Below are 83470 nucleotides of genomic sequence, written 5' to 3'. Positions count from 1 at the left end.
TGTAAGAACCGTAGGAACTACGGGGATAGCCTGTGGAGAATTGGTAAGACATATTTCAGTATGCGAAATTCTATGAAACAGGAACCCTGTGAATTTAGTCATGGGAGGTTCAGACAACACTAATACATGCAATAGAAGCTGCATTAAAGTCAATTTCAGATTATTTAAATTAATAAAAAATATTTCTTAAACTAAAAACTTGAAACCCTTATATAAAAAAGGATAGTATAATTCTACTTATACTATCCTTTTTTAATTTAATTTTTCAATAAATCACAAACTTAGTACTCTTAATCTGTATACAAATCTATCTTACATTTATAACATCACTATTTTGAGAGTTTTTCCCATCGTAATTTGCAACAACATAGATATCCATATTTAAGTCTCCTTCAGGAATACTTATAGTATGCTCATTACCTTGTATATCACTTTGATACAATGTAAAATCTCCCTCTCCATTAGTATTGTTTTTTACATATATACTATAGGTACAACCCTTATGAGATACACTACTCCAATTAACCCTAATAACATTGTTTTCTCTGTCAACATTAGCTGATATGTTTTCAACCTTCATATCTTGAATATTATTATCATCATTTGAATTTGAATTTCCATTAGTAATATTTATGACATTACTTGGCTTAGTTGTATCTGAATCTTTCTTACCTACAACATAAATATCAAAATCTAAATTTTGATTATCTTTTATATCTACTTCTATAGTAGCATATACTTTTTGTGATTTTCCTAAATCACTTTCATTTACAGTTATAGATTTTATTTTCTTAAATGATTCTCCTGACAACTTGTCTTTAAGATATATATCATAGTCAAAGACATCTTTCATATAATCCCATTCAAGCTTAATAATAACTTTATTATTTACTATTTTATGTGACCCTACTAAATTTTGTATATAGTCATTCGTTATAGTTTCTTTAACTACTGTTATAGTTATTATTTTAGATTTATCTCCACAAGTTATCCGTACTCTTTCCTTACCTTCTCTAAGTCCTACGATATTTCCATCACTACTTAGACTTATTGCTCTTTCTACAGGTAACTTTGAATCCGCTAACTCATAATATATTTTTGGTGGCTCTAAACCAGGTGGAGAAGTTATTATATCTGGTTTTAATTTTTCATTTTGGTCAACTTCTATTTTTACATCATTCATATTTATTTCAGCAACTCTAGCTTGAATTCTAAAGCTTCTCTCTACTTCTTTATTTCCACACTTAGCATATATTGTGGCTTTTCCAACTCCAACTGCACTTACTGTATTTCCTTTAATTTTTAGCACATCATCATTACTACTCTTATAAATAGGTTTATATGACTTTTTAAATTTGTCATAATCAACCTCTATTGTACTTTCTATAGTAGCACTATCACCAACATGTTTTAAATCCCCATTAATCTCCATATCTAGTGATTCTACTTCTGGGTCTACTACCTTTATAGTAGCCTTTTTCAACACTCTTGAATTCTTCATAATACCCACAGAAGAATACCCAACCTTTAATGCTGTCATCTTATTTCCATCTATTTTTAAAGTCCCTGAATTATCCAACACATTAAACCAAATATTTGGGTCTTTAGCATATGAAGGAACCTTGATATATTCGCCAGTAGATAAAGTAACTGTTTCATTTAGTTTTACTACATATTTATCTAAATCTTTAACATATTCCCCATCTACAATTTCGATTTCTACTCCCTTTACCATTGGTCTAAGTATTCCAAATTTAAAAAGGTAGTACTGCGCAACAAGCAATATAGGAATAGATATAATTATGGCAATTTTTCTGTATTTCTTATTTTCTACAAATCTCATCTATCCACTTCCTTTAGCCTAATATATAATCATTTGTTTTGTAAGCAATCTACCTAAGTTAAATATTGGGATAAACTGGAAAAGTATTATATTTCAGAATATCCCTATACTAATTATAAACCATAAATTTAAAATTTAAAACTAAAATTAGTGTTAATTTCTTACTATTACAATAGTCTAATTTTAGTGAAATAACATTTGTCTTGTCAGCTAAAAAGTTATATAATTAATTCAAAAGAAATTTATACTTGTATTATATGAGGAGGACTTTAAATTGGAAATCAATTACAAAAAAAAAGATTTCAAATCATTTGCTAAAAGAAAAAACATTGAAATTTCTGTTCAAAGGTATCTTATTGATGCGTTAAGTTACATGGCACTCGGTCTTTTTTCTTCCCTTTTAATTGGAACAATTTTTAACACATTAGGAGACAACTTCAATATTTCTCTTTTTACTGAAGTTATAAGCCCTCTTGCTAAACAAGTTACAGGTCCAGCTATAGCAGTGGCTATTGCGTATGGACTTCAAGCACCTCCACTTGTGCTATTTTCTTGTGCACTTGTTGGAGCTTGTGGTAATGAATTAGGGGGTCCTGTTGGGGCATTTGTCGCTACACTTTTTGCTGTAGAGATTGGAAAATTAGTTTCAAAAGAAACAAAAGTAGATATATTAGTTACACCTGCTGTAACAATACTAATTGGAGTACTTGTAGCTCAACTTATTGGTCCAGCTGTTTCTGCATTTATGACTTCATTTGGAAACATAATAATGCAAGCTACAACTATGCAACCCATCATAATGGGGGCTCTAGTCTCTGCGCTGGTTGGAATAGCTCTTACATTACCTATAAGTAGTGCAGCTATTTGTATGATGCTTAGTTTAGGAGGTCTTGCTGGTGGAGCAGCAACTGTTGGTTGTTGTTGCCAAATGGTAGGTTTCGCTGTTATGAGCTTTAGAGAAAATGGGGTAGGTGGTCTAGTTGCACAAGGACTTGGTACATCTATGCTTCAGGTTCCCAACATAATAAAAAATTGGAAAATTTGGATTCCACCTACTGTTGCTTCAATATTACTTGGACCATTATCTACAACAATATTTAAAATGGAGAATATCCCTATTGGTTCTGGTATGGGTACTTGTGGATTGGTTGGCCAATTTGGGACAGTAACTGCTATGCAGAGTGCTGGAAAAGGAGGTATAACTATGTGGGTTGGTATACTTTTACTTAACTTTATACTTCCTGCTATTGTAACTTTGCTAATTTCAGAATTTATGAGAAAAAAAGGTTTAATAAAACCAGGAGATTTAAAACTAGATGTATAAATTAAAAACTACTCCTTTTACTTGTATAAAAGTAAGGAGTAGTTTTTTTTATGAAAATTCCAACATCTTTTTTAATAACCAGTCTATTGAACCTTTTACTTCATTCCAAAGAACTATATTTTCATCATAGTAATATACAGCTTCAGCCTTTTCTTCTTCTGTAACAAATTCTCTACCAAAAGCATTTCTCCAGTCTAATAAATATAATCCAATATATTTATTTTTACTTTTAGCAGCCTTAATAGAGTCATTTGCTAAAAACATGCTGTTATTTTTAAAGTAATAAAGAGCTTTACTGTACATCCATGTAGCAGACTTTTCTTCTTTATAAAGCTCAAATAATTTATTTATTGAAGTTCTATCATTTAATCTAATCAATATATTTAACAGCTTATATCTTATTCCTTGTTCATCACTAGGATTAATTGCTATTAAATACTCTAATACTTTTTTGGACTCATTTAAGTTGTCAATACTTTCTAGCTTCCTAGCAAGAGATTCAAGCGCTATCATATAAGCTCTAGTAGATAGACCTTTCCAAAATCCAAGCTCTTTATCTTCTTTTGTAATCATACTTTTCCCTATATTTACAGCTTCTTCCATATATCTAATTGATTCAATATTGCTATTAGCATCTTGTGATAGCTTAATGTATCTTTTATACAATATTTTCTTCTTTTCTAAATCTAAGTCTATAGAATTGGATTTAGAATTTGTTTCTTTAACCCAAAATTCTACATTAGAGATAGCTATAGTATCTTGATTTAAAAAGTCAATACTGCAAACTTCTTTTATCAAAGATGATTTATTATTTATAGTGTTTAAAGAAACACCTATTTGTTTTGAAAATTCTTTTTTTGTTATATGTAATGGATGCTTCTTATTATATAAAAGATTTTGCTCCAAAACTATATTTAGTATAGCTGAAGACCATATATCAGCTCTAGAAGAATGAATTGTTTCTTTGTTATTATCCAAAAGGTTTTGCAAAATTTTAAAACTTATATCTTTATATTCTTGATTCAAATTGGAGTTGCAAAATCTATTTATCTTGTCTTTAATTTCTTCTATCTTGCTTGTCATGACTTCTCCTCCATATTTTACATATATAAAACTAGTGCTACAAATTCAAGTTCTTCTTCTCCTATATTTTCTATAGAATGTTTTGCACCATCAGCTGTATACACTACATCACCCTCATTAACTTCTATAAACTCCCCATTATCAAATACTTTACCTTTTCCTTTTAATATATAGTATACTTCAAAATCTGTTGTATGGTCATGCACACCAATTGAACTTCCTGCTGGTAAAGCTATTCTTTTAAATAGTCTTCCTTTTCCTTTAAGCTCTTCATTTTGTATTATGTTTTCAAGCCTAACTTTTCCAATACCACCATTCAAATTTTCTTTTAATTCTACTTGTAATTCAGATTTCTTTCTTATCATAGCTCATCCCACCTGCCAAACAATCAATCTAACTACTAAATTGGCATATCCTTTCCATAATATGTTGTATTTTAATATAATAATAACATATATTCTCATAAAAAAATATTACTGAATATATAAAAATGACACTATTTTTACATATATTGCAATTTAATTAAATTGTCCCATAAGTTGACGTCTCTAACAAAAAAACATATACTCATATAGTATGGGAAATTTTTGTTAAATTTTTTATCTGGAGGTTCTATACATATGTCAGTTTCAAAAACTCAAGAAAAACTTAAACAACCTAAGGATTTATATTTCTGCTGTTCAATATTTACCTTTGTAGGACTTGCATACTATGGTATGAAGTTGGTATTATTATTATTTTTAGCTGAACAAGTATCCAAAGGTGGTTTAGGATTAACACCAGCAGAATCAGCATCAATGCTTGCATCTTTTTTGGCATGGACTTATTTTTCTCCAGTTATTGGTGGATGGGTAAGTGATAGATTTTTAGGTCCCAAAAACTGTATTATACTTGGAATGATAATGGTATCAATTGGTTATTTTTTAGGATATTTAGCAGATAGTAAAATGGATATAAATATCATGATATTCTTATCTGGATTAGGAATAGGTTTTTATAAAGGCAACCTACACACTTTGGTAGGAAATCTATATACTAATGATGACCCACGAAAAGATGGAGCTTTCTCTATTACATACATGGCTACCAATTTAGGAACATTATTTGGACCTTTAGTATGTGGTTTAGTTGCTAATGAATGGTTTGCTATGAAAAGTGGTGCCTCTATAAACATGTATGGTTATAGATATGTGTTCTTATTTTCATCAATTACTGTTCTAATAGGTTTATTATTTTTTATCTTTGGCAACAAAAAATTTTATAAATCTTCAAATAATAAATTTAGTAACGGAAGAGAATCTATAAAGAAATCACTTGAATATAAGAAGATGTTAGCTTCCAAACGATTAACTTTAGTTGAGAAAAAAAGAATAGTGGTAATATTAGTCTTAGCTTTCTTTACAGTATTTTTTTGGATAGCATACAATCAAGCCTCTATGTCTATTGCCTTATATACAAAGGAACACATAAATCTTGCTGTTGGTAATTTTCAAATCCCAACTTCATGGATAGACTCATATAATGGTCTTCTTTGTGTCATCCTTGGACCTATATCTGCTCTAGTATGGGTAAAGCTATCTCAAACTAAAAAAGGTGATTTAAGTGTACCTAAGAAGATGAGTCTAGGATTTATACTATTAGCTATTGCATTTTTATTCATGATAGTAGCTGTTATGCAAACAGGAACAGACCCTAATTCTATTCATAAGGCAAGTGTATTTTGGGTAGTTGGATTTTTAACATTCCAAAGTATAGGAGAAATTTGTTTTTCTCCAGTTGGATATGGTATGGTAAATAAACTTTCACCTGAAAAATATATTTCATTTCTAATGGGTGTTTGGTTTTTAGGTAAATTTGCAGCAAATAAATTATCTGGTTATACACAAGCTATTATAGACCAGCTTGGTATGTTACAAGTATTCATAGTAATACCATCATTCTTATTACTATTTGGAATTATATTGCTTATAATGAACAAAAAATTAGTAGAATTATCAAATTAAAAACTTTTTCTAAATAGAGTAAAAAATATAATAAAAAATCGAGGTACATAATACCTCGATTTTTTATTATATTTAGTTACAAACTATATAGCTCTAGTATATACTTTTAACCATTCTCTTTCTTCATCAGTTAAGAAAGAAGATATTTTATCATAAACTAGTTTATGATACCAGTTTAAATAATCTTTTTCATCTTGATTCATTAACTCTGGAACTATACCATCTAAGTCAATAGGAGCTAATGTAACAACTTCAAACTCCATAAATTGACCATAGAAGTTCTTTTCAGCTTTTCTAACTACTATTTCATTCTCTGTTCTTATACCATGAGAACCTTCTATATATATACCTGGTTCATTAGTAGTTACCATTCCTTCTTCAAGAACTGCACTATCAAATCTTTCAGGTACTACTCTCCATCTAAATCCATTTGGTGCTTCATGAACATTTAGCACAAATCCTATACCATGTCCAGTTCCACACTGATAATCTATTCCCATATTCCACATACAACTTCTAGATAATATATCTAAATTATATCCTCTACAACCATGTAAAAACTTGACTTTAGAAAGATTTATCATACCTCTTGCCACAGAAGTAAAGTGTAGTTTTAACTCATCACTTATAGGTCCTAATACTGTAGTTCTAGTTATATCAGTAGTTCCATCATAATATTGTCCACCTGAATCTACTAAGAATAACCCTTCAGCTTCTAACTTATAGTTTGATTCTGGAGTAGCACTATAGTGCATCATAGCTGCATGCTCTTTATATGCAGCAATTGTATTGAAACTTGGCTCAAAGAAACCTTCTTGTTCTCTTCTTAAGTTTTCTAATTTTTCAGTAGCACTTATTTCAGTTATTTCAATTTTACCAACATTTGTCTTTAACCAGTACATGAATTTAGTGAAAGCTACACCATCTTTAATATGAGAGTTTCTTATATTTTCTAATTCTATTTCATTTTTTTGTGCTTTAAAGAACATTACTGGATTAAATTCATCAACCTTCTCAACTTCACAAGGTATGTTATTGTAAATCGCATAGTTAAGCTTAGTTCCATCTACTAAAACTTTTTCAGCCTTGTCTATAGATTTTACAAACTCATATACATCATTATATGGCTTTATTTGAACATTCTCTTTAGCTAGTTCATTTAATATTTCTTCATTTAATTTGCTTTCATCAACAAATAGGTAAACTTCTTTTAAAGTTATTACTGCATAAGAAAGTACAACTGGATTGTATTTAACATCTCCACCTCTTATATTAAACAACCATGCTATATCATCAAGAGTAGTTATTACATGAGTAGAAGTACCCTTTTCACTCATTTTTTCTCTTAATCTACTTAATTTTGAACTAAAACTTTCTCCACAATATTTAACATCTAATAAGAATGCCTTACTATCTGATAAAGCAGGTCTATCTTTCCATACACTATCTATTAAATCATATTGGTATTCTACCTTTATTCCTTTTTTAGATAATTTTTCAGCTAATGTAGCTCCTTCTCTAGCACATATAACTCTACCATCAAACCCTAAAGTTCCACCTTCAGGAATATTTGTATATAAATATTCATCTGTAGTTGGGCAACCTTCTTGTCCCATTTTAAATAATTTTATAGTACTTCCTTCTAATTGAGACTCTGCCTGTATGAAATATCTTCCATCTGTCCATAATCCAGCTTCATCTTTAGTAACAATAACTGTACCAGCTGAACCATTAAATCCTGATATAAATTCTCTTGATTTAAAGTAATCTCCTACATATTCACTTTGATGATTATCAGAAGATGGAATCATATAGGCATCTATATTTTTTTCTTCCATAAGTCTTCTTAATTCACTTAATCTGTCTTTTATATTCACAACAAGACCTCCTCAAAATAATAGTTTTAATAACTAAATATATAAGTATGTAAAGTTTATTACATAAATATTTCTCTTATAATTTATATAAATCTTATACACTCTAATTATCACAATTATAATTTTAATTATATTATGTATCTGTGTAAAGCTTTTTTTCATAATTAAAGAGGAAATTACATTTTTATTTTATATTTAAATGTAATTTCCTTTATTTTCACTAATTTAGTATGAATTATTCTTCTTTTGTTAATAAATCCATAGCCATTAATTTTGTTAATATATTTCTTATTCCTAATAATATTAAACCAAATATTATTAATACTGATGCTATTCCTCCAAATATCTGTAAAAAACCAAGTGTAGCTGTAAAACCAGCAATTTTCCCTGATAATAAACTCGCAAAGAAACTTGTTAAATACCATGCTCCCATAGATAATGTAGCATACTTAGCTGGAGCTAATTTATTAAACATCGCAAGTCCTATAGGAGACAAAAATAATTCACCTACTGTTGTAAATATATAAGTTACTACTATAAACAACATGCTAGCCTTTACCATTCCATTTGGACCGTTAGCTAATGTAGAAAATACCATCACTATAAAACCAACACCCATTATTATCATTCCTAAACCCATTTTAACTGGAATAGAAAAGTCACCTCTTTTAGTATTAGATAATTTAACCCATAAAGCAGCTAATACTGGGCATAAAGCTACACATAATATAGCATTTAGTGATGTAAGCCATGCTACTGGCATTTCAAATCCAAATACAGTTCTATTTACATTATCCCTTACATAAATCATAAATGAACTTTGTGTTTGATAGTATGCTGTCCAGAATAAGACCACAAATAAAAATAAAACAACCATTGCTATTATTCTATTTTTCTCTAACTTAATAAGTGGTCCATACTCAATTTTTTCACCTTTATTTCCTTTAGTAACAGGATGTTTTCCAATTTCATTTAGTAATTTTGGCGCAAGAAGTGTAAATATAATCATACCTAACATCATACCTATACCACAAATTAAAAACGCCATCTTGTATCCATAAGATACTATATCACCACTTGCTCCTCTTACTGCAAAGACATTATCAGAAAGCAATCCACATATTATTGGAGCTATAAATGCTCCTACATTTACTGCCATATAGAATAAACTGTATGCTGCATCTTTTCTCGATACATCAGTTTTAGGATATATATCCCCAACTATATTTGAACAACTTGATTTAAAAAAACCATTTCCTAAAATGATTATTGATAGGCCTACCCAAACCATTGCAATAGATGTTGATGAAGCAAATAGTACAAAATCGCCTATTGCTATTAAAAGTGCACCTATAGAAATACATTTTTGTTGACCTAAAACTTTATCTGCTAACCAGCCACCAACTAATGGCGTAAGATATATAAGACCTGTAAATAATCCAAACATAGATGTTGCTTCTTGTGTAGAAAGGCCTAAACCGCCTTGAGCTATACTTGCTGTAAAAAATAATACCAATAAAGCTGTTAAACCATAATAACTAAATCTCTCCCATAAAATTGTCATGCAAATAAGCCAAAAACTCTTCGGATGACCAACTTTTTTAGATACGCTTTCTGTATTTGACATAAAAAACGCCCCCTCATTGTTTTTATAGTTAAATTTAGTACTAAGATTACATTAATCATTTTAGTACATACTTATAATATCATCTTTTTTATGTTTACTCAATAGATTACCATCAGTATTTTCATTTTTTTATTATTATTTTTAAAATTATGAAAAATATTATTTTTCCAGTATTTTAAACTAAAAATATTAATATATATATATTTAAATAATATCTTTAATATTTAATTTTTTTTGTATTTATTTTTTTGATTTTCATTTATTTTTATTTAAATAATTCAATTCTGAAATATTTTTTATTAACCTTTTTTTGCAAGTTATTTTTTTATCAATTCATGTGTGTAAATTGTTTTTATTATGAAATAACAAAAGCTATTTTAAATTCTCTATTTGAGAATAAAAATAGCTTTTATCTATATATCAAAATTTTCTTTTTTTAATAAATTGACTTAAATTATTGTTTAGCTTTCATTTGGTATTTATCTGTAATTTTAACTTTATATTTTTCTTTTAAATTTGTTATAAGTAAATTTTGTTTTTCTGATGTTAGACTACTTACTAAATCTGATTTTATTTCTTCGAATGGTTGATATTTTTCATCTGTCTTCTTAATTATATGATATCCATAATCACTTTCTACAAGTTTACTAGATATTTCACCTTTTTTCAATGCAAATGCAGCCTTTTCAAAAGACTCAACCATCTGACCTTTACCAAAGAATCCTAAATCTCCACCTGACTCTGCACTACTATCTTCAGAATACTTTTTGGCTAGAGTAGCAAAGTCTTCTCCAGCTTGTGCTTTTTTAAGTATCTCTTCAGCTTCTTTTTTAAGTTCAGCTTTTTTACTATCACTAACTTGTTTACCTTTATCATCAACAGTTTTTATTAAAATATGTGAAGCTCTAACCTGTAAATAATTGCTCTTGTTTTTATTGTAATAATTCTCAGCTTCTTTATCAGTCACTTTTGCTTTTTCACTTAAGTATTTTGATGCTACTAGTTCTTTTTTCATATCAGCTTTTATATATTTTTCAGTCAAGTCAAACTGTTTTAAAAATTCTTCTTTAGTCATGCCCATTGCAGATTCTATGTTAGTCATTAAATTATTATATTGAGCATCTAGTTCATCATTAGTTATACTTACTTTTTCTTTAGTTGCTTCAGTAGATAATATGTCAGACGTAATCATAGTCTCAATCATATTTGATTCATATGAACGTATTTCATCATCACTCATAGTAGTTTTTGCATTTAAATAAAATAATGGCTCCATTCTTTTTCTCAACATCTCACCTGTTATTTTTTTATCCCCAATAGTAGCCACTGCTTCATTGCTACTATAATGCTTTGAAGTGGCTGGTAACTTTCTCCCAGCTTCTTTGCCAAAAACATAACCTCCACCTAAGCATATAGCTCCTACTGCAACAATTGCTACAACTGCTTTAATTGTTTTGTTACTTAGTTTTATTTCTCTTTTCTTGACTTTGTTGTCAGTGTTTTTTTCATCTGACACATCATCTTTTTTAGAACTTACATTATCTGACTTTTTAATTTCATCTAATGAATTTTCTTTTGGATTTTTTTCTTCAGACATTAATATCCTCCTTAATTTTGTTTGTACAATACTTCACTTTTATTATTTTACATTAAAATAATATTAAATGTGTGAACCAGAAATGAAACTCTCATGAATTTAAAATGAAATTAAATATTTCTCAAACTATATCTTATAAAATTTCTTCCAACTTTTGTATCTCCATACTTTAACATCTGTATAACTTCATTTTTTTCTTTTTGCAAATAAATAGAACATTCTTCTAAAGACTTAAATATCTCTAATACTTCGCCTTTTTTATTTACTAATTCAATCTTTTTCTTTCCACCTCTTTTGATTATAGACTTATATTTTTTAAAATATTCATCATACTCCTCATCGATACATTCAAATTTATAATTCATTTTTAATGCCTCAATTTTATCATTGGTTAAAATTTCATTTCTCTTTTTATCAGAAAGTCTTGTACTAAATATCTTATCATTTAGAATATTAAATATCTCAGATGGAGATTTACTATTTTCTAAATAGCTCCATTCATTTTTACAATACTCTTCTATATTTAACACTTTACTTAAATACTTTATGGCATCTCCAAAATAATCCATATATCCATATTTTAAATTTTCTCTTATATATCCTAATGGTACTTTAAGGGCTTTGCTACATTGTATATGTGTATCAAAAATATTTTCTTCTTTAGTATACAAGTTTATTGCTTTTATACTTTTTCCCCTTTTTATTTTTATTTCTTTTATGTAATCTAAATCTTCTTCTGCTAGGTATTCACTTGTTTCACGTATTTGTTTTTCTTCAATACGACTTTTTAATAAAACACAACTTTCTCCTTGGTCAAGTTCTTCAACTTTTTTTGAATCATCTTTTTTATTTTTAATTAATGTTTCCTTATCTCCATCACTTATATATTTATCAATAATTACTGTTTCCACTTTATTCAATATTTTATTATCATTATTAACATTTGTTTTTTTTATACATGGTACTTCGTTTTCATTACTACATACTATATCTTCCTTATCTAAAATTTTATCATCTTCATTAGACAAAAATATTTCTTGTTCTAAAACTTTAACTTCTTTATTTTCAATTTCTTTTTTATCAGTTAATACTTGTTCCTTTTCGATTAACTCTTCTTTATATAATCCCTCTTCATTTTTTAATACTATTTCACCTTCTTCTTCTGCTTTATCAAATTTTTGTCTTTTTTTCATAATACCAAACAACTTTTTTAACACTCAAGGTTCCTCCTAATACTTTCTATACCCTTATATTGCCATATAAAATATTACTTTGTCAAAACTCTTATTTAGTATATAACTACTTATTACTATTTTCTTGATAATTTCTTGCTAAATCAGTTTTCCATATAATATAATCTACAGCTATTCCAAGTGCAAGCATTATCCTTCTTATTGATAAATTCTCTATATCAAAATCATCTTCTGTGACTTTTTCATAATCACTTTTTGGCATAATAGCTTCCATAATCTTATTTAAAACCATGTCTTTTGCTAAATCACACTCTTTCGAAAAATGTTCTTCATTATCACATAATGATTGTGCTAAAATAACTAGTAATCTTCCCACAGTTAAAAAACCATGTTTTAGACTAAAGTTTTCATTATTATTGATTTCACCATAAATCTTATTTATAATATTATCTACTATATTAGTAACTATCTTGTTATCTTCTTCATTTATCTTTTTGATTTGTTCTAAAATAGTTTCTTCTTGTATATTTTTATTACACATATTTATTCACCATTCCTTTATTTAAAATTTTGCTTATAGCATAAAACTAAACATTTTATAACCTATTAATTGTTGTTTGCGACTGTTTGATGTTATATAATAATAATCAAGCGTATATAAAAGTTATATAAAATATATAAATTAAAATTCATAGTGTAGATTCAATTATATTATTCAAATACATAATGTAAATTATTTATCATGTAAATTGTCTATTAATACTCTATCAGAATTTATAAAAATAATATTTAAAAGGAGAAAGTATATGAAATATTCAACAATGGGTATGAAAGCAGTAAATACAAAAGAAAATGACAATAAATTTTCTAGTGGCATATTTTTAGAGCTGTACACGTTAAATTTAATGATAAAAAAAGACGATTGTGTTTATGGGAAAGAAGTTACAGATTACATAGGTAGTTTTAATTTGTCTTGGAAACCTAGTAACGGAACCATGTATCCAATAATAGAAAAAATGCTCACAAAGGGTCTTATTGAAGTTGCAACAAAAAAAGAACGTAAAAAACTCTATAAGATAACTGAAAAAGGAAGAATCTACTACAATGAGAGGGCTGCTGAGTTTAAACAAATGCTAATAGAATCGGCAAACTTTTATAATACCATTGCAAGTGAATTAGAATAATTCCAAAGAAGACCACTCTTCAAGTTAGAGTGGTCTAAATTTCATATCAGTAATGCTTCTCATTCACTTAAGTAATTAATTAATCTAACAGCCTTTTTCAATTTAGATTTTGCACAAGCTCTTTTTTTATTTATTGTTCCTCTGCAAAGTCCAAACATCTCTGCTATTTCTGAATCAGTATTATCCTTCATATACCACATCACTAGTATTCGTCTTTCAAATGTTGTAAGATCTTTAAATATATTAGAGCATGTAATTCCATCAATCCAATTGTTATTTAAAAATTCTTCATCATATATATTTATAGTCATATCCTTTTCAATTATCGCAATCGACAATTTTAGATTATAAAAAAGCTCGACATAATCGAGCACTTCATCTATTTCTTTTTGTGCATTTTTATCACAAATAGTTTCTTCTATCGGTAATTGTTGATCAGAATCATATATATTAAATATCTTTTTCTGATAGTATAGGCCCCTTGCTATAGGGTCTTTAGATAATTTTTCTAAATGTCTAAAAACATAATAATGAAAATTTCGCTTTACATAATTGTGAAAAGACGGTTTTGTATCTTTATATTTATGACACATAGATAAAAAAATAGCACATATCTCCTGTTGTATATCTTCTTTATCATTATTTGAGAATATACCAACTATTTTTGCAACTGTCTTATCTGCAATCATTTGACCATGACCATTAACAAAATACGAATTTATTTTCAATCGTTCATGTTCTTCTTCTACAAATAATTTAATAAAACTTCTTATTGAGTAATCTTCTATAGAATATTGTCCATATACTATTAAAGAAATATACTTATTTAACATTGCTCTAAACGAATTAATTAGTTCTTGTGCTGCATCTTTTGATCCAGCTTGTAATTCATATACCAAATCATGTATTTTTTGATACTCATTCATTCCATATTTTTGCAAATTATTTTTATAAGTTATTTTTTTTTTCATATTATATACCTTCTTAGCATTATATTATTACTTCTTATCTATTAAGATTATAAAACTATACATTTATACTAAAAATATCTAATCAAATAAATATTTTCTTTCATTAAGTAAACCAGGAACTGACTTGTCTGCCAGTTTCTCTATGTATTCAAAGCATTTTGGATGTATATGCCACTTAAATTCTCTCTTTCTTTTATATTCATCTATAGAAAATTGTTCTGGTAGTATTGGCTTATTACATATTTGGCATATCATTATCTCTCCTTTTCTTGGTGGCTCTGGTACTTTACTTCTTTTTGTAATATAATTTTCTATATTTTTATCAATAGTAAAATTCATATTTCCCCTCCATAAGTTTGATAAAATCATATATAAACTTCTGTAATATCTTTATGTACATTCTCTTTTGATTTTAATATCATAGTTTTAATATCATAGTTCAATTTCAATTCTATTTTTTTAGTTTCACAATCTCTTATTAAATCTGTTAATACATAACTCTTTATAACAACTGTCTTTGTAATTGAATTGTAGAGCTTTATATTAAATAACAAGTTTTTATTTTGTAAATCAAACTTCAAGAAATAATAGTTTAAATCTTCTTTACTTATATTACATATCAATATATTATTAATAAATAACTTTAACTCATCAATGATTTTAAAGATAAGATTAACTATTTTAGTTACTGTTTTTATTTCACTTTTATTTTCATATAATAAATGCATAGTTTTCACCTCCTAATTTTCAATCTCACTCTGCCTACTATTTTAATAATAAATCTAAGTATAAGAGTATATAGGTCACTTGTCACAATCGACAACTAATAAACAAAAAAAAAGTCTTCTATAAAAGACAAAGTTAAAAAAAGCTTTATTATAAACCTACACAAACACTATCAAAAGTACCACCTCCAAATTTGTACTACTAATTATATCACATGCAAAATATTAAATACAGTTATTCACATCTAAAAATGCTCTGAATCCTCTCCAGAGTAGGTATAATTTATATCAATACTCTTTATATTCATTTCACTATAAGTTTCTCCTATTCTACATTTGAACATTAAGTTTTGACTAGGAGGTCTAAATGGAAAAGCATCAACTATTTTATGATAATATTCACCTTTATCTTCATAATATATATCAAATATAAAATCTTTAGAATACTTTCCACCATCACTGCTATTATTAAAATGGGGTGTTATACCTGTAATCATTACATCTCTCTTTTCATCAATATTACATTTAAAACTAAATGTAGAAGATTCATAATTATTATAATAATTTATATATGCTCCTAATGATTTTATACCATAAACGAAAGTTCTTAGATTTGTCTCACATTCTTCATAATTATAACTTCTTAAAACTATCTTTATTTGATTAACTTTTTTATTAGGAAAATTTATTCTAAATGCTCTAACTGAATTTGAAAATTCATTTGTTGAATTATTTTGTGTTATTGCTGAATGATATCCAATTCCCTCTACTTCTTCCCAATAACTAGAATCTCCAAACCTTATATATACATTTTTTACACTACATAAAAACGGATGTATATATATTTCATTCATTTCTAATGTAGTCATAATATCTTCTGGAAGAGTAATCTCATATTCTGTGTCCAAAAAATCTACAGAATTACCTGTAACTACTCTTTTTATCCAATATAGATTATTATCTTTAGAAAAAGGAGCATACACATCGTTGTCCTTTTCTGATATAACACCAAAACTAATAATTTTAGTTTTAACTGATAGACTTTTTGGAATAAACATGGAATTTGATACATCATCGAAAACAGCTAATTTTGAAATTTTTTTTGAAGGTCTTATAGTTATATCTGATGTTATATTGTTTATTATGGCTCCAAAAGTACTCTCATCAGACTTACAATCTTGTGGTAAGATTATTTTTCTTCTCAATTTATTAGACTTTTGTATATCAATATACTTATTTAATAACTGATTATATTTTTGTATCAAGTTTGAGTTTACAGCTTCTAGTTGAGCATTTTCAAGTTTTATTAAATTTATATTATCATTTAACATACGTTCTATCTCATTAGTTTTATTAAACAAATCTAATATATCATTTAGCATGTTATTTTGATTATCATTATGCATTGAACTTGTATTTATAGCTTTATATCCAAAATCTTTTCTATTTGATACTGGTAAATTATTAATAACTACTTTATTCACCTAATTCCCCCCTTACATCATAGAATGTGTCTATTTCTTCTTGTATATTTCCAATTATATCTGCAAAACTTCCATAACTGCAATTAGAGTCTATAGACACGTCTTCTTTCATTACATCTAACCTATCTATCTTATCACTTAATTTTCTTATATTATGCTCTGCTTGATGGTACATTGAACTTATCTTATAACTTTCTTGTGCTCCTCTATACCTATTATTAAACCTTACAGCATTTGGAACTTCATCTAATACTCTATTTGAAGTGTCATATACTTTACCATCTACATGAAAAATCTTACTTTCTACATTAGATTTATTACCTGAATAATCAGTTGTATAAACTCTAAACATATAATATCCTTTTTGAAGGGGTTGTGTCATAATGGTCTCTCTTTGAGTCTTATTATATATAATTGGTGAATTATCTAAGGTGATTGGATTAATATCACTTTCTACAGTATGTAAACACCAATTATACTCTTTAATACCTGTTGTAACTATTGTTGTAGCTACATTTGATTCTGTTACTACCTTTGAGTTTAAATCTACTCCTTCTACATAATATTGATATATACTTCCTGTATCTGTAGAAGTATACTCCAAAATGACCTTTCTATCCTCAGTAGTATACTGATTTGTTATACTTGGTTTAATTGGAATAGATGTATCTCCTGGCTTGTCTTCAACAGACATATTTTCAGTCAATTGTTTCATTCTAAAAATAGTATTTGCCAATATTTTCTTTTCATATTCCGCTATATCTTCAATATCATCTATATTGTGTCCTATTTGAATCATAGCTGTATTATTCCATGTTGTAAGATAATAGGAAGATGCTTTCTCTTGTGAAGCAGACCAATTTGAATTTCCTTCTATTTTTTGTGGTACTATATTAAACCATATATCTCCATAAGCAAAATTTGATGTAGTATGAGTATATGATATTTTTATTTTTTCTTCATTATTCACCATATTCCAAGGATATAATGTAACTGAATCTGATTTATTTATAACTACTTCATTTCCCCATACAGAACTTGTGAATCCATGACCTTCATCAAAAAATATATTATTGTCATTCCACTTTCCAACTTTTATATTAAAAAAATCTCTTAATTTATTCAAACTTTCATCTTCTCTAAATATAGATGAAATTAAATCATGACTCGCAATAACACTTCTATTTGTTTTCATAAACTCAAATATAGCATCTAGTGCTCTTTTGTTTAATTTATTTTCAACAATATAATCTTCACCACTAGAAAATCCGATAACTATTACATCATAAATATACATTCCTCTACTATCTTTTAAAAAATCATCTGGACTTTCACAAAATTCTCTATTTGATACAGGAGTTACATTTATCTTAGCTAAACCATACCCTCTTGCATCTTCTTTACAAGGCTCTTCCATCCATTTTTTTAAAGAAGCAGATTTCTTAATGGTCCATGTAATACCTCTATAACATTTGAAACTAATCTCTTCTCCTATATTTGGATGTATATTTAATACCTTTATGTCACTTTCTAATCTTTCTAGTTCACATACAGAAATAGGTTGAAATACTTCGTCAACAGAATTCCCAAAATCATCTCCTATTTTTTTTCTAAATACTCTATACAAATGTGGTGAACTTGATGTATTCTCCCATTTTAAACTAACTTTATTTTCTCTATCAGATGATTTCGTATATAATGTTATTGACATTATTCAGCCACCACCTTTATATTATTGATTACAGGAGTAACAGATATATCTGATGTAGATAATTTTGCCATTACTCTACATCTTATTAAACTATTACCATCCAGAGATTTTAATCTTTCAATTGTTGAGGGTAACATATGTTTATATTTTACAAATATTCTAAAGTATTCAGCTGTATTAATTTTTATATCTGGTCTTTGATATTGTGGAATCTTTTTTTCTTTTAATTCAATACTTATAGGGTCATTTGGAGTAATTACATAATTAGGGTCAAACTTTATAACTATACTATCCACATTATCTATAGATTTTATTGCATAATACTTAAGAGAATTATTACTTATATTTTTCACTAAAGAATTATAGGTTATTCTTTCCATCTTTGAACCAGCAAATATAGAATCACTATGAGACATTAAATTAAAATTATGCTTAATGCTTTTTACTGATTTTGATAAATCTAATTCACCAAGTAAAAACATTATTTGAAGTTTATTTTCTCCCTTTTTTAACTTAAATGCATATTTATTATCTTTTTTAAATACTTGTCTTCCATTTACAAGTACAACTACATCAAATACTTCTTTATCTTTCTCAAAACTAAAGTATTTATCTTCTATTATAGTTTCTTCAAGACAATTAACATACTGACTCATCACTATATAATTCCATTTACTTTTACACATTATCTCCATTGTATTTGCATCCATTGGAGCTATTCCAGTGACTCTATGCTTTGCATAATCATTTATAGATACTCTCAATGAACTTGGATATTCTTGATTGTATTTATCACTTACATCTAACCTCTCAATAAGCCATTGAGAATGTCCTGTTCTCATTTCAATAGAATTTAAATTTACATACTTTGGAAGTTGTTGCACATAAAATAAAAAGTTTTTTAATTGTATATCAAAATCGCGTCTTCCAAATAAATCAGATGTATAGTAATTAAGTATTTTTTCTTCTTCGTATAAGAGATTTAAATCTAAAGCAATATTTGGCTTTATGTTCTTCCATTCTACACTATTATTTTTGTCTTCTATACCTATGAAATACGATATATTGGTCATAGGTGGCACTTTATTTTGAGGATTTAAAGTTATTTTTGATATAGGTTCATCAACATTAATTCTATTACTTGTGTACACACTGGTTTTAGAGTATTTATCATTATAAAGTGAAATATTATTTAATACAAATAAGGAACCTAAGTTATCTAGTTCTTCTTGACCAATCTCATATTTTTCTATTATAAATTTAATTACTAATATATCTTCTTTGTTAAATCTCCATATATTATTTTTTTCTCCTTTATATTTAAACTTTTCTTTAAAGTTCTTATTGTCAGAAGAAATTAATAATGTTATAGTGGTATCCTGTAGTGAATAACCACTAAGTTCAATTCTAGATACTGTTTTAATAGTATCTAACTCTAAATCTATAGTGATTATTTGAGTTTCACTTTTAATTGGTGTTATGTCTAATGATATATTTTCATTAAGAGCCTCATTTAATACCAAATTTATATTTGTATTTGAATCTATCTCTTGCCCATTTAACAATACTTTCAAATTTGACTTACTCAAATCTATTTTATCACTTGGGATTGAATGAAGTTCATTTCTAAGTGTAGAGGTATTGTAATCTATTTCACAAGTTGACTTAGGTATGTTATTTTTTACTAAATTAATAGTGTTCGTATCTTCAAGTGTATTAAAAGTTATAACATAAGGATAATACGATTTTTTTTTGCTTGAAAATTCATTTGCTATTTCTGAATAAGCAATAATCTTATTTGCTTCGTTATATATGTTTATCATTTCTAAGTCATATTTATTTATAGTCTCTATAGAAGATTCTACTTGATTATTATGTACTTCATAAATAGATTTCAAATCATATTCTATATTTTTAAACATAGTATTAAATTGTTCTTTATCTGAATTTTGATATGGTAATAATGTAAATGGCTTAAAATATGGTAACCCAATTATTTTTTTCTCAAAAAACTCACTTATAAACTTGTTTACTTCGTAAAAAGTTACTAAATCACCATTATTCAGAAGTCTTTTTATTATCTCTTCTTCTTTAATTTTTAATTGATACTCTTGAATGTTCATCATATAATTTCCTCCGAACCTACATCTATCCTATAATTATATACTATAGGTGACTCATCAATTATTTCATCTGGTCTATCTAACTCTATTTTCAACCTAAATTCATTCACATCATTAAGCATATCAACATATGTAATATTTTTATTTCTATTTATAGTTGATATATTACTATTTATAACTATTGCACAAGAGCCATATTCAGCTCTATGTCTTGGTCTTATTCTAGTCCATACTGAACCATCATCAAAACTTATATAGTATTTAATATAGTCATCAATTTTTTTATTTTCATCTAAATATTCCATAAATCTTCTTGGTATGTAATCTTTAGAATTCAAAGTAATTGACCTTATACTTTCAGCTGATAAAAATTTCTCTGATAAATATACTCCATACTTATCATAAACATTGTATTTAAGTTCAATATTTTTTATACCTATAACATATCTCTTTGCATTTACTTCTTCATATTGAAACTTATAACTATCTTCACTTATCTTTTTATAAAATAATTGAGATTTCACATACTCTCTTGTTGAAAATTTGTTTGTTGACTTTGTAGATGGATAAATTATATTTTTATTATCATGGTTATACTTAAGGCCTATAATCTCTATACTTTTTTGAGGTTTATCAAATTGTATATAATCTTTATTATTGTCATAAAAAAAATATGGAATTTTAGTTGGATCTATATTTAAAAAATACTCTCTACATACTTTAGTAAAATTGCTATCTTCTTGCTCTAATTCAACTACAATTTCTTTAACTATACTTGATTTAAAGGTTATTATATTTTCTTCCTTTAAAGATTCGTTTAATTGTAATATTTGAACATTCTCATATTTATCTCTTACAACTATCCTTTTTATTATAGGGTTATGTAGATTTACATTTTGATTTGGTATCCCAGAAATTTTAAACCAATTTATATTAACAGGAATATCTAAAACAATCTTAAAATGTAATTTTAAAATCTTATCATCACTTATCCAACTTATACCTTCTTTATACTTAAATCCAACCATTGCAGTTTTTATTTTTATATCATCTTCTAAATTATACATTTCAAACTCAAACCAAGTATCATCATTTCCATCTAATATGTCTGATAAATATATATGAGGATCATCTTCTCCAATATATTTTATTTTATTGTAAGATGAATATATTTCATGTGTATTCCCAGGAAAGCCATTTGATACATCTAGAATTTGTATATTTATATTATCATTTACACATTTACTCGATATTGTTGCTAATGTTAATGCTCTATTTAATACACTACAAGAAACATTATTTAAGTTGTTTATATTACTAATTTTTGTAAAATCATCTGAATAAATCATATTGCTGACAGTTTTCAAGGAGTCTACTTTTTTATCTAGTTCATTTATCTCTATTTCTATACAATTTAATTTGTTAATTAATAGTTCATTATCTTCTTTAACATCTTTAAAATATATTTGTAAGTTATTTCCGATTTCCTTATAACTGCATATTAAAATATGCATATCACATTTGGCTTTTTTCAACATATCACTATAGCTTGAAAAGGATGGTATATCTACTGCCTCATGGAATTCAAATAATGGTTTTCCAAGTTTATTATAAAAATCGATAATCATATTTTTAAATTCATAAAAATACTCTGTTTTTGTTTTGATTTTCCCAGAATCAAAATCCTTATTTAAATCCTCTATTAAAATTTTAATTCTTTCTTCAAACAATATACTTGGCCTTTTATATTTATAATTATTCATATTATCACCTTTAAAATGTATCTATCATATATTTTATTTCTTTTAAAACAGGTGTCAGCCAGCCATCTTTAACTGTATTTCTTCTAAATAATGCTTTTAGTTTTATTTTTGATACTAAATGCTTATATGATATATCTATCATATATTTACTTTCTATCTCTTTATTAAAATAGATTGAATTCTCAAATATATAAAATTGAAATTTATCATCTAAATTATTAAAATTCTTATAACTACTACCATTTTCTGATATATCTGTTACATTTACAGTTTCTATTTCATAGTTAATATTACTAGTTAATGTATCTGTAACTTTTACATCACAATAATCAGCATCATATTCTGTAAATGGCCTATATTTAAGTTCAAAATTTGATTTATTTTTTCCATTAAAAGATTCTATAGTTGTTTCTAACTTTGATGATAAATCCACAGAATCACTACCAGCAACAGGTTTATAACTTATACTATATACTGCATTATAATCATAGTTAAATATTTGAATACAGTAAAAAAATCCAGTTTTTTGATTTTTATGTATATAAAACTCCTCACTATTTAAAGGTATCTCTTCTCCATCTTTCATTACTTTATAAATAATTTCTGCCTCAAATCTAAAATAAGCTCTAGTACTCCCTGTTATAAATAAAAGTTCAGATTCTATAATATCCTTATTAGTTGGTAATATAGGAATCCAGTCTTTAGTTTCTGGATTATCAGATGCAGTAATATAATATTCTATATCAGTAACGGTTTTTCCAAATGAATTTCTAGGATGTAATTCATCAGTTACTATCTGTACATTTTTTATATTGGAATTTAAATTTATAGACTTACTTGTATAAATACCTGTCCTATCAAAATGATTATTATAGCATCCTATATTATATAAACCATAGTTGTATTCATACTTTAAGACCATATGATTTAACTTGTCATTTCCGACTATTTTAGACAGTAACTCGTCATAAGAATAAGACAGTACTCTATCATTCATTTTTCGCCATAAAGAATTAACCATCTTCCTATCATAATACACTGGTTTAAATACAGCTTTAGTTACTTCTTCTTTTCTATCATTTTTATTATTAAACCAAAGTAAACTTTTATTTATTTCAGTTGGATTATATACATATGTTTCTCTTATATAATGTTTCTGTGTAAATAATATGTATATTCTCTTACATATTATATCTGGAAACCTAAATGTAACCTTATCTTTTGTAAAAACACTTTTTAATGTTTTATCCTTATTATCTGGTGTTACTAGTTCTATCAATGCTTCATCTTCATCATCTGTCATTTTATATCTTATAGCTACTATATCAATAGGATATTTTGTAAATGGGGTAAGGTTTATCTCATTTATTTTATTGATAGATTCAAAATTAAGCTCAAGATCACAAACTGCACCAGAGTCTATTCCATAAAAATAATTATCTCTTACATATATAGCTTGTGGTTTACTATTTTCAAATGAAACATTTAATGGAGCATCAGATAGTATTGTATCACTCCAAAATGAGTTTGGATTTCCATCTATAGCATTTTCAAGAGATGTTTCGTTATTGCAAGATTGTATAAATCCTTCCCCTAGCTGAAAGCTATAATTTAAACATGCTGTATATACTTTATTATCATACCTCAACATATTATCCCGTTTTAAAAATGGCAATGTTAACACGTTTTCATTTTCATCAAAATTAGCATAACACTTCTCTAGTATCCATTGCCCAGCTCTATCTTTTTGAATATTTCTACTTTTATCAAAGTTATTTGAATTTCTAAACCTCTCTATTATAAATTTAGACATATGTTTAAATGAAGTAGAATATCTACAACTCTCTAATTTATCTTTTATTTGATTTATCTTAGTTGTTATGCTATTTATATATGATGTACTGATACCATCATACTTTGATATCAATTCACTCATTGAGTTAACTACACCAAAACTGGTTAATAAATCTATATATAGTTCATTCATAGTCTTATTGATTGATTGAGATTTAATATTTACCTCATGCTCATTTAGACTTGATATTAGTGTATTATTTTTAATTTTCGTCTTAAATTCATTTTCTAAAATCTTTCTTTCTTCATCAGTTGAACAATTTGAAGCTATTTGACTTACAATTTCTTCTATAATCTCATCTTTTATTTTATTTATATTCAAGTTAGTACCTAGCATATTATATTCCAACCTTTAATTTATACTTTTCGCAACATTTATCAAGTATATCAATTAATTCATTTATAGCTGTTTGTACATCTTCCTTAGTTTTCATTATTTCAAATTCTACTCTGGTACCATCCCATTCTGATTTTTTCCAATTAATTGGTCTAATACCTTCCTTTATCAACTTAATCCACAAAGATAATTTATGAACTTCATACATATTTTCATCCATTAGTTCTAGTTCTCTAGTTAACTTTTTTCCTATGATAACACCGCTTTCCATAATATACCCTTCCAAACTTTCTTTTGAAATGAAATATCTATCTTCTTCAAAATCTTGCACAAAATTTCCTCCTTTATCTATTTTGTTACTTTATGTTCATTCAGTATTTTTATCTTCTTTTATTTTTCCATTTATAAGTATTAAATCTTTATTAGTTATTATAACTTTATTTTCCTCAAATGATATTCCCTTTTTTAGTAAAAATGCTTCCAATAAATCTTGAGTTTGAGGTAATATAAATTCTTCTTTAACTCTTTGTATGACCTCATCTATAATTTGCTCTTTAGAACCCAGAACTTTTTTACCATCATATTCAAAATATCTTTGAATTATATTTATTAGATATGCATCAACTTTATCTAGCCCTTTTACATAAATGTTATCTTTTTTCTGTTGTATTCTCATATTTCACCAACTCACTATATTGTCTATATGTGTTACTATTTTTTCTTACTTATAACTTGCATTAATACTTTTTCGACTTCTTTATCACTATTTTCATAATCATCATATATAAGATAAATGTCCTCTTTTTTATCTCCTGATACTGTTTCATAAATATTTATTGTATCTAAATTTCCTTCTTCACTATAATTAAGCAGTACATCTTCATTAGCACTGCTTACTTTTATTAACTTATCATCATTTTTAGAATCTCTTAATATAGTTGTTACATCATTTAAATCTGGATATTCAGTATTTGGAAGTCTTCCTAAATCAGGATTAATTAAACCCATTTGAGCTTCTGTAAAATCATCATTATATAAAAGTGCTATTGCATTAATTTCAGGGGATTCTCCTGCCAAATTTGACCATATCTTAGCTCTTATTTTTACAGTTTTAGGTATATCTTCCTCTTTTTGTATAGTATATGGTACAGTATTATTTGCTCTTATCTGAAATACTTCTTTTTTATCTGTTATTAGATAATATATTACTTCTGACCCTTCTGGTATATCTTGGTCCACCAGTAGAAAAAAATTATTTAATGACGAACTTTTATGTTCATGAGTATAAATATCAACTGAATTATATTCTCCAAAACTGCTACCTTCATTTAAAGATATACACGTTTTATCAAAATCAAATTTTATATTTATGCTATTTAGTACATCAGAAAATTCCTTATTTTTAAATTCATTTATAAATAAGGAATTTGCATATCTATTATTATCAAAATTAAATAAAATTCTATCAAAAAACAAATTATCTGAATAGTAAGATATATCATTTTTAGATGAATTTTTAACTATTTCTTTATCAGTACATAACTTATCTATTATATTTTTGCTTGAAACCTTAGTAAATTTTTCACTCATAGTTCACCTATAATATAGAGTGTTTCCCTGTCAAATATTCTTTATTAAAAACAGGTATTACACTATACTCACATTTATTTAAAGTTTTATGCACGTACTTTATCTTATCAACTTGATATTGTATCTCAATAAAGTCTGTAGGAGAAAGTTCCATATGAATATATAAAATTTTAAATTTAGAATTAAATGTATAACTATTTCTATCTAACTCTATATTATTTACACTAACTCTTATATATTTACTTACTACTCCACTTATCTGCTTGGATACATACCACTTTTGATTTGAATTATACTCTAGCATTTTACTTTCATTTAACAAAACTTCAACCTTTGGATTCGGTATTTCTGTTAATAAATATTTTTTCCACTTTTCGCCTATTTTTTCATTTACATATAATTTATAACTTGTACATTTTAAATTTTTTATCCTTGAAAAAGTTATTGTATTTTCCGTATATATCTTTGTAAGATTATTGATATTTTCATACATATGTATACCTACAATACAGCCACTATGGGGTCTGATATATTTCCTTTCTCATCATATAAATATATAGTGTAGTTGTACTTATTTGAATAAAAGCAGTAATCCTTTATTGACAAAAGTGGATATCTAGAATTTAATACGACCATCTCAATTGTATCATTATCTTCTATATTATTTATATAATCATTATAGTATTTGCCACCTTGCCTTATGTATATTTTAAATATCGTGGCATTTTCATCTTTCATGTCAACTGGTTTTTTCTGCTCATCTATACTTAAATTTGTTACATCTTTTCTGTAAATGAGCATTTTATCAATTAATATTTCAAATTTATCTTGAAATATTATTGGTTTACAATAGTCTGTCGATATGTTTTTGTATATGTTTTTCATCCTAAAAGCTCTAGATTTTCTATAAAATAATTTTCTTTTATTCTTATGCCATATATTTGGTAATTTCACATATCTTATTCCATCAGTTATTAAAGTGGAATCATCTGAATGTATCTCTTGACTAGTTATAGTCTTTATTACTTTACTATATAGGTCATCCTTATTGATATTTATATCTTTTGAAACTTTTTCTCTCTTTATCTCTTGCCATTTAGTTATTTTAATGTCATCCTCTTTTACTTCTAATACTTGAATTATTTCATCTGTATTTTCATATAATTCACAAACTCCTACATTTGATAGTTCTGAGATAGATCCATCTTGAAATTTACTTATTACTCTATACTCATATTTATTCTTTTGTTCTTCTTTTTTCTGGTAAAATAAGATGTAGTTTTTACCTTCTATTGTAGATACTACTGGGTCAAATACTCCATGTGCATGTATATCTATATATGTAACTATATCTATAGAAAAATCTAAGGTAACTTTATTGTATTCAGCATTGGATTTTTTTATTAGAAATCCATTATTATTTCTAATCTTTATTATGTCATCAATTTCATATTGTTCTGTTATAGTTCTATATGTCTCATATCCATTATAATCAGTTTTTTTCTTAAATAAAATTCTTGATATAGTTTGATATGAACTTAATTGTATTTCTATTTTTTCTTGAGGAACTGAGGATAAATCATTTTTTAAATTTACAATTAATTTTTTAAAAGGAATTACTATTTCAAATGGTAGCGTAAATTCAGTATATCCATTATATCCTTTTGGAAAATCATTTCTACTAAGTAAAAAATCTTTGATGTTAGTCGATTCTATGTCAGCATTTTCTTCTAATATTTCTATAATTGGGTCTTGATTATTTATGTACTCTTCTATTTCTGTTTCTGATGAAATATTTTTAAATCTATAAATATAGTGTAGTAAATTTCCTTCTGTAGATTTACATATATTTATTTTGGGATGTTCCAAATAAACTCACCTCTTTTCCATTTTATTTTTGTAAAATCACTTTCACTCTTAATATACCTTGCTTATACTCGAATTTGTTCAACATTTTTTATTATATTATCAATTTTTTATACAAATAAATTTTGCAATTTAAGTTTGCCACAAATAATATATATGATTACTATAAAAGGGATTGTTTCAATTTTAATTAAAACAATCCCTTTATCCTAATATACTTACTATTTTTTTTGTGCTATTGGAGTCCATTCTGCTAGATATTTTTCACCACTAGTTGTATTACCATCACTTTTAGTACAAACATAAAGACCTATAGGGTATTTAGCATTCTCCGTATCTTTATCTTCTGTTTTTGTATCCAATATATGTTTTATCCATATATCACCTACTTTAGGTTTTTTAAATGGTTTATAATCTCCAGGGGGACAAAAAGATAGTATAAGTCTAGGACCTGGCATACCCTCTCCATCTCCAAAACGAATAGCGTTATTGAAAAACCACACACATCCACCATTTCCATCTTGAGGTCTATATGATAATATTCGTCTACCTTTCCTCTTAGTACCAGTATTATCTTTATACTCAATAGCTTCATCATATAAACAAAAATGGTCAACCTCTCCATCACTATCAGGATGTTGAGTATCCTTAATGTCTCCACGTAATGATATTTTTCTATCTCCTTCATCAGTTATAACTATCTTAGAATTCTGAATCATGGTTAAATCCCCATACATGGAATCCCCTCGTCTTTTGACATAATCTTTTTTAATATTTTTAATTTCATTTTCTATATTGATTATATCTCTTTTTATATCATCAATATCATCCCTTAGTTCATCTAACTGCTCTTGAACATTAGTTCTTACATCTTTAAGTTGAGCAAGTTCTCTAGTTGTAACTGAACTTTCACTAATACACTTATTAGTATCACTAACTAAAACTCTTGAGCCATTTCTTCTATAATCTGTATGTCTTTCCATATTATCATTTGAACAAAAAACATTTCCATTATCATCTGTCATAAGAATTTTTTTAGCATTATCACTTCCTTGAGCTATTACAACATAATAATCAAAAGTATCCCAAATTTCTTCTACTTCATTATCAATCTTATCCAATCTAGACTCATAATCATAATGTCTATGTCTAATATGAGAATATCTATTATCATAAATCGATTTTGGTTTTATAAAATGATTTGTCTCAGGAAGTCCAGATATTGTAATTGGACTTTGATATTGATGAACTATACAAGAACTAGACATATATGGTTGTATATGTACTTCTGTTTTTTCATCTATAGCTAAATATAATTCAAACTTATGAGTAACTATTTCCACACCATCAACTGTAGTAGAGTCTGACTTCACATGATACAGTCTTAATACATCTATATCTCTTTGATAACTATCTCCTTCATGTTTATATGGTGGAAATTTTTCCGCTTTATAGTCATTTTTACTAGGGTCTGGAGGAGTCTTATAACCACTTAAATCAAGAGGTCTTTCATGTGCATGATTTTCACTTGGTGGTGTCATACTTGAATATGTTGAAACACTTTCCTCTATATTTAACTTTTCTATAGTTGCTTTTTCTTTATCTTCTATATTGTTATTTAAATGATTCTTTACATCATTATTTTTGTGTGTTGTTATTCTATCTTCTTTTGTTAAAGTTTCTTCAGAAGATAAATCTTCGTTTATAAATGGTAATTTTTCATCATGTAATGACACATAAAAAAACTTATTTGTACAAGTCCATCCATCCTTATTTTTGTTTGTAGGGTCTTCAAACAAACCAATATGAATATCCATACTAGTTGGATTATTTCCTTTAAGAAGAGTTATGGAACCTCTAAATAGTGAGTTGTAAATTCCTTCTGTCATCATATCAGTATGGTCAAACTTCCCTATATTAGGCTTTGTGTAGTCTATGTAATCAGATGTAGATTTAACAAATTCATCAATATAATCTTCATTCTTCATTTTAGCAACTATGTTATTTGCAAAGATACCTTGATATGGAAGTCTACCATCTGTAGAAAAATCAGGAGCATTTCCAACTCTTCTCGGAGTAAATGTAGCTATTTTGATATATCTTTTATTAGACACCATTGCGGCATGTTTAAAATGGTTGTATCCTAATCTATCTTTAAAATCAACAGCATGATATCCATCTAGACAATCTGCATTTAATCCACTATTAGGTCCTTGATTTAACTCGCTCCAAACTTTTTTATCGTTTAAAGTTAATTCACTTGTTATAATATTTAATTTTGGTTTATCTATCCACCAATCAAATTTAATATCATTTGCTCTAAAATTCATTTTTGCATACGAATATCCATCATTTAAGTCAGCATCTCCAAATGTAACTGATAACTTAACACCTTTGAAATCATGCAACTTCAATTCATTTGTAAGTAGTGTTGCTGAAGGTAAAACACCCAATAAAATCACCTCATTTAATCTAGTAATACATTTTTAAAGTTATATTTACTAATCATCTAATTTATTTGTTTTTTAACGAGTTTCATTTAAATATATTTTTTATGAATCTCAAATTATGTTATACATTATAGTTCACATTTTCTATCCATATACTTGGTCTGATATGTTTTTGATTGTCTATATTTTTATGGACTTCTATACTAGTTTGAGGCAATTCCTCATCTCCTATTACATCTACAAATTCAATAATAGGATAACTACCATAGGCAGCCCATTTTTGAACAGCTTTTTTAATATCTTCTTCAGAAAACCTTCCACCATTTTTATAAAGTAACTTACTATCTATTCTTATTATAATTACAGAGTTTTCTTGATATGGTTTACCATCAAGTGTACCAATATCTAAATAATAATCGCTTTCAGGCTCTAAATCTCGACGAAGTCTATCTTCCATTTCTTTGATAATACCTCCACCTCTTAATCTAGTATCTATTAGATTTGTAGACTTTAGCGAGGTATGATGTCTTACAAAAATTCTACCTATATGTAAATCGAATGGTTCTAAGGCTTCTTGATTATCAAATTTATGATATACACAAAAATAATTGTCTTTTAGAATATCACCTGTCCCTCTATCTATTATTCTCATCGGCTTTAAAAAGAAATGGATTGTTCGATTAAATAAATCATATGAGTTTCTCATTTCATTTATCTCATTTGAAGTGTCTGTATAAAAACTATACATATTTGGATTTAAATTTAAATCTATAATTTTACTATTTTTATCTTGATTTTTATAATAGCCTCTATAATGAAGGTTTTTTTCTTCATAGCTATAATCTACTAGTATTTTATCATTGTCACTTATTGAATCATTAATTTCTATAAATCCATACTTGAAATTAAATCCTTTTATTTCAAGTTCTTTTTTATTTTTATCACTTAATATTTTATAAACTTTTAAATTAGTTGGTTTCCAGCTATTATCTACTTTTATATACATTGGAGTATTCTTTACTTTAATAGTATTATTTCCAACAAAACTTCCCTTTTCTTCAGATATATCAATGTATGGCTTCCCATATTTTCCAAATATTTGTAAGTCGTATTCTGGTATAGAATATATAAGTTCTATTGTTTTATCAATTCTTTCGTATTTTTTACTGAAATAAGCATATTTAATGGTTGGGAACCATCCTTTTAAAGGTTCTTTTTCTAGAGGTGTTCCCACAATAATTTGATTTATGTTTCTACATACTACTGAATATCCTTTATAAACTTTTCCATTAGCTGACTTATATATAGAATCTTTATCTAAGGTTCTAGTGTTTTTATTATTTCCAATAATACTTGAATTTTGTTCTGGAAATCCAGTATCTTCATATGTTCTCCCATATATAAATCCATTTCCATCTGATGCTGTATATATCAAAGTTTTATCCTTTGAATACATGGTATTTAAATTTTGAATATTATATTTAACTCTAAAAGTTGAATTTTCATTTATTTTGTCTCTATCTTCATCAGATGAATACTTCATAAATATATCTCTTGCTGTCATATATCCGTTTGTATCCTTTTCAGATATAATCATATCTTCATTCTTAAAACTATCGAGTTCTGAATATAATGCATATTTTTTATTTATTATTTCCTTTGTAATAGGTGCTATTTCCAAATCATCAGCCACTATAATATATTCAATTTGTATTTTGGCTCTTTTATCCTCTAATATTTCATATTCGAACACTTCTATAGAAGACTTATTTGTTATGCCTTGAAGCCTATTCACTTTATACGACTCTAAGTCACAACATTGAACTGGATTTATTTTTTCAAGTATTCCTACTTTGATTTCTAAAGGATTTACACTGTCTTTTCTATAAGCTTCTTCTGACAAACCATCATACATAACATATATAGGATTTTCTATAGTTGGAATGAATGATGTATATATATATGCATCATATACATTTTCATATTTAGTTTTTTCTATAAAGACCTTATACTTAAATTTATTTTCATCTATTGGATAATTATTTCCTAAAACAAGACTTATGTTTTCTGAATTATACAGACCATTTATATCTAATCCAACATTATCATAAATTTTGTACTTTAACTTATATTTGTAATACAATGGAACATTGTCCTTAAATTTATTTGTTATATAAAATAAATCATCATCTACCAAATATTCTCCATTAATCTTATGTAAAAGACCACTTTCATCTGGATACATTATTATTTCCTTTGCCTGTTCTGGATATAGATTTGATATCTCATCTTTTTTATTTACAACACCACTGTACTTAGCTGACCCATTATATAATACTTTTAATTTCCTAACTAAACCTTCATATCGCGTATATGCATTATAAGTTTTGGGATTATAGTCAATCAATTCATTCTCAGTTTCAACAAAATTTACAGCTTCGAATATCGAATTTGTCAGATTTAAAACACCATATCTGTCACCATCATTGTATATCTTATCTATAGGCACTCTTTTTGCTAATAGACCTTGAAATTCCTCATGTTGAACTTTATGTTCTGGCTTGAAATCAGTGATAGTAGATTCATCCCACATAACAAAGTCTCTGTATAAAATTCCCCAATATCCTTCTAATTCTGTACCTTTTTCACCATCAAACTCAATAGTCTCTGGAAAATAATCTTCATTTTTTGTAGCTAAGTTTCTTTTATGAATCCAATCATCAACAAAATGCAATGTTACATTATTGGTATTGGTTTCTATTACAGAAACAGTATCATCTAGAGATGCTGTTGTATTATAATAATAGGCTAAATTTACTGCTCCACTTGGAATATTTCTTCCAAGTTTAATAGATTTATTACCTTTATTATCGATTTCCTTATGCACTTTTGTATTGGAAAATAAATCTCCCGATATACATTCTTCTTTTTCCAAAATAGATTCATATTTTGGTGCTTGCGGATAATCTATAGTAGGTATTTTGAAATCAGGCGTACTTATATCAGGTCTTTGATTTACTACAATATCATCTTTAGGATTATATTCGGTTGCAATTGTTCTTGCATGCCAAACTATATAAACTATTTCTCTTGTAGGTGAATCAATATTGTATTCTTTATTTACAAAGTTTTTAAATATAATTTTTCCATATTCATCCCCTAAAAACTTCTTATTTTTTATAAAGGATATATTGGCACTGTTAATTACTTTTATACTTGCTCCATTATTTACTATATCATTCTTAACTTTAGTCACTATCTCAACCTTACAATCATATAAAGGGTATGGTATTACACTAAAGTTATTTATAGCATCATTAGTTTCAACACATTTATCAATATTAAATTCTTTATCTGTTGAACTATAAACTACTGTGGTTGGTAACTCTATAGATTGGTCAACATTGCTTGATATATTCACATTTACTCTATCTTCTTGTTCATCATCAAAATATATTTCTATAAATCTTTCTTTTGAATTTATAGGTACTATTTTTTGCTCAATTAAAATATCGATTGTTTGAATATATGTCATACCATTTTCTAATTTCACAACAAAGTCAAAAGAGTCTTCTCCTATGTATAAATCATTTGCATAATAATTAAAATAAATTATATTGTTTGAAATATTAAAAGTAACATCTCCAGCTAATTTTAAAAAAGTCTCTTCTTCAATAGAGCCTTTTTTATATGCATCTCCTAAAGAATTTATTTGACCATCATTTATCAGAATAACTCCTTGAAGGTTAGACCCATTTGTAATCTTATAATTTAATGTTTTCAGTTTACTAATATCCATAAAACATTCCCCTTTTGTAACTTATCTATATTTTTCTATTTACTATATTAATTTCATCTTTAGCATTTTCATTGGCAATTGCTTTTATAACATCTATACAATTGCCTGTCCAACTTGTATAAATACATGCAATTATTCCATTAATATCAGTTCTATAATTTAATTTTTCTATTGTTCCAAGAGCAGCTTCTACGTTTACAGATGCACCTTCAATTGGATTATTATATTTATCTGTTACTGATATTAAGATGCTTATATCATCTTTTCCATTTGCAAATATAAAGTTGTTTTCTGAGTAAATCTTTAAAAAGTAAGGTTCTAAAGTATAGTCTGATATGTATATATATCCATTGTATAGGGTATTGTAGATTGGATTTAATGATATATGCTTTAATTCTTTTAGTGAAGATGTTTTATGAGTTTCAAAATATACCTTCACCTTAGTTGGGTATTTTTCTTCAAATTTATGCAATTTTATTTCAACTTCATCTTTTTCATAGTCATATAAAGCTATAAAAGAGTTCTTAATTTTGTATCTAACATTTATTGTACTTCCTTTAGGAATTTCCTTTTCAAAAACTACAACATTATTTTCAATATTATAGTTATTCATTGATATATCATTTATTGTAATCTCTATGGTTGTCTCATCTATACCTATATTTTGTAAGTATAAAGTTTTAAATCCTAGAGATTCAAATTTTTCTTCATTTTCAAGTGAATATTCTCCTGTTTTACTTATAAAAAATACTTGAGTATATGGTTCCTCTATTCCAATTTCATATATAATAATAGGTGAATATTGTTGTGGTATAGGAGACATTCTTATAGTTTTAGTATATGGAACCTTAAATATTATTCCATCTTGGTCTAATTCTGCTATAAAATCATTTTGAGATACATATAATGATTGTGCTTTTAATGGTTTTTTAGTTATTTTACCTTCACCATCATATAAAAGATTATATTCTTCAGAATATACATCTACTTTGGTAAATTTTATACTTTGAATATTTTCTACTTTGAAATCATTTGCTTTTGCGACTGCCTCTGCATATTCCTCAATATTTTTTATAATTGTATATTGTTGGGTATCATATGGTAGATTATATGATGTTATATTTTCATATTTAGATGAGTGTTCTGTAGGATTATAAATGGCTTTAACTTGTATATTTCCTATCGCAGGTACAAATGTTTCTAAATTCATTCCTGTATACTCATATCTTCCAACTTTTAAATTTAAACTATATAATTTTGCTCCCTCTTTCAAAACAATTTTAAATCTCACAAATCTCTTAGTTTCAATCTTTGTATTATTTTCTACTTGAATCCATTTATCTGAGTTTAGTTTTCCTTCTAGATTAATCAACACATTATCATCCTGTATATAAAATTCTACTTTTCCATCAAACTTCATTGCTGGCATTATATATCTTAAATCTGCTGATTCTTCTACTGTATCTCCTAAATCAATTATATTAGTTATAGATACTGAAATAGAATTATCTGATAATGGCATCAATACTTCTTCTCTATAATAAAAATTGAAACTCAAGAAAGAGTCAATAAAATTTCTCCAATCAGATTCACATTCATAAATTAATTCTCGATGTTGTAGTTTAGGCATTTTAGACGGTTTGAGTACAAATCTTAATTTAAATACTTTGCATAGTATTAAATTTTGAGGAATGGGTTGTCCATAAATCAATTTAACTGGTTGCATCCATTCTCCATAAATATCGTTATGCCCTACATAATATACATCTACAGTACTGAATAGACTAGATTTTTGTATCCATGATATTTCTTGAATGGATGTAGGTTTTTTGTTGAATACAAATGGTGTTGTTTCATAAATATATTCATCAAGAAAGTCATAATAATAATCGTTATAACATTTTGTTGGTTTTGGCCACAGCATATTATCTTTGTAGAAAAATTTTGAACTGTCAAGTAATAAATCTTTTTTATTAGTTTTTCTAATATCGTATCTTTCAAATTTTCCTTCTGACTCTGATACATTCAATGTAACTTTTATTAATACTCTAAATTTATTAAAAACATCCTGTAATACTTTTTCTTGACCATTCATATTGCATTTATTATATAAATAATACTCATCTTGATTATAATAATAATATCCATTATGTATGCTTGGACACCAACGTGCTAAAGCATTTTGTAATGTCCTTAAAGACACAATTATAATATCATCAATATGACCATATCTTATAGTAAGCACTTTGGGATAATCTAAAATCACCACATCACTTATACTAGCTTCCACTACAAGCTCAAATCTCTTATACTCAGTTGAATTTAAATTAAATTCTGTAAGACCATATATATAAGTGTGTTTTCTATTATCATCAATTATGAATTCCCCTCTATCAACTTGGCCTAAAAACTCCTTATATTCAGTTGAATCTGCAATTATAGAATCTGAATAAAATTTTATTTTATCTCCATTGATTAGAGTATAATTATCTTCGTCTACTTGATTTTCAAATTCATATAAAACATAAGCTTCTTCTGGGCTAAATTTTTCTATGATACAATAATATTTTCTATCATAAACATCAATAGAAGCTTCAAAGGGTGGAGCTGTATCCATCATATCTTTTTTACCATTTTCTGATACCTGAAAATCTCCATTTATAACTCCAACAAGCGAATCATATTCTAATGGTGGAAATATCTCTATATACTCTTTTTGTCTTGTAACTTCTATCGCTTTTATACACACCTTATGGTCAAAATAACCATATTCACTAAATTCAACCCTATTATCAGTTTCATTATCTTCTAAAAAATCCCTATATCCATGCGTATATGAATATATTCTTACTGGTCCTTTTATATCATAAACTTCTATATCAAATTTATATCGCTTTGAATAATCCTTATTTTTTAATTCTGGCATCAAACTATATAAATAAATATCTGCTACTTGAGTATATTCATCAAATATATAATCTAAAGTTAGTTCAGATGTGTAAGTTGGTCCAAATGGTTCTCCTTCAATTTTTTCCCCAATTGAAGATACTTCTCTTGCACTTACTTTCACTCTTACTTTAGAATCATAAGTTATATAATTAGTTTTTGCTTCCATCTTATATCTATAATAAAATTTTATAGTGTTGTATTTCACTTTGTTACTTGCTCTTATTCCATATATTTTATTTAACAGTTTAAATGTCTTTTTATATGTAGTATCTTCTGATTTATATAACTTACAATCATTATAATCTCCTATTCCAGATTGAAAAGCTTTCATTCTACTTGCTATATTAGTATTTATATGTGGAACCATTTCCACTCTTTCTGGCAATTCAAATTTGTTATGATTTGGTATTTCATTTTCTTTCATAATTGTACTCTTTTCTTCTTCCATCTTTTCACCTCCAGTCTACTTTTTATAATATCCATATTTTGAAAAACCTTTTATACTTGAGTCAAGAAATGTTGGTAAAAACGAAAAACTATTGTCATAATCTTCATCTTCTCTTACCCATATATCTTCATCATACTTAAAATCATTCCAAAAAATTGAAGTATCTTCTTTTATCTTTGTTACATAATCAATTAATAACTTGGTTGGGGTTGCATCTGAATTATATAATTCTATACTTAATTTTTTATTATTTATATCTACTAATTCATACATTTCAAGACTCTTTATAAAAGAAACAACTGATGATTGATTTTTTTTATCAGGATTTCCTTTTAATAGAATTTCTCCTGTAGAAGTGATGTAAACATCATCTAAAGTTATTAAATTGTTATCTACTAATATAGTATTTACCAAAACCATCTTTTCAGATATAACAAAATCTTTACTCATATCTTTCCATTCTTTTACTTCTCTAATTCCAAGCTCTCTTGAAATTCCATTGGCAAGACCTCGTTTTGTGGAATTAGCTGGATTTTTAAAAACATCAAGAATTCTAAGCTTATATTCATGGTTCTTTTCTCCTTTAAGCCTAGAACATCCTACTAAAGAACCAAACTCATCAAAAAAATTCCATACATGATGTAAATTTAACTCAAACAAAAATTCTTTATTATTGCACTTTACTTTTATTTTCCCAAAAGGCAAATCTTCTTCTTTATCATATGATTCTCTAACATAAATTACTTTTTTCTTTTTATCAATAAAATAATAATCTGGCTGACTTATGTTGTTTTCTAAATTTTTTTCATTTTTCTTTATTCCAAAAAAAGTATACAAATCCCAACTTCTTTCAAGTATAAGTTGATTTGTATACACCATAGAAATATTATTTACATTAAAGTTGCTTGGTAATAAAACTTTATATACCAAATCGACAAAATCCTCATCTGCTGACTCAATATAGATTTGCTTTGAAGCATAAAGCAATATTTCTTCTATTTCATCTAACTCCATGCCAAAGATATTTAAAAACTCAATCCCAATAGATTTGTTAGGGTTTTTCTTCATTTCAAACCAAAAGGGAAGCATTGATCTTATTTTTTCTGTATATCTTGCAAAATCACTTTCTTTCATTTAGATAATCACTCCTCTAAATTTAAGCCCTACTAAATCTCCATTTAAATTATTTAATGTTTTATTTGCATCAAACATAATATCATTCATTACAAATAGAAGTGTGTCAAATACTGTTATAGACTTATTGTATATATCTGTATAAAAAGCAGATACACAAATTTCTTGAATCCTAGCAACTATTTCCTGTTGCCTATCTGAATTCCAATGATTATACTTATCCATTACTTTATCAAGTACATTTACTTCTTCTTGTGAATAGCAATTGCTATCTTTATAAAAACTTTTCAAATCAGCAATAATATTATTTAATGTATAAACACTCTCTGTATATAATTCATCTGTATCCACAATCTTTCCAGAATCCACTTTTTTGCATAGTTTTAAAGCATGAATTTTAAATATATTCATATGATTAATTAATATTTCTCTAAAAACAGCCTCTTTTCCCTTATTTTCAAGTGTAAAATGTATTTTTATAATATTTTTATTTAGCTCTATTTTTTTAAATATTGGATGCGAATACAACATTAACTGATTATTTTTGGCTCTATACTGTTCTTTATTCTTTATCTTATATTTTTTTCTACCTAAATAAGCTCCAACTACAGTGATAATTGCAGTTATAATTGCTACAAAACTCTTTATTAATTCCAAATATACGTTTTCAGTCATTATGTCCCCTATATAATTACTACAGAATCCTCATCTGGAGAAACAATAAATTTCTCATCCCATCTGCAATCATGATTAATTAACAAACAATTTTTATTGTTTATCTTAATACTGTTACAAGAATAAGTTAGTATAGAATCACTAACTTGCATTATTCTTTGCGTCAGTTCATTTATAAATAGTGATTCTCCTATATTTATTGAATTTATATAGCTTATAATTTTTTCTCTTACAGACACTCTTATAGACTGTTTCTCTATTTCATCCACATATGAAGAAAAAACTAAATCTATATTTAACTTTAGATATTTAAAATTAGGTAACTTTACTACAACCTTTTCTCCAAATGATGTTATATCTAATAATGCTTTTTTTACACTTGAAAGCAATTCTTCATCACCTATACTTTCAGCTATTGGCACAATAGTCATACTGCCTGGACCATGAGAGTATCTTTTTAATATTACATCTTTTACACCTTCTATACTTAAAATGGCTAATCTTATTGAAGTTTCATTTGCCTTAGCCAAAGTTAAGGTTTGATGAGTAATTCTTTTTCGGTAATCTTCATCTGATTCTTCAAATAATCTTTTGCATCCCACTAATAAACCTATAGCGTTTAAAAATTTGCCTGTAGCTGTAGTTACAAAAGCTTGAAGATGGCTCATTGTAAGTACATCATAAAATTCTGATATATTTTTATTTATTATGTCAGAAAAAAGTTTAGCTATAGAACCAGGGCTTGTGTCAAACCCAATTTTATTTAACTCAACTTCTGTTTCTTTAACCAGAGATTCAAAATTTTTATTGTGTATTAATATCATACTTGATTTTCACCCCACTAACTATGTCAATTTCCATGTTAATAACAATCGGATTGTTATTTCTTCTTTCTTTTATGAAAATTAATAATTCTATCTTATTTCTGTGTATTTTAGGTATAAAAAACAAATTATTTTCTCCAACCAACCTGTCATAAAATAATGCATTCTCAATAGATGCTATAATTGAATCTAGCGTATCTTTATTATTTAGTTTTCCTAAAAATTTTTCTATATCTGAACCTATATAGTCCACATTAAACCAATCTTTTGTTACAGATTTTATTCTACAAATACATTTTTGTCTAAGTAAATCATCTGAATTTAAATACAACAAATTATTGGAATTATTATCATATATAAGTTCTCCACTATCTGTTATGCAAAAATCAAACATTTTTATCTACTCCATTTATTTCTATCTTTTTTGTATCAATAACTATCTCACTTCCAGATAAAATAATTTTATCTTCAGCACATATATTTATATTATTTGAGATTATTGACCAGTTTTCTGATTTAGTAGAAAAATCTCCAAAAACTTCTATAGTTTTATTTTCAGCATTTATCCTTAATCCAACATTAGTTGCTGTAAATATGTCTATACTGCTATCATCTCTTAATTTTACAATTGAAGATTTCTTAGGATGATATATACCAACTTCATTACCTGCAAAACTTCCTTTTCCTTCTATTTTTTCTAAAACACTATCAATAGGATTTTTATCCATAAAATCTTTATATTTTGATTTATCTTTATTATCATAATCTAACCAAGTCTCACTCATTTTCTTGGTTATTTCTCTTGAGTCTCTCTTTATATTTGATAACAGACATCCATCCCTAATGTGAGTTTTTCTTTTTCTTGATAGATATTGGTGAGATTCATTTGCTATTCCTGTTATCTTAGGCTGAAATACAGAACCATTATTAAATTGTATATAGACTTTATCATCTTTTTCTAATGGTAATAGATGAACTCCTTCTCCTATATTTTGAAAAGGTACGTTTGAAAAAATGGCACTATTACCTTTTACATTCTCTACATATATATCTGCTGTATTTTTATGCATATTAAAATCTATGACTTTTCCTATAGAAGTTGTAAATATTGTATTTGAATATGGATCTATGATGTTATCTATTAATTTATCTTTGAGCTTCACATAATCCCCCCTACTTTAGATTAAACTTCATATATGAATTAGACTTTATATAATGGATATGTAATTATAGTGTTTTTATAATTAAACATTTCATATTGTGTAGTAAGCATATTATTTAGATTTTCATAATTATATAATCTTGTCCGTTTAAATTTATCAGTTGTATCGTTTAGATTTGCTAGTCTTTCATTATTTAATATATTTGATACATAAAATAATACTTTATTACATGATTTTAGTACATTACTCATACCGCTATATTTTAATGAATTTGTAGTTAACAAACCTGGAGTAATTGATGTTGTAAATCCAGTTTTCATATTTAGTGAATGTGTTACTTTCTTTGCTAAACATACACCTACCGTTCCTCCAAACAAATCATTAATTGCTATTAAATCATATACATTTATTTGCGGTTTTCCTGTAATAATCAACTCGCCATCGTAAGCTTCTTTCCATGAGTTTTGAATTTCTGATATACAATTTCTTATGGCCATATGTCTATTATTTGCATATAATTCTCTGTATTTTAAAGTTTTATCCTCTAAGTTAGAAAATACATTAAAATTTTGTATTCTTGAATTGTCTAATACTTTAAGCTTTTGGTTTGACCATTTTATATTGCTATCACTTATTATAAAAGGTGTAGATTCTAAATTACCTAATACATTATAGATTCCTCTTACATTTGTTATTAAATTATTATTATCTATAATTATATTATTATCTATAATTGAGTCATAAAAATCTACTATATGCATTTGTGAAAAAGCCTTAGAGTACTCATATATATCATTTTTTATATTGTTTATATTAAATTTATACATCCAAATAGGTAAACCAAAAAACAATCTATGTTCAAATAAAAATGGTCTTGGATATACTACAAATTCAGGCATAGATTTTTCACTCATTTTACATATATCCCATATCTTTTTACCTATTGGTAAAAACTCATAAATCGATTCTCCTATATAATCAATATTCTGAATATCATTGAAGTATATTCCTTTATAAGTACTTAAATATATATTTTTAGATATGTCATTTTGAATTGTTCTGTAAGTTCCTATAGAGTTAGAATCGTACATACCAAAATGCTCTACACCGTATTTACTCTTAAGATTTTTTTCATTACATTCAACGTTTTGGTATTCTATTTTTAAATTTCTCTTACTTATTAAATCTAATATTATATTACTTGCATCTTTTTTTAAATCTATATTATCATCTGAAAAATTCATTTTTTCATCTAGATATTTATCTGTAAGCTCTATACCATCTGATTTTGCTTCTATTGATATATTATCTTTTGAGATATTTATTTCAACTATAGTTCCATTAAATACAACTGGATATTTTGAAGGATTTGAACCATACCCCATACGAATATGTACTCTGGTTCCTTCTTTTAAAACTTCTTGACTGTCTAATTTATTTCTCTTTTCTAATATATCTAAATCAATTTCAGATTTTGAATCTATTTTATATTCCTCTAAACATTTTGATGATATAGGTTGATTTTTATTAAATATATTTAAAACATTATTTTTTATATAATTATTATCATCTAAATTTTTCTTATTATTAAAATCATTAGAAATGATTACTTTTGCACTTGATATGGGAGAATCAACATTTTGAGATATTTTTATATCTACAACAGATTTGTATATATAGTAGTTTGTCCAACTTTTTTTCCCCTCTAAAAAGTCTACATCTTCATCACATAACATAAATATAAAGTTTGGAAATGCTCTAGTAAATGTACCTTTTTGTGAATATAAAAATTCATCCACTAACATATTTTCTACAACTGTACTTGGATTATTCTCAGGAAGTTTTTTAAAGGATTGCTTTGGTTTTACTTGTTCAATATTAAATTTTCCAATCTCATTACCATGTATTTTATTAAAATTTTCATTCTTAAATATTAAATTCTCATCAGAATGTAGCTCTTTTCTAAATTCGTTCTCCAATTTATTTATATCTTGAGGTTCATATCCATATTTATATTCTGGTTCTATAACTGTATCTGATTTAATATTTTCTAGTTGTACATTAACTTTATTAAATTCAAATTTATCAGGATATATAATATAAAAATCTGGTTCTACAAAACCATTATATTTTTCATTTTCTTCTATTTTATTCATAACAATATCTGTTCTAGGATATTTTATAAGAGATGTTTGTTTAACTCCATTTTTAAATCTAAAATCTCTTATATTTTGTATAGCATTGTCTATTTCGTAATATTTTGGTAAATTTAGAGTTGGATACATTTCTAAATACATAATTTTCTTGTTAACACAAATATCTTGCATAGTTTTCCTATCTATACCTCTAGATGTACAATCTATAAAATCCTCTTTTGTACCTAATCTACCCTCAGGAATTTCATTATATTCATATCCATTTGTTTCCTTAACTTCATCGAATGGTCTAAATCCTATTGGTTTAGTCTTTTGGATTTTATCTATATCATAACTTCTACATTTAATAGTTATATTGTATAGTCCAGAAAATCCTAAAACAGTATCTACTTGAACATCTTTTATCATTATGTATTCTGTGCCAGTCAAATTAACAAGTTCATTTTCCACTTTTATAATATCTATATTTTCATTTTCAAAATTTCTATTTTTATTATTTAATTTGTTGAATTTTTTTATTATACTCTCATCACTAGTTTTAAATACAAACACAAAGTCAATTTTATCAAATCCCATGTATTGTTTTGTTGGTATTTCACCATTATTTAGTTTTATGTTAGAAAATATATTATTTAAATTAAAATTGATATATGTAAGATACACATTTTCTTTATCACTTAATATTTCATCAAAATAAATTTTATTTGTTGTTGTGGTTTTGCTCTTTATTTTATTGGAATCTATATTTTTTGAGTGTAATTTTTTAAATGTAAATTTACCAGTAAAGTTTACTGACTTTATCTTATTAATCCTCGATAAATTAGAATTTTCAAGATTTTTTTGAGTATAAAATCTATACAAATCCCAATCTATATGGTTATCTAATGAGACATAATCTTTATTAAAATAAGGATTTACATTAAGCTCTTCCATAATTATTTTAATTCTTAGACTCTCAGAAAAACCTTCTACAGTTTCAACTGACATACTTTTTAAGACCACATTATTTATACCATTTGCATTATTCACAACTTTACATTCAATTGGAACAAATGGAGTATATTTAAATTGACAAATTAAATTTCTTAATCCATCTACATAATATTTGAAATCAAATGGTGATTCCACCTTATATCCATTAACTTGATTTATACCATTTGTCATTAAGTTTACAAATATTTCTCTTCTTATATTCTGTTTTTTAGATTGTCCTATATTTGCAAACCTATTTTCATTAAAACTTTCACCATCATTGGTAGAAGTTACACTTATATATTCTGGAGGTATTTCAAAACAGCAATCTCCTATTCTAAAAATATTATCAACATTGTCTTTATATTTGAGTCTATGTTCATACTGAATATATTCATAATAACTTAAAGGTTTATATTTATTACTTAAGTTTCTAAGTGTTGCTTCTTTATATAGCATATTAACTATTTCTTGACTATCTCTATCTGTTATTTCCTGAGCAATAGCTCCATAATATGATTGATTTGAACTTTTATTAGACTCATTACCCATAAATTCACCCTCTTTAGCTCATAAGTACTTTTATAAATTCATAAAATGATTTTAGATATTATGCTTTCAATTTCATCGCTTGTTATATCTTTTCTATCATCTTGTATTGTAGTTCTTATATTTAAATTTTTTATATTTTTAAATAATTTTTTTATAATCTTTTCACCATAATCTATATTAGCATCTAAAGGGGATTGAGCAGATATTTTCATATTTAATGCTTTATCATTGTTTATCAAAATATCATCTTCTATTATGTTATCTTTACTTTCTGAATTATAATATTCGTCATTTAATTTAGATTTAATATTATTAAAAACTACCTTAGCTTTTATTCCTCTTCCTAATAAAAAGTTTTCATATTCTTCATAAAATTTTTCTTCAATATTATTTATACTATTCATGTATAATATCTCCAATCATTTTTAACATCTTTATTTTAAGTTTTTCAAGTCTGTTTTCATAAAAATTTAAATCTATATTTGAATCTTTTCCACCTAAAATATAATTTATATCAATATTTTTATATCCTGCTCTATTTAAAATATCTCTTATTTCTAAATGAATCTTTGATATGTTGTTATAATCTTTTAAACTTTCGTCGATATAAAAATCATTTATTTTAGAATTAATTCTATAATTACCATTTTTAAAGTCATCTTCATTTTCAGTAGAATCTTTATTCTTATCTTTTTCATATATTGAATAAGTAATATTATCTTTATTATTTTTATTCCCTATGTTCAAAACATTTGAGCCTATATATTTAGTTTCTATATTTAGTTTTTGTATATTTTTATTCTCTATCACTTTTAGTTTATCTGGAGTATCCCATTTTGTATTTATAAATTTATTAGAATTTAGATGATAGTATTTAGGTTTTATATAATTAATTTTGAGGTTTTTCTTGTTTAAACTTTTTATCTTATTTTGACTATTCATATATTCTTTATTAGATTTATTATTTAAATAGTCTTTGTCATATTCAAGATTTACATCTACACCTCTTAGTTTAAGAATATATTCAGACTTAGCTGTCATATCCATAAGCTTCTCATAATCCCAATTACATATTTCTTTAAAGGAAACATCTGGAAATGCTGCTTTTACAAATAGCTTACTTTGTTCTAAAAAAGTATTAAGTTTTCCTCTACTTTCCTCAAAACAATTTACTATTGAACTTTCATCTAAAATATGAGATTCATAAATTAGTTTTTTAGAAATTTCATCTGTTAATCCTGCCACTGAACTTTTTGAAAAAATAAATTCCTCAGGATATATTAATGCAGATTGACATATAAAATCATTAAACTCTTCGTATGTATTAGAAATAATACTAGCTTTCATATATATATTTAGATTAATCAATTTAAATATATATTCATGTGTGCCAAATTTGATATGAATTAATTTTTTATAACCCATTTTTTCTTTTATATTTATAATATCTTGTATTGAAAGCATTCTATATTACCTCTATTACAAAATCTTTTGTAAAACCTGACTTCTCCATAATAACTTCAGAATATGAAGTTGCTAATCCTGCCTTAGAATTATCTTTCCAATCATAGTTTTCTGGCCATAATGTCACAGTTTGGCATATAATTTCTTCACGTTCTAAAGTATCAATATTTTGAAGAGACAATAACTGCTTATATTCAAATCTATTAATCGTTCTAAATATAAACCTTTTTTTTAAAATATCAATCATATATATATCATAATTAGACCATTTCTTTTTCCATGTTTGTAATTGAATTGTCCCTGGTCCATCTTTAAATAATGGTGTATCTTCTAACGCTAAATCTTTCAGTTTTTTATTTTTACTGCCATCATTAAAAACATCTGCATATAAATCAATTTCATCTATATTTTTTCCATATTGAGATTCTAAATCCAACTTAGCCTGTTTTGCCAATAAATCTATTTTTTTTTCATCATAATTCATTTAATCTCCTCCAAACACTATTTAATTGTTAATTTCAATTACATCTTTTGCTATAAATTCATAAACATCGTATACAGGATTTCCTGTTGTATCTATTTCTTGACTTACTGATATAGGTGATACTCCAATAATTTTTCGATATTTTTCTTTTTTGTCTCCATATATAAGACTTATAGAAAACTTACTCTTTTTAAGTGTATTTATATTATTTGGATTAAAAGAAAGTTGATAGTCTGAATCTTCTAAGTCAAACTTTTGCTTGTTCTCTCCATAATAACAATCATCTATTAAACCATCAATCAAATTATAATCACATTCTACTTCATCATATATAAAAGAATTTATAGCTTTTAGATTACAAGGCGATTTATATTGATTCTCTTCTTGTTTATCTTTAATACAGATTTCTTTTTCACTATTCTTCAAAATAATTATATTATAATTGGAATATAATTTTCTAAATATCAAACTCCAGGTCTTCTTACACAATCTTCCAGTTGGTATTATCTTATGTTCTTTTTGAAAAACCTTAATCATATCATATGTACACACACAATAATAACCATATTTTAATTCACTAAAGCTTCGTTCCTCATACATATATCCCATATATACTAAAGCTGTTTGAACAGAATGTACTCTAATATCATATTTGCTACCAAAATTAACATAGAACAGAGATTTATCATAAAGAAATGAGACATCATTGTCATATACATTACATTGATTTTTATATAAGACATTGTCATATTCTCCATATATACATTTATCATTTAGATTTCTTAAATCATATCCATATATCCAATCTGGTATAGATATTTTTTCTTCTTTATTTGAAATAGACTCATCACAAGTATTTATATTTTGTTCTAAAGAATTAGAGAAATTTTTTAAAGCATTGCTGACAGGGATTTTTATATAACCTAATACTATCCTATTTCCAATAGCTATATTATCAAATGTATTAGATGTATATCCATAAATAGGTTTACTTTGTTCTTTGACATAAAATTTTATTGCAGATATTTGTTTATTATGTTTTCCATTTATATAAATCAATACATCCGAACTACCATAAAACTCTTCTTTATATGTACTATAATCTCTCTTTTTTTTATTTACATCATCAAAGTTTAAATTTGTCATATTTAACGCCTTTCAAATTGCTTTTTTTAGAATATTCATATCCTTCAATCGTAAAATCATAATAGAATACTGAATTTGAGTATATATTTGAATTACTTATATTATTTGATACTGTTTTATGAGTTTCTAAATCTGCAAAATCCTTCAAATCCATTGCTACAAAGTGAATTATATTTTTTATAAAAACATCCTCAATAGAAATAATTTGACTATCATTGGTAATATCTATTCCATATATCATCATTTGTGTGGCATATTTATATTCATTTAAAGATACTATCATCACATCAAATAAGGGCAATTCATCTGAACTAATCTTTTTTTTATTAGATAAAATTGAAACTTTATTTGTCAAATCACTTATTAGATTCTGATTTATTAAAGTAAAATCCATTTTCCCAGAAATCATCTTAGGTCCTCGAGTATATCCAGATACATGTGTACTTCCTATTGATGCTACTGGCTTTTTATTTCTTTGAATTGAGTAGGATATACTTGTCAAGCTACCTAAAAGAATTGGCTTAGATTCTGGAAATAAAATAAATGCGAGAGAATCTGTACTTGAGAATGCTTTGTAAAAAGTATTATCTAAATCCATTTTATTTACCTCTCTTTTTATTTATATTTAGAAAAAACCCATATAGTTTTTAAATGCACAAAATATACTTACAAAGATTTAACTACATGGGTTTTTTAATTTTATGATTTATTTTTATTTTTCATCTTTTGAGTATACACCTTGTATAAGTGGTGATATTTTTCTAGCTCTATAATTTAGCTTTTTCTCTAAGACGATTGTATCAATAGATACCTCACTAGATTCATCTACTATATCAACATCATATATCTTTTGAAATGCACATTGACCTTGTTCATTTCCAAATGTCATTGTTATATCAAATGGTGGCAAAGAATCTAAATAAACTATTCTATTATCTCTTATCGGACTAAATCCATTAGGTACTTTAAAGTTTTCATCACTTACTCTAGAATTATTTTCATTATACTTAGACTTACTATTCATATTCATAGCATCTTGTGCTGTAACATTCCACTTCAACATTTCTACTGCATTTATAAAATTTTCCTCTTCAGTTATAGCTAAAGTTCCTGAAGTTGTAAATACTATAGATTCTGATGATTTTAAAATGCTTTTCATAGATTTAATTAGAGAATCTTGGTCAAACATAGCAAATACTAATGACCCTTTAATCTCTCTTTTTCCACTTGAAAAACTTCGTGCATCTGGACTCCCTAATGTATATACTGGCTTTTTTTCACGTTCTATACTCCATGATATTTTTTGTAATTCTCCAATAACTTGATTTGCAAAGCTTACAATTAAATCAGCTCCAGAAAATGCTGTTAGTGTGTTTATATTCGTGCTTGCCATAGTGATATCTCCTAACCATTAAATCTAAATGGATATTTTCTTCCATTTTATTTTTTTAAACCTACTATAGTGGTTATTTTTCTAAGTTCTTGTGGTGCTACTATACCAACTTCTAGCTTAGCCTGTCCTAATATTAAATCTTGTTGCGTTGCTATTAGGTTAAAACTATAATCTAGTATAGCTCCTTGTAATAGTAATGTATCTAATCTCTTTGCAATTGTTGCACTTAATGCATTTCTCTGCTCTATTGTATTTGCTTCCCCTATAAATGGGTCTGCTACTTCTCTTATATTATCAGTTACTGCTCTCATAACCTTTAATGTAGATAATTTTGAGTATACACTATCTTTCTTTGCGGATGTTGGAGCATCCACTACAAAAACCTTATTTAAACAAGTTCTGCTATTTAATTTTTTAGAATTGAATGAAACAAACTTATTCCCTGTTATATCATTTAATTGTGCATTTGAAAAAGAGTACTTTAATGATTTTACACCACTTAATATCTTATTTGTTGGAGATGAATATGGTAAGATATTCGTATTTAAAGCAGCATAAAGCACTGCCGCATTTCCTTCTCTAAGTGAACTTACCCTATGTTCAACTATAGGTGTAGGCCCTGCAACCACTGATATAAACTTTCCAAGGTCTATACAATTTCCCTGTCCATCAGTAATTATAGAGCCTTTATCATCTTTCATTAAAAACTCATTATTATATTGTGTTAAATATTTAGAGTGTAATTGAACACCTGACAAAGAGGTGTCTTTTAATGGATTCATTGATATCACGCCATATGTAGATTTATTTCTATAAGATAAGACTGCACAAAATAAAGCAAGTTCATATGCAAAATTTTGATGTCTGTCAAATAGTTTATCATCAGCATAAACACCTAAGGGTACTATCCAATCTACATTATAATTTTCAAGCAACTGATAAGCACCTTGTTTTACTATATATCCATTTCTATCCCTTTCTCCTGATAATGCCTTAAACATATCTTCTTTATTCATGTCTAAACCATTAGAGCCTCCTATAAAATATGTAGCTGATTTTATCAAGTCTTTTGTTAGTACTTCTGGTGTATCTGTTTCTGCAAAATATGTTGTTTGTAAAGTATTTATTGCATCTACTAACTCTCCAAAGGTTATGTAGTCAAGAGTTGACAATATCAATGGTTCTTCACCAATACTCATTTTAGATTCTGGCTTAATTATTTTTACATATTTTCCTATATAATTGCCAAAAGTATCTCTCAAATCTTCTACTTTCACTTGACCTAAATTATATATATCTCCAGCAAACCTAGATTTTAATCTTATTTTTCTTTCTATATTTTCTTTAAATGGCATGTAATAACTTACTGATACTACTTGCCCCATTTCAAAACATTCTTTTTTAAGAGTTATAGTCTTTGATTTTTTATCTATTGAAAAAGAGTTCAAATCGAGTACTTTACTTCCACCAACATATAATATAAGTGTTCCATCTACTGGAGTATTGCTTAAAAGTAGTTTTTGAGTTGTTGTAGCTGTCATAAAAATATTTCCATCTAATTGAGTTTCTATATCTTCTCCAACAACTTCTACCCTATAACCAACAGCTACTTTTTCTCCTTCACTTAAAGATGGCATTGTTATAACATTATCATTCATTTCAATGTCATCCTCTATAGGTTTACCATCATAAGTAGCTACTATAGCAGCTCCATTTGGTATATTGGATAGAAAAATTTTTTTATCTTTATTTAAAGCTAAATATTCTGGTTTCTGCTCAACCCAATATCTATAACTATAAGATACTGAAACAGGTACTCCTGCATCACAAGCATTTTTTTCTATTGATATACTTTTTGTAGATTCATTATATGTAAATCCAGATAATAGCTCAATTCCTTTTACATACACTCTAATCGAACTTGGAACAATTCCTTTTCCACTTAGTTTTATATCAGTTTTCTCACAACCTTGAATAATGGATAAATCCTCATCTATTTTTTTATTTCTTTCAACCACTTGTGATGGTGCACTTATATTTGATGTTGAACATGTACCAGATATTCTCATCACTCTTATATCTTGGCATCCAGCCTCTCTAGCTTGCTTATATGAGTGAACTAATGTTGCACCATTTGGAATTCCATTTAAATTAATATCTGAGCCAAATAGTAATTCTATAGAAGAATCATCTATAGCTACTGGCTCCATTACTGGTCCATCAACTGCTGTACCAAGTAACAACATGCTATCAGTATTGTATTCATCTGAGCTAAATCTAAGTGCAGAACCACCATCTTTAAATTCAACTAACATTCCTGGAAGATTAGGATACAAATTTCCTAAATTTGCCATAAAGGTTTTCCTCCTCTAAATCTTGTAGATTTTACAGATTTTATACCAAGTAAAATTCACATTATTCTTGGTTAAATTCTATCCTGTATATAAAATTTCATTTCTATACTTTTTAGTTTATTAACGTTTAAAGTCTTTACTTTCTCTAATCGTATAAAATATTCAGATATTTTGACTGAAATATTTTTATCAAAACTTATGTTATCTTCAGTCGACATCTCCTTTAAAAAGAAAATCTCTCCAAGACCTTTTTTCTTTAGAAATCCTGTATAAGACACTATTATATCTTCGAAATCTTCCATGAGTTTTCTACATTCTCTTTGTGTTTTAGTTAGAAATCTAAATTCTAATATACAATCAAAACTTTGTCTATATACTTTAATGACCTTACCTGTTTTTTCTTTATTTTCATTTGATTCATCTATTACATCAGCCAACATTGGTTTATGACTTTTTCCTTTAGATGTTTCTCTTAATTTTACAATATAATTTATTTGTGGAAGTATAATTTTATTTGCTTCATCTTTTTTTATTGTGTCAAAGGAAATTACTCCCCAATTATCCTCTAATTCTACATTTAAAATGTCTTCTAATATTTCTTCCATTTTTTCAAAATTATCAATATATTCTTCAGTTGTAAGTATATTTTTATTATTTTGCATAAATTCCATATCCATTTTTTCACCTACCTATACTCAATCCACTATAGGTTTTAACATACTCTAACATATATACTGTCTTTAAACTTAAATCTAAAAATAATTCTCCTGACTTATGTTTAAACAATTCATTTATTATATATTCACTTATAATTTCTTTATCTATTAATTCATCTAACAATTGTGTTAAGTTTTCTTTTAAATATCCAGATGATAGCAAAGCATCTATATTTTCACCTATGTATGAATACATCATTTTTTTTATATAGCACATAGTCAATTGAATCATTCTTACATTACATAGATACTTATATTCTGTATGCTCACTCATTGTAATTCCGTTTGATACAACTACTCTTCTAAGTAACTGACTGAATCTAAATGATACATATCCAAGCTCATTCATTTTTTCTATTGTTAAAATATCAAAAGTATTAAATAATGAAAATGACTCTGGAATTTCTTTATTTGTAGTATTTTCTATTATGTTTAAACTGGCTATAAGAGGAGCATATACAATACTTGCATTTACAATATTAGTACCATATGTGGTATATATGTCACCAGCTACTACACTTATCAATTGTTCATAATTTTTATCAAACTTTGACACTTCATTTATTTTTTTAAAATATTCTAATCTACCAATATATTCTTTCTCATCTATCCAAATCTCATTAGTTGGATTAAGTCCAATTACACCATGAGTTATAATACCTGTTTTCATTTGTACTATGCAGAAATTAAGTAATTGTTCATAAAAAGTTACGTATCTTTCTCCATCCTTCAGAGTTAGATATTCTCTAGTTAGGTCATAATATTTATCTATTTTTTCTATATCATCTGTAAATGTATCATCATAGTATACTCCTAAAGGCATAATAATATCTATGTCAAGCCCTTCCAAAATAGTGTATGTGCTATCTAAATTATTGTACATTGTGTTTTTATTGCAATCTAATCCACTATATCCTCCACTAAGTTTGTATATACTTTGATTTACTTCACTTATAGATTCCTTTGTTTCTATATAAGAATCACAATAAATACTACAAATTATCATCCCTTTTAGTTTTTGAGAATCTTTATTTATAGCTTCTGATAGGTCATATAGTGTAGGATAATTTTTATATGGATATTTTAATACATAATCCCCTAAACTTTTTGGATAGATTACCTGCAAATCATCCTGATTTACTATTATTTCTATATCATTATATATTTCATTCGCATACTTTGATTTAATATGTATACAGTTTTTTATTACTTCACCATTAGTACATTTTACATCTAAAAAAACTTCTGCATGTGCTCCTGTAACTTTGCATAGATAAACTTTACAGTCTAATTTAGATTCTTTTATAATTTTATATGCTTTAACTAAAGAGCCTGTTTTTCCAAATTTTGAATTCATATGAGAAATTGAGTTTATTTTTATTGGAGTGTTTACTGGTCCAAATTCTGAAGTTCCTAATAGATAAATATTTTTACCATAAAATTCATGTTCATTAAATAGCTTTTTTGATGTGTCCATATTTATTTAATTCCTTTTAAGCATCTTTATTTGTTATGATTCTTTAAGATTAGTTGAATACACTATGTATCTTGACATTATTTAATATACTCTTACTTATATCCATTTTGTAAGTTTTAGATTAAATTTTATTTACTATCTATTAATAATTATTTTCTTATTTAAATCTTAATTCATTATAATGTTCATTTCTTATTATACAAATGCTACTCCATAAGAAATTAAGTTAGAATTTTTATCTAATAAGAATTTTAACTTTGTACTTTCGATTACATCAATAAATTCTTCAAGATCTGCTGATATGTATTTATCATTATTTAAATATAAAACATTGTAGTTGTCTTTTATATTTGCACAAATAATCATTCTATCTTTGCTATATTTATTTTCAATAATAGTAGAAGTTATTGAGTGATTAAATATAAAAAGTTTATCTTCAGTAGGGAATGTATTTATTCTTATAAATGAACTAAAATTATTTTCATCAATTAAAGTAATCTTTAGTTCATTTTTCTCATTTAATATAAAATCATTTTTATTAAACGCATAGTCTACACTTAAGGAACCATTTACAATATCTATTAAATCAGTAGATACTAAAGTATGAGAATTATTTATATTTATTATCTCTATTATTGCTTTAGGTTTTTTTATTGAGACATCTAAAATTATATTAGTTATATTAAAACAATTATTAATATATCCAAAATAATTTATATCAAATATTGGAAATATATATGAATGTTTAATAATTAATACTGGTCTAAACCCAAATGTTGGTCCCTTGTTATTAAAAGTATTATTTGTTGAATAGTTTGTTAAACTAGAATACCCTCTAGTTATTATTTTAGAATTATCAGATGCTGATATAGAGCTTGTTATACTACAAATGCCCCAATTCCAAATAGTTTTATCTCCTGGAGTTATTAGTCCATTTAAATCTGAATTTACAATATACTTATCATATTCAGATAAAGCATTATTGTTAGAACCACCAGTTAATGAACGCACTATTAATACATTGTGAGGGTAAGGCTGATTATCTAATTCATTACCATAAATAAATCCTTTTTGATTTATTTCATCAAAAGACAAATTAGGAAAGACTTTATCAGATATTAATATTGATTCTCTATCTGTATGATTTACACAAATAAAATTCATGCCTGTCCCACTATAAAAATCTGTGAAACCATTATTATAAGTGTAATTACATGAAATGTATTCTCCAACTTTTATTACATTAATAATTCTATTTTTTTCTAAAGGTAAATCAGCGATATATCCTTCTTCATTTATATCTATACAATCAACAACCACAAATCCTTCTTTAACAGGTGATATTACAACTTCGTGTATAGAATTTTCTAGATTTTCTAAACTAATTGCAAGTACTTGTGAAATAGGTTGACTGTTATATGAATTAACTATATACTCAATTCCATCAATAGTTATCTTGGTATTGTCTTTTGGTCTATTTGAATTTTTATCTGATATAAGTCTTAACTTATTTCCATAAAATTTGAATTTATAACTGCTATCAGTGCTTTTAAGTAAAGTGCTTGAACCTCCATAATAAGTACTATTAGACTCTGAACTACAGTTTTTGTTTATAGATCGTATTTTTGATTCATCATATCTTTTCCAACCTGCTTCTGGTTGAAGTAATTGTTCACCTACAATAGCCATTATTCTTCACCACCTATAACCAACATAGGTCTAAACCCAAAAGTAGAAGATTTATGTGTTGTAATTGATATGTCAAGTCTTTTGGGACTATTATCATTTACATATTGGTCATTATATCCTCTAACAACAATTCTATTTCCATCTGGAATAGTTCCATATATAGATTGAATTGATAAAATTGCAATATTTTTGGTGAAAGATACAAGATATTTATAATTCCATATGTCATTATCGCCTGCATCTATCTTTCCATTTAAGTTATTTTTCCATATATATGTATCCCAATCATTAATAGTTGGCCAACCTCCTTGATTTTTATTAACTAAACTTGAATAAGAGTCTTTGTACTCATACTCTTTAAGTATTTCTAATTCTCCTATAGCTACATAACCTGTTGCTCCACTAAAATTAAATTGATAATATAAATATTCTACCTGAGAATTAAAATAATGGTAAGATACAGCTCTAGCATTTTGAGGAAAGCTTGATGACTCATATATCTTTTCAAACTTTTCGTTGTCATTACTACCATATACGATACATAAATTTGGAGCTTGAGGGAATGAATCACTATTTCTATTAGTGAATATAAATCCATTTGAAATTATTTTTTCTTTTTTTGAAAATATTTTTATATATGGATTTGCTTCATTAGGACTATGCCAACAATCATTAGAATCAATGTTTGTTTTATTAAATGCTTTATATGTAAGAAGTGCGTCACTAAGAGACCCACTTGCATAAAGTATATATTCATCAGTCTCATTTGCATTTAAAGCTTTTTTAGGGAAAGATACTGTTATATCGTTATTATATGCTACTCCTCCATCTGGTAAACACATAGAAAATTCTTTATAAAAGAAATCTAAACATTTTATGGCTACACTTTTATCAACTGAATTTGAATTTGTTATTTTTATTCGATAATGTTTATAAAAATTTTCATTTTTAAATATATAATTTTTAATTTGATCATGTTTTAGAGCTGGATTTTCTTTAACTGTATGTAAAACAACCCAATTTAATTCATCATTACTAGCTTCTATAGTCCATTCAGTTGCAGATTGTGGGTATTGTTCACTATTTCCAAAATGAAATTTATAAAAATTTATTCTTTGAGGTTGAGTTTTGAAAGTAACTTGTAAAGTGTGTGGGTAGCCAGCACCTTTACTATGCCATCCTAGTTTACTCCCAAAAGCTTTGTATGCATATCTCTCATTATACACACTACTAGCTTTTAAAACATATTCATCTGTTTCATCACTTTCACAAATATTCAGAGGAAATATTTTTTCTTTATAAAATATGTCTAAATTACCATTAATCTGATTCCAAGATATATTGTTTTGTATATTTCTATCTGCTATTAATTTATTGTCATCTACTTTAACAAAAAAGAATTTTCCATCTGGTGTTGAACTTGATACATCCCTTGTAATTTCCTCACAGTTACAATTTCCTAATTCTGAAAAATCTCCTATTTTTCCAGCAATAGAAGCAGTATATCTACAAGATATTATATCTCCTATTTCCATATTTTCTATTGAAGTTCGTTGAGTTAATCTACCTTCTATTGGTGATAAGATATATCCATCTTCGTCTATATCTACACAATCAAATAAAAAATGAACAGATTGACTTTTTTTATTTATAGAAATTTTAACATTATGTATTTTATTTTCTAATCCTAACTTTTCATATACTACTGTAGAAATATTGCCACTATTGTCTTTTGTACTGAATTGTTCAATTGCACCATCAATATCGATATCAACTACATCAGACCTATCATTAAACTTAACACAAAACAATCTTATCCTTGTCCCAATAAATGTAAAATTAATATTAGTTTCATCATGAGGTGCATCAATAACATATGAACATGAACCACCATAACATGTACCTAAAGATGTTCTCTTGTAATGTTTAGAATACAATATATTTATATGATTATCATCATATCTTTTCCAACCAGTTTTTGTTTGAATAGGTATACTTCCAGTGTTGGTCATATTATTCACCTTCTCTTTCTAATGTATCGAGCTTAGTGTCTATATAATAGTTAGATGTATAATTAGCTGAAAGATTTAATTCTTTATCATATTTTAATTGAATTTTTAAATCAGATATATTTAGATTTTTATTTATTAAATCAATTTTCGGATTTACAATTTCATTTACTATTTTTACTATCTCTTCTTTGTTTACAGACTCTGAGCCTCCTTCGCTATATGGAGGAAGTGGATTTAATTCAGTATTATCAAAATTAATTGGTTCAATATCATCACAGATTAATTTATATGCATTTAAAACAGTATCTTTATCCATTAATAATAGTAGATTAACATTATTTGAATTTATACTAAAAATAGAATTTATGTCAAAGACATTATAGTTAATATTATCTATAGTGTAAATTCCAATAATTGCACCAGTAGATTTTAATTTAACTTTCATATTTTTATACTCTCTATCAAATGATATATTTTCAGTCAAGATTATTTTAGAATATTGAATAAGACCTTCATTGTGTTTAAATACACTTATACTCTTAGTATTTGAAACATAGCCATTTTCATCTTCTATAATTATTTCTAAGAGATTTAATCCATTTGACAAGTCAGCATTACTTATATCTAAATTTAAATTACCTTCATTTACATCTAATAAATTTGTATATAATATCTCTGTATTATTTTTATTTGTTATTTTAACTTTTATTTTTGATACTTCTATTGTTTTATCTAATAATATATTTGTTAAGTTTATAATTCCATCACATTCTCCAAAAGTATAATCAATATCAAATTCTGGATATAAATATATATTATTTATAATTAAAACTGGTCTAAACCCGATTGTGTCGTTTTTAGTAGATGTATTTACCACATTATATGAATTTGAACTTGTACCACCTCTAATTATCACTTTAGTATTATCTGAGTCAGAAAAAGTGTCAGTTATAGATGCTAAATTGTGATGCCATATATCTTTATTTCCAGAAATAATTAAGTCATTTAAAGTACTGTTTAAAATATATTTATCATATTCTGAATGTAAGTAACTGTCATTATATGGACTGTCTGTAATTGATTTTATAATACATGAGTAACCTTTATATAGGTTATTATCCAATTCTTTTCCATAAATAAAACCTTTATTGTTTATTTCATCAAAGCTTAAGTTTGGAATTACTATATCAGAAATTAAGATATGCTGATTAAAATTATTTTTAACACAGATAAAGTTTAATCTTTTTCCATCACCAAAATTTGAAAATCCATTATCATAAGTATAATCACAAGATATATATTCTCCAACTTGAATATCATTGATTATTTTATTTGGTTCTAGTTTGTAATGTAGTAATTGTCCTCTTGTATCAATATCAATTGAATCTAGACTTAAGTAGTGATCTCCATAAGGAGCACTTGGAGGTGGAGGAGTTTCAGGTTCTATATATAATTTAACCGTATGAATGCCATCAGTTAAATCAAGCTTTTCAAAAAATAACATTTGATAAATGTAATTAGGATGTACAAGATTTGGTGTACATTGACTAGCTATAAATTTCTCTCCATCTATTTCTATAGTACATTTATTAGTGTGGGAAGCATCAGATGCAGCATCCATTAATCTTAGTTTTGTACCAGTAAATCTAAATTCTAATGCACCATTCTCATTATGCTTATAATTGGATAGGCAAGATGTATTGTTATTATATATAGTCCATTTATTTATATATTTTATTCTGCTATCTGCATTATCATATCGTTTCCATCCTTGCTCTGGTTGTGACAAAGAACTTCCTATATTAGCCATTTTTTCCACCTCTCTCTGTAATTAACATAGGTCTGAAACCTGTATTTTTAGCAACAGATGAAGATAAACATATATTAAATCTTTTTGCTGACAAATCATCAACATCTTCAGTTTTTCCACGAATTGGTATTAATATATTTCCACTTGTAGGTTCTATATTTTCATTGTTAATATCTTTTAATCCTGTAATAACTTTCTCTTTACATAAAGAAGCTATATCATTATAATTCCATATATCATTATCTCCTGATGTTATATTTACTTTTAAATCACTATTTCTTATGTATTTATCCCAATCGTTTTCTATTGGCCAACCACCTTGGTTTTTATTAATTAGACCTGGAGATGTATTTTTATATTCATCTTCTTTAAATAGTTCTAATTCACCTATAGCTACATATGAATCTACACGTTGAAAATTAAACTTATAATGTAAATATTCTACTTGCGAATTAAAATAATGACAAGAAGTTGCTTTATTTCCTGAAGGCAAATTTGATGTTTCATATATCTTTTCGAAAATTGTATTATCATTACTTCCATATACAGTACAAGAGGATGGAGGTTGGATGGATCCAGGACAATTTCTGTTGGTTAACATAAATCCACAAGTTAGTATTTTTTCTTTTTTTGATGATATTTTTATATATGGATTAGCTTCAGAATTACTATGCCAACAGTCATTAGAATCTATATTTGTTTTGTTGAAAGCTAAATACGCAAGGTATCCTGCACTGTATGTTGAACTTTGTTCTAGAATGTAGTCATCACTTTCATTTGATGTTAAAACTTTTTTTGGAAAAGATACAATTGTATCATCATTATAGGCTATACCTCCATTTGGAATAGTATAATAATAATTATTAATATAATCATATTCTTTTACACAATTACTAATAGTTGCAGTATTTTTAGTTGGTGATAAATCATAAAGCTTGTCTCCAATTGCATTAGTAGATTTTAGTAGACAAATTATATTTTCTTCATTGCCTGTTAAATTATCTTCTATAATTAGTGGGTCTATTGCTTTATTCCATATTGCAAACTCTGATATTTTTCCAGTTAAACGATTATCATATACTTCAAATCCAAATCCGGCCTCTCCTCCTAATACAATATGACTTGTATTCCCATATATAACAGAGCCATATTGTTTTTCACTTAATTTTAAAGTTAATCCATCATATATTTTAAACGATTCTCCATTATATGATATATAAAAAGTTTTCCATCCATTAGTAGAGGTGTCAACATTAAATCCAGTAATAAAATATGAACTTGCAGAATTTGTAGAAATTTCAAATCTAAAATATCTATCTTCTGGTACATAACAACATGCATAACCTCCAACTTGTGTACAGCTAAAAAATCTATGTTCTGACCCAACTGTCCAGTCTTCTAGATATACTCTTATTTTTATTGTTATCTCTTTAGTGGTTCTGATTTTTTCTATAGGGATACTTACATATGATGATTTACCATCAAATACTAAAGCATTTGGAGAAAACATTTTACAAGTTAATTTACTTTTATTTAATTCATTCCATGAAATAGATGATTGAACATTTCTATCAGCAATAAATTTATTATCATCAACTTTTATAAAATAAAACTTTCCATCTGGTGTATCTGATGAAGTGTCTACATCTATTCCATCACAATTACAAATCCCAAGTTCTGAAAAATATCCTACTTTCCCAGAAATTGGGGATGTATATTTACAAGGAATTATATCTCCTATTTCCATAGATTCTAATGTAGTTTTTTTATTTAATTTAGTTTCAATTAAATCCAGCATATATCCATTTTCATCTATATCTATACAATCTAAGAATAAATAAACAACAACACTGTTTTTATTTACTGATATTTTAATATTGTGTAGTTTATTGTCTAGGTCTAATTTTTCATATACTATTTTAGAAAAATTCCAAGTGCTATCAGTTCTTGTGCTAAATTGTTCAACTTTGCCATCAAGATTAATATCAATTAAATCAGACCTATCGCTACATACATCACACATTATTCTTATTTTTGAACCAATAAAACTAAAATTAATATTTGTTTCATTATAAAGAACATTCTTAACATATGTACCTGTTCCACCATAACAGGAACTCATAGGAACTCTTTTATACGGTTCAGAGTAGAATATATTTACACAATCATCACTGTATCTTTTCCATCCTTTTTCTGGTTGAGGAAGTGAATCTCCAATACTAGACATATTATTCACCTTCTTTCTATGTAACACTGTCATTAGTAATATCTAATTCACAATCTATTAATTGTTTTATATATCTATCATCAATAAGAGTATCAGTTAGTCGATTATATTTTAAACCAGAATTCTTATGATATTCGTCTACATCAAATTCAATATCATATACTTTATCTTCTACTGAGATAATTCTATCGTTTATATCTTTTATATGTTTTTGTTCTTCCATTATTTTATTGTTTAAAATATAAAAATTGCTTTTTATTGCATCAAATAATTCTTCACTAAGTCCTCCTCCACCAGCTATTGGGAATTTATCTATGTTGTTTGGTGGAGGTAAAACTTCATCAAAGTTAATGATACTTGTATCAATACAATCTTTCACATAAATTTTATAGGCATCAATTATAGCATCTGAATCCATCAAGAACATTAATTTTATATTATTTGAATTTATTTGTGTAAAAGTATTAATATCGCAGTAGGTAAATTCATTATCCTTTGTTGAGTACAAAATATTAATACTACCATGACCTAAAAAGAAAGGTTTAAAATGAGTATATGCTTTATCAAATAGAACTTTTTTAATTTCAAAATATTTACTTGTAAGTATTAACTTTTCTTTATTTTTATAAATTTTAAATTTTTTTATAATACGCTTAATATTATTGAATGTCATTAGTAATTCAAATTCATTAAAACCATCACTATAATCATCTAATAATAAATTAAAGTTAATATTGTTAAAATCATCAACTATAGTTTCTTTTAATTCCCCATTTATAAAAATTTCTAGTTTGTTCATTACATTTGATATATCCTCTATTGATAATATTAATTGATTTTCATATACTTGATTTGCTTTTAGTGTAGGTTCATAAGAATAAATGGTATTTGTTGGTATGAACTCTTCATTATATCTATTTACATTAGAAATCATAAACATACTTAATTCATGAGTAAAAAAATTATTAACTCCATCACATCTTCTTGACATATATATGTTATTACTTATATGTTCTTGAGGTAATTCAGATACGGTATCAAATTTTTTGAGTTTACCATTATGATACATTTTTACATATTTATAATCTTTAACCTCAAATACAAAATGATGATAAATGTTTTTATCAAAACTTGAATAATCTATAAAAGAACTCAACGATGCATCTTTATCTATTTGGAATTTTAGCTTATTAGATTCTATATAAATTACATATCCTTTATTATGAGAAGAGTTTCTTGTATCAAATAATACATCTAGTGTATTATTTGTATTAAATTTCAAATAAAACTCTACTGAAAAATTTTTAAAATGAGGATTAAAATTTTGTATTTGCAGATATCCAGATTTCATATTATAGAATTTATCAAATTTACCATCATCAGACATTGTTACTCCATTATTATTTATAACTTTGGGATTATAACTGCTATCTACTACTTCTGTGCCATTTAGAAAAAAGACAGTGTTTTCATCAATCCCTTGTCTATGATGATATACTTTTTCTTCTACAGTTTTAATGTCATTGTATTCAATAACAAATTTTATTTCATTTTCTCCAGTTATGTATTTTTCATCATATATAATATCAAATATTAAGTTTTCAAAAATATCAATATACTCTTTTTCTACTTCATCATTTATATAAACTTTAACTTTATTTACAGTAGTTGTATTTGATAATACATTAAAACTTATCTGATGTTCTGTTTGCTCCATTATCTCAATGTTAGGAGAGTAATCGTATGGTTCTGTTGACAATGTAAAATCTTCTGTCCACCTTGCCACATTAGAAATTCTAAATTCATCTATTCTATGATTTGAGGTTCTAGTAGAATCATTTTCCCATCCACCACCTAAGATTAAATCTCTACCTGTTCCATTTATATCTACATTGTAATCAATAAAAGAACATGCGAATTTTCCATCAATATAAATGCTTAAATTATAGTTTTTGTATATAAAGCACACATGTTGCCAACAATTGACCTTTATGACTTTAGTTGAAGTAAATAATTGGTTTCTTACTGTTGAACCATTGGTTAGCATAATACGAATTGAACCGTTATCTTCTATTCTAATAACAAATCCATTGTTAACTCCACCCTGATAGTATCCTTTACCTAAAATATCAAAAGTTGTAGGAGTGCTCAATGAATTCATATACAATCTAAAATCGATAGTCCATTCCTCATTTAATTTATATGAACCATCTGGAACTCTCAATCGTTGGTTTACATTTGTAAAATTAAAACATTTTCCAAAACAACCATCATCTATAATTTGAGCACCACCAGAAGTTATCTCTATATTATTAAAACTGCTATCAGTAAAATCTTCTGCTTTTAAGTACACCAAAGTATATTTATCTATTCCTTGCATCTTATCACCTCACTTTATGTAACATTGTCATTATTTATATCAATCTTACAATCAATTAGATTTTGTATATAGTCATCATTTATCAAAGTATCAGTAAAACTATTTTTATTCAAATTGGTGTTTTTATGATACTCATCTACAATAAGTTTTGTTTTTGCAAGTTCATCTTCTAAACGATTCACTTCGCCCAATACATTAACTACAAACTCTTTTAGTTCCAAATTATTACCATTTAGTATAACTACATTTTGTTCTAACACTTTTACTCTTTCAATAAGGGGAGTTATATTAGCTACACCACCAGAACCTCCACCAATCTCCCCATTTTCTATCATTCTATTAATAATATCTATATCTTCTCTGTTACTTCTTATGTTATTTACATTAATATTTATATTGTTGTCTATATCATCTAATTTTTTATTCAATCCAGTAATAGCTTTTATTGGATGTTGATCTTCTATATCCGTATTTTTTAATTGATTATGGTCATTTAAATATTCTGTTTTTCCATATCTTTTTATTTTTACACTCATCTCACCTACCACCTTACATGAATATAATATTAAAACTATATTTATCATCAATTGTTATGCAACTAGAGTCCTTTATTATTTTAATCAAAAACTTAGTTGTAGTTCCAGGCAACAAACTAACCTCTAGTTCTTTAAATAAATCAGAATTTCCACTTGAATCCCCATATGGCACCAAATAAGCCATGCTATTACCTTTATCATAACTAGAAACTCCTACTATTTTTAAAATTCCAGTTTTAGTAAGATTTCCTTCATTTACTACTTTTAACTCATAAACTCTATCTTTACCTTGTACTAATCCTAAATCAAAATCACCATTATTTATATTAGCTTCATCTACAATAAATTTAATTTCTGGTTCAAATGAATACACATCTCCACCATACAACTTATCTATAGTCACACTGTCAAATAATCTACCTTCACTTTCAACTTCTATCCTTACATTGTTTATTGGAAAAAGTTTTGATGATAAATCAACTACAACAGAATCTTTAGTATATTTCATATCTATCTTTGTAACTATTTCTTCATTATTTTCATCATATATTTTAATATTTTGTGTTTTATCAATTCCTATAAGTGTTATAAAATTACTCTTATACATTTCACAATTAAATATTTCTAATGAATTTTTATTGTCATTTAGATAATATCCTATAGAATTAGAATCAAGTAATTTTGTACTTCCAAAATCTTCCCAATTTAATCCATCTTTTGATGCTCTAAGATTTAATACAAAGTTCTCAGAATATATTACTTTTAAATATGAATAATATATTAATTCCATTTCTGCTGATAGTTCACATTCTATGTAATTTTCTGTAATAGACTTTACTATACATCCACCATTATTAGATTCTTTTGGTTCATATCTTATATGTGTTTGAAATACATATCCAGACTCTTTTGGACATGGTATCAATAATTCTGTTTTGTCAGCATTTTCAAGTATTTTAATAGAATCACCTGTAAAGGTGATTCTATTATTATCACTTGGAAATATATCCCACAGAGGATTCATTGCACCATTGAATTCCTCACTAAATATATGTCCTGTAGATATTTTATTCAATTTTTTTTTACTCTGCATGAACTTCAACCCTTATACTAGTTACTTTACATATCTGAAAATTTTCATACCCATATTTTTTCACTAGTGATTTAGTAGTTGCTATTGCTGATTGTAAAGTTGGCATGTCACATACTACTCTCCAAAATTCATTTGCTTCATTTGGTGGTCCAGATAATACATTTTGATTTACTTTCTCTTTGTATTGAATTTGATAATTTACCATAATATCTCTTCCCTTCTAACATTTTTGATAATTACTTAGTAATTTATACTTGTTATTTCCTGATTACTCTTCGTCTACCTTTTTCTTTATTATCATGATGTTTAAACATGTAATCTTTAAATGTATCAAGTGCATATGCAACTTGTACTGAGTTTTGAATTCCCAATTTAACTTGTGTATCCTCTATAGATTCACCTGCAATAGTTAACATATCTATCAAATATTCAACAGTTTTATTCGTTTTTCCAAGCTTTCCAAGATACTTTATATTAACAGATTTATTGAACATATCTTTTATTTTAAAAACTGCTATATCTATGAAAGATTCCTCATTATCATAAAAAAACAAAATTTCTACTTCTTTAATTTCTTTTGGAATTGTCAAATCTATATTATAAGAGGGCTTTTCATCTCCTAAAAATGTATAAATTGCTTCTCCTATATGTATTTCTAACACGCCACTATTTTCCATATAAGCTTTAAATTTTAATTGTAAATCAAATTCTTGATTAACTTTAAATTTTAACCCAGAGTTTACACCTTTTTCTTGACTTGATAAAACAAAATCATCGGTCAATACTAAGTTATCAATATATAGTATATTTTTTTCTAAATTTCCCAGCGTTTTTTTAGAATAATCAATCTCACAATCTTCTCTTATATACACAACTTCATACTTTGAATTACATAATATACTCATTTCTGCATACCACAAGAAAAGTTTCAATGTTCTTTCAAGATGTGGTATTTTGCATCTATCCCAATAGTATTTTTCACCTATATATTTCATGGTTGAATCTATTAAATCTTTTATAGCTTTTTCAGGCTCTATACCAGCATATCTATAAATATTATGCCTCCATTGATTGTATAGTGTGTCAAGAACATACTTCATAACAGAAACATCAATATTTATAACATCTATTGCTATATTTGCAAAATAATCTACTGGATTTTCTATAGGCAATTCAATTACTTGGTTTCCTGCTTGTGTATATTTTTTTACATACTTGTCCTTATCTAATATTATGAGGTTATCACCAAATATCTTATCTTTATATATATTATAATCAAAACCGTTTTTAGGAAGAATCAATTCATCTTGACTTCCATCAATAACCACAAATTCAGGAAAATATTCTGTTGCAACTCCAAAAAAGCCATCATTATTTTTATATGTAGGTAGCTTTGAAAATTTTAATTCAATTGGCGATTCATTAGATGATACACCTTTAATTTTTTTTATTATTCCAAATTGAATTTGATACATATTATAGAGATTAGTATTACATTTATATAACTCGTCTATACAACTTGGAATACTTAATAAATTACCCTCTTTATAAAAATTCGTCAGATTTGAATCATAAAATATCTTAAAGTCATTTTTTTGTATTGTTCCTTTTTCAAATTCTTTATTTATTAGAAGTGTATATTTGCTACTTTCTAATAGCTTATATATATAGTTTTCAAATACATACAATGAAGATTTTGAAAGATATTCTGGTGATATAATTGAGTCAATAAGATACAAATTACCCTCTTGATATTTTCCAAACAACTCATACTCAGTTATTGATGTTTCCTTATTGTTAGATTTTGATATTAATAAGTTATATTCATCATTTTTAAAATCAAACTTTGGATTGTAGTATTTAGAAAATAAATCTGTACTAGAAATATAAATTTTTCGATTGTCAGCCTTTCTTGTATTCATATCTAGGTTATATAAATTAAATGTAGGCTTTCCTTTTATAAAATCATAACTATCGAGTATCTCATATATTTGAATATTTGAACCTGCATGTGTAAAAATTTTAATATTATCTACAACATGAAGACTACCATCTATGTTTTTTTCAATATTGTCTAGTAAATTATATAACGCTATATAATCTTCACCTTTATATAATTTATATTTAGATTCTAAAAATGTTTGTATTTTACTTGAATATCCCTTTGATAAATACTTTTTATCTTCTATAAGTATTTGTTTATTAAAATTATTTCTCAGTTTTATATTCTCATTTATTAAAATCTCTGACATGTTTGGCATATCAATAAAATAGGGCAAATTAATATATATATTAGATGAAGAATTTGATGTAGATGTTTTATTTTCTTCAATAAAAACATTCCTCAAATCTCCATCTTTTATAAGTTTTTGTAAATCTATAGATAGATTTTCAGTATAACCTTCAACCAACTTTGGTTTTTCCATAAAGATTTTATTATTTATTGAACTTTTAAGATTTATATAATCATTTATATTTATTTTTTTGTCTAAGTCTCTAATATTTTTTTCAAAATCAAGTATGTATGTATCATTTTCTGTTTCACTTATATTTACATCTATATTGTCTCCAAAAATTTTTTTACTTGGTGTGCCTATCATATCCTCATAATCATAATTTTTTAGATACTTATCAATATTACTTACTTCTGTTATATTGTCTTGGAAAGATAATGTGTTTTGATTAGTCCGAAATGTATTATAATCATTATTTATTTGAATTTTATTTCTAGTATCTTTATATTCTACAAATAGTAGATATTCTATAATTGATTTATCTAAATATTGCTCTTCTCTAATTAAATACTTCAATGCATCATTAAAATTTCTAAATTCCTTAAGACCTTTATAAAAACTTATACATTCATCACTATTTTTATCATATAGCTTTTTATATATTTTATTTATACATATATTCTTAACTGATATTGGTTGTAAAGACTTCTTACTTTTTATAAAAAATTTCTGTTTTTTACTAATATTCATTGACTTTATATCATTTTTTAACCTCAACAAAGTATTGCCTATATTGCTTTTTGTGTGTTCACACTCTATCTTATAAAATAAACTTATAGAGTTTTCATCCCCAGAAAGATTATATTTAAAATTAGCACTGACTAAAACGCCAGTGCTAAACTTAAAAGTTGCAATCATCTATTCTTCAATCATAGCTAATATCTTAGCTGAATATATCTTAGAGGCCTTAATTTCTTCTGAAGTTTCTTCTCCTGATAAGACAGTGATTTTAGCTTCTATTTTTAAATTAAAGCTAAAGTCACCAGTGCTAGAACTAGGTCTTACTATTATAGCTTTATAAGAAAGAGACTGACTATCAAGTTCTAATTTTATATTTGCTGATGTTAAATCTTCACCTTCATTATCAAGTGCTGAAAAAGTTAATGACATATTTTCAACTTTAGCAGGTAATGTAAAATTATTGCTAAGTTCTATTAATGATTTATTTGGTGCAATATATGAAGCAAAATCAAAAGTTTTTACAAAATCATCAACCTTTTCTTGATTAGTAGGGTCTTGTTTAAGTATTCTAATATTAGTTATAGTCTTAATAGATGTAAGTTCACCCTTAGTAAGAGTTGCTGTAACAGATACAATACTATCGCCATCTTTATATGCAGGTCTAGTGACTACCCCTTTGTCACTTAGACAAGCAGAATTACTTGTAGTCCATGTTATTGCTATTTCATTTCCTATAGTAGTTGGAAGTATTAAATCAGTTGTGACCTTATTTATATCAGAATTTTTATTTCTAATAAGTTCCCAAGTTATTGCATTAGCTGCAGATTCAACTTCACCTTCTTGAGTCCATGCTGGTACTGTAACTTTAAATTCTTTACTTCTACTTACACTTCCCTTTGATACAATAACATTTATAGTAACTTTTGCATCTGCTTCTCCAAATACAGGTCTTGTTACTCTTCCTGATTGTCCTATTATATTCGGACTAGAAGATGACCATACTATAGTTGAACCACAACTACCTTTTTGTATAAATGTTAGATTTTCTGTGACTATACTTGGTATAGATATGTTTCCTATATCTTCTAGGATACTTTGCAAATCAGTTCGCTTTGATGCTTTTACAAGCACCTTAAATTTTTTAGTTTTAGAGACTTCTCCAGATTTCACGTTAGCAGATAAATATATTTCCTTATCTCCTTCATAGAAATCTGGTCTATTAATTATACCTAACATTAATATTCATCCTTTCTATTTCTAATCATATTTTATATAATAGGTTCCTCTTGTAAATCTGATTCATCCAACTCATCTGTAGAATTTACATTTACTTCAGTTTGGACTTTTCTGCTTTTATATCTAGCAGTTATAATGGCTCCACCTATTTTTATTCCAGCCAATTCTCCATTTTGAGAAACAGTAACTATACTTTCATTTGATGAAATCCAAATTACTTTATCATCCACTACTACTTCTTCTCCTTCAAGTAGGGAAAGAGCTTTTTTTGCTCCAACTGTTATAGTTGGGTTTTCAGGAGATATTTTTAATTCTAATGTAGGTTCTTCAACATCTGCTCCTTTAGAAAAACTTACTATATTCATGTCAGAAGAATCCCAGATTATTTCTAATCCATTATTTGTTTTATCAGCAAAATAAACTGATTCTGTATTGTTTGTACAAGAATAGATATCTTTATACATATCTTGTATTTCTCTTAATGCAGCTTCACACTTAGAATCATCATTACTTTCATTATATTTAAGTTCTTTTAATATTCCAACACCGTATCTTTCATTTGGAGAATTTGCAAAAGGAGTATAAGGAGTAGTTAATGGAAGGTATATATATGTTTCTTCTGGTTTATCTTCGTATTTCTCAAAAGATTTGTTTACTATTAATTCATCAAATGGGAAGAGTGATTCAGCATCTATCACTATCATACCTGATAAAGCTCCACGAACACCTTCTGCACTATGGACAATTTTTATTCTATCTGCGAAGTATTCGTTTGTATAAACTGATTTGCCATACATATGTTTTTTCATGAATTGCTCTGTTGATGAGAACATAAAATAGTGACTTTGGAAATAGTCAGCAGAATCTGTCTTATACATTGCAAAATCTGTTGTTCCATTTGCTGTATGTACACCATAAGTCTGATGGTATTTTATATCTACAAGATTCCCATACTTATCTCTATTTGAACCACCTTCTTGAGTAGTTCTTTCTTCTACCTCATCAAAACCTAGATAAAAATAAATTGGTTTTTCAACCATTCCATCTTGTGAACCATAGATATAATAACTTAAGTCATTTAAGAGACCTTTTCCATCATTTTGTGCTACATATTTTCTTATATAGTTGTATAAGTCTTGTTCATTATAAGTTACCTGAACTTCCACTGTCATATCCTTTACTATTGGTTTATTTATAGTTATTGGCAATTCAGATGGAAAAGTAATTTTTTCTCTTGATATGGATGTTCTTGCATTAGGTGTAATATAAGATATTCCATATCCGCCACTATATTTTACGTTTGGATTCATTAATCCAAACTCAGATGCAAATTCATTGTTTACAGATGCACCTATTGTAACTTGTAAACTAGGTTCATATATAGTCGTTTTCCCGCCTGCAATATTTGATCCAAAATCTCTTGGTATATCCCTTCTATTATAGGTATATTTTATTACAGTATCTGCTGGTCTATTACTAAGTAGTGAATTATTTAACCAAGGAAATGTACCTATATTTACCCATGCTGACTTAGCACCTGCATTTGATATAACAGCCTTTCCTGATGTTTTGCCACCATCAGTGCCAAGTGTATTAACTCCATTGAAAGGCTCACTGTACTTAATATTAAACTTTGGTATAGAAGGTACAGATGAAGAAGTTGCAAATATACCAAAATTTCCAGCTATATCCTTTTTAGCAAAATCAAAACTGTCAATAGAGCCTATATATGCTTGACCAACTAAATATCTATTATCCTCATAATCTACATTTGGATTACCTGTAACATTTATAAGTACTCTATTTGGATGTATATTAGCAAGTACTCTTATCTTAGTCTTATTGTTTAAAGAAGATGTAATAGGAATTCTTAAAAGAGCATCTGATCCAGTTATACCAAGCTCAGATTTAAACTTTTCATCAAAGTCTGTAAACCAAGATAGTTTACACCATTCAGATGAAGCAGAGTTAAATTCAGCTATATCTCCAGTTACCATATCTATAACATTTTCTGCTGGACCAGAATAATCCTTATTTGGATTATCAAAAATTCTCATATAACAGTTATGATAGTTTCTAGCTTGTGCATCTTTCTCACCAGTTTTTAGATTTACAACTTTTGGTACAGTTTTTCCATCTCGTTGTTGAGTAGGGTCATCCAATTCTGTATCACATAAATACTTTGGAAAGTACACTTCCATATACATAACTGCATTTTCTTCTATAGCTTCATCCAAAAGTCCATATTTTGAAACTTCATCAGAACCAACTTTTGTTGTTTGCTGAGTAATTCTATCAACTGGTCTTGTAACAGCTCTTACAACAACAGAATCAGTTATTTTAGAAATTTGATCTTTAGTTATTATCTCATATTCTCTTGCATTTACCTCATCAAAAGAAGAGACTTCTCTATCTTTTATAAGTTTAAAGTTTGGATTTGGATATACTATATTCCAACAATCTTCTTTTGAAGGCAATGACTTTCTCATTAAATTTCCAGATACATCTTTTACTTCTTTAGTATAATTTCCTAAGGCTAAAACATTTGCTAAATCTTTTACAAAACTATCTGCATCTGTTTTAAACTCATGGAATACAAAGTCTTTTATTTCATTACTTAACATATTTAATTTTCCTTTCTATCCCTAAATTGGTTCTGGATCTTTTAACATTCTTATCCCAAACCATAATTTCTTAGAAGTTCCACTATCATTATGAAATTTTAAAACTACTCTTGAATCTGGAGGTGCTAGATATACATATGTAGATGAACCTAAGAAAAGACCTTCTTTTACTTCTCCTAAATACCAATCTTTAAACCACAATTGTCCATTAAAATATAAATTATAGTGGTCATTTTCTCCATATCCACTACATGTAACAGATATAGCAAGAATCTCAACCTCAGATGGAGATAAAACTATCTCTTCTTCAAATACTCCTCTAAGTGCTGGAACTTCTATTAGCCTCATATAATTATATGGTTGTGTTTTTGATGCAAATCCTCGTATACTCCCTATCGCTTTTATTTCTTTTACTACATTAACTTCATTGAGGTTATCTATATTAGAAACAGATTCAAGTTTTTCTACGCTTTTAACTTGCTCCAAGTTTTCAATATTTTTAAGAGTCTCTATTTTTTCTATTTCAGATAGGCTATCTATTTTATCTATACTTTCTATGTTATTTATTTCTTCTATATTTCCAACTTTTTTTATTTTATCTAAATTCCCACCAGCACTATAAGCGACATTAAAGTTACTCATAATTTCACCTCTATCATACTATTTATTAAACTTCTTCTTTAGGCACTGGTTCTACTTCTATAGTCTTGTCCTCAACACCAGTTAATACTGGAGGTATATTATCTATTACAGATACCAGCCTAACTGCTATAGTTTCATTTGATGATTTATCAGATACTTTATAAGTAACTTGATATTCTTTTACAACAGATGTATCAACTAAATCTCCACCTTCAACAGTTATTAAATCTGTTAAATCTCCATCAACTTCATCTACAGCTGTTACCCCTTTTAAAGCGTCAAAGTTCTCATTTAAATTTAATGTTAAGTCATCTATACCTGAAAACACTGGCTTAACAGTATCAACAACAGTAACTTTTCTTATAGCACTTGCTTCATTATTTGCTACATCTGTAACTTTGTATGTTAATATTTGTTCTCCTAAAATAGAAGTATTAATTGCTCCTTCTATTACTATCTTTGAAGTTAAATCTCCATCTATATTATCATTAGCAGTAACTCCAGCTTTTGAATCAAATGTTGAGCCATATTCTACAGTACAATCTTCAACACCAAATAATATAGGAGCTATATTATCAACAACTGTTATTATTCTATTTACTACACTTTTATTTTTAGATTTATCTTCTACAGTATAGACAATATTATTCTCTCCAGGTATAGCATTATCTACTGTTCCATCTATAACTATAGAATCAGTTAAATCCCCATCTATATCATCCATTGCTGTAACTCCAGCTCTTAAATCTAGTTCTTCCAATAAATTTATAGTCTTATCATCAGCACCACTTATTATAGGAGCACCTGTATCTACAACTGTTATTGTTCTATTTATTGTTGTTACATTTCCAGATTTATCTGGGGCTGAATACTTCAAAGTATATTGCCCTATTACATTGACATTGACTTCCCCTTCAACTGTGACAAGTTCTGTAACATCTCCATCTATATTGTCTATAGATCTAACTCCTTGCATTGGGTCAAAAGAACTACCTCTTGGTATCTTCAAATCATTAAAAATCATAATATTTTCTCCTTTATTTTTATTATAAATATTTTTGAAAAGTTTTTTAGAATATAAATATATTAGCTATTTAAGAAAATCTATTACTTGTCATCTAAATACCACTTATTCTCTGTAGAATTATCATTCAATATTCCAAGTGCTGTGAGTAAAGCTAAAAAACAATTTACTGTATCAGAATAATTTTTTGGTAGTATATCGACATATCCAAAAGATTGAATTGTAAGTACTAGCATCGCCGATAGAGAAACCCAAAACCCTTTGTTTCTTAATCTCTTTTTTAAATAGTTCTTCATATATTCTCTCCTTTGACTAGCGTTTTATTTTTTTACGTTGTTTTCTAGGAATGTTTGGGGTTAATGTACAATAAGTTATATAACCTGAACTTTCACTAGACTCCTTTCTTGCTTGATACAAACAGCCTTCTTTTTTAATACAATAACAACATTTTATTCTTACTGCTTTTGAATAAAGTTCTTCTTTATCTTTCTTTTTAATATTTTTTTGTTTAACAGCCACATATTCACCTTCCTTATTAATACTTTTCATTTTCTGAATATACCAACTATCTTTCTCTATTGTAAGTTATTTAGTAAAAAATTCTCTTATTTTTGATTTATTCCATAATGAATTGTAAATATCTCTTTTATAAATTACAGATAACATACAAGCGCTTATCAGTTCGTCAATTCTAATTTCTATATCGTTTAAATTATCTTCCTTTATTTCATTAACTAAATTGGAATCATCTTTCAAAACATCTAAATTCATAAAACCATTTATAAATGTATTTACATCATGTTTAGCTAAAAACAAATTATGTAAAGAAGTCTCTATATTCCCATAAACACTTTTGTCATTAAATAAATCATTTTTCATAGTTTTATTTATAAGATTAAACTTTTTGCTTAGAATAGTATAAGTTTCTGAATTTATTGGTTGCCTTTTTTTATTATTTTCAATCAAATATAACTCTTTAACTATTTTTTCTATATCATTACAGTATTCTAATAAAATAAATGCACTTTGGACATCATAAAATAAAGAAAAATAATTTATATTATGATTAATATCTTCATATTCATATTGATTCAATTTATCAATAAATGAATAATCTACATCATCAAATAAATAATCATTCTTTTTGGTTGTATAAATTCCATTTATAAAGACTTTTCTTATATTCAATAGTTCATCTTTTATATTTAAAATTTCTAAGTAACTTTCAAACTTAGAGTCACCATATAAATTATTAAAATTTTCTTCTTTTAGTATGTCTTGTTCATTTTCTGTAATGGAAAAACAATAATTTTTCATGATTTTACCTTGGTATGTATCATTCTCTATCAAACTCAAATATGATTTTGATAATGATATAAGTTTATTTAATTTTGATACTACACTTGATGGATGATACATTTCAAATGATTTTAAAATATTAGTTTTATAATTCTCAGCTGTAATAGATTCACTTGTACACTTTGTTGATTTATATTCAAAATCATCAAATCTACCTACTTTTAAATTAGGTCTATAGCTCAATACATCTTCTTCATTTATACTTTTATTCATATTCCTTAAACCTTCCTTGTTTAAATATCTTAGATTTGCATACTTAAGCTTGTTAGCATTTAAATAATGCTAACAAGCTTATTTGAGGTTATTAGACTTGTTGGTATTGCGTGGCTTTTTGAGTGGACATATTTTCTATTCACTTGGTAATATACCCTATATAAAATATACTTTGTTAAATTAAAAAGTATATTTTTTCTTTTATATAAAATTTTTTTTTAATTTACTTTCAATATCTGCTAAAGTATTTCCATATGTAAAATCAGTTATGCTCATATTATTTGCTACATTATGATTCAAATTTTCATCATAAGCTAACTTATAATACTTAAGCTTACTCTGAAAGTTGTTATTTGTATTTATTATTAACTCCCTGTGATTTTCATCTACTTTTACAACTACACCTAAATAGTTATATCCTTTTTCTATAGCATGCTTAAAACAACTCTCTAAATTGATTTTTTTTAACATTTTCTCCCCCTATTATGTTTAACTTTTTATATTTATTTATATACATGTATACAATGATTAATTTTCGTATCATCAAAATTAATATTATATAAAAAATATTCTACCTACCATACTATTTAATTTATTAAAATTTACATTATTAAATATAATTTTTATATTACAATAGTAAAAGAGCTTAATTTTCGTCAAATGTCAAAGAATATTTATCATCTATATATATACCTATACAGTTCTGCATTTTGTAACAAAAAAACAAAATTTATATTATGCTTTTTGTAGAATATATGTATTTAGAGCAAAATATTGTCTTTATAATTATATACTTGTTTAAATATTTCAAATTAATTTTCATAATATAAGAAATTATACAATCTCTTATACTAATATATCTAACAAAAAATGGATTTAATTTATCATATAATTTCTTAAAAACTAATATGAATAAAATTAAATCCATTATCATCAATTGTGAAACTATGCATTTGATTTTTTTATTATAAAAGGAATTGTTACAATTGTACCTATTAAAGCATCTACCATATCAATCATAGTATCTTCTAGTCCACCAGCTTGTGTAGTAGTACCAATAAAAGTATCCATTAAAAATTCACCTATCTCCCACAAACTAGCTACTCCCATACTAAACATAAATACAAATATGATTAAAAATATTTTACTCATTTTGCTTATATCTCTTTGTGTATAGAAATACTTGATTATGGAAAATGCCACAATAGCAGATATTATTCCTGACCATAAATGTAAAAAATCATCATAATAATTTATATCATAAAAATTAAAACAAGTACCTAACAATGCTGAAAACATTATAAATAAAGCAAGAACTATATATAGCTCTTTACTCAACAACCTTTGATTTTGCTTATTTATAAAACTCAGTATAAAAGTACCAACTAAACTTATTGCTACTAATCCTATGTTACCTAATTCTTTGTTGATTGCAAAAAATATAGCAGAAAAAATATAAACTATATATAATAGTATAGTTATTGGTTTTAAAAGTTTATTCATACACACTTTACCTTTCTAAAACAAGTCTATAATAGCTTAGGATTAACATCATTATCGCCATAACCATAAAGATTTAGTGGTTTAAGAGCTGGTCCTTCAAGTATATCTCCCTTGTAGTCAAATCTAGAACCATGACATGGACAGTCCCATGTTTTTTCTTCACTATTAAAATTCAGTTCACATCCTAAATGAGTACATGTAGTATCTACAATATAAAATTCGCCCATATTATCCTTATACACACCATATCTTTTCCCATCGATATTAACAATCTTTCCTTCTCCATTATTTTTAGGCATATCTCCACTACCTATTTTTAATTTTCCACTTACATAATTCATTGCTACATTTGCATTTTCCTTTATAAAATCCTTTGAGAAATAACTGCCTAATCTTGATGGATTAAAAGTATCTTTATAAGCTGAATTATTATTTACTATCAAATCCTTTATTATTATTCCTGCAACAGTACCATTAGTAATCCCCCATTTAGAGAAACCTGTAGCTACATAAATATTGCTTTCTCTTTTATTAATGTAACCTATATAAGGAACATTATCAAAACTCATATTATCTTGAGCTGACCATTTACACTTAAAATCTTTTACCTTAAAGACCTTTTTTCCATAATGCTCTAAGTCATTAAATATTTCTTTCTCAGTTCCTCCTTGACCAACTTTATGGTCTCCTCCTCCAAAGATTAGTAAGTTCTCATTTCCATCATTATATTGTCTAAAGGTTATGGATGGGTCATCTATACTTATAAACATACCTTCTGGCAATTTATTTTCTAAAACTGCTGCCATTAAATAAGCACGTTCTGCGTATTCTTTTGCAAAATAAAAATTCAATCCATCATACCATGGACTATGGGATGAAATTATAACATTCTCAGCTTCTATTATATTATCTTCTCTTGTCTTAACTCTACATATTTTCCCTTTTTCTAAATCCACTACTGGTGTATCTTCATATATTTTTAGACCTAAGTGTACTGCTATTTCTGCTAATCCATCAATATACTTTTTGGGGTTAAATTGACCTTGATTTGTAAAACTAATAGCTCCCTTTATATCTAATGGAATATCTTCTATAGTTTCATGATATTCACACTCTATTCCTATTTTTTTACATGTACGATATTCATCCTTTATATCCTTTATAGTATCTTCTTTTTCTGTAAACACAAAAGATGGTTCTCTTTTAAAATCACATTTGATATTATTATCTGTTATTATTTGTTCAATTAAGTTTAGAGCTTCATTATTTGCATTATAATATGATTTTGCTTTCTCTAATCCATATTTTTTCTCTATCTTAGAATAAAATATGTCATGCTGACAAGTTACTTTACCAGTATTTCTTCCTGAAGTTCCATATCCTATTTTATCAGCTTCAACAAGCGCTACTTTTTTACCCTCTTTTGCTAATAAATATGCAGTTGTTAATCCAGTTATACCTCCACCTACTATAAGACACTCTACTTTTATATTTTCGCCTAATTTTTTATATTCCTTTGGATTTGAATTTGAAAACCAATACGATTCGTTCATATAAAATACTCCTTTACATATTAAATAATAGTAGTTTTCCCATCATCAAGTTTATTTATTATAAATAGCATAAAAAATAAATATCTCTTTGTAATGAATACTCTGTTATATTACTTAGTATAAATAGAAATAACTATATAATTAAGTCAACGCAATTAATAACACATACCAAAATTTAGTGTATAGAATCTACAAATTTTATAAAATAAAAACTAATACATCTCTGATTAGCATTTTATAGTTACAAAAAAATATTACTAGAAATCAAATTTTCCAGTAATATTTAATAACAAAACATATCTATACAAATTTATAAGTCTTTCTATAAAATTAATATACCTCACTAAGCCTTTCTTCTAGCTTAGTCTGAACAAAACCTAATATAAGATTTACAATCCAATATACTACTATTACACAAGTAAAAGCTTCCAAATATTTATAACTTGCTGCTGCTTCTGATTGAGCAACTGCCATAATTTCTGTAACCCCAATAGTAAAAGCAAGAGAAGTTCCTTTTATAATATCTGCAAAAGTATTTGTAAAGGGAGGAACTGCAACTCTTATAGCTTGTGGCAAGACAATTCTTTTCATTGTTTGTACATACGTCATTCCAAATGCCAAACTTGCTTCTATTTGACCTTTATCTACAGATGTTATAGCACCTCTTAAACTTTCTGCAAAATAGGCAGAAGAATTTAAACCAATTACTATTACTGCTGCTGAAAATGCTTCCAATGTTTTAAGTTCTGGTACTAATTGTATTAGACCAAAGTATATGAAAAAAAGTTGAGCAGCAAGAGGAGTACCTCTAAAAAATGAGATGTATATTCTTGATACTGTTTTTAAAATAGGAACTTTAGCATCTACAATTAATGCTATGAGTAAAGCTACAACAATTCCCAATACCAAAGATAACAGAGACATTTTGAATGTTACTGTCAAATATTTTAATATTAACGGAAATATACCTGCTGCAAATCCAAAATCAAATACTTGCATCATTAACCTCCAATTAATTTTCCTTAGTTGTATCTAAGCCAAACCATTTTTCAGATAGTTTTGTAAATGTTCCATCTTCATGCATTGCTTTTATAGCTTTATTTACATCCTCTATTATAACTTTACTTTTTTCTTCTTTTCTAAATGGATATTGATTTACTTCATATACACCAGTATCTATATCTGCAACTTTTAATTTAAGTTTACCTTGTTCTATAGTTGTTTTAGCTTTAACCTCTGAAAGCCATGCAATATCAATTCTTCCATTCTCTACATCTTTTTCCATAGGTACTCCATCATATGTAACTATATCAAGTCCTAAGTTATGTTTTTCATTTAAATCTCTTATAGTTTTTTCTCCATTACCACCTAGAACACAACCTACCTTTTTACCTTTTATGTCTTCTATCTTACTTATAGTGCTATCCTCTGGCACTATAAATTTATATTTACTATATGCATAAGTATCCGAAAAATCATATTTTTCTACTCTTTCAGGAGTAGTTGACATTTGGTGTGCTACTGTATCAACTTTACCAGCATCTAACATACCCATAAGTCCACTAAATTTAGCAGTTTTAAACTCTATTTTATAATCTGTTCTTTTTGATATTTCCTTCCATACATCAATTTCAAAACCTTTATTTTCATCATTTTCTTTATAACACCATGGTGCATATTCTACCGATACTCCTACATTTAAAATTCCTTTATCTTTTTGAGAATCATCTTGTGTTGTAGCTTCACCATCTTTACTTGAACAGCCAACTAACATTGTTGTCCCTAAAACTAATGTCAATAATAATGATAATACTTTTTTACTTTTTAATTTCAAAAATAACACTCCCTCTTTCTATATATTTGTGTACTCAAACATAATATCATAATTTGAAAAGGTTTTTTATTGCTTTTCTCTATATAATTCGACACTGATATTCTTCTTTTCTATACTTTCTTTGTAATTTATTTTTGAAATTAATACTATTTTGTTAAATTTATATTTATTTTTATTTTCTATCAATAATTAACAATTTAGTTATAAAATTTAATTTACATGTTAAAAATTATAAGCTCTTAAAATAACTTTACACAAAAAGTGAACTTTGTATATCAAAGTTCACTTTTTTGAATTCCTTGCTCTAGGATAATGCAGTAATATATTAATTTTTATAAAATAAAGTATTTTTAATTATTAAATAATCTTTATTTACTATGCTTCTTGATTTAGTGGTTTTTTAAGTAATGCTAAAAGCATCATTCCAACCACAGCACCTATAGCTATAGCTAATATATATCCAAGTGGATGAGTAACTACTGGTATAACAAATACTCCTCCATGAGGTGCACGAAGAGCTGCATTGAACAACATACTAAGTGCTCCTGCTACTGCTGAACCTCCTATACATGCTGGTATAACATGAAGTGGGTCTCCAGCTGCAAAAGGTATAGCTCCTTCAGTTACAAAAGATAATCCCATTACATAGTTAACTTTACCAGAATCTCTTTCTTCTTTTGTAAATCTATTTTTAAAGAATGTAGTTGCAAGAGCTATCGCAAGAGGTGGAACCATACCTCCAGCCATTACCGCTGCCATTATTTCAAATTGCCCTGATTCAAGTGATGCAACCCCAAATACATATGCTGCTTTATTTACAGGTCCACCCATATCTACAGCCATCATTCCACCCAAAACCAATCCTAAAACTATTTTTGAAGTTCCTCCTAAACCATTTAAAAATCCAACCATTGCATTATTAATTGCTGTAACTGGAGGTATTACTAAAAATGTCATTATAATCCCCATCAAAAGCGTTCCAAATAAAGGATATAATAATACGGGTTTTATTCCTTCCAATGAAGTTGGTAACACACTAAATACCTTCTTAAGTCCTTCTACTAAATAACCTGCTATAAAACCTGCAAGTAATGCACCTAAAAACCCTGAACCACCATCACCTGCAAGGGCTCCTCCTACAAAACCTACAACAAATGCTGGTCTATCAGATATAGAGTATGCTATATATCCTGCAAGTACAGGTAGCATAAATCCAAAAGCTTTATCTCCTATTCCCTTAAAAAATGCTGCTGTTGGAGTATTTGAACCAAAATTTGAAGGATTAATAGAATAATCATCAAGTAAAAATGCTATTGCTATAAGTATTCCTCCACCAATAACAAATGGTAACATATTAGATACACCATTCATTAAATGTTTATACACTTTTCTAAATCCACTTTCACTTTCTTCATTTGATTCGTTGTGATTTGCCTCTCCTCCATGATAAACTGGAGCATCACCATTTACAGCTTTATCTATAAGTTCCTCCGCTTTGTGTATACCATCAGCAACTTTAGTCTTTATGACTTTCTTCCCATTGAATCTAGCCATCTCAACATTCTTATCTGCTGCCACTATTATACATGTTGCATTTTCTATTTCTTCTTTTGTAAGTCTATTTTTGATGCCTGCTGAACCATTAGTTTCCACTTTTATTGATATTCCTTTGCTTTCAGCCATTTTGTTTAAACTTTCAGCTGCCATAAATGTATGTGCTATTCCAGTTGGGCATGCTGTTACTGCCAAAATTTGAGGATATTTATTAATATCTTTATCCTTAGTATCTACTATATTTTCTTTTTTAATTATTTCATCTTGATATTCCTCACTGAACTTTTCTCTTTCTTTTTTATCTATTATTTCCTTAAATTCTTTCTCAGAAGTTGAATTTATAAGTTTATTTCTAAAATCTTCATCCATAAGTATTGTAGATAATCTTGATAGCACTTCCAGATGTGTATTATTAGCTCCTTCTGGTGCAGCTATCATAAAAAATAGATTTGATAAGCTTCCATCAAATGATTCATAATCTATACCTTCTTTTGATATTGCTGCTGCTATACAAGCTTTAGTAACTGATGTGTTCTTAGCATGAGGAATAGCTACACCTTCTCCAATTCCTGTTGTACTCATTTCCTCACGAGCTAAAATAGCTTTTTTATAAGTTTCTTTGTCCTTTAAATTACCACTGTTTGCAACTAATTCAACTAATTCTTCTATTGCTTCTGATTTGTTTTTTGACTTTAAATTCAACTTAATTGATTTTTCATCTAGTAAATCTATAATTTTCATAATTCCTAACTTCCTTTCTATATATTTTTAGATATTTTAGAATCTATTTACAGATATTTCATTTACCAACTCATCAATGTATTCTCTTTTAGCTAAGTCATATGAAAAAGCAGTTGCACTACCTGATGCTGCTCCTAATTTAAGAGCATAATCA

At 26.5% G+C, this 83470-nt stretch carries 65 protein-coding genes (1 of these 65 only partly in view); 3 read left to right on the top strand and 62 right to left on the bottom strand.

Features of this window, described 5'->3' with window-relative positions; genetic code table 11:
- Nucleotides 1-307 precede the first annotated feature (307 nt).
- On the bottom strand, nucleotides 308-1843 hold the full coding sequence (locus Q3304_RS10145) for a hypothetical protein (protein WP_407815183.1): 1536 nt from the start codon (nucleotides 1841-1843) through the stop codon (nucleotides 308-310).
- A 274-nt stretch (nucleotides 1844-2117) separates the two neighbouring features.
- On the opposite strand from Q3304_RS10145, the gene Q3304_RS10140 reads away from it, so the two are divergent.
- Entirely contained in the window at nucleotides 2118-3167 is a 1050-nt protein-coding gene (locus Q3304_RS10140) for a PTS transporter subunit IIC (RefSeq protein ID WP_054270725.1), read from the top strand.
- Between the two features lie 48 nt (nucleotides 3168-3215).
- On the opposite strand, the gene Q3304_RS10135 is transcribed toward Q3304_RS10140, so the two are convergent.
- Nucleotides 3216-4250, bottom strand: a complete 1035-nt coding sequence (locus Q3304_RS10135) for a DUF6398 domain-containing protein (RefSeq protein ID WP_407815184.1) — start codon at nucleotides 4248-4250, stop codon at nucleotides 3216-3218.
- Nucleotides 4251-4267: 17 nt separating this feature from the next.
- Nucleotides 4268-4615, bottom strand: coding sequence for a cupin domain-containing protein (locus tag Q3304_RS10130; protein ID WP_054270727.1), 348 nt, complete (start codon nucleotides 4613-4615; stop codon nucleotides 4268-4270).
- Between the two features lie 255 nt (nucleotides 4616-4870).
- On the opposite strand from Q3304_RS10130, the gene Q3304_RS10125 reads away from it, so the two are divergent.
- Nucleotides 4871-6253 (top strand): peptide MFS transporter, encoded by a 1383-nt coding sequence (locus Q3304_RS10125; RefSeq protein WP_407815185.1) that lies wholly within the window; start codon nucleotides 4871-4873, stop codon nucleotides 6251-6253.
- 83 nt (nucleotides 6254-6336) lie between these two features.
- Here the strand turns inward: Q3304_RS10125 and Q3304_RS10120 are convergent, their stop codons facing one another.
- The 5 genes from Q3304_RS10120 to Q3304_RS10100 form a co-directional block, all read right to left on the bottom strand.
- Nucleotides 6337-8130 carry an aminopeptidase P family protein gene (locus Q3304_RS10120; protein WP_054270729.1) on the bottom strand — a complete coding sequence of 598 codons (1794 nt, stop codon included), beginning with the start codon at nucleotides 8128-8130 and terminating at the stop codon, nucleotides 6337-6339.
- Between the two features lie 235 nt (nucleotides 8131-8365).
- On the bottom strand, nucleotides 8366-9757 hold the full coding sequence (locus Q3304_RS10115) for a peptide MFS transporter (protein WP_407815186.1): 1392 nt from the start codon (nucleotides 9755-9757) through the stop codon (nucleotides 8366-8368).
- A 454-nt stretch (nucleotides 9758-10211) separates the two neighbouring features.
- The gene (locus Q3304_RS10110; RefSeq protein WP_407814336.1) at nucleotides 10212-11354 is read right to left on the bottom strand and encodes a peptidylprolyl isomerase; all 1143 of its coding nucleotides are present in this window, start codon (nucleotides 11352-11354) and stop codon (nucleotides 10212-10214) included.
- Between the two features lie 110 nt (nucleotides 11355-11464).
- Nucleotides 11465-12571, bottom strand: coding sequence for a hypothetical protein (locus Q3304_RS10105; protein ID WP_407814335.1), 1107 nt, complete (start codon nucleotides 12569-12571; stop codon nucleotides 11465-11467).
- Between the two features lie 82 nt (nucleotides 12572-12653).
- A complete protein-coding gene (locus Q3304_RS10100; protein WP_407811642.1) occupies nucleotides 12654-13088 on the bottom strand; it encodes a hypothetical protein in 435 nt (144 codons plus the stop codon).
- Between the two features lie 265 nt (nucleotides 13089-13353).
- On the opposite strand from Q3304_RS10100, the gene Q3304_RS10095 reads away from it, so the two are divergent.
- Nucleotides 13354-13731 carry a PadR family transcriptional regulator gene (locus tag Q3304_RS10095; RefSeq protein WP_054270734.1) on the top strand — a complete coding sequence of 126 codons (378 nt, stop codon included), beginning with the start codon at nucleotides 13354-13356 and terminating at the stop codon, nucleotides 13729-13731.
- A 59-nt stretch (nucleotides 13732-13790) separates the two neighbouring features.
- On the opposite strand, the gene Q3304_RS10090 is transcribed toward Q3304_RS10095, so the two are convergent.
- The 54 genes from Q3304_RS10090 to pfkB form a co-directional block, all read right to left on the bottom strand.
- Complete coding sequence (locus Q3304_RS10090) at nucleotides 13791-14702, bottom strand: hypothetical protein (protein ID WP_407814334.1); 912 nt, start codon at nucleotides 14700-14702, stop codon at nucleotides 13791-13793.
- A gap of 78 nt (nucleotides 14703-14780) precedes the next feature.
- Nucleotides 14781-15041 carry a hypothetical protein gene (locus Q3304_RS10085; protein WP_054270736.1) on the bottom strand — a complete coding sequence of 87 codons (261 nt, stop codon included), beginning with the start codon at nucleotides 15039-15041 and terminating at the stop codon, nucleotides 14781-14783.
- A gap of 26 nt (nucleotides 15042-15067) precedes the next feature.
- A complete protein-coding gene (locus Q3304_RS10080; RefSeq protein ID WP_054270737.1) occupies nucleotides 15068-15430 on the bottom strand; it encodes a hypothetical protein in 363 nt (120 codons plus the stop codon).
- Nucleotides 15431-15672: 242 nt separating this feature from the next.
- Nucleotides 15673-16911, bottom strand: a complete 1239-nt coding sequence (locus tag Q3304_RS10075) for a hypothetical protein (protein WP_407811637.1) — start codon at nucleotides 16909-16911, stop codon at nucleotides 15673-15675.
- On the bottom strand, nucleotides 16904-18622 hold the full coding sequence (locus Q3304_RS10070; protein WP_407814333.1) for a hypothetical protein: 1719 nt from the start codon (nucleotides 18620-18622) through the stop codon (nucleotides 16904-16906). Before Q3304_RS10070 ends, Q3304_RS10075 begins: the two co-directional genes overlap by 8 nt.
- On the bottom strand, nucleotides 18622-20748 hold the full coding sequence (locus Q3304_RS10065; protein WP_407814332.1) for a hypothetical protein: 2127 nt from the start codon (nucleotides 20746-20748) through the stop codon (nucleotides 18622-18624). The genes Q3304_RS10070 and Q3304_RS10065 overlap by 1 nt, the downstream gene beginning before the upstream one ends.
- Nucleotides 20745-22508, bottom strand: coding sequence for a hypothetical protein (locus Q3304_RS10060; RefSeq protein ID WP_407814331.1), 1764 nt, complete (start codon nucleotides 22506-22508; stop codon nucleotides 20745-20747). The genes Q3304_RS10065 and Q3304_RS10060 overlap by 4 nt, the downstream gene beginning before the upstream one ends.
- Before the next feature lie 10 nt (nucleotides 22509-22518).
- Nucleotides 22519-24699 carry a hypothetical protein gene (locus Q3304_RS10055; protein ID WP_407814330.1) on the bottom strand — a complete coding sequence of 727 codons (2181 nt, stop codon included), beginning with the start codon at nucleotides 24697-24699 and terminating at the stop codon, nucleotides 22519-22521.
- Nucleotide 24700: 1 nt separating this feature from the next.
- Entirely contained in the window at nucleotides 24701-25030 is a 330-nt protein-coding gene (locus tag Q3304_RS10050; RefSeq protein WP_074179677.1) for a hypothetical protein, read from the bottom strand.
- A gap of 36 nt (nucleotides 25031-25066) precedes the next feature.
- The gene (locus Q3304_RS10045; RefSeq protein WP_407814329.1) at nucleotides 25067-25375 is read right to left on the bottom strand and encodes a hypothetical protein; all 309 of its coding nucleotides are present in this window, start codon (nucleotides 25373-25375) and stop codon (nucleotides 25067-25069) included.
- Between the two features lie 35 nt (nucleotides 25376-25410).
- Complete coding sequence (locus Q3304_RS10040; protein ID WP_054270745.1) at nucleotides 25411-26289, bottom strand: hypothetical protein; 879 nt, start codon at nucleotides 26287-26289, stop codon at nucleotides 25411-25413.
- A 7-nt stretch (nucleotides 26290-26296) separates the two neighbouring features.
- Nucleotides 26297-26782, bottom strand: coding sequence for a hypothetical protein (locus Q3304_RS10035; protein ID WP_407814328.1), 486 nt, complete (start codon nucleotides 26780-26782; stop codon nucleotides 26297-26299).
- 8 nt (nucleotides 26783-26790) lie between these two features.
- A complete protein-coding gene (locus Q3304_RS10030; RefSeq protein WP_407814327.1) occupies nucleotides 26791-28158 on the bottom strand; it encodes a hypothetical protein in 1368 nt (455 codons plus the stop codon).
- Nucleotides 28159-28376: 218 nt separating this feature from the next.
- The gene (locus Q3304_RS10025; protein WP_407814326.1) at nucleotides 28377-30608 is read right to left on the bottom strand and encodes a hypothetical protein; all 2232 of its coding nucleotides are present in this window, start codon (nucleotides 30606-30608) and stop codon (nucleotides 28377-28379) included.
- Nucleotides 30609-30726: 118 nt separating this feature from the next.
- Nucleotides 30727-34404 carry a hypothetical protein gene (locus tag Q3304_RS10020; protein ID WP_407814325.1) on the bottom strand — a complete coding sequence of 1226 codons (3678 nt, stop codon included), beginning with the start codon at nucleotides 34402-34404 and terminating at the stop codon, nucleotides 30727-30729.
- Between the two features lie 25 nt (nucleotides 34405-34429).
- On the bottom strand, nucleotides 34430-37801 hold the full coding sequence (locus tag Q3304_RS10015; protein ID WP_407814324.1) for an Ig-like domain-containing protein: 3372 nt from the start codon (nucleotides 37799-37801) through the stop codon (nucleotides 34430-34432).
- A 15-nt stretch (nucleotides 37802-37816) separates the two neighbouring features.
- A complete protein-coding gene (locus tag Q3304_RS10010) occupies nucleotides 37817-38935 on the bottom strand; it encodes a hypothetical protein (protein WP_054277044.1) in 1119 nt (372 codons plus the stop codon).
- Nucleotides 38936-39610 (bottom strand): hypothetical protein, encoded by a 675-nt coding sequence (locus Q3304_RS10005; RefSeq protein ID WP_407814323.1) that lies wholly within the window; start codon nucleotides 39608-39610, stop codon nucleotides 38936-38938.
- 8 nt (nucleotides 39611-39618) lie between these two features.
- Nucleotides 39619-40434 (bottom strand): baseplate J/gp47 family protein, encoded by an 816-nt coding sequence (locus tag Q3304_RS10000; protein WP_407814321.1) that lies wholly within the window; start codon nucleotides 40432-40434, stop codon nucleotides 39619-39621.
- Nucleotides 40415-40828, bottom strand: coding sequence for a hypothetical protein (locus tag Q3304_RS09995; RefSeq protein ID WP_054270754.1), 414 nt, complete (start codon nucleotides 40826-40828; stop codon nucleotides 40415-40417). The genes Q3304_RS10000 and Q3304_RS09995 overlap by 20 nt, the downstream gene beginning before the upstream one ends.
- Nucleotides 40821-41597 (bottom strand): hypothetical protein, encoded by a 777-nt coding sequence (locus Q3304_RS09990; protein ID WP_407814320.1) that lies wholly within the window; start codon nucleotides 41595-41597, stop codon nucleotides 40821-40823. The genes Q3304_RS09995 and Q3304_RS09990 overlap by 8 nt, the downstream gene beginning before the upstream one ends.
- Nucleotides 41598-41635: 38 nt before the next feature.
- Nucleotides 41636-45277, bottom strand: a complete 3642-nt coding sequence (locus Q3304_RS09985) for a hypothetical protein (RefSeq protein WP_407814319.1) — start codon at nucleotides 45275-45277, stop codon at nucleotides 41636-41638.
- A 38-nt stretch (nucleotides 45278-45315) separates the two neighbouring features.
- On the bottom strand, nucleotides 45316-45681 hold the full coding sequence (locus Q3304_RS09980) for a hypothetical protein (RefSeq protein ID WP_054270795.1): 366 nt from the start codon (nucleotides 45679-45681) through the stop codon (nucleotides 45316-45318).
- Nucleotides 45674-46741, bottom strand: a complete 1068-nt coding sequence (locus Q3304_RS09975) for a hypothetical protein (protein ID WP_407814318.1) — start codon at nucleotides 46739-46741, stop codon at nucleotides 45674-45676. Before Q3304_RS09975 ends, Q3304_RS09980 begins: the two co-directional genes overlap by 8 nt.
- A 1-nt stretch (nucleotide 46742) precedes the next feature.
- Complete coding sequence (locus Q3304_RS09970) at nucleotides 46743-47225, bottom strand: hypothetical protein (protein WP_407814317.1); 483 nt, start codon at nucleotides 47223-47225, stop codon at nucleotides 46743-46745.
- A 21-nt stretch (nucleotides 47226-47246) separates the two neighbouring features.
- The gene (locus tag Q3304_RS09965) at nucleotides 47247-48371 is read right to left on the bottom strand and encodes a hypothetical protein (protein ID WP_407814316.1); all 1125 of its coding nucleotides are present in this window, start codon (nucleotides 48369-48371) and stop codon (nucleotides 47247-47249) included.
- Nucleotides 48352-48969, bottom strand: coding sequence for a hypothetical protein (locus Q3304_RS09960; RefSeq protein ID WP_169469961.1), 618 nt, complete (start codon nucleotides 48967-48969; stop codon nucleotides 48352-48354). Before Q3304_RS09960 ends, Q3304_RS09965 begins: the two co-directional genes overlap by 20 nt.
- A 114-nt stretch (nucleotides 48970-49083) precedes the next feature.
- Nucleotides 49084-49764 carry a hypothetical protein gene (locus tag Q3304_RS09955; protein WP_407814315.1) on the bottom strand — a complete coding sequence of 227 codons (681 nt, stop codon included), beginning with the start codon at nucleotides 49762-49764 and terminating at the stop codon, nucleotides 49084-49086.
- A gap of 47 nt (nucleotides 49765-49811) precedes the next feature.
- Entirely contained in the window at nucleotides 49812-52118 is a 2307-nt protein-coding gene (locus Q3304_RS09950; RefSeq protein ID WP_407814314.1) for a hypothetical protein, read from the bottom strand.
- 71 nt (nucleotides 52119-52189) lie between these two features.
- A complete protein-coding gene (locus tag Q3304_RS09945; RefSeq protein ID WP_407814313.1) occupies nucleotides 52190-52795 on the bottom strand; it encodes a hypothetical protein in 606 nt (201 codons plus the stop codon).
- A 4-nt stretch (nucleotides 52796-52799) separates the two neighbouring features.
- Nucleotides 52800-54311 (bottom strand): hypothetical protein, encoded by a 1512-nt coding sequence (locus Q3304_RS09940; protein ID WP_407814312.1) that lies wholly within the window; start codon nucleotides 54309-54311, stop codon nucleotides 52800-52802.
- A gap of 195 nt (nucleotides 54312-54506) precedes the next feature.
- Nucleotides 54507-56000: a hypothetical protein gene (locus tag Q3304_RS09935; RefSeq protein ID WP_407814311.1), complete on the bottom strand. Its 1494-nt coding sequence runs from the start codon at nucleotides 55998-56000 to the stop codon at nucleotides 54507-54509.
- Nucleotides 56000-58012, bottom strand: a complete 2013-nt coding sequence (locus tag Q3304_RS09930; RefSeq protein ID WP_407814310.1) for a discoidin domain-containing protein — start codon at nucleotides 58010-58012, stop codon at nucleotides 56000-56002. Before Q3304_RS09930 ends, Q3304_RS09935 begins: the two co-directional genes overlap by 1 nt.
- A 1-nt stretch (nucleotide 58013) precedes the next feature.
- Nucleotides 58014-59822 carry a hypothetical protein gene (locus Q3304_RS09925; RefSeq protein WP_407814309.1) on the bottom strand — a complete coding sequence of 603 codons (1809 nt, stop codon included), beginning with the start codon at nucleotides 59820-59822 and terminating at the stop codon, nucleotides 58014-58016.
- The gene (locus tag Q3304_RS09920) at nucleotides 59815-62049 is read right to left on the bottom strand and encodes a LamG-like jellyroll fold domain-containing protein (protein ID WP_407814308.1); all 2235 of its coding nucleotides are present in this window, start codon (nucleotides 62047-62049) and stop codon (nucleotides 59815-59817) included. The genes Q3304_RS09925 and Q3304_RS09920 overlap by 8 nt, the downstream gene beginning before the upstream one ends.
- 16 nt (nucleotides 62050-62065) lie before the next feature.
- Nucleotides 62066-64429 (bottom strand): LamG-like jellyroll fold domain-containing protein, encoded by a 2364-nt coding sequence (locus Q3304_RS09915; protein WP_407814307.1) that lies wholly within the window; start codon nucleotides 64427-64429, stop codon nucleotides 62066-62068.
- 14 nt (nucleotides 64430-64443) lie between these two features.
- Nucleotides 64444-64965 (bottom strand): hypothetical protein, encoded by a 522-nt coding sequence (locus tag Q3304_RS09910; RefSeq protein ID WP_407814306.1) that lies wholly within the window; start codon nucleotides 64963-64965, stop codon nucleotides 64444-64446.
- Nucleotides 64966-64978: 13 nt separating this feature from the next.
- Nucleotides 64979-66058: a hypothetical protein gene (locus tag Q3304_RS09905; RefSeq protein WP_407814305.1), complete on the bottom strand. Its 1080-nt coding sequence runs from the start codon at nucleotides 66056-66058 to the stop codon at nucleotides 64979-64981.
- Nucleotides 66048-66263: a hypothetical protein gene (locus Q3304_RS09900; protein WP_054270811.1), complete on the bottom strand. Its 216-nt coding sequence runs from the start codon at nucleotides 66261-66263 to the stop codon at nucleotides 66048-66050. The genes Q3304_RS09905 and Q3304_RS09900 overlap by 11 nt, the downstream gene beginning before the upstream one ends.
- A gap of 52 nt (nucleotides 66264-66315) precedes the next feature.
- Nucleotides 66316-69210, bottom strand: a complete 2895-nt coding sequence (locus Q3304_RS09895) for a hypothetical protein (protein WP_407814304.1) — start codon at nucleotides 69208-69210, stop codon at nucleotides 66316-66318.
- Nucleotides 69211-70269, bottom strand: coding sequence for an immunoglobulin-like domain-containing protein (locus tag Q3304_RS09890; protein WP_407814303.1), 1059 nt, complete (start codon nucleotides 70267-70269; stop codon nucleotides 69211-69213).
- 32 nt (nucleotides 70270-70301) lie between these two features.
- Complete coding sequence (locus Q3304_RS09885) at nucleotides 70302-72893, bottom strand: Ig-like domain-containing protein (protein ID WP_407814302.1); 2592 nt, start codon at nucleotides 72891-72893, stop codon at nucleotides 70302-70304.
- 21 nt (nucleotides 72894-72914) lie between these two features.
- Nucleotides 72915-73535, bottom strand: coding sequence for a glutamate-rich protein 5 (locus Q3304_RS09880; protein WP_235626745.1), 621 nt, complete (start codon nucleotides 73533-73535; stop codon nucleotides 72915-72917).
- A 25-nt stretch (nucleotides 73536-73560) separates the two neighbouring features.
- Nucleotides 73561-74559, bottom strand: a complete 999-nt coding sequence (locus Q3304_RS09875) for an immunoglobulin-like domain-containing protein (protein ID WP_407814301.1) — start codon at nucleotides 74557-74559, stop codon at nucleotides 73561-73563.
- 83 nt (nucleotides 74560-74642) lie between these two features.
- On the bottom strand, nucleotides 74643-74855 hold the full coding sequence (locus Q3304_RS09870; protein WP_243192633.1) for a phage holin: 213 nt from the start codon (nucleotides 74853-74855) through the stop codon (nucleotides 74643-74645).
- Between the two features lie 16 nt (nucleotides 74856-74871).
- Entirely contained in the window at nucleotides 74872-75108 is a 237-nt protein-coding gene (locus tag Q3304_RS09865) for a hypothetical protein (protein ID WP_065388404.1), read from the bottom strand.
- A gap of 36 nt (nucleotides 75109-75144) precedes the next feature.
- On the bottom strand, nucleotides 75145-76131 hold the full coding sequence (locus Q3304_RS09860; RefSeq protein ID WP_407814300.1) for a hypothetical protein: 987 nt from the start codon (nucleotides 76129-76131) through the stop codon (nucleotides 75145-75147).
- Between the two features lie 201 nt (nucleotides 76132-76332).
- A complete protein-coding gene (locus Q3304_RS09855; RefSeq protein ID WP_054270819.1) occupies nucleotides 76333-76602 on the bottom strand; it encodes a hypothetical protein in 270 nt (89 codons plus the stop codon).
- 474 nt (nucleotides 76603-77076) lie between these two features.
- Nucleotides 77077-77634, bottom strand: a complete 558-nt coding sequence (locus Q3304_RS09850; RefSeq protein ID WP_054270820.1) for a hypothetical protein — start codon at nucleotides 77632-77634, stop codon at nucleotides 77077-77079.
- Nucleotides 77635-77660: 26 nt separating this feature from the next.
- Entirely contained in the window at nucleotides 77661-79187 is a 1527-nt protein-coding gene (locus Q3304_RS09845; protein ID WP_407814757.1) for an FAD-dependent oxidoreductase, read from the bottom strand.
- A gap of 330 nt (nucleotides 79188-79517) precedes the next feature.
- Nucleotides 79518-80186, bottom strand: coding sequence for an amino acid ABC transporter permease (locus Q3304_RS09840; protein ID WP_065388405.1), 669 nt, complete (start codon nucleotides 80184-80186; stop codon nucleotides 79518-79520).
- A 13-nt stretch (nucleotides 80187-80199) separates the two neighbouring features.
- Entirely contained in the window at nucleotides 80200-81021 is an 822-nt protein-coding gene (locus Q3304_RS09835) for a transporter substrate-binding domain-containing protein (protein ID WP_284182091.1), read from the bottom strand.
- A 375-nt stretch (nucleotides 81022-81396) separates the two neighbouring features.
- Entirely contained in the window at nucleotides 81397-83316 is a 1920-nt protein-coding gene (locus Q3304_RS09830) for a fructose-specific PTS transporter subunit EIIC (protein ID WP_407814756.1), read from the bottom strand.
- A 36-nt stretch (nucleotides 83317-83352) separates the two neighbouring features.
- Nucleotides 83353-83470, bottom strand: partial view of a 1-phosphofructokinase gene (gene pfkB, locus Q3304_RS09825; RefSeq protein WP_054270824.1) — the 3' portion only. It continues 800 nt past the right edge of the window; the window shows 118 of its 918 coding nt (coding positions 801-918); the start codon falls outside the window, past its right edge; it ends in the stop codon at nucleotides 83353-83355.

Origin of the sequence: Clostridioides sp. GD02377 (assembly GCF_045899875.1) — a bacterium.
Taxonomy (GTDB): domain Bacteria; phylum Bacillota; class Clostridia; order Peptostreptococcales; family Peptostreptococcaceae; genus Clostridioides; species Clostridioides difficile_A.
Note: the sequence above shows the minus strand (reverse complement) of the source record. Positions and strands in the feature narration are given on the sequence as shown.

Excerpts from the sequence above, each read along its gene's own strand:
- Q3304_RS10145 (WP_407815183.1), bottom strand. The coding sequence starts at position 1,843 with ATGAGATTTGTAGAAAATAAGAAATACAGAAAAATTGCCATAATTATA.
- Q3304_RS10135 (WP_407815184.1), bottom strand. The coding sequence starts at position 4,250 with ATGACAAGCAAGATAGAAGAAATTAAAGACAAGATAAATAGATTTTGC.
- Q3304_RS10130 (WP_054270727.1), bottom strand. The coding sequence starts at position 4,615 with ATGATAAGAAAGAAATCTGAATTACAAGTAGAATTAAAAGAAAATTTG.
- Q3304_RS10125 (WP_407815185.1), top strand. The coding sequence starts at position 4,871 with ATGTCAGTTTCAAAAACTCAAGAAAAACTTAAACAACCTAAGGATTTA.
- Q3304_RS10115 (WP_407815186.1), bottom strand. The coding sequence starts at position 9,757 with ATGTCAAATACAGAAAGCGTATCTAAAAAAGTTGGTCATCCGAAGAGT.
- Q3304_RS10110 (WP_407814336.1), bottom strand. The coding sequence starts at position 11,354 with ATGTCTGAAGAAAAAAATCCAAAAGAAAATTCATTAGATGAAATTAAA.
- Q3304_RS10100 (WP_407811642.1), bottom strand. The coding sequence starts at position 13,088 with ATGTGTAATAAAAATATACAAGAAGAAACTATTTTAGAACAAATCAAA.
- Q3304_RS10095 (WP_054270734.1), top strand. The coding sequence starts at position 13,354 with ATGAAATATTCAACAATGGGTATGAAAGCAGTAAATACAAAAGAAAAT.
- Q3304_RS10090 (WP_407814334.1), bottom strand. The coding sequence starts at position 14,702 with ATGAAAAAAAAAATAACTTATAAAAATAATTTGCAAAAATATGGAATG.
- Q3304_RS10085 (WP_054270736.1), bottom strand. The coding sequence starts at position 15,041 with ATGAATTTTACTATTGATAAAAATATAGAAAATTATATTACAAAAAGA.
- Q3304_RS10080 (WP_054270737.1), bottom strand. The coding sequence starts at position 15,430 with ATGCATTTATTATATGAAAATAAAAGTGAAATAAAAACAGTAACTAAA.
- Q3304_RS10070 (WP_407814333.1), bottom strand. The coding sequence starts at position 18,622 with ATGTCAATAACATTATATACGAAATCATCTGATAGAGAAAATAAAGTT.
- Q3304_RS10065 (WP_407814332.1), bottom strand. The coding sequence starts at position 20,748 with ATGATGAACATTCAAGAGTATCAATTAAAAATTAAAGAAGAAGAGATA.
- Q3304_RS10060 (WP_407814331.1), bottom strand. The coding sequence starts at position 22,508 with ATGAATAATTATAAATATAAAAGGCCAAGTATATTGTTTGAAGAAAGA.
- Q3304_RS10055 (WP_407814330.1), bottom strand. The coding sequence starts at position 24,699 with ATGCTAGGTACTAACTTGAATATAAATAAAATAAAAGATGAGATTATA.
- Q3304_RS10045 (WP_407814329.1), bottom strand. The coding sequence starts at position 25,375 with ATGAGAATACAACAGAAAAAAGATAACATTTATGTAAAAGGGCTAGAT.
- Q3304_RS10040 (WP_054270745.1), bottom strand. The coding sequence starts at position 26,289 with ATGAGTGAAAAATTTACTAAGGTTTCAAGCAAAAATATAATAGATAAG.
- Q3304_RS10035 (WP_407814328.1), bottom strand. The coding sequence starts at position 26,782 with ATGTATGAAAATATCAATAATCTTACAAAGATATATACGGAAAATACA.
- Q3304_RS10020 (WP_407814325.1), bottom strand. The coding sequence starts at position 34,404 with ATGGATATTAGTAAACTGAAAACATTAAATTATAAGATTACAAATGGG.
- Q3304_RS10015 (WP_407814324.1), bottom strand. The coding sequence starts at position 37,801 with ATGGAAGAAGAAAAGAGTACAATTATGAAAGAAAATGAAATACCAAAT.
- Q3304_RS10010 (WP_054277044.1), bottom strand. The coding sequence starts at position 38,935 with ATGAAAGAAAGTGATTTTGCAAGATATACAGAAAAAATAAGATCAATG.
- Q3304_RS10005 (WP_407814323.1), bottom strand. The coding sequence starts at position 39,610 with ATGACTGAAAACGTATATTTGGAATTAATAAAGAGTTTTGTAGCAATT.
- Q3304_RS10000 (WP_407814321.1), bottom strand. The coding sequence starts at position 40,434 with ATGATATTAATACACAATAAAAATTTTGAATCTCTGGTTAAAGAAACA.
- Q3304_RS09995 (WP_054270754.1), bottom strand. The coding sequence starts at position 40,828 with ATGTTTGATTTTTGCATAACAGATAGTGGAGAACTTATATATGATAAT.
- Q3304_RS09985 (WP_407814319.1), bottom strand. The coding sequence starts at position 45,277 with ATGGGTAATGAGTCTAATAAAAGTTCAAATCAATCATATTATGGAGCT.
- Q3304_RS09980 (WP_054270795.1), bottom strand. The coding sequence starts at position 45,681 with ATGAATAGTATAAATAATATTGAAGAAAAATTTTATGAAGAATATGAA.
- Q3304_RS09975 (WP_407814318.1), bottom strand. The coding sequence starts at position 46,741 with ATGCTTTCAATACAAGATATTATAAATATAAAAGAAAAAATGGGTTAT.
- Q3304_RS09970 (WP_407814317.1), bottom strand. The coding sequence starts at position 47,225 with ATGAATTATGATGAAAAAAAAATAGATTTATTGGCAAAACAGGCTAAG.
- Q3304_RS09965 (WP_407814316.1), bottom strand. The coding sequence starts at position 48,371 with ATGACAAATTTAAACTTTGATGATGTAAATAAAAAAAAGAGAGATTAT.
- Q3304_RS09960 (WP_169469961.1), bottom strand. The coding sequence starts at position 48,969 with ATGGATTTAGATAATACTTTTTACAAAGCATTCTCAAGTACAGATTCT.
- Q3304_RS09955 (WP_407814315.1), bottom strand. The coding sequence starts at position 49,764 with ATGGCAAGCACGAATATAAACACACTAACAGCATTTTCTGGAGCTGAT.
- Q3304_RS09950 (WP_407814314.1), bottom strand. The coding sequence starts at position 52,118 with ATGGCAAATTTAGGAAATTTGTATCCTAATCTTCCAGGAATGTTAGTT.
- Q3304_RS09945 (WP_407814313.1), bottom strand. The coding sequence starts at position 52,795 with ATGGATATGGAATTTATGCAAAATAATAAAAATATACTTACAACTGAA.
- Q3304_RS09940 (WP_407814312.1), bottom strand. The coding sequence starts at position 54,311 with ATGGACACATCAAAAAAGCTATTTAATGAACATGAATTTTATGGTAAA.
- Q3304_RS09935 (WP_407814311.1), bottom strand. The coding sequence starts at position 56,000 with ATGGCTATTGTAGGTGAACAATTACTTCAACCAGAAGCAGGTTGGAAA.
- Q3304_RS09930 (WP_407814310.1), bottom strand. The coding sequence starts at position 58,012 with ATGACCAACACTGGAAGTATACCTATTCAAACAAAAACTGGTTGGAAA.
- Q3304_RS09925 (WP_407814309.1), bottom strand. The coding sequence starts at position 59,822 with ATGGCTAATATAGGAAGTTCTTTGTCACAACCAGAGCAAGGATGGAAA.
- Q3304_RS09920 (WP_407814308.1), bottom strand. The coding sequence starts at position 62,049 with ATGTCTAGTATTGGAGATTCACTTCCTCAACCAGAAAAAGGATGGAAA.
- Q3304_RS09915 (WP_407814307.1), bottom strand. The coding sequence starts at position 64,429 with ATGCAAGGAATAGATAAATATACTTTGGTGTACTTAAAAGCAGAAGAT.
- Q3304_RS09910 (WP_407814306.1), bottom strand. The coding sequence starts at position 64,965 with ATGAGTGTAAAAATAAAAAGATATGGAAAAACAGAATATTTAAATGAC.
- Q3304_RS09905 (WP_407814305.1), bottom strand. The coding sequence starts at position 66,058 with ATGCAGAGTAAAAAAAAATTGAATAAAATATCTACAGGACATATATTT.
- Q3304_RS09900 (WP_054270811.1), bottom strand. The coding sequence starts at position 66,263 with ATGGTAAATTATCAAATTCAATACAAAGAGAAAGTAAATCAAAATGTA.
- Q3304_RS09895 (WP_407814304.1), bottom strand. The coding sequence starts at position 69,210 with ATGATTGCAACTTTTAAGTTTAGCACTGGCGTTTTAGTCAGTGCTAAT.
- Q3304_RS09890 (WP_407814303.1), bottom strand. The coding sequence starts at position 70,269 with ATGTTAGGTATAATTAATAGACCAGATTTCTATGAAGGAGATAAGGAA.
- Q3304_RS09885 (WP_407814302.1), bottom strand. The coding sequence starts at position 72,893 with ATGTTAAGTAATGAAATAAAAGACTTTGTATTCCATGAGTTTAAAACA.
- Q3304_RS09880 (WP_235626745.1), bottom strand. The coding sequence starts at position 73,535 with ATGAGTAACTTTAATGTCGCTTATAGTGCTGGTGGGAATTTAGATAAA.
- Q3304_RS09875 (WP_407814301.1), bottom strand. The coding sequence starts at position 74,559 with ATGATTTTTAATGATTTGAAGATACCAAGAGGTAGTTCTTTTGACCCA.
- Q3304_RS09870 (WP_243192633.1), bottom strand. The coding sequence starts at position 74,855 with ATGAAGAACTATTTAAAAAAGAGATTAAGAAACAAAGGGTTTTGGGTT.
- Q3304_RS09865 (WP_065388404.1), bottom strand. The coding sequence starts at position 75,108 with ATGAAAAGTATTAATAAGGAAGGTGAATATGTGGCTGTTAAACAAAAA.
- Q3304_RS09860 (WP_407814300.1), bottom strand. The coding sequence starts at position 76,131 with ATGAATAAAAGTATAAATGAAGAAGATGTATTGAGCTATAGACCTAAT.
- Q3304_RS09855 (WP_054270819.1), bottom strand. The coding sequence starts at position 76,602 with ATGTTAAAAAAAATCAATTTAGAGAGTTGTTTTAAGCATGCTATAGAA.
- Q3304_RS09850 (WP_054270820.1), bottom strand. The coding sequence starts at position 77,634 with ATGAATAAACTTTTAAAACCAATAACTATACTATTATATATAGTTTAT.
- Q3304_RS09845 (WP_407814757.1), bottom strand. The coding sequence starts at position 79,187 with ATGAACGAATCGTATTGGTTTTCAAATTCAAATCCAAAGGAATATAAA.
- Q3304_RS09840 (WP_065388405.1), bottom strand. The coding sequence starts at position 80,186 with ATGCAAGTATTTGATTTTGGATTTGCAGCAGGTATATTTCCGTTAATA.
- Q3304_RS09830 (WP_407814756.1), bottom strand. The coding sequence starts at position 83,316 with ATGAAAATTATAGATTTACTAGATGAAAAATCAATTAAGTTGAATTTA.